Source organism: Arthrobacter sp. NamB2 (genome assembly GCF_005281365.1).
GTDB lineage: Bacteria > Actinomycetota > Actinomycetes > Actinomycetales > Micrococcaceae > Arthrobacter_D.
Map to the genome: position 1 here is coordinate 400,261 of NZ_SZWI01000003.1, position 87,466 is coordinate 487,726.

The following is an 87,466-nucleotide window of genomic DNA, read 5'->3' on the forward strand; positions in this document are numbered from 1 at the left end:
CGTGGTCGGCGTCGGTGCCGCCGTATGGCCACCGTGCGCGCCGGTTTCCGCCCCCGGGTGGTGATGTCCTTCCCGGTTGGCGGTCTGCACCATGGACGACAGGATGATGAGGCCCTGGGGGTTGCCGAGTTCCATCTCCCCGAAGGTGAACGTCTCGAGCGTCGGGTTGTGGAGCATGACCGTGTAGCGCAGGCGGCTGTCGTCGGGCTGCACGCCGCACAGCTCCGCGCCGTCAATGCCCACGTTGAGCGGATCGTCGCCGAGGTCGTTCCCGACGGGCGCGGCCTGACTGCCGTCCCGGGGAGCGCTGGGCGCGGCCTGCGTGGCGCCGTCGCTGGAGGTGTTGACACCGAGCGGGTCCTCCTCCACCGCGCCGCAGCCCGCGAGTGCGAGCCCGGCGACCAGTGAGACGACGAGGAATCCGGTGTGGCGCCGGGAAGGCGGTGCAGTCAGGAGTTTCACGTTCAGCCCATCCGTGTCAGTCGGCAGCCGGAACGAACCTCCGACGCCTCATGGCTGTGATTCGTCGCACAGACGGCCTTGGCTTGGTTCCTCCCTCGGGGCGCAGGCCCCATCGGCCGGTTGGCGCGACTCAGGCGAGGGGCTTGCCTCCCGTGACTCCCAGGACCTCCCCGGAGACGTACCGTGCATCGTTGGACGCGAGGAAGACGTACGCGCCCGCGAGCTCCGCGGGCTGACCCATGCGACCCAGCGGCGTTCCCTCGCCGAACGACTCGAGCTTCTCGCTCGTCGTGGTCGCTGGCTGGAGTGGCGTCCAGATGGGCCCGGGGGCGACGGCGTTCACTCGGATCCCGCGCTCGCCGAGCAGTTCGGCGAGGCTGAACGTCAGGTTGTTCAGGGCGGCCTTCGTCGCCGCGTAGTCCATGAGGCTCGTCGACGGATGGTACCCCTGGATGGACGTCGTGTTGATGATCGACGATCCCTCGGACAGGTGGGGCAGGGCGGCCTGTGTCAACCAGATGGTGCCGTAGACATTCGTCTCGAAGGTGCGGCGGAGCTGGGCGGCGTCGACGTCGGGCAGACCGTTGGGCTGCGCGATGTGGAAGCCCGCGTTGTTGACCAGGATGTCCAGTCCGCCGAGACCGTCCAGCACCTGCCGGATGGCCGAGGGTGCGTACTCCTCGTCGCGCAGGTCGCCGGGTACCGCGAGTGCCGTGCGCCCCTCGGCGCGGATCAGTTCCAGGCAGCTGGCGCCGTCCTCCTCCTCCTCCGGGAGGTAGCCGATCGCCACGTCCGCGCCCTCGCGGGCGAAGGCGAGAGCCACTGCGCGGCCGATACCGGAGTCACCGCCGGTGATGAAGGCGCGCCGGCCGGTCAGCCGGCCATGCCCGGTGTAGCTGTCCTCGCCGTGGTCGGGACGCGGATCCATCCGCTCCGTGAACCCCGGGTACTCCTGCAACTCTGTGGAGACATCGACGTCAGGACCCCGCGGGTCCTCGCGGTCGAGCGTGCCGGACGGATCGTTACCCATGGTGCTCCTGACGTTGGTGGCCGAAGGTACTAAGCCTACTGTCGTTGTGTTTGTCGCGTTAGTCCTCTAGTAATGGAGGTATGACAGTGATCCTGAGGTCCCTCCAGACGGCTGTACCTGAAACGGTCATGATCCAGCCCCAGGTACGCGATGTCTTCGCGGCCCAACCGGACCTGACACGTCTCGGCCGGCGCCTGGTCGGAGCGGCCTTCGACTCCTCGGGCATCGAGACCAGATACACGGCCGTCAAGGAACTGACGCTCGAGGTGGCCGCCGAGAACCCCGTCTTCTTCGACCAGAAGGAGCTGCGGATCCTGTCGCCGAGCACCAAGACCCGCAACGAGCTGTACGCGGAAGAGGGCACCAAGCTCTTCGTCGAGGCCGCGCGGAAGGCGCTCGATGCTGCGACGGGCATCGAGGCATCCGACATCACGCACGTCGTCACCGTCTCCTGCACGGGCTTCTTCGCACCTGGACCGGACTACAAGATCGTGCGCGCCCTGGATCTGGCGCCGTCGGTACAGCGCTACCACATCGGTTTCATGGGCTGCTACGGCGCCTTCCCTGCGCTCCGCTCCGCAAAGGCCTTCTGCGACGCCGACCCCGACGCCGTCGTGCTGGTCGTCTCTGCCGAACTGTGCTCGCTGCACGTGCGTTCCTCGAACAATCCCGACACCATCGTGGGCTCCTCGCTGTTCGCCGACGGTGCCGCAGCGGCCGTCATCACGGCGCGGGACCTCCCCCTCGACGGCCCGGCCCTCAGTCTCGACCACTTCGAGACGGTCCTCACGCCCGTCGGCGAGGAAGCCATGGCCTGGAACATCGGTGACGAGGGCTTCGAGATGGTTCTCGGCACGTATGTTCCGCACATCATCGACGAGCACATCATCGGCGCCCTCGAACCGCTGCTGGCGAGCGACGCGTCGCTCGAGGGAATCGCCTACTCCGAGATCGAGCACTGGGCCATCCATCCTGGCGGACGCAGCATCCTCGACAAGGTCGAGGCCAAGCTGGGCCTCACGCAGGAACAGCTCGCTCCAGCGCGTGAAACCCTGCGCGACTTCGGGAACATGAGCAGCGCAACGGTGATGTTCGTGCTCAAGAACATCCTCGAGCAGCCGGCCACCGACGGGAACAACCGCGTGTGCTCCATGGCCTTCGGGCCCGGGCTCACGGTGGAGACCGCGCTTCTCACCAGGATCGGCGCCACGGCCGGTCCCGACGCGGCCGTAGCGGAGGATGCAGCAGCAGCGGCGGGCGGCGTCGACGTGCCTGCGGACCTTCAGCCGATCCTCGCCGAAGCCGGAGCATGAGCCGACGAGGGTTCCTCGCGGAGCGGGACCCGGACGCGGTCGAGGAGATGGACCGGACCGACTGCGATCCCCGGAAGCTGGACCGCACGTACGCCCAGTTCGGACTGGTGAATGCGGTCGTGTCCGGCTGGCGCCGAACCTACACCTCCCTGCTCCGACCCGCCTTCTCGCCCGACCGCACGAACACGCTCCTCGACGTGGGCTCCGGTGGCGGGGACGTCCCCCGCGCCCTGGTGCGCTGGGCACGCCTCGACGGCCTGCGGCTCGAGGTGACCGCCATCGACCCCGACGAGCGCGCCCACGCCTTCGCCACCTCCCGTCCGGCGCTTCCCGGACTGTCCTTCCGCCGCGCCCTCAGCTCGCAGCTCGTCGCCGAGGGCGCCCGCTTCGATGCCCTCGTCTCCAACCACGTGCTGCACCACCTCGGGCCGGCCGAGTTCGACGGCCTCCTGGACGACACGGAGCAGCTGGTTGGGACAGTCGCCGTGCACAGCGACATCGCCCGGCACCCGCTCGGCTACGCCCTGTTCTCGGTGGGCACACTGCCGCTCCCCGGGTCCTACATCCGCCAGGACGGTCTGACCTCCATCCGGCGGAGCTACACGACCGACGAGCTGCGCGCCCTCGTCGGCGGACGAAGTGGATGGCAGGTCAGGACGGCCGCTCCCTTCATCAACCTGCTCGTCCTCGATCGCGGGGTCTCGGCGGCGCCCGGTCATGCATGACGTCGTCGTCGTCGGCGGTGGCCCGGTCGGACTCTACACGGCCCTGCTCCTGCGCCAGGCAGGCCTCGACGCCGTCGTCCTCGAACGCCGGATTGAACGTAGCAGCCACTCCCGCGCGATCGGCATCCACCCGCCGGCGCTGCGTGCACTCGCCGCCGGCGGCATCGCCGACGAACTGCGCAGCCGGGGCGTCCTGATCCGGGACGGCGTCGCCCGCAGCGCGGGGCAGCATGTCGGTACGGTCTCCTTCTCGTGCCTGCCCGGGGAGGAGAAGTACGTCCTCGCGGTGCCGCAGGCCGTCACCGAGGAGATCCTCGAGCGCCGCCTTCAGGATGGGTTCCCCGGCACGCTGCGGCGGGGTGCCACCGTCCTCACGACGCGCGACGACGGCACTCACGTCCGCATCGTCACGCGGGACCAGGGCGGGGATGCCGTCCTCGAGGCGAGACTGGTGGTGGCAGCGGACGGAGCCCGCAGCTCCCTCCGGGACGACGTCGGGATCCGGGCGTCCGCCCGCCGGTACCCGGACTGCTACGTGATGGGCGATTTCCAGGACAGCACGGGCGACGGGGACGACGCCGTGCTCTATCTCGAGCCCGGGGGCATCGTCGAATCCTTTCCCCTTCCGGGCGGCATCCGGCGCTGGGTGGTGCGTGTGGGCTGCCCGGTCGAAGGGCCGACGGTGGAAACACTGACACTGCTCATCAGGCAACGGACCGGTGTCGCTGTGGATCCCGGGACCAATTCGATGCTGAGCGCCTTCGAGGTGCAGTCGAGGCTTGCGGAGCGGTTCGTCTCTGGCCGCACGGTGCTGGTCGGCGACGCCGCCCACGAGGTGTCGCCGATCGGCGGTCAGGGCATGAACCTCGGATGGTTGGACGCCGTCGGGCTGGTGCCGATCATCGCGGCCTCGCTCCGGGACGGGCGCGACGTGGCCCAGCGACTGCGACGCTACGAGAAGGAACGGCGCGCCCAGGCCGCCGTCGCCCGCCGGAAGGCCCATCTCAACATGGCGCTGGGACGTCCGCTGCCGGGACAGCTCCTGCGTTCGCGCAATGCGCTCCTGGGTGCGCTCATCCGGAACCACGCCGTCCACGATCGCGTGGCGCGCGCCTTCACGATGCAGTAAGGGCCCAGGACGCAGGAAACCCCCGCAGCCGGCAGCCGGTCCGCCACCCGGGGGTGGAGGAGCGGCAGTCCGGCACTGCGGGGGTCGACCGGCCCGGGGGCCGCAGGACCTACTTCTTGAGCAGGCCCTTCTTGACGTTCTCCGGGCGCTGCATCTCGCCCTGCTTGGCGCCCATGACAACGACGATGCCGCTGACGAGGGGAAGGAGCCACTGGGTCGCCTTGAGCTGAGACTGCGCCTTGGCCAGTTCGTCGCTGGCACCGGGACGGGGCTCGGTTGCACCCTCGCCGCCCTGCTCAGCGAGCTCGCCGACCTTCTTGCCGAGCATGCCGGAGTACAGCGAGAGCGCCATGCCCGCAACGGTGACGATCGACTTCCAGACCGTGTTCGATCCGACGGTGTCCTGTGCCGCGACCCGGCCCTTGTTGCCGAGGATCAGTCCGATGCCGCCGACGGCGTGGACGGCGAAGGCCGCGATCTGCACGGGGGTCCACTTCGCCCAGCCGAGTGAGGAGAGGCGCGTGCGCTCCTTGGGGTCCTTCGCCTTGCCGGTTGCACCATTGAGTCCGACAGCGCCCATCAAGGTGCCGCCGAACCAGGCTGCCGCACCGAGATCGTGGGCTGATCGTGCCAAAAGGTTTCCTGCCATGATGTAGAGCTCCTTAGACGTTGGTTCGACCTACCCTCTACATTTATCAGCCTGCTTAGGATTAAGCTATGGCAAGCTGGAATTCCTGACCGGCTGTGATAGTCGACGTGAAACTGCTACGAAGGGCGGACGCTCATGGCGCAATCAACCAGCGAACTCGACGAGGTGTGGCCCCGGTGGAAGGAAGCGGTCAACATGACGGCTTCCGAGCTGAAGAAGTGGCTCGGCACGGAGGAGTCCCTGTCCGTCGGGCAGAAGGAATCCGACGGCGGCGAGTCGGTCGGCCACAAGTCGGGCAAGCGCATCATCGAGATCCTCGGTACCAAGCGCGAGGACCTCGATGATGACGACGTCAAGCACATGCACACGGTGGTCGGCTACGTGCACCGGCACCTTGCCCAGCGACCCACGAAGGAGGACATCGAGTCCTCGAAGTGGCGCTACTCGCTGATGAACTGGGGCCACGACCCGCTCAAGGACTGACGGCAGGCGTCCCGCATCGGCGGGGCGCCTGCCGTACGGCGCCGGCGGTTCAGGCCTTGTCCAGTGCGCTTTCCTTGTGAGCAGCCTGCTTGCCCGACTTCGAACTCTCGACGGTGTAGTAGGGCTCGTCCTTCGACGCCTTGAACTTCTGGTCGTCGAAGGTGAACTCCTTCTCGTGCTTCTCGACGATTTTTCCCTCGGTCTTACCCTGCGACGTGTTCCAGGTGACTTTGTCGCCCTTGCTGAATGACATTGCGTTCCTTCCTCGAGGCGGTAGTGCTGTCGACACTGTCACCCCACCGCAGAAAAAGGAAGCCTACTGATCAAGATGGGTGGGCGCGAACAGCCGGATGAGCGTCTCCACCACGACGACGTTGGGACCCTCCGCCGCCAGGCTCTCCCTCAGGGCCGTCCCGATGTCCTCCGGCGCCACGCGCCGAGCCGGCACACCGAAGGATTCCGCCAGCGCCACGAAGTCCGGCCGGGCGAGTTCCGTCGCCGTCGCCTTGCCGAAGGCACCCTCCATGTACTCGCGCAGGATCCCGTAGCCACCGTCGTCGACGATCAGCCAGGTGACAGGGATGTCGTGCTGCCGCGCAGTCGCCAGTTCGGCGATGGAATACATCGCGGAACCATCACCGGATACCGCGAGGACCCTGGCGGGCAGGCCCTCTGACTCGAGTCCGACGGACCCGCCGATCGCTCCGGGGAAACCGAAGCCCAACCCACCGGCGCCCTGGGCGGAGTGGAACTGGCCTGCACGCGCGTCCCAGCAGCTCCAGGCCCAGTAGGCCGAGATGGTCATGTCCCAGAACGTCTGCATGTCGTCCGGCACGGCCTCGCGGATGGCCTGCAGGAATGCGCGTTCCTTGCCGAGATCCTGGGCATCGAGCCTGGCGCCGACCCTGGCGAGCGTCTCTGCCACCAGTGCGGCGGCGTCGTAGCCGGGTTCCCGGCTACGCTCGAGCGGCTTGAGCGCTTCGTCGAGCGCGGCGAGCGCCTGGCCGGCGTCGGCCCGGATACCCAGGGCGGGACGGTTGGATTCGAGGACGCGCGGTTCCGCGTCGATCTGGATGATCCGCCCGCGTGGCTCCATCGTGAAGTAGTTGGAGGTCACCTCGCCGAGGGACGATCCGACCACCAGGAGGACGTCGGCGTCCTCGAGCACCTCGGTGACATGCCGATCCTCGACCCAGGACTGCAGGGACAGTTCGTGGGTCCAGGGGAACGCACCGTTTCCGCCGGGCGAGCACACGACCGGGGCTCCGAGCTTCTCGGCGATCGAGAGCAGCCACTTCTCCGCCCTGCCCCGCCGGGTGCCGCCGCCGGCCACGATCGCGGGCCGCTTCGAGTCCTTCAACCAGTTGACGGCCTCGCGTACGAGTTCGATCCGCGGCGGGTTGTCGAAGGGCTCGGCGAGCGCATCCTCCACCTCCGGGACCATCACGGGATCGAGGAGCACGTTCTGCGGCACCTCGACCCACACGGGACCCTGTGGGGAGGAGACGGCTTCGGTCCATGCGTCCTGGATGGCGGAGGGAATGCCGGAGGCGTGCTGGATGAGGCGCTGGCTCTTCGTGACGTTCGCCGCGGATGCCTTCTGGTCGTCGAGCTGGTGCAGCATGCCCTTGCGCCGGGCACCGAGCCCCTCGAGGGGGATCTGGCTCGCGACGACCACCATCGGCACACCGGTCGCGTAGGCCTCCTGCAACCCCGCGAGCGAGGTCAGGGCCCCGGGCCCCGTCGAGAGGAACAGGACGCCGACGTCGCCGGTCGCCCGCGAGAAGCCGTCGGCCGCGAACGCGGAGTTGTTCTCCACCCGTGACGAGACGAAGCGCAGATCAGAACGGGACAGGGCATCGAAGAGGCCCAGGGCGTGCTGCCCCGGGATGCCGAACACCGTCGTCGCGCCAAGGGCGGACAACGTCTCCACCACCAGGTCCCCGCCGTTCCGCTGGCCGCTCACGGGGATGGGTGGCGCGGACGCGGCGCCTGCGGTGATGTCCATCTACTTGTCCTCGGGGGTCGTGGCGCTGGTGGAGGGGTCGGGCGTGAGGGTGTCTGCCATCAGCGTCACGAGATCGTAGGCGACATGCGATGCCGCGACGCCCGTGAGCTCGGCATGGTCGTAGGCGGGGGCCACCTCGACGACGTCGGCGCCCACGAGGTTCAGGCCGCGCAGTCCGCGCAGGATCTCGAGCAGTTCGCGGCTCGTGATGCCACCCGCCTCCGGCGTGCCGGTGCCCGGGGCGTGTGCCGGGTCGAGGACGTCGATGTCCACCGAGACGTAGAGGGGACGGTTCCCGATACGGGTGCGCAGGGCGTCGACGACCTCGTCGACGCCCTGGCGGTAGACGTCGGAGGAGGTCACGATGCCGAACCCGAAACGGCGGTCGTCCTCGAGGTCCCGCACTCCGTACAGGGGCCCGCGCGTGCCGACGTGGGAGATGGCCTCGGTGTCGAGGATGCCCTCCTCGACGGCGCGGCGGAACGGAGTGCCGTGGGTGTATTCCGCGCCGAAGTATGTGTCCCAGGTGTCCAGGTGGGCGTCGAAATGCAGCATCGCAACGGGAGATCCTGCGCGTTCCGCTGCTGCGCGCAGGAGGGGCAGGGCGATGGTGTGGTCTCCGCCGAGGGTCACGAGGCGCGCACCGTCCGCTGTGAGGTCCAGGGCGTTCTGCTGCACCGTCTCGATCGCCTCGTTGATGTTGAAGGGATTGACGGCCATGTCCCCGGCGTCGGCCACCTGCACGCGCTCGAACGGCGAGACGTCGAGCGCCGGATTGTAGGGCCGCAGGAGGCGCGAGGCCTCGCGGATGTGGTTGCCGCCGAAGCGGGCTCCGGGCCGGTAGGACACACCCGAGTCGAAGGGCACGCCCACGACGGCGATGTCGGCTCGGTCCACCTGGTCGAGGCGCGGCAGGCGCGCGAAGGTGGCCGCTCCCGCGTAACGGGGGATGCGGGAGGAGTCGATGGGCCCCAGGTGGCCACCTCCCGTGACGCGCAGTTCTTCCACAGCTTTTTTCCCGTCCGGGCCCGCCAGAGCGAAGTTGCCCAATATGCATCAAAGGTTTTGCTCAAGGCTATTCGCGGGCGTGGAGCCGGTCAAGGATCAGGGCCGGTCCGAAGGGTTTCCAGCCGGCAAGAACGAGGCATCAAGGAAGCGTTAAGACGGGCAGTAGGCCCACCGGTGAGTCCTAGCGTGGTGCTGTGACTTCCTCCGTACGCATCCCGCCACGTGTCCCGACCCGGCAGCGGGGCAGCGAGCGCCTCGAGCGCTGGCTGCTCGACGAGTCCAGCCGGCCCACCGCCCACCAGCCCGAGCAGGATCGGACGCAGCCGTGGTGGAAGGTCATGTGCCTCACCGGCGTCGACTACTTCTCGACCCTCGGCTACCAGCCTGCCATCGCTGCCGCCGCGGCCGGTGTCCTCTCACCCCTCGCGACCCTCATCCTGGTCGCAGTGACACTCTTCGGCGCGCTCCCGGTCTACAAGCGTGTCGCCTCGGAGAGCCCCCGGGGTGAGGGCTCCATCGCGATGCTCGAGAAGCTGCTGCCGAAGTGGCGCGGCAAGATTTTCGTGTTGGTGCTCCTGGGCTTCGCCGCAACGAGCTTCCTGATCACGATGACCCTCTCCGCGGCCGACGCGAGTGCGCACCTGGTGGAGAACCCCTTCGCCCCGGCCTGGCTCCATGGCCAGGAAGTCCTCATCACGGTGGTGTTCCTCGGCCTTCTGTCCGCCGTCTTCCTGCGGGGTTTCCGCGAGGCCATCGGCATCGCAGTGGCCCTCGTCGCGGTGTTCCTCCTGCTCAACCTGATCGTCGTCGTCGTGTCCGCGGTGCAGATCGCCGGGCAGGGCGGACTCGTGGAGGATTGGTGGACGGCCCTCACCACGCAGCACGGCAACCCGCTCGTCATGGTGGGACTGGCCGTCCTGATCTTCCCGCGCCTCGCCCTCGGCCTCTCGGGCTTCGAGACCGGCGTCGTCGTCATGCCGCAGATCGACGGCAGGCCGGGAGACACCGAGCAGAACCCCGCGGGCCGGATCGCGGGCGCACACAAGCTCCTCACGTCGGCCGCCCTCATCATGAGCGGCTTCCTCATCACCTCCAGTTTCGTGACTACGCTGCTCATCCCCGCGGAAGCGTTCGAAGAGGGCGGCCCCGCCAACGGCCGCGCGCTGGCATACCTCGCGCACCTGTACCTGGGTGACGCGTTCGGGACGGTGTACGACCTCTCCACCGTCGGCATCCTCTGGTTCGCCGGGGCCTCCGCCATGACGGGCCTACTGAACCTGGTACCGCGGTACCTGCCGCGGTACGGGATGGCACCGGCCTGGGCGAAGGCCGTCCGCCCCCTCGTGCTGGTGATCACGCTGATCGCCATCCTCGTCACGTTCTTCTTCCGGGCCGACGTCGAGGCGCAGGGCGGCGCCTACGCCACCGGCGTCCTCGCCCTCATCACCTCCGCGTCGGTGGCTGTCACACTGTCGACACACCGCAAGCACCAGCGCGGCAGGACCCTCGGGTTCGGCGTCGCGACCGCCGTCTTCGTCCTGACGACGGCGGTCAATATGATCGAAAGGCCGGACGGCCTCAAGATCGCCACGTGCTTCATCCTCGGTATCATCGCCATCTCGTTCATCTCCCGTTCCCGGCGGGCGTTCGAGCTGCGGGCGACGAGCATCCGGATGGACGAGGTGGCGCTGTCCTTCGTCAGCTCACAGGACGACGGCGACATCCTGCTGATCGCCCACGAACCGAAGCGGCTCTCGAGCTCGGCCTACCGCCACAAGCTCCAGCACGCGTGCGCGGTCTCCCACTTCCCGGCCCCGGCCAGACCCCTGTTCATCGAGGTGACCGTCGACGACTCGTCCGACTTCGAGACCGAGTTGCAGGTCCGCGGTGTCGTGCGCCATGGCTACCGAGTCCTCGAGGTGCACAGTTCCAACGTGCCGAACACCATCGCAGCGGTCATGCTGCACATCCGCGACATCACCGGGCTCATGCCGCACGTGTACTTCGGCTGGACCGAGGGCGATCCGGTCGCGAACCTCTTCAAGTTCCTGTTCACGGGCGAGGGTGAGATCGCCCCGGTGACGCGCGAGGTCCTGCGGGCCGCGGAGCCGGACGTCACCAGGCGACCCTGGGTGCACGTCGGCTGAGCGCCCCTACTTGCCGGAGGCGGCGGGCACGAGGGTCCACAGGACGACGGCCTCGCGCCCGTCCGGGTTGAGCCACGTGTGCGGCTCGCGGCCCGGAAAGGTCACCGTGTCCCCCGCCTCGAGCTCGTAGCGGTCATTGGAGAAGACGAGCACGAAGCGGCCCTCGACGACGTGCAGGGTCTCCACCTCGCAGTCCACCGAGTAGAGCTCGTCCTCACCACGGCCGTATGGTTCGACGACGGCGCGGATCATTTGCAGGCGCCGCTCGGACCGGGCCGTGACGAGCCGCTCGTTGATGCCCTGCCCACCGAGGCTGATGCGTGGCGCTTCGGCCAGGCGCGTCAGGTGCGTCTCCGGCACCAGGAAGAGGTCCCCGATGGAGATCGAGAGCACCTGGCACAGCGTCACGAGCGATGCGACGGACGGGGACGTGAGGTCCCTCTCCACGCGACTGAGGAAGCCCTTGGTGAGGCCTGTCGACTCCGCGACCTGTTCGATGGTCATGCGCTGCGACTGTCGCGCCGCTCGGATGCGTGATCCGATGGCGACCGGCGCATTGGTCGGCTCGACGGGCAGGGCTTTCATGGTTGTCCTCTCTCACGGCGTCCCGCGAAAGCCTATCCGTCACAGGGCGAATATCGGGTCGTCACATGAGCTTGCCATGATTGACCCGTGACGCCGGTCACCAGTAGCTTACGGAGCAACAATAGTTGCCTGGCAAACATCCAAGCCCGGGCGCGGACCAGAGGATTCTTCGTGCAAGCACTCAACATAGCCATCGTGGTGGCGTATCTCGTCGCCATGCTCGGCTTCGGGTGGTGGGGCAAGTCCCGCACCCGGAACGCCAGCGACTACCTGGTCGCCGGCCGGCGCCTCGGCCCGTTCCTGTACACCGGGACCATGGCCGCCGTCGTCCTCGGCGGTGCTTCGACGGTCGGCGGAGTGGGCCTCGGCTACCAGTACGGCATCTCCGGGATGTGGCTCGTCGTCGCCATCGGTACCGGCGTGCTCCTGCTCAGCCTGCTGTTCGCGCCCACGATCCAGAGACTGAAGATCTACACGGTGTCCCAGATGCTGTCCGTGCGGTACGGCCACCGGGCCACCCGGGTATCGGGCATCGTCATGCTGGCCTACACGCTCATGCTGTGCGCGACGTCCACCGGCGCCTACGCGACCATCTTCGTCGTGCTCTTCGGCTGGGACCGCGCACTGTCCATCGCGGTCGGTGGCGTGATCGTCCTGATCTACTCCACGATCGGCGGAATGTGGTCCATCACGCTGGCCGACATGGCGCAGTTCATCATCAAGACCATCGGCGTCTTCGCCCTCATGCTCCCCTTCTCGCTCGCAGCAGCCGGCGGCTTCGACGGGATCGCCGAGCGAGCGGGCGACGAGTTCTTCAGCATCACGGGCATCGGCGCCCAGAGCATCATCACGTACTTCGTCGTCTACACGCTCGGACTGCTGATCGGCCAGGACATCTGGCAGCGCGTCTTCACCTCGCGGACGCCCGAGATCGCCCGCTGGGGCGGTTCGGCGGCCGGGATCTACTGCATCCTCTACGGCGTCGCCGGAGCCGTCATCGGCATGAGTGCAAGCGTGATCCTTCCCGCGATCGAGTCACGCGACGACGTCTACGCGGACGTCGCCCTCAACGTGCTCCCGATCGGCGTCGGCGGCCTCGTCCTCGCGGCGGCCGTCGCTGCCATGATGTCGACGGCTTCCGGTGCCCTGATCGCCGCGGCCACCGTCGCCCGGACCGACGTCGTCCCCTTCGTCGCCGGCTGGTTCGGCCGCGGCACGGAGGAGCGTGAGGCGTCCGACGACGGCGTGGCGTCGAGCCGCTGGTGGGTCCTCGGCCTCGGAGTCGTCACCATCGCCCTCGCCGTCGTCGTGCAGGACGTCGTGGCAGCCCTGACGATCGCCTACGACATCCTCGTGGGCGGCCTTCTCGTCGCGATCCTCGGCGGCCTCGTCTGGCGCCGCGGCAACGGCATTGGAGCGGGGGCGTCCATGGCCGCGGGCACGCTGGTCACGCTCGGCACCATGGCGTACCTCGAGGCGACGGCCGAGAACCAATACGACGGCGTCTACGCGAACGAGCCGATCTACGCCGGCCTGCTCGCGTCCGCGCTGGTGTACGTCGTCGTGTCCGTCGCGACCCGGCCCACGGACGGCGCCGTCATGGCCGCCTGGGACCTCCGCGTCGCCGGCGAGGTACCGGACGACGTCCCCGCCCGGGCGGGGCACTGACCCCGACCGCCGGCCCGGCGAGCGCCGTCAGCGCTCCGTGACGGACGAGCCTCCCGTGCGGGGGTCGCGGTCGTCCTCACGGGCGCTGTCACCTTCGACCCGGCGCTCCTGGGTGCCGGGTCGGTCCACTGCTTCCTCGACGGCCACGGCAGCCGCAGCCAACGCGGCGTCCTGCTCCTCCTTCGGCGTCGAGCTGAGCCCGTGGCCGGTCTCGTCGAGCGCAGTCTGCCTCTCCGCCGCGGCCACCTCCTCGTCGGTGATGCTTTCGTCGCTCTCCTGGTTCCAGGCCTTGATGGCGGCCCAGGTCACGGCGGCGACCGGCACGGAGAGGATCGCGCCGATGATGCCCGCCAGGATGGTGCCGGCCGTCAGTGCGACCAGGATCACGAGGGCGTGGACCTGCAACGTGCGGCCCATGACCACGGGCTGCAGGAAGTTCCCCTCGAGCTGGTTCACCACGACGACGGCGATGATCACCATGAGCGCCACGAACGGGCCGTTCGCCACGAGGGCGATCAGGGCCGCGAGGACGCCCGCCAGCGTCGCGCCGACGAGCGGGATGAACGCGCCGATGAACACGATCGCGGCCAGCGGGAGCGCGAGCGGCACCCCCAGGAAGAACAGGGCGAGCCCGATGAAGACCGAGTCGACGAGTGCCACGATGGCTGTGCCCCGCACGTAGCCGCCGAGGACCGCCATGCTGTTGTAGCCCACGCGGCGGGCCTTGACGAGTCGCTTGCCCTTGAACGCGCGGAGCATGAAGGCCCAGATCTTCTCGCCGTCCTTGAGGAAGAAGAACAGGATGACCACCATGAGCAGCGCACCGGCGAAGAAGTTGCCCGCCGCACTGAGGCCCGAGATAGCACCCGCACCGGCGGTACTGCTGGTGGCGAAGTCGATCACCCAGTCCCGCGCCTGCTGGATCTGGGCGTCGTCGATCGGGATCGGGCCGTTCTGAGCGAAGGCGTAGAGCTTGTCGAATCCCTCCGTGGCACTCGATGCGAGTTCATCCGCCTGTCCGACGACGGCGAAGACGATACCGGTGATCAGCCCACCGAAGACCAGGAGGAGCAGCAGGAAGGAGACTGTGGTGGCCGTGGTCGGTCCCCAGCCCTTGCGCCGCAACCAGTTGACGAAAGGTCCGATCGCGGCCGCGAGGATGAGCGCCAGGAGCATCGGGATCACCACGAGCCGCACCTGGATGAGCGCATAGACGGCCACGACCGCCAGCACCAGGAGCAGGAGCACCTGGGCGGCGCGGATGCTGGCGGTCCCGAGGCTGTCACGCCACGGGCCCTTGTGGGCGGCGGAGGCCTCCGCCCGGATGTTCGTCTGCGGGAGATGGGTCATCGACTGTCACCTTTTCCTTCGGCACCGAGGCCGTCGTTGAGCAATTGCGTGCGCACCTCGCGCCGCAGGACCTTGCCGATCAGGGAGCGGGGAAGGTCCTCCGCCTGCACGATGACGCGGGGGACCTTGTAGGCGGCGAGCGCTTCGCGACAGTGGGAGCGCAGGCCCTCGACGTCGAGGGTCGCGCCGGGAGCGAGGACGACGACGGCGGCGACGTCCTCGCCTCCGCCCTCGCGGGGCAACCCGACGACGGCCGCGTCCGCGACGCCGGGGTACGTCCGCAGGGTGTCCTCCACCTCCGAGGGCGCGACGTTGAAGCCACCTGTGATGATGAGTTCCTTGATCCGGTCGACGATCGTGATGAAGCAGTCCTCGTCCATGCGGACGATGTCGCCCGTGCGGAACCACCCGCCGTCGAGCAGTGCCGCGTGCGTCTCGTCCGGTTTCCGCCAGTACCCCTGGAACACCTGCGGTCCGCGGATGAGCAACTCCCCCGCCTCACCCGGTTCCCGGTCCCGGTCGGTGTCCTCGGGGTCGACGATGCGGACGTCGGTACCGGGGAACGGGACCCCGACGGTGCCGGGGCGCCGCGTCGGTCCGATGGGGTTGCCGGCCGCGACGGGCGACGTCTCGGTCAGCCCGTAGCCCTCGATCAGATAGCCGCCCGTCGCCGCCTCCCAGGTCCGCACCGTCGACTGTGGCAGGTTCATCGCGCCGGAGATGGCGAAGCGGATGCTGCTGAGGTCGGCACCTCGCTCCGCAGCGCCTGCCGCGAGCCGCTCGTAGATGGGCGGCACCGCGGGCAGGAAGGTCGGCGGGCTCTTCCTCGCGGCATCGAGGACGAGTCCGACGTCGAACCGCGGGAACAGGACGAGCTTCGCGCCGATGCTCAGCGCGAAGGTTAGGCACAGCGTGAGTCCGTAGGCGTGGAACATCGGCAGGACGGCGTAGACCGTCTCGCGTCCGGCTTCGAGGCCCGGCACCCAGGCGCGCCCCTGGGCCGCGTTCGCGAGCAGGTTCCGGTGCGTGAGGATGGCGCCCTTCGGAACGCCCGTGGTACCGCTGGTGTACTGCAGGACCGCGGTGTCCTCCGGAGCAGGCCGCGGGTGACGTCGTGGCAGCGGCCTGTGATGGACCAGCGCGCGCCAGCCCACGACCTTCCGCGGACCGGTCAGCTTCTCGGTCGTCGTCAGCGCCGCCCGGGCCTCCCGGGCCGCGCGCACCGGGAGCTTCAGCGCCAGCCGGCGGGAGCGCGGCATCGCGCTGACGAGGTCCACCGCCACGATCGCCGTCACCGGGATATCGGCGGGCAATCGCTGGACGCGCGGCACGACGCGGTCCCACACGATGGCGACCTTCGCCCCGTGGTCCTCGAACTGGTGCCTGAGCTCACGGTCCGTGTACAGCGGGTTGTGCTCGACGACGATGGCGCCGAGGCGGAGCACGGCATGGAACGCGACGATGTGCTGCGGGCAGTTCGGAAGCACGAGCGCCACGCGGTCGCCCGCCACCACGCCGAGTGCGCGCAGGCCGGCCGCCGCCCGCGCCACGGCGTCGCCGAGCTCCCGGTAGCTCGTCGACGCCCCGAAGAACTCCAGGGCGCCTCCCCTGCCGTAGGACGCGACCGATGCGTCGAACAGGTCCGACAGCGTGCCCTCGGGCACGTCGAAGGTGGGGGACACACCGGGCGCGTAGCTCTCGACCCACGGTCGGGCTTGCAAATCCATAAGCCTGCTTTCTGTTATCCGTTCGACTGTATCGCGGGTCGCTCGGTCGCGGTACTCGACGCACGGGCACGGGTGGTCGCTGAACCAGGGCCATCGACGCGATCCGGTAGGATAGTACGTCGAAGGGGAGTAGCTCCGCGTCCACAGGACGTGCGGCCTGTCGACATACTGGCGCCACCGGCGCCCGGCAATCCACCGGTTCCACCGGCGAGCGAGACCTTCGGCCGACTGAACGCCTCTGCGTCGCGGCCGAGGCCCTCCGCTTCGGACCACGGCGTGCAGTGGCACCGACCACCCGGAGCAGCCCCGTGACACCCCCCGAGCAGTCCCCCTCCCGTGACGACATCAGACGCTGGCGACAGTACCTCGCCGATGAGCGGGCGGAAGCGTCCACCTATCGGGACCTTGCGCGGCGCAGGAAGGGGGAGGAGCGTGAGATCCTCCTCGGTCTCGCGGACGCCGAGGGACGCCACGAAGCGCACTGGCTCGCACTCCTCGGCGAGGACGAAGGCAGACCCCTCAGGCCCTCCCTCCGCAACAGGATGCTCGGACTGCTCGCCCGGCGCTTCGGGTCGGTCTTCGTGCTGGCCCTCGCACAGCGAGCGGAGAGCCGCTCCCCCTACGCGACGGATCCCTCGGCGACCAGCGCGATGGTGGCCGACGAGCAGATCCACGAGGAGGTGGTGCGCGGTCTTGCGACCCGCGGCCGCAACCGGCTGTCCGGCAATTTCCGGGCTGCCGTCTTCGGCGCGAACGACGGACTGGTCAGCAATCTCGCGCTGATCATGGGCATCGGTGCCACGGGGGTCTCCACCTCGTTCATCCTCTTCAGCGGGCTCGCCGGACTGCTCGCCGGAGCCCTCTCGATGGGAGCGGGTGAGTACGTGTCCGTCCGCTCGCAACGGGAGCTGCTGTCCGCGACGCGCCCCACCCAGATCACCCTGACCGCCGCGAAGGAACTGGACATCGCCGCCAACGAGCTGGTGCTCGTCTATCGCGCCAGGGGCATGACGCCGGCGGCTGCCGAGCACCGGGCCGCCGAGCGGCTCGGCCTGTACAGCTGCGACTGCGACCCGAGCTTCTCCCTCCAGCCGGAGGAGGACGACGCCGTCGACGAGCACGAGACCGTGGGCACCGGGCTGGGAGCAGCTGCTTCGAGCTTCTGCTTCTTCGCCTCGGGCGCCATCATCCCGGTACTCCCCTACCTCCTCGGACTCAGCGGCACGGCGGCCGTCGTCGTCGCCTGTGTCCTGGTGGGCCTGGCGCTGCTGGCCACCGGCGCCGTCGTCGGGCTGCTGTCCGGCGCGTCCCCGCTGCGGCTCGCGCTGCGGCAGCTGGCCATCGGTCTCGGCGCGGCCGCCGCGACCTATCTCCTCGGCCTGCTGTTCGGCACCTCGGTGGCCTAGCCGGCGCCGCCCTGCTGCAGGACGTAGGCCTCGAGCTTCGCGAGGGTCTCCTCGATACTGTCAGGGTGCCGTCGCGTGAAGCCCATGAGCCGGAAGACGATCCTCCACGGCACGGCGCGGCCGTCCCATTCCTCGCGGACCAGGGTCCCGTTCCCGCGGGGCTCGAGGGTGTAGCGCCAGACATGCGCGGAGAAGTGACGCCAGGCGATCCGGCGGCCCTCCTCGAACTCCACCACGCGGTTGAGGATCCTGTAGGGGGCACCGATCCTCATCTCCATGCCGAACGTCGCCCCTGCCGACAGCCGGGCAGGACCCCTCGGCTGCTCTCCGCGCACGGTGCCGGAGCCGTCGATCACGCTGTGCAGGGCGGGTGTCGCCAGCACCTCGAAGATGCGCTCGGCGGGCGCCCGGATGAGCCGTTCCCGCGCGATGAGGTATGCCGAGGCCGTGCCGGACCTACCGGTCATGCCGCCGTCCTTCCCGGTTCTGCCGTCCCGCGGCTCAGGGCTTCAGCAGCACCTTGATAGCGCGGCGCTCGTCCATCGCCCTGTAGGCCTCGGCGACCTCCTCGAGGGGCATCTCGGCATCGAACACCCGGCCGGGATTGATCGTTCCGTCGAGGACGTCCCTGAGCAGTTCGGGGATGTAGGTGTGGGCCGGCGCCATGCCACCACCTACGGTGATGTTGGTCGAGAAGAGGTATCCGATGGGCAGCTCCGGTCCGCCCGCGGGTACTCCGACGAACCCCAGGTGGCCGCCCGGACGCGTGCTGCGCAACGCCTGGTCCATGCTCTCCTTGGTGCCCACGCATTCGAGGACCGAGTCGGCGAGGACTCCCCCGAGCAGTTCACGCACCTTCGCCACGGCCTGGTCCCCCCGCTCGGCCACGATGTCCGTGGCTCCGAACTCCCGGGCGATGGCCTGGCGATCCTCGTGGCGGGACATGGCGATGATGCGCTCCGCGCCGAGGCGCTTGGCTGCGAGTACGCCGCAGAGCCCGACGGCGCCGTCCCCGACGACGACGACGGTGCTGCCCGGGCCGACGTTCGCCGACACGGCTGCGTGGTGGCCCGTGGACATGACGTCGGAGAGGGTCAGGAGACTGGCCGTCAGCGCGGCGTCGGGCTCGGACACCCCGTCGACCTTGCGCAGCGTGCCGTCCGCCTGCGGGACGCGGACGGCCTCACCCTGGCCGCCCTGCAGGTAGTCGCCGTGCTCGTCCGTGCTGCCCCAGCCGGCGAGGTGGTCGCATGCGGAGGTGACACCGTTCAGGCACTGCGGGCACTGTCCGCAGCTGTCCACGAACGGGGCTATCACGAAGTCGCCGACCGCGAGGTCGCGCACGCCGTCGCCCACCGATTCGACGACGCCGACGAACTCGTGCCCGATCGCCTTGGGCTCCTTGGTGGGGCGGATGCCGCGGTAGGGCCAGAGGTCCGATCCGCAGACGCAGGATGCCGTCACCCGGACGACGGCGTCCGTCGGACGGATGATGCTCGGGTACTCCCGGTCCTCGACGCGGATGTCGCCGGGCCCGTGGATGATTGTGGCGCGCATGTTGCCTCCTGGAAGCTTGCCTTATGCAATCGTCTATCCCCCTCCATCACCCTACAAGCCGCGGGCGCCCACCCGTACCGCTGGTGTCCCGCCTGCCATGTCCCTGAAGTGGTGCTCGAGTTCCTCGAGGGTCCTGTCGCGGGTCTCCGGGATGTAGCGGCGCGCGAAGATGATCGCCGCGACTCCCAGGACCACGAACACGAAGAACGTGTTCGAGATGGTGATCGCTTCCATGAGGATCGGGAAGCTGAGGCTGACGGCGAAGTTGACCATCCAGAGCACGAAGACCGCGGCGCCCATGCCGAGCCCGCGCAGGCGCATCGGGAAGATCTCGGAGAGCATCAGCCAGGTCACGGGCGAGATGGCACCCTGCTGGAAGGCGAGGAACGTCACGGTGAGCGCCAGGACCAGGAAACCCCGCGCCGTCCCCTCCGGTACCAGCAGCGAGACGAGTCCGATCGCGAGCAGGGCCGACGTCGTTCCGATCTGGCCCACCAGGAGCATGGGTCGGCGACCGACCCGGCCCAGCAGCCAGATCCCGACGAACGTGGCAGCGACCGAGATGACGCCGTTGGCGATGTTCGCCGTCAGCGCTGCCTGCGTCCCGAAGCCCGCGACCACCAGGATCTGGGTGCCGTAGTACATGATCGAATTGACGCCGGTGATCTGCTGGATGACGGCGAGGCCGAGGCCGACGACGAAGATGCGGCGGAGCCAGGGCTCACGCAGGTCACGGAGGCTCCCCTGCTCCCGTTCACGGTCCTCGATGGCCAGTGACCTGACCTCCTCGTACTCCTTCCGTGCCACGGCCGGTGGACGCAGCCGCTGCAGCACGCGCAGCGCGAACCCGAAGGACCCCTGCGCTGCGAGCCATCGGGGGCTCTCCGGCACGAAGTGCATCCCGACCCACAGCCCGACGGCCGGGAGCGTCGCCAGGACCAGCATCCACCGCCAGATCCCCTGGCTGTCCCCGGACACGTTCCCGAGGAACGCGCTGGTGCTGAAGGCGATCAGCTGGCCCGTCACGATCATCAGTTCGTTGCGCGTCACCATCTGCCGCGGCGTGCTGCCGGTGAGAGCTCGGCGAGGAGAAGGGGCACCATCACGGAGGCACCACCCACGGCCAGGCCGAGGACGAGGCGGGAGGCCACCATCACTGCGGTATCGGGCGCCAGGGCTGTGCCGAGCGTCCCGAGCAGGAAGACGACGGCGAGCACGATGATCATCTTCCTGCGGCCGTAGGCGTCGGCCAGACGGCCGCCGGCAAGCGCACCGAATGCAGCACCGAAAACCAGCGAGCTCGCCACGAGTCCCTCGGTGAACGCGGTGAGGCGGAGATCGCCGACCATGAAGGGCAGCGCTCCGTTGATGACACCGGTATCGAAGCCGAACAGCAGGCCGCCCAGGGTCGCCACCCACGTGACGCGCCTCAGGTATCTCCGCTGCTCGCCCCCGTCGGCTCCTGTCTCCTGCGCCGCGCTGTTCCCCGTCGCGCTGCTCATCGTCAACCCCCTGCTGATGCGAGTCGTCCAGTGGCGCACGGCAGTCCCCTGAAGGCCCTGCTCCTCCACGTCACGCTACGTGCTCCGCTGCAGCCACCGCAGTCCCTCCGGACGCCGATCGCGGGTTGACTCGGACGCAACCGGACGCGGCCTGCCTACAGAACAGCCTCCCTCGCATGGATGCGGGGGAGGCTGTCGAGACGTCTGGGATCAGAGGGTCGCGTAGACCTCGCGAAGGAGCTTCGCGGTCTCGGACGGCGTCTTGCCGACCTTGACCCCGGCAGCCTCGAGCGCTTCCTTCTTGGCCTGCGCGGTTCCCGCCGAGCCGGAGACGATGGCGCCGGCGTGGCCCATGGTCTTCCCCTCGGGGGCCGTGAAGCCCGCCACGTAACCGACGACAGGCTTCGTGACGTTCGCCTTGATGAACTCCGCGGCCCGCTCTTCGGCGTCTCCACCGATCTCGCCGATCATGACGATCGCCTTGGTCTCGGAGTCGGCCTCGAACGCTGCCAGCGCGTCGATGTGCGTGGTGCCGATGACAGGGTCGCCGCCGATGCCGATGGCCGTGGAGAAGCCGAGGTCGCGCAGCTCGAACATCATCTGGTAGGTCAGCGTGCCGGACTTCGAGACGAGTCCCACACCGCCCTTGCCGGTGATGTTCGCCGGCGTGATGCCGACGAGGGATTCGCCCGGCGTGATGATGCCCGGGCAGTTGGGGCCGATGATCCGGGTGATCTGCTTGCCGTCGGCGTCGACCTTGGACTGCGCGAGCGCCCAGAACGCGGCCGAGTCCTGTACGGGAACTCCCTCGGTGATCACGACGACGAGGCCGATGCCGGCTTCGATGGCCTCGACGACGGCGTCCTTGGTGAAGGCCGGCGGGACGAAGACGATCGACACGTCGGCGCCGGTCTCCCTGATTGCTTCCTCCACCGTGCCGTACACGGGAAGCGTGACGTCGCCGTGGGTCACGGTGGTACCGGCCTTGCGGGCGTTCACGCCGCCGACGACCTGGGTTCCGGCCTTCAGCATGAGGGCGGTGTGCTTGGTGCCCTCACCGCCCGTGATGCCCTGGACGATGACCTTCGAGTCCTTGTTGAGGTAGATAGACATGTGGGAACCCTTTACTTTCCGTAGGCCAGCGCGGCGGCCTTGTCGGCGCCTTCGTCCATGGTGTCGGCGAGGGTTACCAGCGGGTGGTTGGCCTCGGCGAGGATGCGGCGGCCCTCTTCGACGTTGTTGCCGTCCAGGCGCACCACGAGGGGCTTGTTGGCCTCGTCACCGAGGATCTCGAGGGCCTTGACGATGCCGTTCGCGACGGCGTCGCACGCGGTGATGCCGCCGAAGACGTTGACGAAGACGCTCTTGACCTGGCTGTCGTTGAGGATGACGTCGAGGCCCGCGGCCATGACCTCGGCGGACGCTCCACCTCCGATGTCCAGGAAGTTGGCGGGCTTCACGTTGCCGTGTGCCTCGCCGGCGTAGGCGACGACGTCGAGGGTGGACATGACGAGCCCTGCGCCGTTGCCGATGATGCCGACCTCGCCGTCGAGCTTGACGTAGTTGAGGTCGTTCTCCTTGGCCTTCGCCTCGAGCGGGTCAGCCGCGTCCTTGTCCTCGAGCGCAGCGTGGTCCGCGTGGCGGAATTCCGCGTTCTCGTCGATGGTGACCTTGCCGTCCAGCGCGAGGATGTCGCCGCTGCCGGTCTTGACGAGGGGATTGACCTCGACGAGGGTGGCGTCTTCCTTCACGAAGACGTCCCAGAGCCTGAGGATCGTGGTCACGACGCCCTCGCGCAGTTCGGGGGCGAAACCTGCTGCGTCGACGATCTCCTCGGCCTTGGCCTGGTCGATCCCGGTCGCAGGATCGACGGAGATGCGTGCGAGGGCTTCGGGGCGTTCGACGGCGAGCTGCTCGATCTCCATGCCGCCCTCCACCGAGCACATGGCCAGGTAGTTGCGGTTGGACCGGTCGAGCAGGACGGAGAAGTAGTATTCCTCGGCGATGTCCGCGCCCTGCGCGATCATGACCTTGTGGACCGTGTGCCCCTTGATGTCCATCCCGAGGATGTCCGAAGCGTAGGAATAGGCCTCGTCCGGGGTCTTCGCGACCTTCACGCCACCGGCCTTGCCGCGGCCACCCACCTTGACCTGAGCCTTGACGACGACGACGCCGCCGATCTTCTCGGCTGCTGCCTTTGCTTCTTCTGGGGTGTGCGCCACGATGCCGGCGAGCACGGGAACTCCGTGTGCCTCAAAGAGATCGCGCGCCTGATATTCAAACAGGTCCACGGGCTAGAGTCCTTCTACGTCGAAGTAGGTTTACAAGAGGGAACTTTAGCCCCTCGGGCCTGAGGCCTTTTCCAGACTAGCGCTTTAGTGAGTAAGGCCACAGTTCTATCAATCGTAGAAATCGGGCCCCGTTCGTTGAGGGTTTTCAGCCGAACGAAGCCACTGAATCGCGGCCGGCGACGAAGCCCGTGGCGCTCTCCAGACTGCCGCAGATCATACCGTCCTCGCCGAAGCCGCACCGGAACCCCCGCAGTTCGACAGCTTCCCCCCGTTGAAGGAGAGGAAGCTTCGAGACAGGGCCCCCTCGGGTATCGGCGCCGGGCGCGAACTCCGATTCCATCACCGTCATACCGATCCGGCAGCTTCCATAGGAGAAGGAATCGGCCGTGAGCATGACGGTTCCCCCCTTGAAGCCGAGGTTCGTGCCGTTGCAGTCGTCCGTGACTTCCGCCGGTGCGGGGTAGACCGCCAGTTCGCAGTAGGCGGCATCGACCTCGAGTTCGTTGTCGTCCCTCTCGCCCCCGCCCATCAGTGGATCCACCGGATTGTCGAAGACGCCGCCCTGCTTGGTGCTGATGACGCAGTAGGCACTCCTGTCGGCGGCCAGCACCGCGACGGACACCGGATCGGGCGGAAGGCCGAGGTCCTCGACCGAGCGCACCTCCATGCTGGTGAGTTGCTCGAAGGGATCATCGGGAGCGCTCGTCACCACTGCCCCCGGATCTGCCGTCGGAAGCGTCACGCATGCCGTCAGGCCGAGAAGGGCGATCATGAGGCTTGCTGCGCCTACGCGTCGTCGCACTCTGCGCCCCTCGGGCCTTCCGCTTTCTGCGGTTCTCATCAACGCCCCCCGTGCGGTCGGTACTCCGTCAGGCCACCTTGGTCAGCGGTGCGTAGCGCAGCAGCAGGCGCTTCTCACCGACGTCGAACCGGACCTTGGCGACGGTCTTGTCCCCCGCGCCCTCGACGGACACTACCGTGCCGTTGCCGAAGCTGGCGTGGTTGACCGAATCACCGACGGCCACGGAGACGACCTCCTTCTGGGGCTGTACCCGCCCGATGGCCTTCGATGGCGCTGCGCCGCTGCCGTTGAAGCCACCACCGCTCGCACCCCAGTAGGATCCGCTGAACCGCGGCCCGCTGATGCTTCCGCTGGAGTTCCAGGCCGGCTTCGCTGCCCCCTCGCGCTTCCAGTGGATCAGCTCCTCGGGAATCTCGCTGACGAACTGGCTCGCCGGGTTGTACTGGCTCTGGCCCCACATACTGCGCACCTCGGAGCGCGTGATGTAGAGGCGCTGCCGCGCGCGGGTCAGGCCCACGTAGGCCAGGCGCCGTTCCTCCGCGAGCTCCTTTGGATCGGTGGCCGAGCGCTGGTGCGGGAAGATCCCCTGCTCCATGCCGGTCAGGAACACGACGGGGAACTCGAGCCCTTTGGCGGTGTGGAGTGTCATGAGGGTGACGACGCCCTGACGGCGCGCCTCCTCGACCGCGCGCTGAACGTCGGCGGCGGAACCGTCGGGCGCGTCCGGGATCTGGTCCGCATCCGCCACGAGCGACACCTGCTCGAGGAAATCGCCCAGTGTCCCCTCGGGATTGTCGCGCTCGAACTCGCGCACCACGGCGACGAGCTCGGCGAGGTTCTCGACGCGGGACTCGTCCTGGGGATCACTGCTGGTGCGCAGCTGCTCGAGGTAGCCGGTCTGTTCCAGAACGGCCTCGAGTGCCGCCGACGCTCCTGATCCGTTGGCCACCTCCGCGAGGTCGTCGATCAACTTGACGAATCCGGCCACGGAGTTGACCGAGCGCGTCGCCATGCCCGGCGCCTGGTCCGCACGCCGGAGGGCCTCCATGAAGCTGATGCGCTCACGCTCGCTCAGGGCGGCGATGGCGAACTCGGCGCGGTCACCGATGCCTCGCTTGGGCTCGTTGAGGACGCGACGCAGATTGACGACGTCGTCCTGGTTCACGAGGACACGCAGGTACGCCAGGGCGTCCTTGATCTCCTTGCGCTCGTAGAACCGCGTACCGCCGACCACCTTGTAGGGCAGGCCAACGCGCAGCAGGATCTCCTCGATGGACCGTGACTGGGCGTTGGTGCGGTAGAAGATGGCGACGTCGCCGGGACGGATGTTCTCCTCGTCCTGGAGGCGGTCGATCTCCTCCGCTATGAAGCGGGCCTCCTCGTGCTCGTTCTCCCCCACGTAGCCGACGATCTTCTCGCCGCTGCCTTCGGCTGTCCACAGGCGCTTCTCGGGCCGGTTGGGGTTGCGCGAGATCACGGCGTTCGCCGCACTCAGGATGTTCTGCGTCGACCGGTAGTTCTGCTCGAGCAGGATGGTACGCGCGCTGGGGTAGTCGTTCTCGAACTCGACGATGTTGCGGACGTCGGCACCCCGGAAGGCGTAGATGGACTGGTCGGAGTCACCCACGACGGTGAGTTCGGCGGGGTCCTCGGACGACTCCCCCGGTACTCCGACGATCTCGCGGACCAGTGCGTACTGCGCGTGGTTGGTGTCCTGGTACTCATCGACGAGGACGTGGCGGAAACGCCGCCGGTAGTAGTCGGCCACGCCCGGGAAGGCCCGGAACATGAAGACCGTCTGCGCGATGAGGTCGTCGAAGTCCATGGCGTTCGCCTGGCGCATCCTCTGGGCATAGCCCGTGTACACCTCCGCGACGGCCTGCTCGAACGGATCGGAGAGGTTGGCGTCCGAGGCGAAGGTCTCCTCGTCGATCAGTTCGTTCTTGAGCGCGGAGATCTTGTGCTGGATCGCCTTCGGTGCGAACTTCTTCGGGTCGAGGTCGAGTCCCTTGGCGACCAGCGTGATGAGGCGCAGAGTGTCCGCGGAGTCGTAGATGGAGAAGTTCGAGTTGAGCCCGACGGAGGCGGCCTCCCGGCGCAGGATCCGCACGCAGGACGAGTGGAAGGTCGAGATCCACATGCGCTTGGCGACGTCGCCGATCAGCGCCTCGATGCGCTCGCGCATCTCCGCTGCGGCTTTGTTGGTGAAGGTGATGGCGAGGATCTGCCCGGGATGCGACCGCCCGGTGGCCAGCAGGTACGCGATCCGGTGGCTCAGCACGCGCGTCTTGCCCGACCCGGCGCCGGCGACGATGAGCAGTGGCGATCCGCCGTGCCTGACCGCCTCTTCCTGCTGAGGATTGAGGCCCACGAGGAGTTCCTGCGCGCGATGCTCGTCCACGCCCACACGGGACGGTACGTGCTCGGTCGCCGGGTCCGACGGCCCCTTCAGCCCCGCCATCGCGGCCTCCCGGGCGCGCTTCTTCTCGGCGGCCGTGGGGGCGGAGACGTAGGGATCGAAGAGCATGTCCATGATCCCTCAAGTCTAGGCGGTGCCCCCGACACTCGGTTCCGCCGCACGCGTGACCCGGGTGACAGGGGAAACGGAACTGCCCCCGCCCGTGAACGGGCGGGGGCAGTTCCGTCGAAGCGTGGTGAGGCTACTTCTCGGTCCGGAGCTCGTCCTTCTCGATACCGAGGATCAGCAGCTTGCCGCTCTTGCGGTCGGCCAGGTACTCACGCATCTCCCGCTTGATGACGGGCAGCAGGAAGTAGACGCCGAGCAGGTTGACGAAGGCGCACACGAACAGGGCCGCATCGGCGAAGCTGATGACTTGGCTGAAGGTCAGCACGCAGCCGGCCACGGTGAAGAAGAGGAAGATGACCTTGTACGTCACTTCCGCCGTCTTGCCCCGGCCGAAGAGGAATTCCCAGGCCTTGAGTCCGTAGTAGGACCAGGTGATGAGCGTCGAGTAGGCGAAGAGGATCACTGCGATCGCCAGGACGATCGGGAACCACGGCAGCACGGTCGCGAAGGCGTCGGAGGTCAGGATCACGCCGTCGGGGGTGTCACCGCCGCCCTGGACCTGGTCGATTCCGGCCTGGAGGCTGGGCGCCCCGGCGATGACGATGGCCAGTGCGGTCATGGTGCAGATCAGGACCGTGTCGACGAGCGGCTCGTACAGGGCCACGAAACCCTCGCTGACCGGCCGGCGCGTCTTGACGGCAGAGTGCGCAATGGCTGCCGAGCCCACGCCCGCTTCGTTGGAGAAGGAGGCGCGCTGGAATCCGACGATCAGCACGCCGAGGATGCCGCCCGCGACGCCCTGCGGGTTGAACGCGCCGCCGATGATCGCTCCGAAGGCAGCAGGGACCTGCTCGATGTTCACGATGATGACGAAGAGGCAGGCGAGGACGTAGATTCCACCCATCGCCGGTACGAGCCGGGAGGTGGTGGCACCGATGGACTTGATGCCACCGAGGATCACGATGGCGACGAAGAACGCGAGAACGACACCGAAGATCAGCGCGGCTCCGGCACTGCCGAGGAAGCCGTCCTCGCCGCCCGTGACGTTCTGCACCTGAGCGAAGGTCTGGTTGGCCTGGAACATGTTGCCGCCGGCCACGCCGAAGATGAGGATCGCGACGGCGAAGATCCCGGTCAGGATCTTGGCGGGGATGCGTCCGAGCTTCTGGAAGGCGATGGGAAGGTATTTGAACGGGCCGCCACTCACCGTCCCGTCCTCGTGCACCTCGCGGTACTTCACCCCGAGGGTGCACTCGGCGAACTTCGTGGCCATCCCGATGAGGCCGGCACAGATCATCCAGAACGTGGCGCCCGGGCCACCAAGGGCCATCGCGGCGCCGACACCGGCGATGTTGCCGAGGCCGACGGTTCCCGAAAGAGCCGAGGTGAGTGCCTGGAAGTGCGGGACCTCGCCCGGATCGTCTTTCGAGGAGTAGCGTCCCCGGACCACTTCGTACCCGACCTTGAGTCCCCGGAACTGCGGAACCCCGAAGTAGATGGTGCAGACGATGCCGGCCAGGATCAGCCAGGCGACGACAGCCGGAAAGCTGACGTCGCCGATCGTGATCGGGAAGAACACGATGCTCGAGAAGATCTCGGTCGGTTTCTCGAACGCTGTGTTGATCGCCTCGTCGATGGCGGCGAGCCACCCGACGTCCTCGGTGACAGCCCTGGGTAGTGCGGAAGAAAGATTCATCCCACTAATGAACCCTGCTTCTCCTGTGAACGCAATCACAGATCACATCCGGTGACGGGCTGCGCGTCGAAGGAGCGCGATGCAGACTCTTGGAGCAGCGAGCCCGCGGGCCTCCCCGGCCCCGCATACTGGGAGCGTGGCAAAGACAAGGGCGCAGATCGCACGCAAGCACACGACGGGAGCGCCGCCGGAGGAACTCCCGGTAGCCGGAAGCCGCACGAACCAGAGGAGCAACGGCAGCCTGGTCCTGATCGCCGCCACCGTCGCATCACTCTTCCTCTTCTGGTACCTCCATCTGCTCACCCTCGGCCAGATGACCCAGCTCTCCGACGGCCTCACCATGCCGGACATGATGATCGGCGGCTACGACCAGGGCTACGTCGAACGGCTCCGCGAAGCGATGGACGACGACGCCCGCGGCCAGCTCAGCTATGTGCACAAGACGGCAGGCACACTGTTTCCCCTGATCTTCGCGTTCGCCTGGTTGCTGCTGATCCAGTTGGGCGCGGGACGGCGATGGCTGCGCTGGGTGCTGTGGTCTCCCGTCATCCTGTTCGTCGTGGTGGACCTGTGGGAGAACATCGCCATCGATGCCGCACTCGCACAGGCCGCTCCCGATACCGGCGGCGTGGCGCTGGCATCGACGCTGACCGTGCTGCGCTGGCTTCTGCTCGCCGCGAGCCTCCTGGCAGGAGCTGCATGCGTCGTCCTGCCCCGACGCCTGCGTGCATCGACGCCACGCGCGGAAACAGTCGCGAAGAACGGGTAAGCTGGGACCGCCGGATCGGTGGATCAGCCGCATCCGAGCCTCTGTAGCTCAGTAGGATAGAGCGTCCCTCTCCTAAAGGGAAGGTCGTCGGTTCGATTCCGGCCAGGGGCACGAGTGGGTCGGACGGGCGTTCTCCGACCAGCGAAGGAGGATGAGCAGTTCTGCCCATCCTCCTTCGCCATTCACGGCGGGTAGGTTGGACGCCATGGGGAAACCATCCACCGCGCCGTCCCGCCTCGTGCGCATCTCGAGCGGGGCATGGGACATGGCCACGGCCGCCGTGCGCGACGGCGGGCACCACCAGTCCGACGGCCCTGGATGGGCGGAACTGACCCAGGCGGGCATCGCCCTCGACAATCGCGTGACGGCTCCGTGGCGGGAAGCCCTCGCGGTCGTCGCGGATCCCGAGATCGTCCTGCGCATCACGGCCACCTACAACGGCATCTCGGGACAGAGCACCATCAGCATCGCCGGTGCGCGCATCGTCTGCGTCCAGCGGCGTCGGGCATTCGGGTCCACGGCCGACGGCGCGGTCCGCATCACAGGAACGGAGCCGGCGGTCGAGGTGAGTCTCTTCTCCACGGACACCTTCTGGGACGGCGTCCGACGCATCCTTCCACCCCTTCCCCAGCTCAGGGCCGGTGCAGCTGAGGCGACCGCGGTCCTCGAAGCGGATCACGGGGTCGATGACGCCACTGCACTCGGGATCGCCGCCAACTGCACCTCCCAGGTGACAGCCGAACTGGCAGCACATGGCAGCGGGACGCCGACGATCTGGGGCGGCATGTGGGCCGTGCATGAAGAGCGGCTCTACTCGATCAGGACGCGGCGCGTGGACGGGCGGGCGGCCGCCGTCGTCGTGCCGGTGCAGGCCGGGCATCTCGCCCGGGAGATCGGTTTCGCGCTCGTCGGGGCGCTGGCCGGTCCGGTCCAGGGCGGTGCGGAATGACGGGCGTCATCGGGATGGACCCGCGCGAGGTCAGAGGCCTCGCCCGCATGCTGGACGCCTCGTCACGCTCGCTCGAGGACATGGCGGTGATCGTCGGGACCGCAGCCCGCGCCACCTCGTGGGCCGGTCCGGACGCCGAGCAGTTCCGGCACGCGTGGGGCATCCGCCACGCCCCCGACCTGCGCCTCGTGAGTGCGGCGTTGCACGAGAGCGCGCGGACGGCCCTCGCCGATGCCGACCAGCAGGACGATGCGAGCTCCCCAGGGCCCTCCGCCGGTGAGGGTCGTCCACCCCGTGACGACAACCGGAACCCGCTGCGCGACCGGCTCGGGGACCTGTGGGACGACGTCGCGGGAGGTGTCGATGGTGTCGACGGTGCCGTCGACACTGTCGGCGATGGAGCCATGGAGATCGGCGACTGGGCGGAGGACGGCCTGGACTGGGCCACCGGCACGATCGGTGACAGCGTGCGCTGGGTCGACACGCAGGTCGACGAGGTCGTGGACTACGTCGGCGACGGGATCCGCGAGGTGCCGGACGAGCTCCGGGAATCGGTGCCGGACCTCGAGGACGACCTCGACTACTTCAGCCGGCTGACGACGTGGGGTCCCGGCGGAGAACCGCCATCGGTCATGCAGGTCCTCGCTGCGGGCGGCCTGGTCCTCGGGAGCGCGGGGAACCTCGCGTACCGCCTCGGCACGGTCGGCACGCCCGATCCGCATTTCCTCGACGATGGCAGGGCAGAGGTGGGTGAAGCCATTCCGCTCCGCGTCATGGGGGCGCACGCACGGGAGGGCGGAAATGAAGGTCGAGCGCCGGCTGTCGTGCCGTCGTCGCTGTCGGCCATCGCTCGAGGTACTGCGCAGGCCTACCTCGACGCGTCCGTGGACCCTACCGGTGACGGGGCCGTCCGCATCACGACGGTGACAGGCTCCGACGGCCCCTCCTACATCGTCTCGATACCCGGAACGCAGTCCTGGGCTCTGAACAGCGATATGCCGGCCGATCTGACGGGGAACCTCCAGATTGCCTCGGGGCAATCCTCCACGGCCGCCGAGGCGGTACGCCTGGCGATGATCGAGTCAGGAGTTCCCGCCGATGCGCCGGTCCTCCTGTCGGGGCACTCACAGGGAGGGATGATCGCGATGCAACTCGCGGGCGACCCCAGTTTCAGGAAGCAGTTCGACGTCACCAACGTGATGACCTTCGGGTCTCCCATCGACGGCGCGGCTGTTCCCGACACGATCGACGTCCTGGCCTTCCAGCACGCCTCCGATGCCGTTCCCCAGCTCGACCTCGCAGGACTGCGGGTGGACGGGACCGTCCCGCGACCCAGCGGGGCGGCTGTCGTCACCCTGCCCGACCCTGCCGGCAGCACCTGGTACGACGTCGAGGCCAACCACGACTTCAACGCCTATGTCGGCTCCATCGCCGCGGCGGAGGAAGCCGGCGGCCCCGCGAGCGCGTACGGCCAGGATTCGTCGTTCAGCCGGTTCCTGACGACCGACGAGGACGCGGTCAGCGCCGTCGTCGTGCCCACCGGTCGGCGGGACTGAAGTATGCGAGTCAGGACCGGATCAGCCAGCCTGGTCGCAGGGCTCTCCCTCGCCGTCGTCCTGTCCGCCTGCTCCGGGCCGGTGGAACCCGACCCGGAGGGCTGGGCCACGGCGATCGAGGAGGTGCCGGGGGTGACGTCGGCGGAGATCGAGTACCAGGAGTTCGTCTCGGGCGAGGAGGCCGTCGTCGTCATCGCCACGGAGACGAACGACGAGGAGGAGCTCGAAGGGATCCTCCGTGAGTCGGTCGATCGATTCCTGACCGCCACCGAAGGGACGCCTACCTTCGGGCTGGACTACTCCGCCCGGTCGGAGGACGGCACCATCGCGCTCTACCCGGAGGACATCGGCTGGACCAGTTGGACGGTCGACGTACTCCGCGACGAAGCCGCTGCCGAGGCCCGTGGCTGACCCGATGATCACCGTCACGGCTCTCTGCCTGCTGGACGACCGTGGACGCCTGCTGCTCGTCCGGAAGCGTGGCACCGCGGTGTTCATGCAGCCGGGCGGGAAGCCGGAGCCGGGCGAGACACCTGCCGAGACCGGTGTGCGCGAGCTGGTCGAGGAACTGGGTCTCGTCGTCGATGCGCAGGAGCTCACCCCGCTGGGCATCTGGGAGGGACCGGCGGCCAACGAGCCGGACACCCTCCTCAGGGCCACGGTCTTCCTCTGCCCGCTCCGAGGCCTCCCGGTACCGGCCGCCGAGATCGAGGAGCTGGAGTGGCTCGACGTCGGGGAGATGGAGGGTCGGCGCGATCTCGCTCCGCTCCTGACCGACTTCGTGGTCCCCGAGCTGCTGGCGCTGGCGCGGGAGCCGGACTAGGCCCCGGTGAGGGCTTCGGGTGCCTCGTCCACCGCGACGTTCTTCTGCACCGCGAACTGGGTCCGGTGCAGCTCCTCGTAGCGGCCGCCGAGTTCCAGCAGTTCGTCGTGCGTGCCCCGCTCCACGATCGAGCCGTCCTCCACGACCAGGATCATGTCCGCGCTGCGGATGGTGGAGAGCCGGTGCGCGATGACCATGGCGGTGCGGCCCTCGAGCGCCTCGCTCAGCGCTGCCTGCACGGCGGCTTCCGATGTCGAGTCGAGGGCCGCCGTCGCCTCGTCGAGGATCACGACGCGCGGCTGCGCGAGCAGGAGCCGCGCGATCGTCATGCGCTGGCGCTCACCGCCGGACAGGCGGTACCCACGCTCGCCGACCATCGTGTCGAGCTGGTCGGGCAGCGACCTGACCAGGGGTTCGAGCCGCGCGCGCCGGACGGCGTCCCACACCTCCTCCTCTGTGGCCTCGGGCCTGGCGAGCCTGAGGTTGGACAGGATGGTCTCGTGGAACAGGTGGCCGTCCTGCGTCACCATCCCGAGCGTATGGCGCATCGAGGCGAAGGTGACGTCGCGGACGTCGATCCCGGACACCCGGACCGCCCCGCTGTCGACGTCGTACAGGCGGGCGAGGAGCTGGGCGATGGTCGATTTCCCTGCGCCCGAGGTACCCACCAGGGCTACGGTCTGTCCGGGCTCGATCCGGAAGGACACGCCGTGGAGCACCTCCTCGCCACCCCGGGTGTCGAGCGTCGAGACCTCCTCGAGGGATGCGAGGGACACCTTGTCCGCGGAGGGGTAGGCGAAGCGGACCTCGTCGAACTCCACGGAGACGGGACCGGCGGGCACGTTGACGGCGTCGGGCTTCTCCTGGATGAGCGGCTCGAGATCCAGCACCTCGAACACGCGCTCGAAGCTGACGATCGCGCTCATGATCTCCACACGCGCGTTCGCGAGACTGGTCAGCGGCGCGTAGAGGCGCGTGAGCAGGAGCGCGAGGGTGACGACCTCGCCCGTGTCGAGCTGCCCTGCGAGTGCCAGGAAGCCGCCGAGCCCGTAGACCAGGGCCAGGGCCAGCGCCGACACGAGCATGAGGGCCGTGAAGAACACGAACTGCAGCATCGCCGTCCTCACGCCGATGTCGCGGACGCGGGCGGCACGTATCCGGAACTCCTCCGCCTCGTCGTCGGGCCTGCCGAACAGCTTCACGAGCGTGGCGCCGGGCGCGGAGAACCGCTCGGTCATCTGCGTGCTCATCGCGGAGTTGTGGTCGGCTGCCTCGCGCCGGAGGGCGGCCAGGCGGCTTCCCATGCGGCGGGCCGGGACCAGGAAGATGGGCAGCATGACCACGGCCAGCACGGTCACCAGCCACGACGTGCTCAGCATGACGATCAGCGTGAGGATGAGGGCCACCAGGTTGGTGACGACGCCGGAGAGGGTCCCGCTGAAGGCCTGCTGGGCACCGATGACGTCGTTGTTCAGGCGGCTCACCAGGGCGCCGGTCCGGGTCCGGGTGAAGAAGGCGACCGGCATCTTCTGCACGTGGTTGAAGACGGCGGTGCGGAGGTCGAGGATGACGCCCTCGCCGATGCGCGCCGAGTACCAGCGCGTGACGAGCGACACCGCGGCGTCCGCGACGGCCACCAGGGCGATGACGACGGCGAGCCACACGACCGTGCGCACCTCCCCGCGGGCGACGATGACGTCCACCACCTGCCCGGCGAGGACCGGCGTCGCCACAGCGAGGAAGGCCCCCACGACGGAGAGCAGGATGAAGAGCACCAGCTTGGACCGGTAGGGCACAGCGAAGGTGAGGATGCGGCGCACCGACTCCTTCGAGAAGCCGTGCTTGCCGTCCTTCGCCGTCGATATCTTGTACAGCGAGCTCCAGGCCGCGCCTTCCATGCTCATAGCGATTCCTTCCGTGGATGCCAGTTCCAGCGTAGGTCGCCGATTCCTGGACCCCTGCCGCAACACTTCGGAACAATAAGTGGATGCTCCGGTGTTCACCTCAGTAGTGTTCAACTCCGGTCCCGGCTGGGTGGAGCGGTCCTACTGAGGGTTCAAGCTGTCCACGGCCCCTTCTATTTCCCCCACCCGCCGTGCCCGTCCAACCAGACCGAAGGAAATCCCATGAAGAACCGCCTGTCCATCCTCGGTGCCGCTGCAGCGCTCACGCTCGCGCTCGCCGGCTGCGCTTCGTCCTCGACACCCGCGGGCGAAGGTGGAGCGGCGTCCGAGGCTGCGGCTCCGACCTCGCTCCAGCAGATCCAGGACGCCGGCGTGCTCACCGTGGGCACCGAGGGCACGTACAAGCCCTTCAGCTACCACGAGGGCGGCAGCGGCGAGCTGACCGGGTACGACGTCGAGGTCATCACGGCGGTCGCCGAGAAGATGGGCGTGGAGGCCGAGTTCGAGGAGACGCAGTGGGACGCGATCTTCGCGGGCCTCGAGGCGGGCCGCTTCGACGTCATCGCGAACCAGGTGTCCATCACGGACGAGCGCAAGGAGACCTACGACTTCTCCGAGCCGTACACCGTCAGCTCGGGCGTGATCGTCACGACGGCGGACAACACCGACATCACCTCCTTCGAGGACCTCTCCGGCAAGACGACCGCGCAGTCACTGACCAGCAACTGGTACGAGCTGGCGCAGGAGGCCGGCGCCGACGTCGAACCGGTGGAGGGCTGGGCGCAGTCCATCACCCTCCTCGAGCAGGGCCGGGTGGACGCGACCATCAACGACGAGCTGACCTACCTCGACTACCAGAAGACCAACAACAACGAGGGCATCAAGGTCGCGGCCACCACAGACGAGACCTCGGAGAGCGCCGTCGCGGTCCGCAAGGGCAGCACCGAGCTCGTGGACGCCATCAATACCGCGCTGGACGAACTGCGCGCGGACGGTACCCTCGCTGAAATCTCCGAGAAGTACTTCGGCTCCGACGTCAGCGAGTGACTCCGGCGCTAGGGTGGATCGTGGCGCCCCCGACCGCGCGGGGCGCGCGACCCGGAGGAGCTGACTGATGGACTGGGAGCTGGTGCGCACCTCGTTCTGGCCCATGGTCCAGGGCAGCCTGATGGGGACGATCCCGCTCTCGCTCGCGTCCTTCGCGATCGGGCTCGCACTCGCTCTCGTCGTCGCGCTCATGCGCATCAGCCGGCAGCCGGTGCTCGCCGGCATCGCGCGGTTCTACGTATCCGTCATCCGGGGCACGCCCCTGCTGGTGCAGCTGTTCGTCATCTTCTACGGGCTGCCGTCGATCGGCTTGACCATCGACCCCTGGCCGAGCGCCATCATCGCGTTCTCGCTCAACGTGGGGGGCTATGCGGCCGAGATCCTGAGGGCGGCGATCCTGTCCGTGCCGAAGGGCCAGTGGGAGGCGTGCCACACCATCGGCATGTCCCGCGCAGTCGCCCTGCGTCGGGTCATCCTGCCGCAGGCGGCGCGGGTGTCGGTACCACCGCTGTCCAATACGTTCATCAGCCTCGTCAAGGACACCTCGCTCGCATCGGTGATCCTGGTGACCGAGCTGTTCCGCGAGGCCCAGCAGATTGCCGCCTTCTCCCAGCAGTTCATGCTGGTCTACGTCGAGGCGGCTGCGATCTACTGGGTGATCTGCCTGGTCCTGTCCAGCGGCCAGTCCGCGCTCGAGAAGAGGTTGGACCGCTATGTTGCCCACTGATCCCCTGCGTCCGCCCGCCGCGGAAGGTCCGCTCCTGACCGTCACCGGCCTGCAGAAATCCTTCGGCAGCAACCAGGTCCTCAGGTCCATCGACCTGCACATCGACAGCGGCCAGGTCGTCGCCCTGGTGGGCCCGTCGGGTTCGGGCAAGACCACGGTGCTGCGGTGCCTCAACGGGCTGGAGACCCCCGACGGCGGAACCATCACCTTCCGCGGTGCCCCACCGGTGGATTTCAGCGCGAAGGTCGCGAAGAAGGAGGCGCTGTCACTTCGGGACCACAGCGCCATGGTCTTCCAGAACTACAACCTCTTCCCGCACATGACGGTCCTCGAGAACGTCATCGAGGGTCCCGTCCAGGTGCAGAAGGTACCGCGGAAGGACGCCGTCGCCGATGCCGAGCGGCTGCTCGCGCGCGTCGGGCTCGCCGGGAAGCGGGACGATTACCCCTTCAACCTGTCCGGCGGGCAGCAGCAGCGCGTCGGCATCGTCCGCGCGCTGGCGCTGCAGCCCGACCTGCTCCTCTTCGACGAGCCGACGTCGGCCCTCGATCCCGAACTGGTGGGCGAGGTACTCACCGTCATCAAGGAGCTCGCCGACGAGAAGTGGACCATGGTGATCGTGACCCACGAGCTGGCCTTCGCGCGCGAGGTCGCCGACGAGGTCGTATTCATGGACGGCGGGGTGGTGGTGGAGCACGGCCACCCGGACCAGGTACTGCGATCTCCCCGCGAGGAGCGCACCCGGCGGTTCGTGCAACGCCTGCTCAACCCGTTCTGACCGACGGCCCTGCCGTGCGTGCCCGCGGGAGCGCCGCTCAGGCTGCGATCCGCTCCGGGTGCGAGTAGCAGTTCAGCGACGTCCCGCGGCTGAAGCCCACCAGCGTGAGCCCGGCGTCGTCGGCCAGGTCGGCTGCCAGCGACGACGGGGCGCTGACGGCGGCCAGCACGGGGATGCCTGCGAGCTGCGCCTTCTGCACGAGTTCGAAGGACGCCCGGCCCGACACCTGCAGGATGGTTCCACGCAGGGGCAGCAGGCCCTCGCGCAGCGCCCAGCCCACCACCTTGTCGACGGCGTTGTGGCGTCCTACGTCCTCCCGCAGGCACAGCAGCTCCCCCTCGGCGGTGAAGAGGCCCGCGGCATGGACCCCGCCGGTGCGGTCGAACAGCTTCTGGCTCTCACGCAACCGGTCGGGCAGGGACGCCAGGACCCCGAGGTCGACGGACGCGGTATCGGTGCGGAGGTCGAAGCGCGACGACTTGCGGACGGCGTCGATCGACGCCGTTCCGCAGATGCCACAGGAGCTCGATGTGTACACGTGGCGTTCCATCGCGGTGTCCGGGAGCTCGACGCCCGGGCGCAGCTGCGCTTCGACCACGTTGAAGGTCTGCTGGCCGTTCTCGTCCACGCCAGCGCAGTAGCGCAGGCTGGGAAGCTGTCCGGGCTCCCAGACCACGCCCTCGGAGACGAGGAACCCCGCCACCAGGTCGAAGTCCTCGCCCGGAGTGCGCATCGTGACGGTGAAGGCGCTACCACCGAGCCGGATCTCCAGCGGTTCCTCCCCCGCAAGAACGTCCTCGCGCCGTCCCGTCTGCGCTCCGATGCGGAACTTCGTGATGCGTCGTCGCTGCGTGACCCGGTTCATCCTGCACTCCTTACCTCGGCCCTACCCTGAGGTTAGTTGACTTCGATCAACTTCTCGCGCCCTACTTCGGCACGGCGATCGGAGCCGGCGTCAGCGTGCCGTCCAAGGCAGTGCAAGGGCCGGAACGACGTCGCCCGGTGCGCACCCGGCCGGCGGCACCACCAGGACGCCGTCGGCGCTCGCCAGCCCCCGCAGCATTCCGGAACGCTGGTGCGTACTCGGGACAGCGCGGCCGGCCTCGAGCCGGTAGGGCACGAGACGGCTGCGACCGGGGAGTGGCTCGAAGGCGTCCGCGATGCTGACCGTCGCCGGATCCTCCAGGGGTGAGCCGCGCAGTCCGGCGAGCAGGGGACCCGCGACCGTGAGCATGGCCATCATCGCTGCCAGCGGATTGCCGGGCAGCCCCACCAGGAACCGCCCGTCGGGCAACCGCGCCAGGAGTGTCGGGTGCCCGGGCCGCATCGAGATGCCGTCGATGATCATCTCGGCACCGAGCTCGGTCAGGGCCCGCCGGATGTGATCGGCGGACGAGCTGCCGGTTCCCCCGGTCGTGATCAGCACGTCGCCGGATGCCCTCGCGAGCGAGAACTCATCGGTCGCTTCGGCGCTGATGGCGGCGATGACGTCGTCGAGGTCGTCCTTCGCCCGACCGGCGACATCGACGTGCCCTCCCAGCATCGCGACGAACCCGGGCAGTTGCGGTCCGAAGGTGTCGCGGACCTGCCCGGGGTGCGGCAGTCCATGGTCGATGACCTCGTCGCCCGTCATGAGCAGCGACACCCTCGGCGCACGAAGGACCGTGAGGGTGTCATGCCCGCACACGGCGGCGAGGGCGATCTGTGCAGGGTTCAGCACGACGCCGGCCGGGATCGCCTCGGCTCCTTCAGCAGCTTCCTCCCCCGCAGGCCGCACATGCTCATGGTGTGCCGGCTCGTCCTGCCGCGCGGACTCGTTGCGTTCCAGGACGCTGCCGCGGATCGAGCCGTGCTCCGTCCGCAGGATGCCCGAGGCGTTCCGGGGAACGACACCTCCCGTGAGGATGAAGGTCGCCTCGCCGGGTGCGAGCGAGATCTCCCCCGAGTCGGCATGCGGCGCGGCCCTGCCCCGCGGATGCTCTTCCGGTTCGGCATGGCCGACGAGCGTCCACGGCGGCTCGCCGTTCACGGCCCAGCCATCCATGGCCGACGACGCATAGTGCGGGATGTCCTGCAACGCCCGTACCGGTTCGGCGAGCGTCTGGCCCAGGGCATCGGCGAGGTTCACGGTCTGGAACGGAAGCGGTCGCCCGGCCTCGTGCGCGAGCTTGCGCGCGACGGACCAGTCGACGTTGCGTGCGTCTGCAGTCCCGCTCATTCGGCGGCTCCCCCTGTCGCGGCCTCTGAGCACAACGCATCGGCCACTGCCATCGCGGACCGCATCGCGACCTGCTCGTCGGCCTGCCCACTGCCCACGGCGAGCCCCGCCGCGTAGCCCGCGACGAAGGTGGTCAGGGGCGCTGCCGGGCGGACGACACCGTGCGCCGCCTTCCCCGCGAGGCCCAGGACGGCGTCGATATCGACGTTCGTGCCGTCGATCTCGAAGGCGGTGAGCAATGTCTCCGTCCAGTCCTGCAGTAGTCTCTGGCGATCGTCCACGGGCCCTCCGGGGGTGCTAGGGAACGTCGACTCCGAGCGCTCGTGCATCTGCCCAGGTGTCGACGTCGTGCGTTGTTCCCGGCGGAACCGGGACGGGTCTGGTCCTCACACTAGCAAGGAGGCTGCGCATCGAGAGGTTGTCGGCGGACCCGGTAGCAAGGACGAGATCGATTGCTCCGGCGAGGTCCTCGCTCCGGTAGAGCGCGGCGAGGGGTTGCTCGCGGCCGTCGTCGATCGCGACGAGCGACGTCGTGCCTCCGCCCGTGGCCTCCTCGAGCAGTGCTTCGACCAGGCCGGCGATGCGGGGCATATCGCAGGCGACCACCGCGCACCAGGGCGCCCTCGGAACGGGTCCCGCCGCAAAGCCGGCCACGAGTGCGGCTGCCGGTCCGGCGAAGGCCGGCTCCTCGCGGACGAACGAAGGCTCTCCGGCCAGCGGTCCGGACGCATCGCCCTCGGGGCCCACGATCGTCAGGGACTCCGCCTGCCGCAGAGCCGTGCAGGTGCGCTCCAGCAGGGTTGCGCCGTCCAGCACGAGGCCTGCCTTCGGCACCCCGCCGAGGCGGGACGAACGACCGCCGGCCAGGACGACGGCGTCGAACCGTGGCTTCCGTACCGTCACGCAGCTCTCTCCGCGAGGAACGCGCTCCACTGCGGCGCCGGCTTCTCGAGCTCCCGGATCTGCCACTGCGGGCCCCTCGGCGGAAGCGGGACGATCCTCAGCTTCCAGCCGAGGCTGCTGAGCGTCTTGTCCCCCTTCGCGTTGTTGCACTTCAGGCAGCACGCCACGAGGTTCTCCCACGTGTCCGCACCGCCCCTCGAACGCGGCATGACGTGGTCGATGGTCGAGGCGGTCTTCCCGCAGTACGCGCAGAGGTGGTTGTCGCGACGCAGGACTCCCCGCCGAGTGGCTGTCACCTCGTGCCGGTAAGGGACCCTGACATACCTGTTGAGGAGGATCACCGAGGGCCGGCCGAGGACTTCGGTCGGGCCGACGACGGGATCGTCGTCCTCCGCGACCACGCTCGCCTTCCCGGTGAGCACAAGCACCAGGGCCCGGCGGAACGTGACGACCGCCAGTGGTTCATACCCTGCATTCAGAACAAGAGTGCGCATGCGTTGGCCTCATTGCTGACCTGTTCCCCGCAACCGGTTGCCATCCCGGGGCACGGGAGAAGAGCTTCGGATGTGACAGTGCAAGGGTAAGCCGGAGACCTCCGGGGGGCTAACCAGCGCCACGCGGGCTTGACGTGCCGCTCACATCGGGTGCACGCACTCGATTACCCGCTTAAATGAGGAGGAACCGGCACAGTGTGCCGGTTCCTCCTCGAATCATCGTGGTGCTGGGTCAGCCACCGACGCGGATGTAGACACCGCCCGATCCGAGCTCGGCCGGAGCGATCACCGTGGTGTTGCCGTTGAAGCCACCGTGCACGGCCTGTCCACCGCCGATGTAGACCGCGATGTGGGCAAGACCCATGCCGCCGTCCGCATAGTAGATGAGGTCGCCCGGGATGGCCTCGCCCGCGCTCACCGTACGGCCGAGGGAGAGGTAGCCCGCCGGCCACCCGTGGAAGTTGATGCCGGCGGCAGCAAGGGAGTTGCTGACGAGGCGGGTGCAGTCCTGCATGACGCCGAGCTGGCCCTTGGCCGCTGCCGCGATGGTGGCAGCGACGCCGGAGGAAGCCACGGGTGCAGGAGCCGGGGTGGCGGCCGCAGCCGTGACGCCGGCGGCAGCCGTGACGCCGGCGGCAGCAACGGGAGCCGACTGGGCGGCGATCGCAGGGGCGGCGACGGCGGGAGCCTGGACGACGGCCGGGACTTCGACGACAGGCTCCTCGGCGACGGGAGCTTCCTCGAGCGGTGCCTGCTCGACGACGACGGGCTTCGCATTGACCTTGACCGGCGTCATGTTGAAGGACACGGCGGTCTGGGTCGAGGCGACGACGACCGGCCGATCCGAACTGACGGTGACGTTCGAGGCCGATACCTCGCGCTGCGGCTGCAGGTCAGCCGCGTTGGCTGCGACACCGCTGGTCAGGACGAGGCCCGAGGCCGCGGCGATGACGGCGGCCTGGCGGCCCATCCCCCCGGCGTTGGTCGTGACGGACTTTGCGAGAGCGGAGAAGCCGGCAGCGTTCTGCGCTTCTCCTCGGTGGCGTGCGATCGTGACGCGTGAAGACATGGGGGGATACTCCGAGTGTGGGGGGGGTTCTAGCGGACGCGGACGAAGCTGGCGCCGGGGAGGTCTGACAGGCTGTGCAGGCCGGTGTTCATGCCGTTGAGGCCACCGCTGATGACCTGGCCGTTGCCGACGTAGATCGCTACGTGGCCGCCGGTGATCACGAGGTCGCCCGCAGCGGGCGTTCCGACGACGTCGCCGAACTGGTAGAACTGTCCCGGCGCGAGGTCGCCGACGGACTTGCCGACCGAGCGCAGCGCCTTCTCGACCATGGCGGTGCAGTCCTGCGCAACGCCGATCTGGGCGTAGGCGGAGGCGACCAGTCCGGCAGCGACGCCGGAGGACTGGACGGGAGCGGGTGCGGCCTGCGCGGCGACAGGAGCGGGAGCAGCTTGTGCGGCGACAGGTGCTGCTGCGACGGGGGCTGCGACCGGCGCGGCCGCTACCGGTGCGGCCTGGGGCAGTGCGACCGGGGCGGCGGCTTCGACGACGACGGGCTCGGCCTCGACGACGGGAGCTTCCACAACCGCCTCGGGGGCCGGCGTCACCTCGACGGCTACGCGGTCGAAGGAGACCTTCGCGGTGGCCGGGACGCTGACCTCGGCGGCGACGACGCGGCTGACGGTCAGGGCGGTCGAGGACTGCACCTCACGCTCGGCCGTGGTGGCTCCATGGGCCGGGAGGCCTGCGGTGAGCACCAGGCCCGAAGCGGCGACGATGACGGCTGCCTGGCGGCCCACCGATCCGGCGTTCGACGCAACAGCGGTGGAAAGAGCAGTCAGGGGGCTGGTGGTCTGGGGCGCGCGGTGGCGGCCCAGCGAAGAGCTATTGGACACGTTGGATTACCTCTCCCAACGCCTGCGAGGTGAGCTGTCGGATTCGGATGGGAGTCACCCGGCCGCTGCGCAAACAGCGACTTAACCCCAAGGATTTCTGTGACGAAACCCAAAAATTGGTTCCCCCGCCTCTGCCATGCGATGGTGCGAACGGACCTCGGGCAATGGCAGAGCTAGGCGATTTGCACGAGGGTGCCGGATCTAGAGCGAATTTGGCACGAGATGAAGGCTACAACAGATACGCGGGTATGTCACGTTCAGATCACGGAACGGTATGTTCTTGGTGACGACGGCTGTGGCGGAGCGTCAGGCGGCGACGGACACGAAGACGTGCGAGGCGACCTCGGGCGGCAGTTCGAGGGCGCCCTCCACGCCTGGAACGCGCACGGACACGTACCCTCCCACGGACTCCAGGGTGAGGTGGGCTCCCGGACGCAACCCGCCCTCGTCGAGCTGCGTGAGCAGCTCGGGATCCACCTGGATCGGTTCGGCCAGCCGGATCAGTGTCACCTGCTTGTCCGGGGAGTACGTCGCCATCGCCGAGAGCAGGGTCACCACACCATCCGTGAACAGCTCCGACTGGACGCCGCCGATCGCCTCCAGGCCGGGAATTGGGTTGCCGTACGGCGACTCCGAGGGCTTGCCCAGCAGCTCGTACAGCCTGCGCTCCACGCGCTCGCTCATCACGTGCTCCCAACGGCAGGCCTCGTCGTGGACGTAGGCCCAATCGAGCCCGATGACGTCGCTCAGCAGGCGCTCGGCGAGGCGGTGCTTCCTCATGACGCCTGTGGCACGATGACGACCGAGCTCTGTGAGTTCGAGGTGCCGGTCGCCCGAGACGACGACGAGTCCGTCGCGTTCCATCCGGCCGATGGTCTGGGAGACCGTGGGGCCGGAATGACGCAACCGCTCCGCGATCCTCGCGCGGAGAGCGACGATGTTCTCCTCCTCGAGTTCAAGGATTGTCCGCAGGTACATCTCGGTGGTGTCGATGAGGTCCGTCATGCGGGTCAGCTCCTTGGTGCGGTGCGGGTGCTCGGCGGGAATGCCTCACGCCGATGAGGGGTTGCACGGCCGCCACAGCCTGTTCCGCCCCACGCCTCCCAAGGTTAACCCATGGCGGGAGAAGGCTGGAAAACCGATCGGCGACGTGGGGCGGCGCCGGTGATGATGCCCACGAACGGTGTTAACAAATGGAGGGCATCCCTCCGCTGGGGCAGAATGAGGGCCACACCCTCAGTCGATCAGCTGGAGCACCCATGACCGAATCGCCCCGCATTCCCGACCACCTCCTGCCGTCGGACGGCCGCTTCGGAGCCGGTCCCTCGAAGGTCAGGAGCGGCCAGGTCGACGCCCTCGTCTCCGCGGGTCGGTCACTGCTGGGTACCTCCCATCGCCAGGCGCCCGTGCGGAACCTGGTGGGCCGCGTGCGCGAAGGCCTCAGCTCCTTCTTCGGGGCTCCCGACGGCTACGAGGTAGTCCTCGGGGTCGGCGGCTCGACGGCGTTCTGGGACATCGCGGCATTCGGCCTCGTGGACCGGAAGGCGCAGCACCTGTCCTTCGGTGAGTTCGGCTCGAAGTTCGCGTCGGCGACCGACAAGGCGCCGTTCCTCGAGAGCTCCAGCATCGTCACCTCCGAACCCGGCACGCGTCCGGATCCGGTCGCAGAAGCCGGAGTCGATACGTACGCCTGGCCCCAGAACGAGACGTCCACCGGCGTCGCCGCGCCGGTGCGGAGGATCGAGGGCGCGGACGACGGAGCGCTCGTCCTCGTCGATGCGACGTCCGCCGCCGGAGGGCTCGACGTCGACGTCGCGCAGGCCGACGCCTACTACTTCGCCCCGCAGAAGAACTTCGCGTCCGACGGCGGTCTGTGGCTCGGCCTCTTCTCCCCCGCGGCGTTGGAGCGTGCCGCGAGGATCGCCGCCGGTGACCGGTGGATACCGGATTTCCTCAACCTGCAGACGGCCATCGACAACTCCCGCCTGAACCAGACCTACAACACGCCGTCGCTGTCCACGCTCGTCACGCTGGACGCGCAGGTCGCCTGGCTCAACGAACAGGGCGGTCTCCCGTTCGCTGCCGCCCGGACCGCGGACTCGGCGGGACGGCTGTATTCGTGGGCCGAATCCTCGCCCGTGGCAGCGCCGTACGTCACCCGGCCCGAGGACCGCTCGAACGTCATCGTCACGATCGACTTCGACGGCGACGTCGATGCCGCGCGCATCGCCGCCGTCCTCCGCGCGAACGGGATCGTCGACGTCGAGCCCTACCGCAAGCTCGGTCGGAACCAGCTCCGCGTCGCCACGTTCGTGGCGATCGAGCCCGACGACGTCTCCGCGCTGATTGCCTGCATTGACTACACGGTCGAGAACCTGCTGTAGGCGGCGCACCGCTCAGGCGGCTGCGGGCGCTGGATCAGTCCCCCGCGCCGGCCTCGTGGTCGAGGCGGAGCCGCCGCGGCGCGGAACGGTCGTATCGCAGGCGGACCTCGTGGTAGCGCCACGCCCAGAAGATGCCTGCCGCGGCGGCGATGAGCCCGGAGGCGGCAGCGACACCAAGGCTCCACCGCGGGCCGAACATGTCCGACACCCATCCGACCACGGGCGCACCGAGGGGCGTCCCGCCGAGGAAGATCGCGAAGTAGAGCGCCATGACGCGACCGCGCATCGCGGGGTCCGTCGTCGTCTGCACATACGCATTCGCGCTCGTCATGAGGGTCAGCGCGAACAGGCCGACCGGCACGAGGGCCACCCCGAACAGCCACAGGGTGGGAGCGAGGGCAGCCAGCACGCAGGCGATCCCGAACGCGGCCGACGCCCCGAAGATGAAGCGCAACCGGGGCCGTTCCCGCCGTGCGGACAGCAGGGCGCCCGCGACCGACCCCACAGCCATCACCGAGGACAGCACGCCGAAGACACCGGCGTCCTGCCCGAACTCGGTGCGCGCCATGGCTGCGATGAACACCGCGAAGTTCAGGCCGAAGGTACCGACGATGAAGATCGCGAGCATGACCACCATCAGGTCCGGGCGCTGCCGAACGTACAGGAATCCAGCGCGGATCCGCCCCTTGCCCGGCGCCGAGCGGGGCTGCTTGTTGAGCTCGGAGCTTCGCATGGCGAGCAGCACGTAGACCATCGCCCCGAACGTCACCGCATTGATCATGAACACCCAGCCGGGCCCCACGCCGGCCGTGAGCAGACCGGCGACGGCCGGACCGACCAGGCGCGCGCCGTTGAAGGAGGCACTGTTGAGCGCCACGGCGTTGGGGAGGTAGTCGTCCCGCACGAGCTCGGACACGAAGGCCTGCCGTGCCGGGGCGTCGAAGGCCGAGACGACGCCCAGCGCCAGGGCGAACGCATACACGTGCCACAGGGCGGCGACGTCGAGGATGACCATCAGGCCGAGGCCGACTCCCAGGAGCGCCATGGCCACCTGCGTGGTCGCGAGAAGCCGTCGTCGGTCCACCGTGTCGGCGATGAGGCCGGCCCAGGGCGCGATGACGAGCTGCGGACCGAGTTGGAGTGCCATCACGATCCCGAGGGCGGACGCATTCTGCTCCGTGAGGATGTCGTAGACCAGCCAGTCCTGCGCGGTCCGCTGCATCCAGGTGCCGATGTTCGAGATCAGGGCTCCGATGAACCACAACCTGTAGTTGTGGATACCGAACGAGCGGAAGGTGCTCAACGCCCCCTCCTCCCGCTTCGGCGCCACTGGTCCGTCACTCGGCGTCGGGCTGCCCGTCGGACGTCCCGGCGTCCTGGGAATCGACTGTCGAATCACCGGCGCGCGCATCATCCGAGGAGGATCCGCCGGCGGTCGCGGGGGCGGGCGGGTTGCCGGCCTCGCCTGCACTGCCCGCAGGTGCCGGATCCCCAGGGGTTGCCTCGTCCGGCTGCGAGTCCTCGGGGCGCACCCTTTCGGACCACGGCAGCCATTCGGGTGCCAGCAGGGAGGCCGACGACGGCAGCAGTCCCACCTCGCACACCGTCACGTCCTTGCTGCGCGCCACCCGGGCAACGGTCGAGAACCACTGCCATCCCCCGTATCCGGGCACGAAGGCCTCGAACCGGTGGGTCACCAGGCGCTCGCCCTCGACGGTGGCGGACACGTGCCGCCCTACCTGCGCTTCCGGCGCAACCTCGAGCACGCCGAGGCGGGCACGCTCGACGGCCGCTTCGAGGACGGCGTCCGACTTCGGGATGCGTCGTGACGCACGCGGTTTCCGTGGTGCCTCGACGGGCGCCCCGACCGCGTCGTCGGCCTCGCCCGCAGTCGCTCCGGTGTCGGTCGGAGCAGCGCCGTCGGCGGTCTCCAGGTTGCTCGAGGTCATGGTGGAAGCCTACGCGTCGAGGTCGTCGGCGACTGCCCGCAGGACAGCCGCGACCTTCGACGCGTGTGCCTTCTCGGGGTAGCGCCCCTTGCGGAGGCCGTTGGACACTCCGTCGAGCAGCTTGATGAGGTCCTCGGTGATGACGGCCATGTCATCGGCACTCTTGCGGGTGGCCTTCACGACGGAGGGAGCCTGCTCGAGGATCCGCGCGGAGAGCGCCTGGAGCCCTCGTCGACCGTCTGCCACTCCGAATTCCAGCTTGGTGCCGACCTTCACCTCGCTGACGCCGGCAGGCAGGGCGGAGGCGTGCAGGAAGACTTCCTTGCCGTCGTCCGTGGACAGGAACCCGAAGCCCTTGTCCGCGTCGAACCACTTAACTTTGCCGATGGGCACGTCGTTTACCTCTTCTTAGCTGTACCGGGCGAAGTCGCCTGCGGTCGTGGCCCCGCGCGCATGGACCGTCCGGCGCCCTCGGGCACCGCCACCGCCGGGGAAGTCTGTGTCTCCTAGGATATAGCTTCTGCCGCCACTCCCCGGCCGTGGTTCTTGTAGTCTTGGACGGCTATGATTCCTGACGAACCAGCGCCGAGCCGCTCCCCCGACCAGCCCCAGCCGGAGGATGTCCGCGACAGCGGGGCGGAGGAATCGCAGCGCGGGCGGTTCGTGGTCATGATCCTCGCCGTGGCCTTCGCCGTCATCGGATTGCTGTCCCTGGCGGCCATCCTGCTAGCGGCCTTCCTGGGGGGTTACGTGTGGCCGGGCTTCGTGCTGGCGACCTATTTCTGCCTGCCGATCGCCTTCCTGCTGATGACCTCGCTCGTCCTCTGGTCCGTCGTCACCCGTCGGAGATCCTGACTCCGGCAACCGCGATGACGTAGCCGGCGCGATCTCCGACCGAACCTTCGGCGGCACGTGGGGCGGGCCGAACGACCCGAGGTGTGTCGGAGGCGCCGGGTAACCTTGAGGTGATGTCCGCAATCCGAGCACTGGCCGATGAGCTGGCCCGCCGGAGCGATGACGAGCTACGCCGGCTCCTGGCCGTGCGACCCGATCTCATCCTTCCCCCGGTGCCCGATTTCGCCGCGCTCGCGGCACGCGCATCCACCCGTGCCAGCCTGCAGCGGGCCCTCGACAACCTCACGCGGCCGCAGCTCCAGGTCCTCGAGGCGATCGTGGTACTCAGCGAGGACGACGGCGGCCCCATCGCCTACGAGCGTTTGCTGTCGGCCTTCGCCACGGCAGACCGCCCCGGCCTCGATGCCATCGTCGCCGAGCTCGGACACCGGGCCCTCGTCATCGGTACCGTTCCGCAGGAGCTTCTGCCCGTCGGAGCCCTGGCCGACGCGCTGGGACCCTATCCCGCCGGTCTGGGACGGCCCTTCCGGACGCTCGCGCGCTCGATCCCGCGCTTCGGTCCGGCACTCGTGGACGCGGTGCGGCTCGTGGTGGACGGCCTCGATACCGAGGCCATGAACTCGGCCTCCGCAGCCCCGGCGCTGGACAGGGCCCTGGCGGATCCCCTCACCTGGAGCCGCGTCATGACCGATGCTCCCGAGGGAGCCGCCATGCTCCTCTCCCGCTTACGCGATGCGCCGGTCGGGTCGACGTCGACGGGCGGAGACGGCGGCGCCTCGCCCGCCGTGCGCTGGCTGCTGGAGCGGTGCCTGCTTGCGCCGCTGGATGCGCTGCACGTCGAACTGCCGCGGGGCGTGGGGAGGGCGCTGCGCGGGCACGCGGTCCACACAGCACTGGAGACCGTGCCGCCGGTAGCCGTCGGGCGCACCGTTAGTGCGCGCGTGAGGGACAACGCGGCGTTCGGGGCGATCGCGGAAACACTCCGGCTGATGACCGCGCTCCTCGGTTCGGCCGCCGGCACCCCGGTAGCGACGCTCCGCTCGGGAGGAGTGGGCGTCCGTGAACTGCGTCGTCTGCGCGAGGTCCTGCGCACTACCGACGCGGAAGCCGCATGGCTGCTGGAACTCGCCGCCGCCGTCGGCCTCCTGAGCCTCGATCCCGACGATTCACGCTGGAAGGCCTCGCGGCTCGACGCCTGGGAGGCGCTCGACCGTGAAGCGCAGTGGCTGCTCCTCGTCGAGGGATGGCTCTCGGTCGACCGGGCACCGGCGCTGGTCGGCTCCAGGATGCCGGACGGCACCGCCGTCAACGCCCTTGCCGCCGAGGCCTCGCGCCCTGACGCCCCGATGGTGCGCCAGAGGCTCCTTGCAGCCGCCCTGGAACTGTCGAGCACTGCTGGCACCAGCCACGAAGCGGCCGGCCGGCCGGGCGGCGCCCGCACGGGACCAGGTGACGACGGCGAAGCAGGGGATGTGCCGGTCCTCACTGACGAGTCGGTCATCGCCCTCGCCACCTGGCATCAGCCGCGCCTGCACCGGCGCTTCGCCCGGCTGCTGCCCGGGATGCTCGTCGAGGCCGCACTCCTCGGGCTGACCGGAGGTGGCGCGCTGACGCTCGCGGGCCGACTGGTCGCCGAGGGGCGCTTTGAGGATGCGTCACGCGCCGTCGGGGAGGCTCTACCCGCCCCGGTGGCGCACGTCGTCCTCCAGGCGGACCTCACCGCCGTCGCACCCGGGTACCTGCAGCCCGAGGTGGCGCGCGGGCTGCTGCGGCTGTCCACGCCGGAGGGACAGGGCCCGGCGACGACCTACCGGTTCTCCGCGGAGTCCATCCGGTCCGCGTTGGACCTCGGCGAGGATGCATCGTCGATCCTCGGGTTCCTGCGGACCCACTCGGTGACCGAGATCCCGCAGGCACTCTCCTACCTCGTGGAGGACACCGCGTCCCGGTACGGCAGCCTGCGGGTGGGCCGGGCGGGCAGCTATCTCCACACGGAGGACGACGCCGTCATCGCGACGGTCTTGGCGGACCCGCGTGCCGCGTCGCTCGGTGTCAACCGGATCGCGCCGACGGTCCTGGTGGCGCCGGCCTCCCCCCAGGAACTGGTCGCGCTCCTCAGGAGCCTCGGTTTCTCGCCCGCGTCCGACGCCGTCGTGGGGATCGGGGCGGTCACGGAGCGGAGCGAGCCCGTTCCCGCCGCGCGGGTCCCCCCGGAGCAGCTCCGGTCGCGGCTCAATCCGTGGTCGGTGGCGGAGGAGGAGATCTCGGCGCAGCTTACTGCCCTGCGCTCGGCGCGCGCCGGCGCCCCGGACGCGGCCGCCGCTTCGGACAGCGAGACGCTCGTCAGCCTGGAAACTCTGCGCTCGGCGATCAGGTCACGCAGCCGCATCCGCCTCGGGACCGCGGACAGCGAAGGGAATCATGTGCGGCAGGTGCTTGTTCCACTCTCGGTGTCGGGAGGTCGCCTGCGCGTGTTCGACCCCGAGAAGCAGGTAGAGAAGGTCGTGTCCGTCCACCGCGTCATGGACGTGGAAATCCTCGAAGGGAGTCCCTCAGATGGTTGACGGGCCGCTGATCGTCCAGAGCGACAAGACCATCCTGCTGGAAGTGGACCACGAGCAGGCCACGGAGGCGCGGCATGCGATCGCCGCTTTCGCCGAACTCGAGCGCGCTCCCGAGCACGTGCACAGCTACCGGCTCACGCCGCTCGGTCTGTGGAATGCGCGCGCCGCGGGGCTCGACGCCGAGCGTGTGCTGGACACGCTCCTGAAGTACTCCCGTTTTCCCGTGCCGCACGCGCTCCTGATCGACATCGAGGACACGATGTCGCGCTACGGCCGGCTGCGGTTGGAGAAGGACCCGCAGCACGGACTCGTGCTGCGCACCTCCGACTATCCGGTGCTCGAGGAGGTGCTGCACGCCAAGAAGATCCAGCCATTGCTGGGACCGAGGATCGACGGCGAGACCGTGGTCGTCCACTCCTCCCAGCGCGGGCAGCTCAAGCAGCTGCTGCTCAAGCTCGGGTGGCCCGCCGAGGACTTCGCGGGCTACGTCGACGGGACGCCGCATCCAATCGTGCTCGACGAAGACGGCTGGACCCTGCGCCCCTACCAGCAGCTCGCGGTCGAGAACTTCTGGTCCGGCGGATCCGGCGTCGTGGTCCTGCCCTGCGGAGCGGGGAAGACCCTGGTCGGGGCGGCCGCCATGGCGACGAGCCAGACCACGACGCTCATCCTCGTGACGAACACGGTGTCGGCACGGCAGTGGAAGGACGAACTGCTCAAGCGAACCTCGTTGACCGAGGAGGAGATCGGCGAGTACTCGGGCGCGGTCAAGGAAGTCCGGCCCGTGACGATCGCGACGTACCAGGTGCTCACGACCAAGCGCGGCGGGCTGTACCCGCACCTCGAGCTGCTCGACGCGAACGACTGGGGCCTCATCGTCTACGACGAGGTCCACCTCCTTCCCGCTCCGATCTTCAAGATGACGGCGGACCTCCAGGCCAGGCGCCGGCTCGGGCTGACGGCGACCCTCGTCCGGGAGGACGGCAGGGAGGGCGAGGTGTTCTCCCTGATCGGGCCGAAGCGGTACGACGCCCCCTGGAAGGACATCGAGGCCCAGGGCTACATCGCGCCCGCTGACTGCGTCGAGGTGAGGGTGGACCTTCCGCGAGACGAGCGCGTCGCCTACGCGATGGCTGATGACGCCGACAAGTACCGTCTGTGCGCCACGTCGGACACGAAGTCGGACGTGGTGGAGAAGCTCGTCGCAGCACACGAGGGTGAGCAGCTCCTGGTCATCGGTCAGTACATCGACCAGCTCGACGACCTCGCGGCCCGGCTCGGAGCCCCGGTCATCAAGGGGGACACGTCGGTGAAGGAACGGCAAAGGCTTTTCGCGGCCTTCCGGGCGGGTGAGATCCATGTGCTGGTGGTGTCCAAGGTCGCGAACTTCTCGATCGATCTGCCGGAGGCGTCGGTGGCGATCCAGGTATCCGGGTCCTTCGGGTCGCGGCAGGAAGAGGCGCAGCGCCTGGGACGGCTGCTCCGGCCCAAGACGGACGGCCGTGCCGCCCGTTTCTACACCGTCGTCGCACGGGACACGCTGGACCAGGACTTCGCTGCGAAACGGCAGCGTTTCCTGGCCGAGCAGGGCTACGCCTACCGCATCCTCGATGCGTCGGCCATAGGTGACCGGGGAGCCAGGGACTGACAAGGGGCTTACAGCAGGCGTACAGCAGATTCACAGCATCCGTGCGGATACTGGTGGCGTGAAGAAAACTGGCCCTGAAGCGAAACTCCTGGTCGTCGACGACGAACCGAACATCCGCGAACTGTTGTCCACCTCGCTGCGATTCGCCGGTTTCGACGTCGTCGCCGCAGCGAACGGCCGCGATGCCCTCGCAGCCGCTGAGACTCACAACCCCGACCTCGCAGTGCTCGATGTCATGCTGCCCGACATGGACGGCTTCACCGTCACGCGCCGGCTGCGGGCGGCCGGCCGGCACTTTCCCGTCGTCTTCCTGACCGCTCGTGACGACACCGACGACAAGGTGACCGGACTGACGGTCGGCGGCGACGACTACGTCACCAAGCCGTTCAGCCTGGACGAGGTGGTCGCCCGCATCCGAGCGGTCCTGCGCCGCACGCATCCCCTGGAGGACGACGACGCCGTGATCCGCGTCGACGACCTCGAACTCGACGACGACGCGCACGAGGTCCGGCGCGGAGGCGAAGTCATCGACCTCTCGCCCACCGAGTTCAAGCTGCTGCGCTATCTGATGATGAACCCGAACCGCGTACTGTCCAAGGCTCAGATCCTCGACCACGTGTGGGAGTACGACTTCAACGGGGACGCCTCCATCGTGGAGTCCTACATCTCCTACCTCCGTCGCAAGATCGACAGGAACCCCAACGCGGTGGCCCTGATTCAGACCAAGCGCGGCGTGGGATACCTGCTGCGGACTGCCGACAAGCGGTAGAGCGTCTCCTGTGCTCAAACGCTGGAACGCGGCGTCCCTCAGATCGCAACTCGTAGCGATCATCATGCTCCTGATGGTCGTGACGGTGGGCATCACGGGACTCGCGACGGTGTCCCTGCTCCGTGACGGTCTCGTGGACCGCATCGACGCCGATCTCAGGAACAACGCGGAGAAGGTCGCCGGCGATGTCTACTCCGCGGAACAGGAGACGGACGGCGCCGTCCTGAGGTACTACGCGGCCCTGCTCGATCCCGACGGTTCCATCGTCGTGGCGAACCAATCCGATGATGCGGTGGACGTTCCCGACCTCGATGGCATCACCCAGAAGCGCATCATCGAACTCAACGGCGACGGGTTCGATGTCGCCAGCACCGACGCGGACAGCCAGGGCTGGCGGGTACGCATCTTCCGCCTGGCGAACACTGAAGGCTATCTCGCCATCGCCTCCCGTCTGAACACCGTGAACGAGTCGCTGCAGGAAGCAACGGAGATCATCTTCACCTCCGGGCTCGTGACCACCGCACTGGCTTCGCTCATCGCCTTCGTCACCGTGACGCGTCAGTTCGCCCCGCTCGCGCGCGTGGAGCGGACCGCAGCCGCCATCGCCGCCGGAGATCTCTCACGGCGGGTCGCCGTCGAGCGTCCGGCCACCGAGATCGGGCGGCTGTCGAGATCACTCAACGCGATGCTCGCGCACATCGAACGCGCATTTGCCGCGCGCACCGCCTCGGAGACGAAGATGCGGCGATTCGTCGCCGACGCCTCGCACGAACTCCGGACTCCGCTCGTCACCATCCGCGGCTACTCCGAGCTGTATCGGCATGGGGCACTCCAGAAGGAGGAGGACGTCGCGGCAGCTATGGGCAGGATCGAGAGCGAAGCGATCCGCATGGGCCAACTCGTGGAGGACCTGCTCACCCTCGCCAGGATCGACGAACAGCGCCCTCCCGAGGTGAAGCCCGTGGATCTCATGGTGCTCGGGCATGATGCAGCCTTCGACGCGAGCGCGACTGCCCCGGACCGGTCCATCACCGTGATCGGTCTGGACGGCGGGAAGCCCCGGTCCGCCCCCACGAAAGGGGACGAGGCGCGCCTCCGGCAGGTCGTCGCCAACCTCATGACCAATGCACTGCGCTACACACCCGAGGGCTCGCCGATCGAGATCGCGGTAGGCGTTGCACCGGTGCTCCACGGCCACAGCGACTCCGTCCTCGAGGTCCGCGACCACGGCCCCGGGATCTCGGAGGACGACGCCGCGAAGGTCTTCGAGCGTTTCTACCGTGCGGACACGTCACGTCATCGGGAGACGGGCGGAACAGGGCTCGGGCTCGCGATCGTCGCCGCGCTCGTAGCGCAGCACGACGGCACGGTCCGCCTGGAGGACACCGAAGGCGGCGGAGCCACCCTGTCGATCCGGCTACCGCACGTCCCGCTCGCCGAGTCGGGGGACGACGCCCACGCCGACGGGAACGGTGACGCGGACGCCGCGGTCCAGCGGAATGCCGGACAAGAGCGCATGCGGACCCCCGCGCAGCAGCGCCCTCCCGTCACCATCACTCCTCCACAGGCGCCCCCTGCAGGACCGGTTGTCCACAAAAGCCGCGACGACCGCTGATCCTGCTGCACCGCACCCTAGCGTCGATACCGTCAAGGAAGCGCGAGCACACGGGAGCAGAGCATGGCATTCTTCAACGTAGACACCGATAGCCTGGCGGCCAAGAGCAGCCAGGTGCAGGGCACCATCGCGAGACTCCAGGCGGAGGTCAACTCGATGCAGGCCGGCCTACGCGAACTCGAGGGTCTGTGGACGGGCCAAGCGGCCACCAATTTCCAGCAACTCATCCTGCAGTGGCGGGCTACCCAGCAGCAGGTGGAGGAATCCCTTACCGGCATCAACGAGGCCCTCACGGTCGCGACCCAGCAGTACGCGGAGGCTGAGCAGAGCAACGCGCGCATGTTCATGAGTTGATTCCGGAGCACTGCCCAGCAGCACGAGAAGGGCGGCACCCCCGACCGGGGGTGCCGCCCTTCTCGTGCGTGTGCGCAGGTGGCGCAGCAAGCGGTATGGGGACTAGAAGCCGCCCATGCCGCCCATGCCACCCATGTCGTCGCCGCCACCGGCGGGAGCAGCCTTCTCGGGCTTGTCCGCAACGACGGCTTCCGTGGTGAGGAACAGGCCTGCGATCGACGCTGCGTTCTGCAGGGCCGAACGGGTGACCTTCACGGGATCGTTGACTCCGGCGGCCAGCAGGTCCTCGTACTCCCCGGTAGCGGCGTTCAGGCCGTGACCGGCGGGCAGCCCGCGCACCTTGTCGACGACGACGCCGGGCTCGAGGCCTGCGTTGAAGGCGATCTGCTTGAGCGGCGCATCGATGGCAACGCGGACGATGTTCGCGCCCGTGGCCTCGTCACCCGAGAGCTCGAGGTTGGCGAATGCCTTGGCGCCGGCCTGGATGAGGGCAACGCCACCACCGGCGACGATGCCTTCCTCGACGGCTGCCTTCGCGTTGCGGACGGCGTCCTCGATGCGGTGCTTGCGCTCCTTGAGTTCGACCTCCGTAGCGGCACCGGCCTTGATGACTGCAACGCCGCCGGCCAGCTTGGCCAGGCGTTCCTGCAGCTTCTCGCGGTCGTAGTCCGAGTCCGAGTTCTCGATCTCGGCGCGGATCTGGGCAACGCGTCCGGCGATGGCGTCGGCGTCGCCGGCTCCCTCGACGATCGTGGTCTCGTCCTTGGTCACGACGACCTTGCGGGCGGTACCGAGCAGGTCGAGGGTGGCGGTCTCGAGCTTGAGGCCGACTTCCTCGGCGATGACCTGACCACCGGTGAGGATCGCGATGTCCGCGAGCTGCGCCTTGCGGCGGTCGCCGAAGCCCGGAGCCTTGACGGCGACGGACTTGAAGGTGCCGCGGATCTTGTTGACCACGAGGGTGGCCAGGGCTTCACCTTCGATGTCTTCGGCGATGATCAGCAGCGGCTTGCCGGACTGCATGACCTTCTCGAGGACTGCTACGAGGTCCTTGACGTTGCTGATCTTCGAGTTGACGATCAGGATGTAGGGATCTTCGAGGACCGTCTCCTGGCGCTCTGCGTCGGTGACGAAGTAGCCGGAGATGTAGCCCTTGTCGAAGCGCATACCCTCGGTGAGCTCGAGCTCGAGGCCGAAGGTGTTCGACTCCTCGACGGTGATGACGCCTTCCTTGCCGACCTTGTCGAGGGCCTCGGCGATCAGGTCACCGATCTGCTTGTCCCCGGCGGAGATGGAAGCCGTGGCCGCGATCTGCTCCTTGGTCTCGATCTCCTTGGCGGAGGCGAGCAGCTCGTCGATGACGGCCTTAACGGCCTTCTCGATGCCGCGCTTCAGGCTCAGCGGGTCAGCGCCGGCCGCGACGTTGCGCAGGCCTTCCTTGACGAGGGCCTGGGCGAGAACGGTTGCGGTGGTGGTTCCGTCGCCTGCGACGTCGTCCGTCTTCTTGGCAACTTCCTTGACGAGTTCCGCGCCGATCCTCTCGAACGGATCGTCGAGTTCGATCTCCTTGGCGATGGAGACGCCGTCGTTCGTGATGGTGGGGGCACCCCACTTCTTCTCGAGCACGACATTGCGACCACGGGGGCCGAGGGTTACTTTGACGGCGTCAGCGAGGGTGTTCAGGCCTCGCTCGAGGCCGCGGCGGGCCTCTTCATCAAAAGAAATGATCTTGGCCATAACGGCGTAGGTCCTTTCGGGGACGGTTGCATTTCAGCACATCAATGCTTGCCTGCGTGTGGTGCCCGCGACGGCTGGGCCTCGCCGGAACGATCTCTTTCACGTTCCGGCTCCGCCCCCACCACAGAGGTTTGCCTGCTTCACCCATCACGCCCAGCCTTAGCAGTCTGCGCGCGTGAGTGCTAAGTCAATAATTAGCACTCTCACCCCATGAGTGCAACCCGCCGAACCCGTGGTGCGCGCTCCTGAAGGACGGAAAGGAGCCGCTGGGCGGGAAGCCGTGGCGCGGATGCCTGCGAGGGCATAGGTTGGGCGAACCACAAGCAACGAGAGGCACAGTGTCCACGCCAGCAACCGGTCCTGACAGCAAGGGATCCGACGAGCATCGCCAGGGGAACGAGGTCGCGGACGGCGGGGCAGACGGTGCCCCATCCGCGCCCCGGCCTCCTGGAACGCAGGGTACCCCCAAATCCCCGGCCGGCGGCCCGGGGAGCATCTCCGACCCTCCGTACTCGCCTCAGGATGGGCACCCCTATGCTCCGCAGACAGCCGCGCCGAATCCGTATGCGGCCGGCCCCTCTTTCCAGGGGCAGTACGGCCAGTCCGGGTTCGGTCAGACTCCGCCGCCACAGGGACAGTACGGTCATGCGCCCTATGCCCAAGCGCCGTACGGACAGGGTGCATCCCAGCAGGGCGGGTACAACCAAGGGCCCTTCGGCCAGCCCTACGCGCCGCAGAAATCGCGCGTGATCGCCGGGATCCTCGGCATCCTGCTGGGATCGCTCGGGAGCCACCGGTTCTATCTCGGGTACACCACGATCGGGATCGTGCAGATCCTCATGTCCACGGTCGGCGCGATCTTCACGTTCGGCCTAAGCGCCATCGCGGCCGGGATCTGGGGACTCGTCGAGGGCATCATGATCCTGGTCGGCCCGGAGCAATTCCGCAGGGACGCCCAGGGCATCCCGCTCAAGGACTGACGCCGGAACGGGTGGGGGCGGTTCGCTCCCACTCGCCGCGGGTCACGCCGAACACGACGGCGTCGTACACCTCGCCGCGAACCTCCCGCGCGTCCCGGAAACGTGCCTCCTCCCGCCACCCCGCCTTCTCCCCGACCCTGCACATGGCGGCATTGCCCGACCAGGTCGCGAAGTCGAGCCGGCGGATGCCGGTCGAGGAGAAGAGGTGAGCCGCCCACAGGGTGAGTGCCTCGAGCCCCACTCCACGTCCACGGTGGCTTGGATCGAAGACCGTGATCCCGACCCGGCGCCAGTCGGATACCTCGCACTCGTAGTACCAGGACACGACGCCGATCAGGGAGTCCGTGCCACGGTCGGCGACGACTGCCCTGCGCGGTGGGGCAGCGGTGCGCGGCTGATCCAGCAGCGAACCGAGCGAGCGCACGAGGGTGTCCGCTTCGGCGTCGTCGGGCACGGGGAAGTAGGGCCCGTCCCAGTCATGCCATTCGTGGTGGGGGCGCAGCCACTCGCGGTAGATCGGCAGGTCCCCCGCCCGCCAGTCCCTGATCCGGACCAGCCGTCCCTCGAGCTGCAGCGGAACGATTACTGGAATCCGGGTCCGAGGACCACGAGGATGCCGGAAGCGACGGAAGGGCTGTCCACGAGGCTCGTGATACCGAGATCGGCTGCTACCGCCTCTGCGCTGGCGCGCTGTGCTTCACCGCTGTAGAGGACCACCGAAGCATCGACGGGGGTACCGGCCCAGTTGCCGGGGAAAGCGGAGTTCCACCCGGCGGCGGCGAGTCGACCGGCCACCGAGGACGCCAGGCCCGGAGCGCCCGTGCCGTTGAGAACGCTCACCGCTTGGGTCCGGTCGGGAACTCCGGCCTGCTCGTCGATGGCGGACGGAGTTGCGGCGGCGCCGACCTGTTCCGTCGGCTCCGTGCTCACCGACACGTCCGGAGTGACTGCGGGTGACGGCGTGCTCGACGCCGATGGTGCAGCGGCCGAAGGTGCGCTTTCGGAGGCGGAAGCAGTGGGAGAAGAAGTTGCAGCGGCAGTGGCAGTGGCAGTCGGGGCCGGATCACTCGCGGTGATGGAGGTTGCAGATGCACCTTCGGTAGCACCGGCGAGGCCCAGCCGGGGAAGGATGAAGTAGGCACCCAACCCGATGAGGAGTGCGAGGATCCCCACCGTGATCTTGAGTCCCAGACCGCTCGATCCTGCCGGGATGAGCCGTTCCCGGTGCACACCCTGGCGCGCGGAGGACTCCGGGATCTTGTCGAACTCGTCCCGCGGGTGGTCAGTCATGATTCAGGGTTGTCCTTCGGTGTGTCGGGTGCCTCGGGCGACGCTAGATGTCCGCACCCAGACGGCGTGCCGAGCGTTCCCTCTGGCGGGTGGACCTCAGTCGCCTCAGCCGCTTGACGAGCATGGGATCGTGCGCGAGCGCCGCCTCGGTGTCGATGAGCGCGTTGAGGAGTTGGTAGTAGTGGGTGGCGGACATGTTGAACAGGTCACGGATGGCCTGCTCCTTCGCGCCGGAATACTTCCACCACTCGCGTTCGAGCGCGAGCATGCGCTGCTCCCGGTCCCCGAGGGCCGGCTTCGCGTCCTGACCGGGGGGCGTGTCATCGATACGTCGCAGTGGCTCGGCCATGTCCGCTTCCGCCTTCCGTCGACTCGGCACAACTCAGACCATGGTAGTTCCGAATTACACGCCTGTCATTTACGCGGCACCTTAGGGCGGCACAGGCGAGAATGGGACCATGATCCACGACGACGGCGCGCTCTTCGACCTGACGGATCTCGCCCGGGGCACGCAGCGGACGCCGAGCGTGCGCGATCCGCGACCACCGGCCTCTCCGCTGCCCGCGCCGAACGCTTCGTTCCCGTTCGCCGCTCCGGCGAGGGTGGAGGACCTGCTGCCCGCTGATTGGGCCGCTGCACTGAAACCCGTCGAGACGGTCCTCCATGGGCTGGCAGGGGCCCTCACGGACGAGCTCTCCAGCGGCCGGCGGGTCCTGCCGGACGCGCAGCACATCCTCCGCGCCTTCACCTCGCCGCTCGATCGGGTGCGGGTCGTCATCGTGGGGCAGGATCCCTACCCGACCGTCGGGCACGCCGTCGGGCTGAGCTTCGCCGTCGACCCCTCCACACGACCCATCCCGCGCAGCCTCGTGAACATCTTCCGCGAGCTGTCCGCCGACACGGGGGCGGCGGTACCCGCATCTGGCGACCTGTCGGGTTGGGCCGAGCAGGGGGTGCTCCTCCTCAACCGTGTCCTCACCGTGCGCGCCGGCGAGATCGCCTCGCACCGGGGCCTCGGGTGGGAACTCGTGACGGACGCAGCCATCCGGGCCCTCGTCGCACGCGGAGGTCCGCTCGTCGCCGTCCTGTGGGGCAAGGACGCCCTCCGCCTCAAGCCCCTGCTCGGCCGGACACCCACGGTCGAGTCCGCGCATCCGAGCCCTCTGTCGGCCTCCCGTGGGTTCTTCGGCTCTCGGCCGTTCACCCGTGTGAACGGCCTGCTCGAACAGCAGGGCGCCGAGCCGATCGACTGGTCGCGAACAACTGCCCTCCGGGCCGCCTGAGCGCTCCGTCCCTCGGCGGCGCCGAGGGACGGTCTCCGGTAGGACGCCTGCCCCCGGCTCTCGAGGGGACGGCCCCTCCAACTTCCGGAAGTCGGCAGGGCAGCCTATCGCCGCCGGTTGCGCTGCCTCTCGTTGGAGCTGAGCTTCCGCGTGAAGGGCCGCGCGAGGTTGTCGCCCAGCACGACGCCTGCGGCGATCGCCAGCACGACGGTCAGCGCATTGAAGAGCCCCAGCGCTCCGCCGGATCCGACGTCGGGCTCGATGGTGAGCGCGTACATGGAGCGGAAGATGGTGAGCCCGGGATACAGGAAGAGGACGGCGGGCACCGCGACGACGAGTTGTGGAGCCCCGAGCCGGAGGGCGACGATGCGGGCCAACGCGCCGATCAGGATCGCGGCCAGCGCCGGCGCGAGCCGGTATCCGACACCGGCCGTCATGGCGCTGACCAGCAGGAGGTAACCGGCCACTGCGACGAGCGACGTCGGGATCACGAGCTTCACGTCGGTCTGCTCCGCGATGCAGATCATGGCCACGGCGATGAAGATCAGCACGGCGACGACGGGCCAGGGGTACTGGGAGCCGGCTGACTGGAGGACCTCGAGCTCGGGGATGCCGAGTGCTGCCCCGACGACCAGCGCGACGGCGATCCCTGCCACGAGGGCCGCGAACACCAGGATCGCAGAAAGGAACCTGCCGGCTGCGGTGACGGGGAATCCGTTGATCGCGTCCTGGGTGGCGGACACGAGCCGGCCGGTCGGCAGCAGCAGGAGGATGCCGCCCACCACCACAAGCGCCGGTTCGATCGGAACCCGGAGCCACCAGAACAGCATCGCCACAAGGGTGATGAGCGCGGAGGACGTCGCGACGGAGAAGAACTCGGGAACCCTCCACTCGCCGAGTTTCCGGCTCACGAGGTCCACCAGGATGCAGCTGACGAACCCGACGAGGGATCCGAGCGGCGTACCTCCGATGAAGGCGACGATCGCGGCGGAGAAGATTCCGAAGGCCGCCGTCACCATCCACCGCGGGAAGGGCTTGGGCCGGTGGGTGATTTCGTCGAGCCGGTGTGCGGCCTCCGTGCGGGAGACGCCGCCGTCGGCGATGTCGGACACGAGGCGGTGGATGGCAGTGAGCCCTGCGTAGTTGTTGGTCCATGACCGCACCACGCGCAGCACCGTGGTCGGCGTCTGGTCCTTGGCCGAGTAGTTCAGCACGACGGACTGGTTGGTGATGTCGACCTCGATGTCGTCCAGACCGAAAGCCGCTGTGACGGCGATGATGCTGGTCTCCACCTCCAACGCGCCCGCCCCGTACCGGAACATGGTCTCCGCCAGGTTGAGCGCGAAGTCCAGTGCTTTTCGAGCGCTGGCATCGGGTCCGCCGACCTGGATCATCGGATTGGCATAGGGGCTTCCAGCCAGGCGCTCGACGATGCTCATCGCCTGCGTGGGCGGGGCTTCGCCCTGAACGAGGCGGCGGAGCATGGAGCGGGCAGCAGCGTTGGAGCGCCCCGCTGAGGGTACGCGCTCGGGAGTGGTCGGCAGGGCGTCCGTGGGACGAACCGCCTGCTGGCGCTGGCGACCGGCGCGCGCCTGCCTCGGCTGGGTTGCCGATTTCCTGCCCGGTTTCGTGGCGGGTCGGTCGCTACTGCCATCTCCGGCCCGCTTGCCCGCAGCCAGTTTCTTCTTCTCGTCAGCAGTAGGGTCGAAGGGGCGCTGGATCACCGGAAGCGCCTCCGCCACCGGCGAAGGATTGGAGGAAGGCGATGGGCCGTCCCCGGGGGTGGAACCGTCTTTCACAGCCGCCTTTCATGCTCCATCACCGCGGCGGACCGCGGGCTTCTCGTCAGTAGAACGGTTGGTGCGTCCGGCGCCAGTGCACCTGACGCGCTACGCGTTCGGCGATCGTGGTCCACACACGATACTTCCAGCCGCTGACGACCAGGTCGTAGCATCCGGCGAAATCCGTCACGGTCTTGGTGAAGCTCGTCTTGAACAGCCCGAGGCCGTGGTGCGGGTGGCTCGTGTCCTTGAGCTGGTCGCTGGGTGGCGTGCCGCAGAAGTCGTACTCGACGATGCCGAACTCGTCCTTCAGGTCGGTGATGGCGCGCCACTGCACGAGGTGCGAATCCCCGTACTGCCTGCGTCCGGGACGCGAACCGCCGTCCTTGTACGTACCCTTCGAGCCGTAGTTGATGACGAAGGCGCCGACGGAGGGCTCACCGTCCTCGTGCACGAAATAGAAGCGCCCCTGGCCGGCATCGACGAAGTTCTGCCAGAAGCGGCTGTAGTACTCGAAGGAGCGCATCCGCGCGGCGGATCGGTCCTCGATGTGCCCCATAAGGGAGTACATCGCACGGAACGTCTCTTCGCTGGGTTCCATGCGCTGCACCTCGACGCCCTCGCGGAGCGCGCGCCGCACGGCGTTCCGGCCGCGGGAGTGCAGGTTGCGCAGCAGCTGGTTCGCCTCCGGCGTGGTGTCCAGGATGGCGGTGCTGTCGTTGGGCTGCAGGTTGAAGGTCTTCACGAGTCCCGCGGCGGTGAAGGCGTCACGGAGCTCGGGGGTGTCGATCAGGTCCGGCTCCACCTTGATGGCGAAGACGTTGCGCCCCTCCCTGCGCGCGAGGTCGGCGACGGCCCGGGCGGCACCCGGGACGTGCTCGGCGTCCGTCACCGCCGGCCCCTTGATGAGGTACCACAGCGCCCCGATCACGGGCAGCTTCTTCTCGAGGACGAGGTTGTGGCTGGTGTAGCCGGGACCGTCGAGCACCACGAACCGGGGCCGCCATCCGTGGTGCGACTTGACCTCGGCGAAGGCCGCGGACTGGAGCATGTTTCCTCCACCCGGGTTCGCCGTGACGAGAGCGTCCCAGTTCTGCTGCTCAATTCCGGTGGCGAAACGAGCGCTGAAATCGACCAAGATTCCTCATTCACTGGTGGGCGGCAACCGAAGGACGCGGTCAAGTCTAGCGGTTGGACGATGCCCCACCCGGCACCATGACGCAAAGGTTGCCCCGGTGAACCGAGCGCCCTGTACTCGTCCGATCAGGGTGGTTAGCATCAGGATCATGGACTTCAGATACCTCGGAAACAGCGGCTTCAAGATCTCGGAGATCACCTACGGCAACTGGCTGACGCACGGCTCCCAGGTGGAGAACGACGTCGCCACCCAGTGCGTGCGCGCGGCGCTCGACGTCGGGATCACCACGTTCGACACAGCGGATGTGTACGCGAACACCGCGGCAGAGACCGTCCTCGGTGAGGCTCTGAAGGGCGAGCGCCGCCAGTCGCTCGAGATCTTCACCAAGGTCTGGGGGGCCACGGGCCCCAAGGGCCACAACGACGTCGGGCTCTCGCGCAAGCACATCATGGAGTCGATCGACGGCTCCCTGCAGCGCCTCCAGACCGATTACGTCGACCTGTACCAGGCCCACCGGTACGACTACGAGACTCCGCTCGAGGAGACGATGCAGGCCTTCGCGGACATCGTGCGCCAGGGGAAGGCCCTGTACATCGGAGTCAGCGAATGGACCGCCCAGCAGATCCGCGACGGCCACGCCCTCTCGAAGGAGCTCGGTTTCCAGCTGATCTCCAACCAACCCCAGTACTCGATGCTGTGGCGGGTCATCGAAGGTGAGGTCGTACCCACCTCGGAAGAGCTCGGACTGTCGCAGATCGTCTGGTCCCCCGTCGCACAGGGCGTGCTGACCGGCAAGTACAAGCCTGGCCAGCAGCCCGAGCAGGGGACGCGCGCCTCGGACGACAAGGGCGGTGCGGACATGATCAAGCGCTGGATGGGCGACGAGGTCCTCACCGGCGTCCAGAAGCTCGCTCCCATCGCGGACGGAGTAGGCCTCACGCTGGCGCAGCTGGCGATCGCCTGGGTGCTGCAGAACAAGAACGTCGCCTCGGCGATCATCGGGGCCTCGCGGCCCGAGCAGGTGGAGTCGAACGCCGTCGCAGCCGGCGTGAAGCTCGAGGACGATGTCCTGAAGGCGATCGACGACGCGATCGGTGACCTTGCCGAGACCGACGTAGCGAAGACCGTCTCCCCCGAAACGCGCCCGGTCTGATGGCGTCCCCGACGACATCGCTGAACGTCGCCGTCACCGGTTCGAGCGGCAAGCTGGGGCGCAGCGTCGTCCGCGGCCTGCGGGAGGCCGATCACACCGTCCTCGAACTCGACCAGTACGGCGAGCGCAGCCCGGGATTCCTGCGGATCGATCTCCGCGACTACGGGCAGGTGGTCGATGCCCTGCTCGGGGTGGACGACCGGCATGCCGGGTTCGACGCCGTCGTGCACCTCGGTGCCATCCCCGCCCCTGGGCTGCAGGCCGACGTCGCGACCTTCCACAACAACATGACGGCCACGTACAACGTCTTCCAGGCGTGCCGCCGGGCAGGGATCAAGCGCATCGTCTACGCGTCGAGCGAGACCGTCCTCGGGCTGCCGTTCGACACGCCTCCCCCGTACCTCCCGGTTGACGAGGACTACCCGGCCCGGCCCGAGAGCACGTATTCACTGGTCAAGCACCTCGAGGAACAGCTGGCCATCGAGCTCGCGCGCTGGGATCCGGAGCTGAGCATCACGGCGCTCCGGTTCTCGAACGTGATGGACCCGGAGGATTACGCGGAGTTCCCCTCCTTCGACACCGACGCCACGGCCCGGAAGTGGAACCTGTGGGGGTACATCGATGGTCGTGACGGCGCCCAGGCGGTGCAGAAGGCTCTGGAGAACGCTGCTTCCGGCTTCGACCGTTTCATCATCGCCGCAGCGGACACCGTCATGGGCCGGACGAGTGCGGACCTGGCGGCCGAGGTGTTCCCCGGCGTCGACGTCACGCGGGAGGTCGGTGAGCACGAGACCCTCCTCTCGATCGACAAGGCCCGGCGCCTCCTGGGCTACGAGCCCCGGCACACCTGGCGCGATCACGCCTAGCGGAGCCGATGCGGTCAGCGCGGAGGCCGAACTGTCGCCCGGACCGATTCATCAGTAGGCTGATGATCGAAGGATGCACAGCACCGACGAAAGGCAGAGAAGATGACCGAGAACCTTCCCGATGAGGAACTGACCATCGTGGGCGAGGAGCCCGACGTGCCGAACGACTCGTTGGCGCCAGAGGCCTTCGACCCGGTCCTCGAGGGCCAGCCGGACTCCTACGAGGGCGCGGCCGAGGAGAATCCGGATCGCTGGCAGGAGGACCCCCTCCTGCAGGACGAGCCGGGCGTCGAGGAAAGCGGCGACGACGAGAACGACTTCGACGAGAACGGCGTCTCCGAAATCGGCGAGGAGGGCTACCTCAGCGATCAGACCCTTCGCCAGGAGACCGCCGAGGCCCGCTTCGAGCACGGCGAAGAGCAGTATCCGCCCGAGGAGCCCACGCTCGGCGAGGCTGCTGCGGACGTCGATTTCGGCATGATGGAGGACGACGACGTCGATGCGAGCGACGATCCCGCCAACCGCGGCGGTTCGCCGCTGAACGCGATGGACGAGCAGGACATCAAGTAGCGCGCAGCGCGCGCACCGGAGGAGCCCCGAGCAGTGCTCGGGGCTTCGCTGCGTCCGGGCCCCGTCGAGGGACGCTGACAGCGCGCCCGCCCCGGTGTCCCGCCCCCGCCGTCCCGAACCTGCCGTCCCGAACCTGCCGTCCCGAACCTGCCGTCCCGAACCTGCCGTCCCGAACCTGCCGTCCCGATTCCGCTGTCGGTCCGCCGCGCGCACGTCATGACGAGCGGTGGTCGCCCCGCATCGTCCCCGCCGGGCGGCGGCCGCGCACAGCGGCGGTCGCGGCCGGAGGGCCGTCGATCGCGCAATGCGCCGGATGCACGGACTGAGCACGCGCCGCGCCCACCGGAAGTGTCGGCGTGCGGATGGTGAGCGCAGCGAGGAGTCCCCCGAGCACGAGTACGACGGCCCCGATGACGCACGCCGTGTCGAAACCCGCCTCGAACTGCACCGCGTCGCTGTAGGCGTCACCGCTGAGCCCCACGGCGGCCGGTAGAACCGCGATGGCGATCAGGCCTGCAGCACGCGCGACGGCGTTGTTCACCCCGGACGCCAGGCCCGCCTGGTGCTCGGGCACCGAGGACAGTGCGGTCGAGGTCAGGGGCGCCACGAGCAGGGACAGCCCCAGCCCGAGGACGACCACCGCGGGCAGCACGTCGAGCAGGTAGGACGCCGCCGGGCCGATCCGCAGCATGAGCACCAGCGCCAGGGCGCACACCAACGGTCCGGCGGTCATCGGGATCTTCGGGCCGATTCGAGCACTCAGAGCACCCGCGCGCGGCGAGAGGACGAGCATGAGTGCGGTGATCGGAAGCATCGCGACTCCCGATGCCACCGGACTGAAGCCTCCCACGACCTGCAGGTGGACGACCAGGAGGAAGAAGATGCCGCCGAACACCGCATAGATGAGGAAGGTGACCGCGTTCGCCGCGCTGAACTGCCGGTTGCCGAAGATCCGCAGTGGCAGCATGGGGTGCCCGGTGCGCCACTCGACGAGGAGGAAGGCCATGGCCGCCGTGATTCCGAGGATGCCGGAGGCGAGTACTGCGGGCGAGCCGGCTCCACGGGCCGGAGCCTCGATCAGCGCATACGTGGTGCCGCCGAGCGCCAGCGCGCCCAGCACCGCTCCCCCGACGTCGAGCCTGCCGGTCGCCTCGGCATCGTGCGTCTCCGGCACGTGCCGCGCGGCGATCCAGACGACGACGGCGGCGATGGGTACGTTGATGAGGAAGATCCAGCGCCAGGAGACGCTCTCCACGATCCAGCCACCGAGGAACGGACCGATGGCCGTCGCGACGCCGCCCAGTCCCGACCAGGCACCGATGGCACGGGCGCGGTCCTCGCCGGAGAAGGTGGCCTGGATGATGGCGAGGCTGCCCGGAGTCAGGAGGGCGCCGCCTACTCCCTGAAGAGCGCGCGCGGCGATGAGCAGTCCGGCGTCGGGAGCGAGCCCGCAGAGCAGGGATGCGACCGCGAACCAGATCACGCCCAGGACGAAGATGCGTCGCCTGCCGTAGCGGTCCCCCAGGGATCCGCCCAGCAGGATGAAGGACGCGAGGGTCAGCGTGTAGCCGGTGACCATCCACTGGAGGGCTGCGAAGTCGGCGTCGAGGTCCCCGCCGATTGTCGGCAGTGCGATGTTGACGACGGTCGCGTCGATGCCCGCGAGGCCCGAACCCAGGACGGTCGCCAGCAGGACCCATCGCGCCGGTGCGGTCTTCATCCGGATCCCGCCCATAGCCGCGCTCCCCTGCCCTTCGTCGCCCCGCCAAACCGCGGACCATGGTCAGTGTGGCACTCCACCGCCCCCGGGACCACCACCCCGCCGCTCCGTCGTGAGCTCCGTGACGAGGGCCACTTCCGGAATACCACTCGGGAATGCCCTGTTACCGCCCTCAGGACTCCGATTCGGAAAGCAGGACCCATGAAATTGTTCTCCCCCCTGACACTCGGCACCATCGAGATCCCCAACCGCGTGGTGATGGCACCCCTCACGCGCGTCCGCTCGGGTGACGCGGGCATCCCCGGTGACATCGTCGTCGAGCACTACCGCCAGCGAGCATCCCTCGGTCTGATCGTCAGCGAGGGCACCTACCCGAGCCACGCCGGTCAGGGTTTCCCCGGCCAGCCCGGCCTCGTCGAGGACGACCAGCTCGCGGGCTGGAAGCGGGTCACGGACGCCGTTCATGCCGACGGCGGGCGCATCGTCGCGCAGGTCATGCACGCAGGGCGCGTGACACATCCGGACACGAACGGCGGCTACGAGGTCGTGGCCCCCAGCGCCATCGCCATCACCGGCACCACGCGGACCAGCACGGGCAAGCAGCCCTACCCGGTACCGCATGCGCTGACCACCCAGGAGCTTCCGGGAATCATCGACGAGTTCGTCACGGCGTCGCGCAAGGCGATCGACGTCGCCGGATTCGACGGCGTCGAACTGCACGGTGCCAACGGCTACCTGCTGCACGAGTTCCTCTCGCCCGAATCGAACCAGCGCGACGACGCCTACGGCGGAACCCCCGAGAAGCGAGCCCGGTTCGTCATCGAGCTCGTGACCGCTGTCGCTGCCGAGGTCGGCGCGGAGAAGGTGGGCCTGCGCATCTCGCCCGCCCACAACATCCAGGACGCCCTCGAGACAGAGGGTGCAGACGTCCACGCGACCTACGGCGCGCTCGTCGACGCTCTCGCACCACTGAACCTCGCCTACCTGAGCATCCTGCACGCCGATCCGACGGGCGAGCTCGTCCAGGACCTCCGGACCCGGTTCGGCGGACCGTTCCTCATCAACAGCGGCTTCGGTGTCATCACGAACCGCGAGGAGGCCATCGCCATCCTCGAGGACGGTGTGGGGGATGCAGTCGTCGTCGGGCGTCCGGCCATCGCCAACCCCGACCTCGCCCGGCGCTGGCGCGAGAACCTGCCGGAGAACGAACCGAACCCGGCGACGTTCTACTCCACCGGGCCCGAGGGCTACATCGACTACCCGTTCTACGACGGTTCGGTCAGCAGCAACTGAGGCAGAGGCTGACCGAACGGCCCGGCGGACGAGTCGGTCGGCCCAGCTCGTCAGGCGCCCGCATCAGTCGATGGGGGCGCCTTCCTGTTCCTGCACCCGGTTCCCGCGCCTTCGTGAGACCCAGTCCGCGATCCGCGGGTAGCGGGTAGCGGACCAACCGATCAGGAGCGCGGCTCCGAGATGGGCGTGGAGCATCAGCATGGCCTCCGGCGAGTGCCCCCCGCTGGAAACGGCCCCGCCGACAGGCACCTGCTCCGTATGATGGCCGGAACCGCCCGTCAAGGAGGACGACGCCCCACCCAGTCCACCGAAGATCCAGTGCAGCGCCTGCTGGGTCACGCCGAGGAGCAGCATCGTCCCCCACAGTGGAAGGTGTGCCTGCGCCGCGATGGCCGACCCCAGGACGGCGAGCGCGGCCAGGCCGAGCAGGATGGGCATGCTCGGCAGCGCCCCTCCGCCTGCCACGTGCGCCACCACCCCCAGCCCGAGTGAAGCCAGTCCGACCAGGACCGCGCGCGCGACCAACCGGGATCGGTGGTTCGGCAGCCGGTTCGACTCGCGGCCGGCGAGCGCGCTAGTAAAGGTCTCCATACCTCGATCCTAGGCATGCCGGCGACCCTCCGTCACGGGAAAGGTTGCGGAGGTTACGCTCCCGGGCTACGGTCCGTAGACTGACAGTAAGGGAGCTTACTTTCCCTGCAACCGAAAGGACGAGCGCATGTCAGACAACCCCGGTGACGACGACCGCACCCACAACGAAGCACCCGCCGAAGGGGATACCGACGCCAACCCGGAGGACATCAGGGTCCACCCCGAGGACCCGGCCGAGGGCGCGGACTCCGAGGACCAGTACAGCGACGGCACCTGACGTCTGTCCCCACCCGGCAGCAACCGGAGAACGACGTTAACCTGCAACGAACGCCAGAAGCGCCGGACCCGACGGGCCGGCGCTTCTGTAGTCCTGGTCCGCTTCCGTAGTCCTTGTCCGCTTCTGCTTTCCTTGTTCAGAGGCGGCCGCTTCGGTCCGCGCGAGTCAGCGCGTTCCTTCGACGACCTCGCCGAACGGGACCTCCTGGGACAGTTCGGCCTGCCGGTCCAGCGCATGACTGCTGACCAGGATACCGTACTTACCCTCGGCCATCGACTGCTTCATCACCATCAGCACCGTCTCGGCGAAGCCTTCGTCCTGGGCCTCGAGGAAGCTGATGTACCGGGGCGGGAAATTCTCGGGAACTGTGAGCATGACCCCACGCTACCCGCCGCCGCCCACGACCGCCGAGCCTTTTTCAAGACCTCCAACCGACGATCCCCTCCTTCTCAGTCACGTGCCTCGGATGATAGACCATAAGTGTCCTTAGCATTTCCGGCACGGCCCGCCGTGCCGGAAATCACACCACCTATCCGACAGGGGATCTTCGTGACGCACGTACTCAAAGACCATGCCCAGCTGTTCGAACTGCCCGGCCCGTGGACCACGATCTATGTCGAAGGCAGCACCGGCACGGTGGACGGGCTGGCCAACGACGAGATCCTCCCCCGGTCCGTGGCCCAGGAGATGAAGGACGCGGGCGCTCCCGAGCAGGACGTCGAGGCCGCGGTCGCCGCACTCGGTATGACCGCCAAAGGGCTGCCCGATCCCGTGACACGCTTCCTCCTCATCAACAACGGCGAGGCCGTGGTCAACGAGTTCCTGCCGGGGAACCTGGTGGGGCTCGCGGTGACAGCAACCGGTCCCATCCCCGATCTGACGCCGCTGGTCCGGCACACACCCGAGGACTTCGCCTACATCGTTGCCGAGGTGGGGCACCACGGCGGCGAGGTCTACCTGCGCTACGCGAACGGTGACGAGAAGCACGTCACCGACGGCGAGGCTGATTCCGTCGTCGAGGGGGACACCGACCACACCCGCAAGCTCGGCAGCGGCGGCTGGGCGCACAAGCGCATGCAGCAGCATGCCGAGAAGGTGTGGAAGATGAACTCGCGCGAGGTGGCCTCCGAGATCGACCGCATCTCGGCCGAGCACGATGCCCAGCTCATCGTCGTAGCGGGAGACATCCGCGCGCGGCAGCTCGTAGCGGACGAGGTGTCGCAGGAGTCCCGGGCCAAGCTCGGCATCATCGAGAGCAACACGCGCGCCGACGGAGCGGACGAGGAGATGTTCCTCGAGCAGGTGCAGCAGCTCGTGGCACGCACCATGGCCGACCGGCAGCATGCACTGCTGGAACGCCTGGCGGAGAAGGAGGGCCAGGGCACCCGGACGTCAGCCGTCGGTCGGGGTGCCGTCATCACCGCCCTGCAGCAGGCGCAGGTGGAATCGCTGCTCCTGGAGACCACGGCGTGGGACGGCGAGACGCTCCTGGCGCTCGACGCCGCCCCGTGGGTCGCGACGTCGGAGGCCGAGACCGCCGGCGCAGGCGTCCTCGGCGAGGTCCCGGCCGTGGCGGCCCTGCTCCGCGCGGCGGCCCTCACCGACGCGCAGGTCACCATGTACCCGTCGGGGGCACTCGAGGAGAAGCCCATCGCGGCCCTCCTGCGGTGGCCCACCGGACCTGCGGTCCCCGCAGCGGTCTAGTCGGCGGGGAGCCCCGCAGCCGATGTGGTCGACAATATCCCGGCGTGTCGTGTCGACAGGATCTTCGGTGATAGCGGAGGGGTATCGGCCCCCTGCTCGGTGCGCTGCGCCGGCAGGGGGCCGGCTTCGATCCAGGCCCGCCTCGATCGAGGCCGGCTTCGAGGAAGCCGTAGCCTTCGTGGTCGTCGTGCACGGCTGGTACACCGGCGGCCGTCCCCCTTCTGCAGCCCTCCCGCGTCGGCGCACGCGCTGCAGGGCGCTCCGTGTTCGCTTGCGGTTCACGCCGCCGACACCGTCCCTGCCTACGCTCGGTATCCCGTCCCCTCCAGGCAAGGTACCCGATGCGCACCGATCAACCGTCCACGTCCGCGCCACAACCCCTCGACGCACAGCAGGCTGCGGAAGCTGCCGATCGTGAGCTGGCGACGATCGGCTGGAACAGGCGTGCCATCCTGCGTTCGGCTGCGGTCCTCGCGGGATCGGGCGCAGGAACAGCACTGGCGACGACGCCGGTAGCGGCTGCGCCGGGCAAGGGCCCGGTCGGGAAGAACGATCCGCAGCTCAGCTGGCTCGTCGGTGATCACCACGTGCACACGCAGTACAGCCACGACGCCAAGTACCGCATCGCGCAGCAGCTCGACCACGCACGGAAGTACGGCGTTGACTGGCTGGCATTCACCGAACACGCGAACTTCGGCCATGCGAAAACAACGGCGGCGTGGTCACCTCCAACCGGGAGATCCGCGAGCAACGATCGCTGCATCCGGATCTGCTGATCTTCCAGGGGCTCGAGTGGTACATCCCGGCTGCGGAACACGCTTCCGTGCTCGTCGCGCCGGGACCCACGAGGCGGATCTGCTGCGGACTTTCGAACTGGTATGGGACGGCAAGCTGAACCGGTGGGAAAAACCGGCGCCCGGCTCGGTCGAGGAACAGGCCGCGGAGCGGAAAGCCGTGGAGGCCATCGCGTGGCTAGCCGAGCAGCGGCGCACGGGCTACGTGGACGACGTCGTCGTGCTGGCGAACCACCCCCTGAGGCTCGGCATCGACGCGCCGCACGAGATCTGCGCCTGGCGGGATGCCGCTCGAGACGTCATGATCGGCATGGAGGGAGCTCCCGGGGCCCAGGGAAGCGGCATCAGCCAGAGCACCGCGCCGGGCGATCAACGGGGAGAGTACGTCAACGCGCCGAGCCAGTACAGCTTCCAGGGATACCCGGCGGATGCCTACCGGCCGTACGGCGGCTTCGACTGGGCGACGGCGACGGTCGGTGGCGTATGGGACTCCCTCCTGGCCGAAGGACTCCCGTTCTGGATCACCTCCAATTCCGACAACCACCTGACCGTGAAGGACACCCTGCGCACCGGTCCCTACCCCGACCGCGAGCCCTACCTGAGCCTGCCGAGCGAGTTCGACCGGTGGAGCGTCGAAGGGCGGCGACCCGATCCGTGGAGACCGGCATACCTCAGGGAGGCAGCGACTTCTGGCCGGGACAATTCAGCCGACTGCACACCGGGGTCACCGAGGCCGGTTACACCGGGATCCTCGACGCGATGCAGGGGTCGCATGTGGGTGGATCACGGCCATCTGCTCGCCGGCCTCGAGGTCCGCGTTCGTGAAGCGAAGAAGAACGGGAAGCCGGGCAAGGGATCCAACGGCGTCACCCTCGGGTCCCGGCTCGGTGTCCGCAGGGGGACCGACGTCGAAGTGTCGATCACACTGTCGCCCACGCAGTATCACAACGCCGCAGGGATCCTCCCGCGAGCGGCCCACGCCGACCTCATCAGCGGGCCGATCACGGGGCCGGCTGTGGACAGGGACACCCTCCGTGCTCCCGGAACGCGCGTGGTTCGTCAGTTCGATGTCTCCGGCGCTTCCGGCCCTGTCACCGTGAGCCACGTCTTCAGGGACGTCGAGCACTCCTTCTACCTGCGCGTCCGCGGCAGCGATGGAAACCGCACGGGAGCAGGCTACTACGGCGCCGCGGTCGATCCGATGGGCCCTCAGCGCCACGGCAGCGGGACCACCGAGGCGAATCCGTGGCTGGACACCTGGTTCTACGCCAACCCCGTATTCGTGGACGTGATCAGCGATTACTAAGGTTGCTGTCCACCTGCGCCTTGGGTAGCGTCGAATGCGGGAGCGGGGTGATCGCGCTGCCCCGATGCTCCCGAAGCCCGAAGCCCCCTGTGAGGAGAAATCCATGACCGATGTCGCCAGCCAGCCGCCTGCCGAGGATGATGACCGCGCCGTCCTGACCAATCGCCAGGGCCACCAGGTCTATGATAACCAGAACTCACGGACCGTCGGTGCCCGCGGCCCGGCCACGCTGGAGAACTACCAGTTCCTCGAGAAGATCAGCCATTTCGACAGGGAACGCATCCCCGAGCGTGTGGTGCACGCGCGCGGTTTCGTGGCGTACGGCGATTTCGAGGCGACCGGCATGTGGGGTGACGAGCCCATCGCCCGTTACACGCGCGCGAAGTTGTTCTCCGAGCCGGGCAAGAAGACCGACGTCGCCATCCGCTTCTCGACCGTCATCGGCGGAAGGGACTCGTCCGAGGCGAGCCGCGACCCCCGGGGCTTCGCCGTGAAGTTCTACACCGAGGACGGCAACTGGGACCTCGTGGGGAACAACCTCGCTGTCTTCTTCATCCGCGACGCCATCAAGTTCCCCGACGTCATCCACTCCCTCAAGCCGGACCCCATCACCTTCCGGCAGGAGCCGGCCCGCATCTTCGACTTCATGTCGCAGACCCCGGAGTCAATGCACATGCTGGTGAACCTGTTCAGCCCGCGCGGCATCCCTGCCGATTACCGGCACATGCAGGGGTTCGGCGTCAACACGTACAAGTGGGTCAATGCCGACGGCGAGACCAAGCTGGTCAAGTACACCTGGCAACCCCACCAGGGCGTGAAGAGCCTCACCGAGGAGGACGCCGCCGACATCCAGGCGACCGACCTCGGCCATGCGTCGAAGGACCTCTACGAGGCCATTGACCGTGGCGACTTCCCGAAGTGGGATCTCTACGTGCAGTTGATGGAGGACCGCGACCACCCGGAACTGGACTTCGATCCGCTCGACGACACCAAGACCTGGCCCGAGCAGGACTTCGAACCGAAGCTCGTGGGCACCATGACGCTCAATCGGAACGTGACCGACCACCACAACGAGAACGAGCAGATCTCATTCGGGACGGGCGTCCTCGTCGACGGGCTCGACTTCTCGGACGACAAGATGCTGGTGGGCAGGACGTTCAGCTACAGCGACACCCAGCGGTACCGCGTGGGCCCGAACTACCTGCAGCTGCCCGTGAACTCGGCCAAGAACGCGCCCGTGCACACGAACCAGCGCGGCGGCCAGATGTCCTACGGCACGGACCTGGCGCCAGGCCAGAACCCGCACGTCAACTACGAGCCATCCATCACCGGGGGCCTCCGTGAGGGCCAGTACCCGACCCATGACGAGCAGGGCCCGGAAATCCACGGACGCCTGACGCGCAAGCGCATCCCCCTCACGCAGGACTACCTGCAGGCAGGCCAGCGGTACCAGCTGCTGGAGCAGTGGGAGAAGGACGACCTCGTCGGCAACTTCGTCACGCTGATCGGCCAGGCTGCCCGCGCAGTGCAGGAACGCATGGTGTGGCACTTCTACATGGTCGACGATGAACTGGGAGCACGCGTCGGCGAAGGCCTCAAGATCGGCCTGGCCGAGGTGAAGGATCTTCCACCCCTCGCGAGCCAGACCCTGTCCGAGGACGAGCTCGCCCGCCTGAAGAACCTCGGAAGCAACGGGCCTCGCGACGTGGAAGGTCTCACGATGACGCACTGCGTGCCCAACGAGCACGTCGTCGTGACCCGGTAGCCACTGCACCCAGAAGGGAGGGCGTCGGCGCCTAGCGCCGGCGCCTTTCTGCTGCCTGCCGACCGAGCTGGGCGACGGCGGCCGCGGCGACCACCAGCGACAGCGCGACGACGGCGAGCATCACGTAGAGCAGGACGAGGATCGCCATCGGCGACGTGGCAAGGTGCAGGATCCGCAGGCCGCCCAGCAACCCTACCGCCCAGAAAATGCCCACGCCCGCGAGCGCATACCCGGCGCGGTTCCGCCCGCGGTCGAACCCCATACTCCGGGCGCACTGCGCCAGAAGGCCCTGCCACTGATCCATACTCCAACTATGGACGGACGCCTCGTGGGCCGAGCGAGCGCCCGTTATCGTGTCCGTCACATTGACAGTGGCGCGGGCCGATGCTGTCGACGCGGCACGGTCGCGGGTTCCCTCACCGTCCCGGCAGGCGCCGGAGCCAGGGCAGCAGGCGCCATCCGCCGGTGACACCCGTGAGCTTCCGGTCCGTGTCGAATACGTTCCCCGGAGCCGGTGGCATCGATCCCTTCCTGAGTGCCACGGCGCGGTAGAGCGTCGGCACCACGGTTTCGTACACCAACGGCGCGAACGCCCGCGCGTAGACGAACGCCGACTGGACGCGGCCCACCTGAGTGAGCCGGCGGGGCTTCCGGGACACGCGGACGATCGCGCGCGCCACCCGGACCGGATCGACGACCGGCGGCAGCGGGCGGACGGGCCGGCCCGTGTAGTTCGCGGCGTGCTGATGGATGGGGGTGTCGACGGTTGCGGGAAGGACCGCGCAGACATGGATGCCCGGGGCATCGCGCAACTCCATCCGCAGCACCTCGAGGAAACCGAGAAGTCCGAACTTGCTGGTGACGTAAGGGCTCACAAGCGGCGAGGTGATCCTGGAGTACACGGAGGCGATCGAGACGAGGACTCCCCCGCCTTGCCGCCGGAACACACGGAGGGCCGCTCGAGCCCCGTACACCTGACCGAGCAGGTTGACCTCGATGAGCCTGTCGAAGACCTCGGACGGCGTTTGCTCGAAGGTGCCGATACTGTAGAGGGAGGCATTGCCCACCCAGACGTCGATCCGCCCGAACCGCTCGAGGGCCGCCCGTGCCAGCGCGTCGACGTCGGGCTCGGAACCGACGTCCGTCGGCACGGCGATGACGACCCCGCCCCGGTCGCGGCACTCCGCCGCGACGACCTCGAGCGTCTCCTCATCCCGTCCGGCCAGGACGAGCTGCGCGCCATCCTCCGCGAACAACCGCGCCGTGGCCCGTCCGATCCCGCTCGAGGCGCCCGTGATGACCACCGTCGTCGCCCGATTCATCCTGATACCTTCCGGTGCGCGAGGAGGTCAGTGGTTCCCGCGCCGGTCCTTGTCGGTTGTGACGTCCGGATCCAGCCTGTCGGCCGCCTCGGTGTGATGCGTCACCTTCTCACGCAGGCCCTGGGCGTCGGTCTGCCGCTCCTGGGCCTGCTGGCGGAGGCGCTCGGCTTCAACCTCGGCGCGCTGCGCCTCGGCCTCCGCCATGGTCGCCTTGGCCTCGCGCTCGCGCGCCTCCAGTTCCGTGTTCTTCGCCTTCTCACGCATCTCCGCGGCGTGCTGGCGGTCCTGTTCCTCCTTGCGCTTGCGCTGCACGGCGCCACGCTTCCGGGCCAGGAACGCGATGACGGCGATGACGGCCAGGAGGACCACGATCCCGACGACGATCCACACCACTTGACCTGTATCCATTGCTGACTCCTCAGTTGTTGATGGGCGAGGCGCGGGCCCAGCTACAGGCCGAAACCGCCGAGACCGGGGAGCTTGCCGAGCAAGTCCCTCGGGTTGATACCGAACTTCGCAAGCAGGTCCGCGTGCTGCTCAGGGTCCACCTGATCAGGAAGTTCCGACTGTGCCTGGTCGGCGTGGTCGTGCTTGCCCTGGCTTTTCAGCAGGTCGATGATCTGCGACTTGTCGATCTTCATGGCTGCCTCCTCGTGGCGTGGCGTGGAACACCCGTTAGTAAGCGTGCTTATGAAGCATGGCACAGAGCTATCCACTTGTCACGGGTCCCAGGGCACGTCGGACAATGGCTCCATGCCCCTCACGCTGACTGTCCTCGCAGACACCCACCTCCCGAAGCGCGCGAAGGAACTTCCCGGAGAAGTGTGGGCCGCGATCGAGGCCTCGGACGTCGTCGTGCACGCCGGGGACTGGACCGAGACGCCACTTCTCGATCGGCTCGAAGCCGCGGCCGGCCGCCTCGTCGCCTGCTACGGCAACAACGACGGCGCAGATCTCCGGGCGCGCCTGCCGCTCGTCGCGCGGGTGGACCTCGACGGCGTACGCCTCGCCGTCGTGCACGAGACAGGCCAGGCGACCGGGCGAGAGGCCCGCATGGCTTCGCTCTACCCCGACACCGACGTCCTCGTGTTCGGTCACAGCCATATCCCCTGGGACACCCGGACCGCCACCGGCTTGCGACTCCTGAACCCTGGATCGCCCACCGATCGTCGGCGCCAACCCTTCTGCACCTACATGACAGGGGTCATCGCAGCCGGCGACCTGGAGGTCCAGCTGCACCGGATCCCTCCGCGCTAGCCCCGAGCAGGCCCCGTGTCCAGAAGTCCGGCACGGCGGAACGGCTTCCCGCTGCGCCTGTTCGGTGAGTCAACGATCTGCCTAGGGTTTCAGTGTGAGTACAACGAGGACCGCCGACAGGACCGCCCCGACCAAGCGTTCGAGCATCAAGTGGATCCTGATGCTGGGAGCACTCGCCGCGCTGCCCGCGATCACCACGGACATGTACCTTCCGTCCCTGCCCGCGGTGGCCGAGGACCTGAAGGCAACCCAGGCGGCAGCGCAGTTCACGATGTCGGGGATGCTGATCGGCGCCGGGGTCGGCCAGCTGGTCATCGGCCCGTTCTCCGACAGGTTCGGCAGGCGGTTACCCCTCCTCATCGGCATCTCGCTGCACGTCGTGACCTCGATCCTCTGCTCGATCACACCGGGCATCGACACCCTGATCGGACTCCGCGTCTGCCAGGGGTTCTTCAACGCCGCAGCGGCGGTGGTGTCCATCGCCGTCATCCGCGACCGCTTCGTCGGTTCCGACGCGGCGAGGCTGCTGTCCCGCCTGATGCTCGTTATCGGGGTCGCGCCGCTGTTCGCGCCGACCATCGGACAGGCGATCGCGGGCGCCTGGCACTGGAGGGCGGTGTTCTACGCCCTCGCCTTCATCGGGCTGGCCCTGGTCGTCATCGTGTGGCGCTTCATGCCCGAATCGCTGCCGCAGGAGCAGAGGCGCCCGGGCAACCCCCGCCGGGTCGCGGGCAGCTACCTGGCGCTCTTCAAGGATCGGCACTTCATGGCCCTCGCGGTGATTCCCGGTCTCGGCCTCGCCGTCATCATGAGCTACGTCGTGGGCTCACCCTTCGTCTTCCAGAACGAGTACGGGCTCAGCCAGGGCCAGTTCGCGGCCGTGTTCGCTCTCAACGGGGCCGCGATCGTCGGTTCCGCGCAGCTCAACGCCGCCCTGGTGCGACGCGCAGCCCCCATTCGCGTCCTCAGGATCGCGGTGATCGTGCAAATGGTTTGCGCACTGATCCTCCTCGCCATCGCCCTGACCGGCTTCGGCGGCATCGTGGGCTTGGTCGCCGGGCTCTGGCTCGTTCTCGGAACGCAGGGCATGATTCCCGCGAACGCCTCGGTTCTCGCACTGCACAACTACGGCCATATGGCGGGTACGGCCGCGGCGGTCATCGGGTCGTTGCAGTCAGGAGTGGCAGGAATCGTCAGTCCGTTCGTGGGACTCCTCGGTGGTGACTCCGTGGCCATGGTCTGCGTGATGCTCGCCGCGGTCTCGCTCACCCTCCTGGTCCTGGCGGCGGGGACGCCCGCCTACCGCAAGGGCGGCTGGCGTGAACGGGACGGCCTGGAGCCAGGGCCGACGACGAACGCGGAGGAGACCGAGGAGCGCGAGGCGGAACAGGTCGAGACGCAGGGCCCGGACCAGCGGAGCTGACAGGCCGGGCACAGCACCCTTGATGAGTACATCGACGCGGGATCATCGGGACGGCAGACTGCCAATCTGCGAGTGGCGCGACGCCGCGAGGGACCCGAAGGGCTCGACCCACCAGGGGTTGTTGGAGCCCCCTGTCGGATTCGAACCGACGACCCCCGCTTTACAAGAGCGGTGCTCTGGCCAACTGAGCTAAGGAGGCGTGCTGGCCGCGCCAGCCGACGCCGTCGTCGTCCACCAGCAACCTGAGGGCTGCACGAGGAGACGCTGAGCGCTCAATAAGGGTAGCCCAGCGCCAGCACGACGGGAAATCAGCTGCGCTCGTCGAGTTCCGCCTCCACCGCCGTCCCGAAGTCCGACACCGCGTCGGTGACCTCGTCCCCGTCCACGTACACCGTCGGCGTTCCACCGACGGCGGCTGACTGCGCGGCCTCGGTCGTGTACTTGACCCAGGGCCGGAAGGTGCCGTCCTCGACGCAGGCGGCGACGCCCGCGGCACCGGCCTCGCCCGCGAGCGCGACGAGTCCGTCGTCGTCGAGCTCGCCCTGCTCGAAATGGGCGAACAGGCGGCTGGTGAAGTCGAAGTAGGCCTCGGGTGCGGTGTCGGCGACGCACGCGGCCGCATTCGCTCCGCGCGACGAGTAGTCGGTGGCGCTGTTCCGATCGAGGTAGGCGACCGTGCGGTACTCGAAGGTGATGTCACCGCGGTCGAGCCACGAGCGGATCTGCTCGGAGTACCGGGCCTCGAAGTCCGCGCAGTGCACGCAGTTGACATCGACGTATGCGACGACCTGCAGCGGACCGTCCCCGGAAGCCCCGATCCCCTCCGGCACTGATCCTTCCGCCACAGGTTCCGACGGCAGGGTCGACGTGTCGACCTCGCCGGCCTGCACCGGCGCGAGCTCGGTCCCGGAGACGAGCGTGATACCGCCCTGCTCGTTGCCTCCGCGTGGAGCCGGTCCGGCGTCGGCCACCTGGCCTCGCGCGTTGTTGATCACCACGACCGCGATGAGCACCACGACGATGAGCGCGGCAGCGACGACGCCCCACTTCGCGAGCAGTCCGTTGCGGCGTTCCTTCTGCTGCTGTTCCTCGCGTGCACGCCGTTCCTCTTCGCGGGCTGCTGCTGTGCGTTCGGCTTTGGTCGGCTTGCGTGCGGGTGCGGGCGCCATCGGTCCTCTTCGTCGGCTGAGCTGGAGTGCCAGTTTATCGACGGCCGCTCCGAGGTTCCTGGGACACCGCGTGCCGCGCTGCCCTAGGTATCACCCGATAGAGTCGTTCCCAGACCGACCTACTGCGATGGAGCCAGTTTTGAGCGCAGCACAACCTTCGACCACACCGGGCGTCAAGCCGTCGTTCTCCGCGGACGGCGCGTTCGGGAACTTCGACTTCATCGTCGTCTCCAATCGGCTGGCGGTGGACCGCGTCGTCGACGAGCACGGCGAGAGCTCCTGGCGGCGGTCGCCGGGCGGGCTCGTCACCGCACTGGCCCCGGTGATGGCGAAGGCCGACGGCGCCTGGGTCGGATGGCACGGCGCCCCGGATGAGACCCTCGAGCCTTTCGACGAGGCGAACATGCGCCTCGTCCCGGTCCCGCTCAGCGAGGAGGAGGTGGAGCTGTACTACGAGGGCTTCTCGAACGCGACGCTCTGGCCGCTCTACCACGACGTCATCGCTTCCCCGGAGTTCCACCGCACCTGGTGGGACTCCTACCGCAGGGTCAACGAGCGGTTCGCCCAGGCGACGGCGTCCGTGGCATCCGAGGGAGCAACGGTCTGGGTGCAGGACTACCAACTGCAGCTCGTGCCGAAGATGCTGCGCGAAGCCCGCCCGGACCTGAAGATCGGGTTCTTCAACCACATCCCCTTCCCTCCGCTCGAGATCTACGCACAGCTCCCCTGGCGCCGGCAGGTCATCGAGGGCCTCCTCGGCGCCGACCTCATCGGTTTCCAGCGCCCGAGTGATGCCAGCAACTTCCTCCGCTGCGTGCGCCGCTTCAAGGGCTACACGATCAAGGCCCAGCAGGTGCAGGTGCCGGCGGGCGAGGACGGCGCTCCGGGCTACGTCTCCCGTGCGGAGGCTTTCCCCATCTCGATCGATACCGCGTCGATCACGGCGCTCGCGCAGCGTCCCGACGTCATCGAACGCTCCAGGGAGATCCGCCGCGAGCTCGGCGATCCGCAGCACATCCTGCTCGGTGTCGACCGCCTCGACTACACCAAGGGCATCGGGCACCGGCTGAAGGCCTACGGCGAACTGCTCGAGGACGGCGCGATCACCGTGGAGGACGCCGCCCTCATCCAGGTGGCGAGCCCCAGCCGGGAGCGGGTCGAGCAGTACCGCCTCCTGCGCGAGGACATCGAGGGTGCCGTCGGGCGTATCAACGGCACGCACGACACCATGAAGAACACGGCCATCCGCTACCTCCACCACAGCTATCCGGTGGAGGAGATGGTGGCGCTGTACCTCGCGGCGGACGTCATGCTGGTCACGGCACTGCGCGACGGCATGAACCTCGTGGCGAAGGAATACGTGGCAGCCCGCACCGCCAACACGGGCATGCTCGTCCTCAGCGAGTTCGCGGGTGCGGCAGACACCCTGCGGCAGGCGATCCTCGTCAACCCGCACGACATCGACGGCCTGAAGAGTGCCATCGTGTCCGCCATCTCCATGCCGAAGGCGGAAGCCATGCGGCGCATGAGGCTGATGCGGCGGCAGGTCGTGCACAACGACGTCGAACGGTGGTCGCAGGCGTTCCTGAACGCACTCCATGCGGGGAGTCCCGACAGTGGCGCTTGATCCTGCCCTGCACGCAGCGCTGCGCAGGCTCTCATCGACTCCGCGGCTGCTCGTCGCGCTCGATTTCGACGGAACCCTCGCTCCCCTGGTCGAGCGCGCCGAGGACGCGCGCGCCCTTCCGGAGTCCGCGTCCGCTCTTCGGGCCCTCACGGATCTCCCGGACACGACGACGGCACTTATCTCCGGACGCGCCCTCGGCAGCCTGCGCGCTGTCGCGGATCCTCCTGAGCGGACCATGCTGATCGGAAGCCATGGCGCCGAGACATGGACCGGACCCGACGGCGCGCCCCTGACCCTGACCCCGGAGCAGGCGGACCTCCTCGCCCGCGCCACGGAGGTGGTGCAGCGCACGGTCGATGTGCATGAGGGGACGCTCATCGAGTTCAAGCCCGCCGGCGTCGTCCTGCACACCAGGACGGCGAGCGATGCCGTGGCCGACGCCGCTGTCGCGCAGGCCCGCGCGGAACTCGCCGGGCTCGAGGGCCTCGGCGTGACGGACGGCAAACGAGTGCTCGAAGTGTCCGTGGTGAAGGCGGACAAGGGGCAGGGCCTGGCCCTGCTGCGCGAGGCGACGGGCGCGACGGCGGTCCTCTTCGCGGGCGACGACGTCACGGACGAACATGCCCTGCGGACCCTCGGAGCGGACGACGTCGGGATCAGGATCGGCCCCGGGGAGACAGCGGCTTCCTTCACGGTTTCCACGCCCGAGGACTTCGGTGAGGTTCTCCGGGAACTGGTTGCCCTGCGCTCGTCAGGTGCGCGCAGCTAGGGAACGTGCAATACTACGGAGGCGTGACCAACGTCACCGGTACTGCTGGCGGGTCGCGCACGACAACTGAATACTCTTCCATTCACTACGGATCGTCGGGCACGTACCTGCCCGTGAAAAGGAACCAAAACCATGGCAACGGTAACGTTTGACCAGGCCACGCGCCTGTACCCGGGCACCGAGAAGCCCGCAGTCGACAAACTCAACATCGACATCGCCGACGGCGAATTCCTCGTCCTCGTCGGACCCTCCGGTTGCGGAAAGTCCACCTCCCTGCGCATGCTCGCGGGCCTCGAGGACGTCAACTCAGGGCGCATCCTCATCGGTGACCGCGACGTCACCGATGTTCCCCCGAAGGATCGCGATATCGCGATGGTCTTCCAGAACTACGCGCTCTACCCGCACATGTCGGTCGCCGACAACATGGGCTTCGCGCTCAAGATCGCCGGCGTCTCCAAGGAGGAGCGCGCGGAGCGTGTCCGTGAAGCAGCCAAGCTCCTCGACCTCGAGGACTACCTGGACCGTAAGCCGAAGGCGCTCTCCGGCGGCCAGCGCCAGCGTGTCGCCATGGGTCGCGCGATCGTGCGTAACCCGCAGGTCTTTCTCATGGATGAGCCGCTATCGAACCTGGACGCGAAGCTCCGCGTGCAGACCCGCACCCAGATCGCCTCGCTGACCCGCCGCCTCGGCGTCACCACCGTCTACGTCACCCACGACCAGGTCGAGGCCATGACCATGGGTGACCGTGTGGCAGTCCTCAAGGACGGCATCCTCCAGCAGGTCGACACCCCGCGTAACCTCTACGAGCGCCCCAAGAACGTCTTCGTGGCGGGCTTCATCGGCTCCCCCGCGATGAATCTCCTGGAACTGCCCGTCACGGACGGCGGCGTCCTCTTCGGCGGCATCGTCTACCCGGTCCCCGGAAACGTCCTCGACGCTGCCGCGGGCAACACCGTCACGCTGGGTGTCCGGCCCGAGGACCTGGTCCTCGCGGCCACCGGCGAGGGCCTGCAGGTCGAGGTCGACGTCGTCGAGGAACTCGGGGCGGATGCCTACATCTACGGCCACACCACGCTCGACGGCAAGGACCACGACATGGTCGTACGCGTCGACGGCCGCCGCCCTCCGATGAAGGGTGACAGCGTGTACGTGCGTCCCGAGCAGGGCCACGTGCACCTGTTCGACACCACGACCGGCCTCCGCCTGGCAGAGACGGTCTAGTACCTACGCGGACAGCGCACTACGTACGACGACGGCGGTGGCTCCGCCGGGCATCCCCTGGACGCCCGGCGGACGCCACCGCTCCGTTTAACGGCAACTACGCTTGATGCAGGCCCCTTTTCCGCCCTGACACGAAGGCATCACCATGACCGAGACCTCGAATGCCCAATGGCATGACGAGCCGACAGATTACGACCAGGCCGGCAAGCTGCCGCGGGTGCGGCCCGCGTCCTCGGAGGCCCCCAGTCTCGGGTCCCTGAACATCACCGCCGCGGCGACCGACCCCGAACTGCTCGACCTGCCGTGGCATGTCGCCTTGGAGCAGTGGCCGGCCAGCGCGCTGGCCGCTCTTCCCCGGGGCATCTCACGGCACATCGTGCGCTTCGCGCACCTCGGTGGGTCGGTGATCGCCGTCAAGGAGACCAGCGAGCACATCGCCCGCCACGAGTACCACATGCTCCGGAAGCTGCAGCGCCTGGACGTGCCCTGCGTCGAGCCCGTCGCGGTCATCTCCGGCCGCACCACCCCCGAGGGCGAGGAGCTGGACCCGGTCCTCGTGACCCGCCACCTCAAGTTCTCCCTGCCCTACCGGGCCCTGTTCTCGCAGACCCTTCGCCGCGACACGCTGACCCGGCTCATCGACGCCCAGGCCCTGCTCCTCGTGCGCCTGCACCTCATCGGCTTCTACTGGGGCGACGTCTCGCTGTCGAACACCCTGTTCCGGCGCGATGCCGGCTCCTTCGCCGCCTACCTCGTCGATGCCGAGACGGGCGAGCTGTACCCCGAGCTGTCGACAGGCCAGCGGGAATACGACCTCGAGATCGCCCGGGTGAACATTGCCGGCGAACTGATGGACCTGGCCGAGGGCGGTCTCATCGAGGAGAAGGTGGACCCGCTGGCGACGAGCGAGCTCATCATGGACAGCTACCGCCGCCTGTGGAGCGAGCTGACCGAGAAGGAGTCCTTCGAGCTCGGTGAACGCTGGCGCGTGGGAGCGCGCATCCGCCGCCTGAACGAGCTCGGCTTCGACGTCGAGGAGTACGCGATCAAGACGGCCGCCAACGGCACGCAGATCCAGCTGCAGCCGAAGGTCGTCGACGCCGGACACCACAGCCGCCGGCTCCTCCGCCTGACCGGGCTGGATGCCCAGGAGAACCAGGCCCGGAGGCTCCTCAACGACATGGACGCCTACCGAGCGGACAACAACCCGGATCTGGACGAGGAGTTCAGCGCACACCTCTGGGTGAACGAGGTGTTCGAGCCCATCGTCCGTGCCGTGCCACGGGAACTGGGCGGCAAGCTCGAACCGGCGGAGGTCGTCCACGAGGTGCTGGAGCACCGCTGGTACATGTCCGAGCGTGAGGACCGGAACGTACCCATGGCCGAAGCGGTGCAGTCCTACCTGGACGACGAGCTACGGCACCGGCGCGATGAGGCCGAGATCATGCTGACGGCTGACTCCAGGACGATCGGCATCGACGAGGACTCCGATTTCGGCGACGACTAGCTCGAGACAGAGGCCCGGCAGCAACGCTGCCGGGCCTCTGTCATGAGGTGTCCGCGTGGGGACTACGCTACGGGCACTCGACGGGCTGGCCCTGCACCGTCACCGGTGTGCCTGTGGGCAGGCCCTCGCACGCCTGGATGACCTGCTGGGCGATGTCCGCGGCGAAGCTGGCGATCACGATGATCAGCACCGTCCAGAGGATCGTCAGGAGCGCGCCGATGATGATGCCGGCAAGGGCGAGACCGTTGCCCATCTTGGCTTTTCGCGACTTCACGAGAGCGACGATGCTGATGATCAGACCCACCGGGGCGATCAGGATGGCAAGCACGAGTCCGACGATCCCGAGCGTCCTGCCGGGGTTCTCCGTGGGCTGGCCCTGGTACCCCTGCTGGCCGGGGTAGTTGCCCGCTCCGGAGCCGTACTGGCCCTGCTGCCCGTAGGGTGGGGGGGTCTGCTGTCCGTAGGACGGCTGGTTCTGCCCGTAGGACGGCTGATTCTGCCCGTACTGGGGCTGGTTCTGCCCGTACTGCGGCTGGTTCTGCTGGCCGTAGGGCGAGTTGCCCTGCGACCCCGGATTATTGTCAGACATGGTGCCCCCGAGGAAGGTAGTGGAGAGAGCCGGGTACTACCGGCAATTTCCTGAACATTATCATCGGGTGGCTGCGCTGGCCGGGAGCCGGGGAGCAACGATCAGGCGACGATGGCTTTTCCGGGGTTGAGGATGCCCAGCGGGTCGAAGACCTGCTTGATGCGGGCCTGCAGGGAGAGGATCTCGCCGGACTGCTCCCAGGGAAGCCAGCGGCGCTTGTACTGTCCTACGCCGTGCTCCCCGGTGATGGTGCCCCCGAGGTCGAGCGCGCACCGCACCGACTCGTCCAGCGCTTCCTCCAACCGCTCCTGCGAGCGTTCTCCCTCGTGTCGCTCGACCCAGAACGTCGGGTGGAGGTTGCCGTCACCGGCATGCGCGACGACCTTCAGGTTGACCCGGTGATGCCGGGCCATGGCTTCGAGAGCAGCCACATAGTGCACGAGTTGGGACTTCGGCACGGCGACGTCCTCCCCCACCCTGTACAGGTCGTCGACCTCGTCGCCACGACTGTGTCGCCGCAGGTCCACGAGCCGATCCGCTTCCTCCGAGCCCGCGTCACTGACGTGAGCACCGAGACCTGCCAGCACCGCCCGGATGGCTTCCGCCTCGGCAGCAGCACCGTAGCCGTCCGTCCGAACGAGGAGCAGAGACCCACCGCGCCTGCGCAGATCCGAGCCGTGGGCGACGTCCAGCGCCTCCAGGGTGCGGCCGTCGAGCAGCTCCAGGATCGACGGCTGCACCCGGGCTCGGCCGATCGCGAGGACGCCGGCGGCCGCCTGGGTGAAGTCGTCGAAGAACGCGGCGAGGGTGTGCACCGCGACGGGCAGGTAGCGCAGACGCACCGTGACGCCGACGATGACACCGAGGGTCCCTTCGGAGCCGGTCATCAGTGCTGTCAGGTCGTACCCCGCGACGCCCTTGAAGGTGCGGTGGCCGGTGGAGACCAGGGTGCCGTCGGCCAGGACGACGTCGAGCGCGAGAACGGAATCGCGTGTGACACCGTACTTGGCGCACCGCAGGCCTCCCGCGTTCGTCGCGACGTTCCCGCCGATCGTGGACCAACGGTAGCTCGCCGGGTCGGGGGCGTACATCAGCCCGTGCACCGCGACGGCATCGTTCAGATCCGCATTGACGACACCCGCTTCGACGACGGCGGTCTCGTCATCGGGGTTGATCGCCAGGATCGTGTTCATGAGCTCGAGCGACAGGATGACGCTCCCCGCCGTGGCGTGCGCACCGCCCGATACCCCTGATCCGGCTCCACGGCTCACCACGGGTACCGCATTCCGCGTAGCCCATCGAAGGACTGCCTGCACGTCGCCGACGCTCCGGGCACGAATCACGGCACCGGGCATGACAGGGTGCAGAACTGGCCCCTGGTCCCGGGAGTAGAGTGTGAGGTCCTCCGCGGTCGTCGAGACCCTTCCCGGAAGGGCGAGCTCGAGTTCACCGAGAGCATCCGGGTCGATCACGATGCCCCCATGAACCGTCGGTAGCGGCTCAGGGCGTCCGGCCAGAACTGCCTGTAGAAGCCGTACACGTCCTCGGGGTCCGATGTCATCCAGCCCGAGTGATGGAGTGTCAGGGCGGTACCCGCCGGACTCGGCGCCCCGTCGGCCCCTGCGGCGACAGCTGCCGTGTCGGCAGAGCTGTGGTCGGCCTCTTCCATCTCCAGCCGGACAACCGTTGTCGTCGACGCGGAACCGACATGATTCCACCTCAACTCGAGCCACTTCCCGGGCTGGCCGTCCACCACCTCACCCCACACGTTCTCGTCATCCTCAGCAGACGTCTCGACCAACGCGTTGTCCCCGAGGTCGAAGAAACTGTCAGCTCCCCAACGACTCAGCTCGTCCGCCGGCCACCAGAGGTGGAGGTGCTCCGTCAGGCCGGCCCACGCGTGCTCGCCCGGGGCCGGAACGACCACCGTGGCGTGAAGGTCAGGCCGCTGCTGCGGGTCGCCGTTCGCGGCGGGTTGGTGGGAGAACAGGCTATTCATGATTCGACCCTACCGGCCCCGGCCGCGCGGCAGTGTCCGAGGGAGGCAGGAACGAGCCCACG

At 68.3% G+C, this 87,466-nt stretch carries 84 protein-coding genes, 2 tRNA genes, 1 pseudogene and 1 riboswitch (1 of these 88 cut by a window edge); of the genes and pseudogenes, 40 read left to right on the plus strand and 47 right to left on the minus strand.

What is annotated here, in order from left to right; all coding sequences use genetic code 11:
* Together FDK12_RS08300 and FDK12_RS08305 are read right to left on the minus strand one after the other, a co-directional pair.
* A protein-coding gene (locus tag FDK12_RS08300; RefSeq protein WP_137369130.1) for a hypothetical protein crosses the window boundary here: on the minus strand, positions 1-462 show its 5' portion. The gene continues 210 nt to the left of window position 1, outside the view; 462 of the gene's 672 nt are visible here — the first part of the coding sequence; it begins with the start codon at positions 460-462; its stop codon lies beyond the left edge, outside the window.
* Between the two features lie 130 nt (positions 463-592).
* Complete coding sequence (locus tag FDK12_RS08305; RefSeq protein ID WP_137369131.1) at positions 593-1,492, minus strand: SDR family oxidoreductase; 900 nt, start codon at positions 1,490-1,492, stop codon at positions 593-595.
* Positions 1,493-1,572: 80 nt separating this feature from the next.
* Between FDK12_RS08305 and FDK12_RS08310 the strand changes: the two genes are divergently transcribed.
* The 3 genes from FDK12_RS08310 to FDK12_RS08320 are packed head-to-tail and all read left to right on the plus strand — an operon-like array spanning position 1,573 to position 4,659.
* The gene (locus FDK12_RS08310; RefSeq protein ID WP_137369132.1) at positions 1,573-2,805 is read left to right on the plus strand and encodes a type III polyketide synthase; all 1,233 of its coding nucleotides are present in this window, start codon (positions 1,573-1,575) and stop codon (positions 2,803-2,805) included.
* A complete protein-coding gene (locus tag FDK12_RS08315) occupies positions 2,802-3,530 on the plus strand; it encodes a class I SAM-dependent methyltransferase (protein WP_137369133.1) in 729 nt (242 codons plus the stop codon). Before FDK12_RS08310 ends, FDK12_RS08315 begins: the two co-directional genes overlap by 4 nt.
* Entirely contained in the window at positions 3,523-4,659 is a 1,137-nt protein-coding gene (locus FDK12_RS08320) for an FAD-dependent oxidoreductase (protein ID WP_137369134.1), read from the plus strand. The genes FDK12_RS08315 and FDK12_RS08320 overlap by 8 nt, the downstream gene beginning before the upstream one ends.
* Positions 4,660-4,768: 109 nt before the next feature.
* Here the strand turns inward: FDK12_RS08320 and FDK12_RS08325 are convergent, their stop codons facing one another.
* Complete coding sequence (locus tag FDK12_RS08325; RefSeq protein WP_137369135.1) at positions 4,769-5,308, minus strand: hypothetical protein; 540 nt, start codon at positions 5,306-5,308, stop codon at positions 4,769-4,771.
* Positions 5,309-5,443: 135 nt separating this feature from the next.
* On the opposite strand from FDK12_RS08325, the gene FDK12_RS08330 reads away from it, so the two are divergent.
* Positions 5,444-5,791 carry a DUF3140 domain-containing protein gene (locus FDK12_RS08330; RefSeq protein WP_137369136.1) on the plus strand — a complete coding sequence of 116 codons (348 nt, stop codon included), beginning with the start codon at positions 5,444-5,446 and terminating at the stop codon, positions 5,789-5,791.
* A gap of 49 nt (positions 5,792-5,840) precedes the next feature.
* On the opposite strand, the gene FDK12_RS08335 is transcribed toward FDK12_RS08330, so the two are convergent.
* From FDK12_RS08335 to speB, 3 genes are all read right to left on the minus strand, one after another.
* The gene (locus FDK12_RS08335) at positions 5,841-6,044 is read right to left on the minus strand and encodes a DUF2945 domain-containing protein (RefSeq protein WP_104116927.1); all 204 of its coding nucleotides are present in this window, start codon (positions 6,042-6,044) and stop codon (positions 5,841-5,843) included.
* 63 nt (positions 6,045-6,107) lie between these two features.
* Entirely contained in the window at positions 6,108-7,799 is a 1,692-nt protein-coding gene (locus FDK12_RS08340; RefSeq protein WP_137369137.1) for a thiamine pyrophosphate-binding protein, read from the minus strand.
* Entirely contained in the window at positions 7,800-8,807 is a 1,008-nt protein-coding gene (gene speB / locus FDK12_RS08345) for an agmatinase (RefSeq protein WP_137369138.1), read from the minus strand.
* A 194-nt stretch (positions 8,808-9,001) separates the two neighbouring features.
* On the opposite strand from speB, the gene FDK12_RS08350 reads away from it, so the two are divergent.
* On the plus strand, positions 9,002-10,954 hold the full coding sequence (locus FDK12_RS08350; protein WP_411266153.1) for an amino acid transporter: 1,953 nt from the start codon (positions 9,002-9,004) through the stop codon (positions 10,952-10,954).
* Between the two features lie 6 nt (positions 10,955-10,960).
* Here the strand turns inward: FDK12_RS08350 and FDK12_RS08355 are convergent, their stop codons facing one another.
* Positions 10,961-11,539, minus strand: coding sequence for a helix-turn-helix domain-containing protein (locus FDK12_RS08355; protein WP_104116930.1), 579 nt, complete (start codon positions 11,537-11,539; stop codon positions 10,961-10,963).
* A gap of 216 nt (positions 11,540-11,755) precedes the next feature.
* Here FDK12_RS08355 and FDK12_RS08360 point away from each other — a divergent pair, with 216 nt between their 5' ends.
* Positions 11,756-13,207 carry a sodium:solute symporter gene (locus FDK12_RS08360; protein WP_189636307.1) on the plus strand — a complete coding sequence of 484 codons (1,452 nt, stop codon included), beginning with the start codon at positions 11,756-11,758 and terminating at the stop codon, positions 13,205-13,207.
* A gap of 27 nt (positions 13,208-13,234) precedes the next feature.
* Here FDK12_RS08360 and FDK12_RS08365 read toward each other — a convergent pair whose 3' ends face one another.
* Positions 13,235-14,557, minus strand: coding sequence for an AI-2E family transporter (locus FDK12_RS08365; protein WP_137369140.1), 1,323 nt, complete (start codon positions 14,555-14,557; stop codon positions 13,235-13,237).
* On the minus strand, positions 14,554-16,284 hold the full coding sequence (locus tag FDK12_RS08370) for a long-chain-fatty-acid--CoA ligase (RefSeq protein ID WP_137369141.1): 1,731 nt from the start codon (positions 16,282-16,284) through the stop codon (positions 14,554-14,556). The genes FDK12_RS08365 and FDK12_RS08370 overlap by 4 nt, the downstream gene beginning before the upstream one ends.
* A 308-nt stretch (positions 16,285-16,592) precedes the next feature.
* On the opposite strand from FDK12_RS08370, the gene FDK12_RS08375 reads away from it, so the two are divergent.
* A complete protein-coding gene (locus FDK12_RS08375) occupies positions 16,593-17,690 on the plus strand; it encodes a VIT1/CCC1 transporter family protein (protein WP_223263173.1) in 1,098 nt (365 codons plus the stop codon).
* Here FDK12_RS08375 and FDK12_RS08380 read toward each other — a convergent pair.
* From FDK12_RS08380 to FDK12_RS08415, 8 genes and pseudogenes are all read right to left on the minus strand, one after another.
* Positions 17,687-18,157 carry an SRPBCC family protein gene (locus FDK12_RS08380; protein WP_137369143.1) on the minus strand — a complete coding sequence of 157 codons (471 nt, stop codon included), beginning with the start codon at positions 18,155-18,157 and terminating at the stop codon, positions 17,687-17,689. The two genes, FDK12_RS08375 and FDK12_RS08380, sit on opposite strands and share 4 nt — an antisense overlap.
* Before the next feature lie 34 nt (positions 18,158-18,191).
* Entirely contained in the window at positions 18,192-19,247 is a 1,056-nt protein-coding gene (locus FDK12_RS08385) for a zinc-dependent alcohol dehydrogenase family protein (protein WP_137369144.1), read from the minus strand.
* Positions 19,248-19,298: 51 nt separating this feature from the next.
* A pseudogene (locus FDK12_RS08390) lies at positions 19,299-20,749 on the minus strand (sugar porter family MFS transporter).
* A 210-nt stretch (positions 20,750-20,959) separates the two neighbouring features.
* Positions 20,960-21,862, minus strand: coding sequence for a succinate--CoA ligase subunit alpha (gene sucD, locus FDK12_RS08395; protein ID WP_137369145.1), 903 nt, complete (start codon positions 21,860-21,862; stop codon positions 20,960-20,962).
* Positions 21,863-21,873: 11 nt separating this feature from the next.
* Positions 21,874-23,040 carry an ADP-forming succinate--CoA ligase subunit beta gene (gene sucC / locus FDK12_RS08400; protein ID WP_104116939.1) on the minus strand — a complete coding sequence of 389 codons (1,167 nt, stop codon included), beginning with the start codon at positions 23,038-23,040 and terminating at the stop codon, positions 21,874-21,876.
* A 145-nt stretch (positions 23,041-23,185) separates the two neighbouring features.
* Entirely contained in the window at positions 23,186-23,842 is a 657-nt protein-coding gene (locus FDK12_RS08405) for a hypothetical protein (protein WP_137369146.1), read from the minus strand.
* A gap of 67 nt (positions 23,843-23,909) precedes the next feature.
* On the minus strand, positions 23,910-26,369 hold the full coding sequence (gene pcrA, locus FDK12_RS08410; protein ID WP_411266159.1) for a DNA helicase PcrA: 2,460 nt from the start codon (positions 26,367-26,369) through the stop codon (positions 23,910-23,912).
* A 133-nt stretch (positions 26,370-26,502) separates the two neighbouring features.
* Complete coding sequence (locus FDK12_RS08415; RefSeq protein ID WP_137369148.1) at positions 26,503-28,065, minus strand: alanine/glycine:cation symporter family protein; 1,563 nt, start codon at positions 28,063-28,065, stop codon at positions 26,503-26,505.
* 136 nt (positions 28,066-28,201) lie between these two features.
* Between FDK12_RS08415 and FDK12_RS08420 the strand changes: the two genes are divergently transcribed.
* From FDK12_RS08420 to FDK12_RS08445, 6 genes are all read left to right on the plus strand, one after another.
* On the plus strand, positions 28,202-28,834 hold the full coding sequence (locus tag FDK12_RS08420; protein ID WP_137369149.1) for a hypothetical protein: 633 nt from the start codon (positions 28,202-28,204) through the stop codon (positions 28,832-28,834).
* A 37-nt stretch (positions 28,835-28,871) separates the two neighbouring features.
* A tRNA-Arg gene (locus FDK12_RS08425) sits at positions 28,872-28,945 on the plus strand.
* Positions 28,946-29,039: 94 nt separating this feature from the next.
* Positions 29,040-29,783 carry a hypothetical protein gene (locus tag FDK12_RS08430; protein ID WP_137369150.1) on the plus strand — a complete coding sequence of 248 codons (744 nt, stop codon included), beginning with the start codon at positions 29,040-29,042 and terminating at the stop codon, positions 29,781-29,783.
* A complete protein-coding gene (locus FDK12_RS08435) occupies positions 29,780-31,339 on the plus strand; it encodes a hypothetical protein (RefSeq protein ID WP_137369151.1) in 1,560 nt (519 codons plus the stop codon). Before FDK12_RS08430 ends, FDK12_RS08435 begins: the two co-directional genes overlap by 4 nt.
* A 3-nt stretch (positions 31,340-31,342) precedes the next feature.
* On the plus strand, positions 31,343-31,750 hold the full coding sequence (locus FDK12_RS08440) for a hypothetical protein (RefSeq protein ID WP_137369152.1): 408 nt from the start codon (positions 31,343-31,345) through the stop codon (positions 31,748-31,750).
* 4 nt (positions 31,751-31,754) lie between these two features.
* Complete coding sequence (locus FDK12_RS08445; protein WP_137369225.1) at positions 31,755-32,162, plus strand: NUDIX hydrolase; 408 nt, start codon at positions 31,755-31,757, stop codon at positions 32,160-32,162.
* Here FDK12_RS08445 and FDK12_RS08450 read toward each other — a convergent pair.
* Positions 32,159-34,066: an ABC transporter ATP-binding protein gene (locus tag FDK12_RS08450; RefSeq protein WP_137369153.1), complete on the minus strand. Its 1,908-nt coding sequence runs from the start codon at positions 34,064-34,066 to the stop codon at positions 32,159-32,161. The two genes, FDK12_RS08445 and FDK12_RS08450, sit on opposite strands and share 4 nt — an antisense overlap.
* Positions 34,067-34,288: 222 nt before the next feature.
* On the opposite strand from FDK12_RS08450, the gene FDK12_RS08455 reads away from it, so the two are divergent.
* The 3 genes from FDK12_RS08455 (at position 34,289) to FDK12_RS08465 (ending at position 36,618) form a co-directional block, all read left to right on the plus strand.
* A complete protein-coding gene (locus tag FDK12_RS08455; RefSeq protein WP_137369154.1) occupies positions 34,289-35,113 on the plus strand; it encodes an amino acid ABC transporter substrate-binding protein in 825 nt (274 codons plus the stop codon).
* A 67-nt stretch (positions 35,114-35,180) separates the two neighbouring features.
* The gene (locus tag FDK12_RS08460; RefSeq protein WP_137369155.1) at positions 35,181-35,840 is read left to right on the plus strand and encodes an amino acid ABC transporter permease; all 660 of its coding nucleotides are present in this window, start codon (positions 35,181-35,183) and stop codon (positions 35,838-35,840) included.
* Positions 35,827-36,618, plus strand: coding sequence for an amino acid ABC transporter ATP-binding protein (locus FDK12_RS08465; RefSeq protein ID WP_137369156.1), 792 nt, complete (start codon positions 35,827-35,829; stop codon positions 36,616-36,618). Before FDK12_RS08460 ends, FDK12_RS08465 begins: the two co-directional genes overlap by 14 nt.
* Positions 36,619-36,655: 37 nt before the next feature.
* On the opposite strand, the gene fdhD is transcribed toward FDK12_RS08465, so the two are convergent.
* The 8 genes from fdhD to FDK12_RS08505 all read right to left on the minus strand — a co-directional run bounded on the left by fdhD (position 36,656) and on the right by FDK12_RS08505 (position 43,140).
* Complete coding sequence (gene fdhD, locus FDK12_RS08470) at positions 36,656-37,483, minus strand: formate dehydrogenase accessory sulfurtransferase FdhD (RefSeq protein ID WP_137369157.1); 828 nt, start codon at positions 37,481-37,483, stop codon at positions 36,656-36,658.
* A 90-nt stretch (positions 37,484-37,573) separates the two neighbouring features.
* Complete coding sequence (locus tag FDK12_RS08475; protein WP_137369158.1) at positions 37,574-38,836, minus strand: molybdopterin molybdotransferase MoeA; 1,263 nt, start codon at positions 38,834-38,836, stop codon at positions 37,574-37,576.
* Entirely contained in the window at positions 38,833-39,117 is a 285-nt protein-coding gene (locus FDK12_RS08480; RefSeq protein ID WP_137369159.1) for a DUF6457 domain-containing protein, read from the minus strand. The genes FDK12_RS08475 and FDK12_RS08480 overlap by 4 nt, the downstream gene beginning before the upstream one ends.
* A 16-nt stretch (positions 39,118-39,133) precedes the next feature.
* The gene (locus tag FDK12_RS08485) at positions 39,134-39,739 is read right to left on the minus strand and encodes a molybdenum cofactor guanylyltransferase (protein WP_137369160.1); all 606 of its coding nucleotides are present in this window, start codon (positions 39,737-39,739) and stop codon (positions 39,134-39,136) included.
* Positions 39,736-40,233 (minus strand): HNH endonuclease, encoded by a 498-nt coding sequence (locus FDK12_RS08490; RefSeq protein ID WP_137369161.1) that lies wholly within the window; start codon positions 40,231-40,233, stop codon positions 39,736-39,738. The genes FDK12_RS08485 and FDK12_RS08490 overlap by 4 nt, the downstream gene beginning before the upstream one ends.
* Before the next feature lie 232 nt (positions 40,234-40,465).
* Entirely contained in the window at positions 40,466-41,302 is an 837-nt protein-coding gene (locus tag FDK12_RS08495; protein ID WP_137369162.1) for an NlpC/P60 family protein, read from the minus strand.
* Positions 41,303-41,331: 29 nt separating this feature from the next.
* The gene (locus tag FDK12_RS08500) at positions 41,332-42,135 is read right to left on the minus strand and encodes an NlpC/P60 family protein (protein ID WP_137369163.1); all 804 of its coding nucleotides are present in this window, start codon (positions 42,133-42,135) and stop codon (positions 41,332-41,334) included.
* A gap of 5 nt (positions 42,136-42,140) precedes the next feature.
* Positions 42,141-42,325, minus strand: a riboswitch (cyclic di-AMP (ydaO/yuaA leader).
* 116 nt (positions 42,326-42,441) lie between these two features.
* Positions 42,442-43,140 carry a metal-dependent transcriptional regulator gene (locus tag FDK12_RS08505; RefSeq protein WP_137369164.1) on the minus strand — a complete coding sequence of 233 codons (699 nt, stop codon included), beginning with the start codon at positions 43,138-43,140 and terminating at the stop codon, positions 42,442-42,444.
* A gap of 254 nt (positions 43,141-43,394) precedes the next feature.
* Between FDK12_RS08505 and serC the strand changes: the two genes are divergently transcribed.
* The gene (gene serC / locus FDK12_RS08510; protein ID WP_137369165.1) at positions 43,395-44,519 is read left to right on the plus strand and encodes a phosphoserine transaminase; all 1,125 of its coding nucleotides are present in this window, start codon (positions 43,395-43,397) and stop codon (positions 44,517-44,519) included.
* A 34-nt stretch (positions 44,520-44,553) separates the two neighbouring features.
* Here serC and FDK12_RS08515 read toward each other — a convergent pair whose 3' ends face one another.
* Genes FDK12_RS08515 through FDK12_RS08525 form a run of 3 tightly spaced genes read right to left on the minus strand, consistent with a single transcriptional unit; the run spans position 44,554 to position 46,861 of the window.
* Complete coding sequence (locus FDK12_RS08515; protein WP_137369166.1) at positions 44,554-45,822, minus strand: MFS transporter; 1,269 nt, start codon at positions 45,820-45,822, stop codon at positions 44,554-44,556.
* Between the two features lie 34 nt (positions 45,823-45,856).
* On the minus strand, positions 45,857-46,468 hold the full coding sequence (locus tag FDK12_RS08520) for a DUF3027 domain-containing protein (RefSeq protein WP_137369167.1): 612 nt from the start codon (positions 46,466-46,468) through the stop codon (positions 45,857-45,859).
* Positions 46,469-46,477: 9 nt separating this feature from the next.
* Entirely contained in the window at positions 46,478-46,861 is a 384-nt protein-coding gene (locus tag FDK12_RS08525) for a cold-shock protein (RefSeq protein ID WP_104116995.1), read from the minus strand.
* Positions 46,862-47,032: 171 nt separating this feature from the next.
* Here FDK12_RS08525 and FDK12_RS08530 point away from each other — a divergent pair, with 171 nt between their 5' ends.
* From FDK12_RS08530 to FDK12_RS08555, 6 genes are all read left to right on the plus strand, one after another.
* A complete protein-coding gene (locus tag FDK12_RS08530) occupies positions 47,033-47,323 on the plus strand; it encodes a hypothetical protein (RefSeq protein ID WP_137369168.1) in 291 nt (96 codons plus the stop codon).
* Positions 47,324-47,436: 113 nt separating this feature from the next.
* The gene (locus FDK12_RS08535; protein ID WP_137369169.1) at positions 47,437-49,887 is read left to right on the plus strand and encodes a helicase-associated domain-containing protein; all 2,451 of its coding nucleotides are present in this window, start codon (positions 47,437-47,439) and stop codon (positions 49,885-49,887) included.
* Positions 49,880-51,535 carry a DNA repair helicase XPB gene (locus FDK12_RS08540; protein WP_137369170.1) on the plus strand — a complete coding sequence of 552 codons (1,656 nt, stop codon included), beginning with the start codon at positions 49,880-49,882 and terminating at the stop codon, positions 51,533-51,535. The genes FDK12_RS08535 and FDK12_RS08540 overlap by 8 nt, the downstream gene beginning before the upstream one ends.
* Positions 51,536-51,593: 58 nt before the next feature.
* Positions 51,594-52,304: a response regulator transcription factor gene (locus FDK12_RS08545; protein WP_104116999.1), complete on the plus strand. Its 711-nt coding sequence runs from the start codon at positions 51,594-51,596 to the stop codon at positions 52,302-52,304.
* A 10-nt stretch (positions 52,305-52,314) separates the two neighbouring features.
* Positions 52,315-53,919, plus strand: coding sequence for a sensor histidine kinase (locus FDK12_RS08550; RefSeq protein WP_223263174.1), 1,605 nt, complete (start codon positions 52,315-52,317; stop codon positions 53,917-53,919).
* Between the two features lie 63 nt (positions 53,920-53,982).
* Positions 53,983-54,273, plus strand: coding sequence for a WXG100 family type VII secretion target (locus tag FDK12_RS08555; protein WP_137369171.1), 291 nt, complete (start codon positions 53,983-53,985; stop codon positions 54,271-54,273).
* Between the two features lie 102 nt (positions 54,274-54,375).
* On the opposite strand, the gene groL is transcribed toward FDK12_RS08555, so the two are convergent.
* Complete coding sequence (gene groL / locus FDK12_RS08560; RefSeq protein WP_137369172.1) at positions 54,376-56,010, minus strand: chaperonin GroEL; 1,635 nt, start codon at positions 56,008-56,010, stop codon at positions 54,376-54,378.
* 338 nt (positions 56,011-56,348) lie between these two features.
* Between groL and FDK12_RS08565 the strand changes: the two genes are divergently transcribed.
* Positions 56,349-56,990, plus strand: a complete 642-nt coding sequence (locus tag FDK12_RS08565) for a TM2 domain-containing protein (protein WP_137369173.1) — start codon at positions 56,349-56,351, stop codon at positions 56,988-56,990.
* Here FDK12_RS08565 and FDK12_RS08570 read toward each other — a convergent pair.
* From FDK12_RS08570 to FDK12_RS08580, 3 genes are read right to left on the minus strand one after another with little or no spacing between them, the layout of a single operon-like run.
* Positions 56,980-57,582, minus strand: coding sequence for a GNAT family protein (locus FDK12_RS08570; RefSeq protein ID WP_317616728.1), 603 nt, complete (start codon positions 57,580-57,582; stop codon positions 56,980-56,982). The two genes, FDK12_RS08565 and FDK12_RS08570, sit on opposite strands and share 11 nt — an antisense overlap.
* A complete protein-coding gene (locus FDK12_RS08575; protein WP_137369175.1) occupies positions 57,573-58,280 on the minus strand; it encodes a LytR C-terminal domain-containing protein in 708 nt (235 codons plus the stop codon). Before FDK12_RS08575 ends, FDK12_RS08570 begins: the two co-directional genes overlap by 10 nt.
* 43 nt (positions 58,281-58,323) lie before the next feature.
* Positions 58,324-58,629, minus strand: a complete 306-nt coding sequence (locus tag FDK12_RS08580) for a DUF3263 domain-containing protein (protein ID WP_137369176.1) — start codon at positions 58,627-58,629, stop codon at positions 58,324-58,326.
* A 109-nt stretch (positions 58,630-58,738) separates the two neighbouring features.
* Here FDK12_RS08580 and FDK12_RS08585 point away from each other — a divergent pair, with 109 nt between their 5' ends.
* Positions 58,739-59,563 (plus strand): uracil-DNA glycosylase, encoded by an 825-nt coding sequence (locus FDK12_RS08585; RefSeq protein WP_137369177.1) that lies wholly within the window; start codon positions 58,739-58,741, stop codon positions 59,561-59,563.
* A gap of 104 nt (positions 59,564-59,667) precedes the next feature.
* On the opposite strand, the gene FDK12_RS08590 is transcribed toward FDK12_RS08585, so the two are convergent.
* The gene (locus FDK12_RS08590; protein WP_223263175.1) at positions 59,668-61,305 is read right to left on the minus strand and encodes a threonine/serine exporter ThrE family protein; all 1,638 of its coding nucleotides are present in this window, start codon (positions 61,303-61,305) and stop codon (positions 59,668-59,670) included.
* A 103-nt stretch (positions 61,306-61,408) separates the two neighbouring features.
* Entirely contained in the window at positions 61,409-62,482 is a 1,074-nt protein-coding gene (locus tag FDK12_RS08595) for a lipid II:glycine glycyltransferase FemX (protein ID WP_137369178.1), read from the minus strand.
* 148 nt (positions 62,483-62,630) lie between these two features.
* Between FDK12_RS08595 and FDK12_RS08600 the strand changes: the two genes are divergently transcribed.
* From FDK12_RS08600 to FDK12_RS08610, 3 genes are all read left to right on the plus strand, one after another.
* Positions 62,631-63,635 carry an aldo/keto reductase family protein gene (locus FDK12_RS08600; protein WP_104117008.1) on the plus strand — a complete coding sequence of 335 codons (1,005 nt, stop codon included), beginning with the start codon at positions 62,631-62,633 and terminating at the stop codon, positions 63,633-63,635.
* 20 nt (positions 63,636-63,655) lie between these two features.
* A complete protein-coding gene (locus tag FDK12_RS08605; RefSeq protein ID WP_137369227.1) occupies positions 63,656-64,501 on the plus strand; it encodes an NAD-dependent epimerase/dehydratase family protein in 846 nt (281 codons plus the stop codon).
* Between the two features lie 102 nt (positions 64,502-64,603).
* On the plus strand, positions 64,604-65,071 hold the full coding sequence (locus tag FDK12_RS08610; RefSeq protein ID WP_137369179.1) for a hypothetical protein: 468 nt from the start codon (positions 64,604-64,606) through the stop codon (positions 65,069-65,071).
* A 214-nt stretch (positions 65,072-65,285) separates the two neighbouring features.
* Here the strand turns inward: FDK12_RS08610 and FDK12_RS08615 are convergent, their stop codons facing one another.
* Entirely contained in the window at positions 65,286-66,791 is a 1,506-nt protein-coding gene (locus tag FDK12_RS08615; protein WP_223263176.1) for an MFS transporter, read from the minus strand.
* A 201-nt stretch (positions 66,792-66,992) separates the two neighbouring features.
* Between FDK12_RS08615 and FDK12_RS08620 the strand changes: the two genes are divergently transcribed.
* Positions 66,993-68,084 carry an alkene reductase gene (locus tag FDK12_RS08620; RefSeq protein ID WP_137369181.1) on the plus strand — a complete coding sequence of 364 codons (1,092 nt, stop codon included), beginning with the start codon at positions 66,993-66,995 and terminating at the stop codon, positions 68,082-68,084.
* 63 nt (positions 68,085-68,147) lie between these two features.
* On the opposite strand, the gene FDK12_RS08625 is transcribed toward FDK12_RS08620, so the two are convergent.
* Positions 68,148-68,675 (minus strand): hypothetical protein, encoded by a 528-nt coding sequence (locus FDK12_RS08625; RefSeq protein ID WP_137369182.1) that lies wholly within the window; start codon positions 68,673-68,675, stop codon positions 68,148-68,150.
* A 127-nt stretch (positions 68,676-68,802) separates the two neighbouring features.
* On the opposite strand from FDK12_RS08625, the gene FDK12_RS15060 reads away from it, so the two are divergent.
* Entirely contained in the window at positions 68,803-68,952 is a 150-nt protein-coding gene (locus tag FDK12_RS15060; protein ID WP_189636305.1) for a hypothetical protein, read from the plus strand.
* A gap of 165 nt (positions 68,953-69,117) precedes the next feature.
* Here FDK12_RS15060 and FDK12_RS08630 read toward each other — a convergent pair whose 3' ends face one another.
* Positions 69,118-69,327 (minus strand): hypothetical protein, encoded by a 210-nt coding sequence (locus FDK12_RS08630; RefSeq protein ID WP_087071516.1) that lies wholly within the window; start codon positions 69,325-69,327, stop codon positions 69,118-69,120.
* 174 nt (positions 69,328-69,501) lie between these two features.
* Between FDK12_RS08630 and FDK12_RS08635 the strand changes: the two genes are divergently transcribed.
* The 4 genes from FDK12_RS08635 (at position 69,502) to FDK12_RS08645 (ending at position 74,521) form a co-directional block, all read left to right on the plus strand.
* Complete coding sequence (locus FDK12_RS08635) at positions 69,502-70,656, plus strand: Vms1/Ankzf1 family peptidyl-tRNA hydrolase (protein ID WP_137369183.1); 1,155 nt, start codon at positions 69,502-69,504, stop codon at positions 70,654-70,656.
* A 341-nt stretch (positions 70,657-70,997) separates the two neighbouring features.
* Positions 70,998-71,432, plus strand: a complete 435-nt coding sequence (locus FDK12_RS15235; protein WP_223263177.1) for a PHP domain-containing protein — start codon at positions 70,998-71,000, stop codon at positions 71,430-71,432.
* 16 nt (positions 71,433-71,448) lie between these two features.
* Complete coding sequence (locus tag FDK12_RS08640) at positions 71,449-72,756, plus strand: histidinol-phosphatase (protein WP_223263178.1); 1,308 nt, start codon at positions 71,449-71,451, stop codon at positions 72,754-72,756.
* A gap of 103 nt (positions 72,757-72,859) precedes the next feature.
* On the plus strand, positions 72,860-74,521 hold the full coding sequence (locus tag FDK12_RS08645) for a catalase (protein ID WP_137369184.1): 1,662 nt from the start codon (positions 72,860-72,862) through the stop codon (positions 74,519-74,521).
* A gap of 31 nt (positions 74,522-74,552) precedes the next feature.
* Here FDK12_RS08645 and FDK12_RS08650 read toward each other — a convergent pair whose 3' ends face one another.
* The 4 genes from FDK12_RS08650 to FDK12_RS08665 all read right to left on the minus strand — a co-directional run bounded on the left by FDK12_RS08650 (position 74,553) and on the right by FDK12_RS08665 (position 76,484).
* Positions 74,553-74,825 carry a hypothetical protein gene (locus FDK12_RS08650; protein ID WP_137369185.1) on the minus strand — a complete coding sequence of 91 codons (273 nt, stop codon included), beginning with the start codon at positions 74,823-74,825 and terminating at the stop codon, positions 74,553-74,555.
* A 112-nt stretch (positions 74,826-74,937) separates the two neighbouring features.
* Positions 74,938-75,843 carry an SDR family NAD(P)-dependent oxidoreductase gene (locus FDK12_RS08655; protein WP_137369186.1) on the minus strand — a complete coding sequence of 302 codons (906 nt, stop codon included), beginning with the start codon at positions 75,841-75,843 and terminating at the stop codon, positions 74,938-74,940.
* Positions 75,844-75,870: 27 nt separating this feature from the next.
* Complete coding sequence (locus FDK12_RS08660; RefSeq protein WP_137369187.1) at positions 75,871-76,251, minus strand: hypothetical protein; 381 nt, start codon at positions 76,249-76,251, stop codon at positions 75,871-75,873.
* Between the two features lie 41 nt (positions 76,252-76,292).
* Positions 76,293-76,484, minus strand: a complete 192-nt coding sequence (locus FDK12_RS08665) for a hypothetical protein (RefSeq protein WP_104117018.1) — start codon at positions 76,482-76,484, stop codon at positions 76,293-76,295.
* A 112-nt stretch (positions 76,485-76,596) separates the two neighbouring features.
* Between FDK12_RS08665 and FDK12_RS08670 the strand changes: the two genes are divergently transcribed.
* Together FDK12_RS08670 and FDK12_RS08675 are read left to right on the plus strand one after the other, a co-directional pair.
* Positions 76,597-77,100, plus strand: coding sequence for a metallophosphoesterase family protein (locus tag FDK12_RS08670; protein WP_137369188.1), 504 nt, complete (start codon positions 76,597-76,599; stop codon positions 77,098-77,100).
* A gap of 94 nt (positions 77,101-77,194) precedes the next feature.
* Positions 77,195-78,523, plus strand: coding sequence for a multidrug effflux MFS transporter (locus tag FDK12_RS08675; protein WP_223263179.1), 1,329 nt, complete (start codon positions 77,195-77,197; stop codon positions 78,521-78,523).
* Positions 78,524-78,645: 122 nt separating this feature from the next.
* On the opposite strand, the gene FDK12_RS08680 is transcribed toward FDK12_RS08675, so the two are convergent.
* A tRNA-Thr gene (locus tag FDK12_RS08680) sits at positions 78,646-78,722 on the minus strand.
* Positions 78,723-78,831: 109 nt separating this feature from the next.
* Positions 78,832-79,692 carry a DsbA family protein gene (locus FDK12_RS08685; RefSeq protein ID WP_137369189.1) on the minus strand — a complete coding sequence of 287 codons (861 nt, stop codon included), beginning with the start codon at positions 79,690-79,692 and terminating at the stop codon, positions 78,832-78,834.
* Positions 79,693-79,819: 127 nt separating this feature from the next.
* On the opposite strand from FDK12_RS08685, the gene FDK12_RS08690 reads away from it, so the two are divergent.
* The 4 genes from FDK12_RS08690 to FDK12_RS08705 all read left to right on the plus strand — a co-directional run bounded on the left by FDK12_RS08690 (position 79,820) and on the right by FDK12_RS08705 (position 84,816).
* On the plus strand, positions 79,820-81,319 hold the full coding sequence (locus FDK12_RS08690; protein WP_137369190.1) for a trehalose-6-phosphate synthase: 1,500 nt from the start codon (positions 79,820-79,822) through the stop codon (positions 81,317-81,319).
* Positions 81,291-82,088 (plus strand): trehalose-phosphatase, encoded by a 798-nt coding sequence (otsB, locus tag FDK12_RS08695; protein WP_137369191.1) that lies wholly within the window; start codon positions 81,291-81,293, stop codon positions 82,086-82,088. Before FDK12_RS08690 ends, otsB begins: the two co-directional genes overlap by 29 nt.
* A gap of 132 nt (positions 82,089-82,220) precedes the next feature.
* Positions 82,221-83,309 (plus strand): ABC transporter ATP-binding protein, encoded by a 1,089-nt coding sequence (locus FDK12_RS08700; RefSeq protein ID WP_137369192.1) that lies wholly within the window; start codon positions 82,221-82,223, stop codon positions 83,307-83,309.
* A 145-nt stretch (positions 83,310-83,454) separates the two neighbouring features.
* Positions 83,455-84,816 carry a DUF4032 domain-containing protein gene (locus FDK12_RS08705; protein ID WP_104117024.1) on the plus strand — a complete coding sequence of 454 codons (1,362 nt, stop codon included), beginning with the start codon at positions 83,455-83,457 and terminating at the stop codon, positions 84,814-84,816.
* A 67-nt stretch (positions 84,817-84,883) separates the two neighbouring features.
* Here the strand turns inward: FDK12_RS08705 and FDK12_RS08710 are convergent, their stop codons facing one another.
* The 3 genes from FDK12_RS08710 to FDK12_RS08720 form a co-directional block, all read right to left on the minus strand.
* Positions 84,884-85,405, minus strand: coding sequence for a DUF4190 domain-containing protein (locus tag FDK12_RS08710; RefSeq protein WP_137369193.1), 522 nt, complete (start codon positions 85,403-85,405; stop codon positions 84,884-84,886).
* Positions 85,406-85,506: 101 nt separating this feature from the next.
* On the minus strand, positions 85,507-86,877 hold the full coding sequence (locus FDK12_RS08715; protein WP_223263181.1) for an FAD-binding oxidoreductase: 1,371 nt from the start codon (positions 86,875-86,877) through the stop codon (positions 85,507-85,509).
* Complete coding sequence (locus FDK12_RS08720; RefSeq protein WP_137369194.1) at positions 86,874-87,404, minus strand: hypothetical protein; 531 nt, start codon at positions 87,402-87,404, stop codon at positions 86,874-86,876. The genes FDK12_RS08715 and FDK12_RS08720 overlap by 4 nt, the downstream gene beginning before the upstream one ends.
* Between the last annotated feature and the right edge of the window lie 62 nt (positions 87,405-87,466).

Bases quoted from the DNA above. Each gene is read 5' to 3' on its own strand.
- FDK12_RS08355 (WP_104116930.1), bottom strand. From the start codon at position 11,539: ATGAAAGCCCTGCCCGTCGAGCCGACCAATGCGCCGGTCGCCATCGGA.
- FDK12_RS08575 (WP_137369175.1), bottom strand. From the start codon at position 58,280: ATGACTGACCACCCGCGGGACGAGTTCGACAAGATCCCGGAGTCCTCC.
- FDK12_RS08340 (WP_137369137.1), bottom strand. From the start codon at position 7,799: ATGGACATCACCGCAGGCGCCGCGTCCGCGCCACCCATCCCCGTGAGC.
- FDK12_RS08475 (WP_137369158.1), bottom strand. From the start codon at position 38,836: ATGAGCGGGACTGCAGACGCACGCAACGTCGACTGGTCCGTCGCGCGC.
- FDK12_RS08610 (WP_137369179.1), top strand. From the start codon at position 64,604: ATGACCGAGAACCTTCCCGATGAGGAACTGACCATCGTGGGCGAGGAG.
- FDK12_RS08370 (WP_137369141.1), bottom strand. From the start codon at position 16,284: ATGGATTTGCAAGCCCGACCGTGGGTCGAGAGCTACGCGCCCGGTGTG.
- FDK12_RS08415 (WP_137369148.1), bottom strand. From the start codon at position 28,065: ATGAATCTTTCTTCCGCACTACCCAGGGCTGTCACCGAGGACGTCGGG.
- FDK12_RS08540 (WP_137369170.1), top strand. From the start codon at position 49,880: ATGGTTGACGGGCCGCTGATCGTCCAGAGCGACAAGACCATCCTGCTG.
- FDK12_RS08615 (WP_223263176.1), bottom strand. From the start codon at position 66,791: ATGAAGACCGCACCGGCGCGATGGGTCCTGCTGGCGACCGTCCTGGGT.
- FDK12_RS08700 (WP_137369192.1), top strand. From the start codon at position 82,221: ATGGCAACGGTAACGTTTGACCAGGCCACGCGCCTGTACCCGGGCACC.
- FDK12_RS08465 (WP_137369156.1), top strand. From the start codon at position 35,827: ATGTTGCCCACTGATCCCCTGCGTCCGCCCGCCGCGGAAGGTCCGCTC.
- FDK12_RS08335 (WP_104116927.1), bottom strand. From the start codon at position 6,044: ATGTCATTCAGCAAGGGCGACAAAGTCACCTGGAACACGTCGCAGGGT.
- FDK12_RS08445 (WP_137369225.1), top strand. From the start codon at position 31,755: ATGATCACCGTCACGGCTCTCTGCCTGCTGGACGACCGTGGACGCCTG.
- FDK12_RS08530 (WP_137369168.1), top strand. From the start codon at position 47,033: ATGATTCCTGACGAACCAGCGCCGAGCCGCTCCCCCGACCAGCCCCAG.
- FDK12_RS08430 (WP_137369150.1), top strand. From the start codon at position 29,040: ATGGGGAAACCATCCACCGCGCCGTCCCGCCTCGTGCGCATCTCGAGC.
- FDK12_RS15235 (WP_223263177.1), top strand. From the start codon at position 70,998: ATGCGCACCGATCAACCGTCCACGTCCGCGCCACAACCCCTCGACGCA.
- FDK12_RS08685 (WP_137369189.1), bottom strand. From the start codon at position 79,692: ATGGCGCCCGCACCCGCACGCAAGCCGACCAAAGCCGAACGCACAGCA.
- FDK12_RS15060 (WP_189636305.1), top strand. From the start codon at position 68,803: ATGTCAGACAACCCCGGTGACGACGACCGCACCCACAACGAAGCACCC.
- sucD (WP_137369145.1), bottom strand. From the start codon at position 21,862: ATGTCTATCTACCTCAACAAGGACTCGAAGGTCATCGTCCAGGGCATC.
- groL (WP_137369172.1), bottom strand. From the start codon at position 56,010: ATGGCCAAGATCATTTCTTTTGATGAAGAGGCCCGCCGCGGCCTCGAG.
- FDK12_RS08460 (WP_137369155.1), top strand. From the start codon at position 35,181: ATGGACTGGGAGCTGGTGCGCACCTCGTTCTGGCCCATGGTCCAGGGC.
- FDK12_RS08655 (WP_137369186.1), bottom strand. From the start codon at position 75,843: ATGAATCGGGCGACGACGGTGGTCATCACGGGCGCCTCGAGCGGGATC.
- otsB (WP_137369191.1), top strand. From the start codon at position 81,291: ATGCGGGGAGTCCCGACAGTGGCGCTTGATCCTGCCCTGCACGCAGCG.
- FDK12_RS08720 (WP_137369194.1), bottom strand. From the start codon at position 87,404: ATGAATAGCCTGTTCTCCCACCAACCCGCCGCGAACGGCGACCCGCAG.
- FDK12_RS08450 (WP_137369153.1), bottom strand. From the start codon at position 34,066: ATGAGCATGGAAGGCGCGGCCTGGAGCTCGCTGTACAAGATATCGACG.
- FDK12_RS08305 (WP_137369131.1), bottom strand. From the start codon at position 1,492: ATGGGTAACGATCCGTCCGGCACGCTCGACCGCGAGGACCCGCGGGGT.
- FDK12_RS08520 (WP_137369167.1), bottom strand. From the start codon at position 46,468: ATGACCTCGAGCAACCTGGAGACCGCCGACGGCGCTGCTCCGACCGAC.
- FDK12_RS08705 (WP_104117024.1), top strand. From the start codon at position 83,455: ATGACCGAGACCTCGAATGCCCAATGGCATGACGAGCCGACAGATTAC.
- FDK12_RS08455 (WP_137369154.1), top strand. From the start codon at position 34,289: ATGAAGAACCGCCTGTCCATCCTCGGTGCCGCTGCAGCGCTCACGCTC.
- FDK12_RS08650 (WP_137369185.1), bottom strand. From the start codon at position 74,825: ATGGATCAGTGGCAGGGCCTTCTGGCGCAGTGCGCCCGGAGTATGGGG.
- FDK12_RS08620 (WP_137369181.1), top strand. From the start codon at position 66,993: ATGAAATTGTTCTCCCCCCTGACACTCGGCACCATCGAGATCCCCAAC.
- FDK12_RS08660 (WP_137369187.1), bottom strand. From the start codon at position 76,251: ATGGATACAGGTCAAGTGGTGTGGATCGTCGTCGGGATCGTGGTCCTC.
- FDK12_RS08360 (WP_189636307.1), top strand. From the start codon at position 11,756: ATGCTCGGCTTCGGGTGGTGGGGCAAGTCCCGCACCCGGAACGCCAGC.
- pcrA (WP_411266159.1), bottom strand. From the start codon at position 26,369: ATGCTCTTCGATCCCTACGTCTCCGCCCCCACGGCCGCCGAGAAGAAG.
- FDK12_RS08365 (WP_137369140.1), bottom strand. From the start codon at position 14,557: ATGACCCATCTCCCGCAGACGAACATCCGGGCGGAGGCCTCCGCCGCC.
- FDK12_RS08310 (WP_137369132.1), top strand. From the start codon at position 1,573: ATGACAGTGATCCTGAGGTCCCTCCAGACGGCTGTACCTGAAACGGTC.
- FDK12_RS08320 (WP_137369134.1), top strand. From the start codon at position 3,523: ATGCATGACGTCGTCGTCGTCGGCGGTGGCCCGGTCGGACTCTACACG.
- FDK12_RS08505 (WP_137369164.1), bottom strand. From the start codon at position 43,140: ATGACGGACCTCATCGACACCACCGAGATGTACCTGCGGACAATCCTT.
- FDK12_RS08325 (WP_137369135.1), bottom strand. From the start codon at position 5,308: ATGGCAGGAAACCTTTTGGCACGATCAGCCCACGATCTCGGTGCGGCA.
- FDK12_RS08535 (WP_137369169.1), top strand. From the start codon at position 47,437: ATGTCCGCAATCCGAGCACTGGCCGATGAGCTGGCCCGCCGGAGCGAT.
- FDK12_RS08665 (WP_104117018.1), bottom strand. From the start codon at position 76,484: ATGAAGATCGACAAGTCGCAGATCATCGACCTGCTGAAAAGCCAGGGC.
- FDK12_RS08380 (WP_137369143.1), bottom strand. From the start codon at position 18,157: ATGACCGGTAGGTCCGGCACGGCCTCGGCATACCTCATCGCGCGGGAA.
- FDK12_RS08630 (WP_087071516.1), bottom strand. From the start codon at position 69,327: ATGCTCACAGTTCCCGAGAATTTCCCGCCCCGGTACATCAGCTTCCTC.
- FDK12_RS08315 (WP_137369133.1), top strand. From the start codon at position 2,802: ATGAGCCGACGAGGGTTCCTCGCGGAGCGGGACCCGGACGCGGTCGAG.
- serC (WP_137369165.1), top strand. From the start codon at position 43,395: ATGACCGAATCGCCCCGCATTCCCGACCACCTCCTGCCGTCGGACGGC.
- FDK12_RS08495 (WP_137369162.1), bottom strand. From the start codon at position 41,302: ATGTCTTCACGCGTCACGATCGCACGCCACCGAGGAGAAGCGCAGAAC.
- FDK12_RS08670 (WP_137369188.1), top strand. From the start codon at position 76,597: ATGCCCCTCACGCTGACTGTCCTCGCAGACACCCACCTCCCGAAGCGC.
- FDK12_RS08585 (WP_137369177.1), top strand. From the start codon at position 58,739: ATGATCCACGACGACGGCGCGCTCTTCGACCTGACGGATCTCGCCCGG.
- FDK12_RS08385 (WP_137369144.1), bottom strand. From the start codon at position 19,247: ATGCGCGCCACAATCATCCACGGGCCCGGCGACATCCGCGTCGAGGAC.
- FDK12_RS08690 (WP_137369190.1), top strand. From the start codon at position 79,820: ATGGAGCCAGTTTTGAGCGCAGCACAACCTTCGACCACACCGGGCGTC.
- FDK12_RS08490 (WP_137369161.1), bottom strand. From the start codon at position 40,233: ATGCGCACTCTTGTTCTGAATGCAGGGTATGAACCACTGGCGGTCGTC.
- FDK12_RS08645 (WP_137369184.1), top strand. From the start codon at position 72,860: ATGACCGATGTCGCCAGCCAGCCGCCTGCCGAGGATGATGACCGCGCC.
- FDK12_RS08600 (WP_104117008.1), top strand. From the start codon at position 62,631: ATGGACTTCAGATACCTCGGAAACAGCGGCTTCAAGATCTCGGAGATC.
- FDK12_RS08710 (WP_137369193.1), bottom strand. From the start codon at position 85,405: ATGTCTGACAATAATCCGGGGTCGCAGGGCAACTCGCCCTACGGCCAG.
- FDK12_RS08580 (WP_137369176.1), bottom strand. From the start codon at position 58,629: ATGGCCGAGCCACTGCGACGTATCGATGACACGCCCCCCGGTCAGGAC.
- FDK12_RS08625 (WP_137369182.1), bottom strand. From the start codon at position 68,675: ATGGAGACCTTTACTAGCGCGCTCGCCGGCCGCGAGTCGAACCGGCTG.
- FDK12_RS08555 (WP_137369171.1), top strand. From the start codon at position 53,983: ATGGCATTCTTCAACGTAGACACCGATAGCCTGGCGGCCAAGAGCAGC.
- FDK12_RS08435 (WP_137369151.1), top strand. From the start codon at position 29,780: ATGACGGGCGTCATCGGGATGGACCCGCGCGAGGTCAGAGGCCTCGCC.
- fdhD (WP_137369157.1), bottom strand. From the start codon at position 37,483: ATGAACCGGGTCACGCAGCGACGACGCATCACGAAGTTCCGCATCGGA.
- FDK12_RS08440 (WP_137369152.1), top strand. From the start codon at position 31,343: ATGCGAGTCAGGACCGGATCAGCCAGCCTGGTCGCAGGGCTCTCCCTC.
- FDK12_RS08330 (WP_137369136.1), top strand. From the start codon at position 5,444: ATGGCGCAATCAACCAGCGAACTCGACGAGGTGTGGCCCCGGTGGAAG.